This is a genomic window from Pseudomonas sp. SM4, assembly GCF_051913165.1.
Taxonomy (GTDB): Bacteria; Pseudomonadota; Gammaproteobacteria; order Pseudomonadales; family Pseudomonadaceae; genus Aquipseudomonas.
Genome location: NZ_JBODOE010000006.1, coordinates 113,077 through 228,419 on the forward strand (window position 1 = coordinate 113,077; position 115,343 = coordinate 228,419).

General features: G+C 59.8%; 93 protein-coding genes and 1 pseudogene (2 of these 94 only partly in view). 43 read left to right on the top strand and 51 right to left on the bottom strand.

Going from position 1 to position 115,343, the window contains the following annotated elements:
* Nucleotides 1–189, bottom strand: the start of a protein-coding gene (gene phnX / locus ACQ4MY_RS13040) for a phosphonoacetaldehyde hydrolase (RefSeq protein ID WP_440095381.1). 639 nt of this gene lie to the left of the window's left edge; 189 of the gene's 828 nt are visible here — the first part of the coding sequence; its start codon is at nucleotides 187–189; its stop codon lies off the left edge, out of view.
* Nucleotides 190–333: 144 nt separating this feature from the next.
* Nucleotides 334–1,443 carry a 2-aminoethylphosphonate--pyruvate transaminase gene (locus ACQ4MY_RS13045; RefSeq protein WP_440095382.1) on the bottom strand — a complete coding sequence of 370 codons (1,110 nt, stop codon included), beginning with the start codon at nucleotides 1,441–1,443 and terminating at the stop codon, nucleotides 334–336.
* Between the two features lie 112 nt (nucleotides 1,444–1,555).
* Here ACQ4MY_RS13045 and ACQ4MY_RS13050 point away from each other — a divergent pair, with 112 nt between their 5' ends.
* Nucleotides 1,556–2,416 carry a LysR substrate-binding domain-containing protein gene (locus ACQ4MY_RS13050; RefSeq protein WP_008087877.1) on the top strand — a complete coding sequence of 287 codons (861 nt, stop codon included), beginning with the start codon at nucleotides 1,556–1,558 and terminating at the stop codon, nucleotides 2,414–2,416.
* A 1-nt stretch (nucleotide 2,417) separates the two neighbouring features.
* On the opposite strand, the gene ACQ4MY_RS13055 is transcribed toward ACQ4MY_RS13050, so the two are convergent.
* Both ACQ4MY_RS13055 and ACQ4MY_RS13060 read right to left on the bottom strand, forming a co-directional pair.
* On the bottom strand, nucleotides 2,418–3,146 hold the full coding sequence (locus tag ACQ4MY_RS13055; RefSeq protein ID WP_045123333.1) for a CatB-related O-acetyltransferase: 729 nt from the start codon (nucleotides 3,144–3,146) through the stop codon (nucleotides 2,418–2,420).
* Between the two features lie 120 nt (nucleotides 3,147–3,266).
* Nucleotides 3,267–4,139: a LysR family transcriptional regulator gene (locus ACQ4MY_RS13060; RefSeq protein WP_440095383.1), complete on the bottom strand. Its 873-nt coding sequence runs from the start codon at nucleotides 4,137–4,139 to the stop codon at nucleotides 3,267–3,269.
* A gap of 286 nt (nucleotides 4,140–4,425) precedes the next feature.
* Between ACQ4MY_RS13060 and ACQ4MY_RS13065 the strand changes: the two genes are divergently transcribed.
* A complete protein-coding gene (locus ACQ4MY_RS13065; RefSeq protein WP_440095384.1) occupies nucleotides 4,426–5,751 on the top strand; it encodes an MFS transporter in 1,326 nt (441 codons plus the stop codon).
* A gap of 73 nt (nucleotides 5,752–5,824) precedes the next feature.
* Entirely contained in the window at nucleotides 5,825–7,216 is a 1,392-nt protein-coding gene (locus ACQ4MY_RS13070; RefSeq protein ID WP_158835039.1) for an FAD-dependent oxidoreductase, read from the top strand.
* A gap of 107 nt (nucleotides 7,217–7,323) precedes the next feature.
* Here the strand turns inward: ACQ4MY_RS13070 and ACQ4MY_RS13075 are convergent, their stop codons facing one another.
* A complete protein-coding gene (locus ACQ4MY_RS13075) occupies nucleotides 7,324–8,706 on the bottom strand; it encodes a type VI secretion system Vgr family protein (RefSeq protein ID WP_440095385.1) in 1,383 nt (460 codons plus the stop codon).
* Between the two features lie 221 nt (nucleotides 8,707–8,927).
* On the opposite strand from ACQ4MY_RS13075, the gene ACQ4MY_RS13080 reads away from it, so the two are divergent.
* On the top strand, nucleotides 8,928–9,632 hold the full coding sequence (locus ACQ4MY_RS13080) for a YebC/PmpR family DNA-binding transcriptional regulator (RefSeq protein WP_008077979.1): 705 nt from the start codon (nucleotides 8,928–8,930) through the stop codon (nucleotides 9,630–9,632).
* 127 nt (nucleotides 9,633–9,759) lie between these two features.
* On the opposite strand, the gene ACQ4MY_RS13085 is transcribed toward ACQ4MY_RS13080, so the two are convergent.
* Both ACQ4MY_RS13085 and zapE read right to left on the bottom strand, forming a co-directional pair.
* Complete coding sequence (locus ACQ4MY_RS13085) at nucleotides 9,760–11,073, bottom strand: leucine-rich repeat-containing protein kinase family protein (RefSeq protein ID WP_440095387.1); 1,314 nt, start codon at nucleotides 11,071–11,073, stop codon at nucleotides 9,760–9,762.
* A 220-nt stretch (nucleotides 11,074–11,293) separates the two neighbouring features.
* Nucleotides 11,294–12,424 (bottom strand): cell division protein ZapE, encoded by a 1,131-nt coding sequence (gene zapE / locus ACQ4MY_RS13090; RefSeq protein WP_440095389.1) that lies wholly within the window; start codon nucleotides 12,422–12,424, stop codon nucleotides 11,294–11,296.
* A gap of 286 nt (nucleotides 12,425–12,710) precedes the next feature.
* On the opposite strand from zapE, the gene ACQ4MY_RS13095 reads away from it, so the two are divergent.
* From ACQ4MY_RS13095 to ACQ4MY_RS13125, 7 genes are all read left to right on the top strand, one after another.
* Entirely contained in the window at nucleotides 12,711–13,232 is a 522-nt protein-coding gene (locus ACQ4MY_RS13095; RefSeq protein WP_440095391.1) for a Csu type fimbrial protein, read from the top strand.
* A gap of 104 nt (nucleotides 13,233–13,336) precedes the next feature.
* Entirely contained in the window at nucleotides 13,337–13,870 is a 534-nt protein-coding gene (locus ACQ4MY_RS13100; protein WP_158835054.1) for a Csu type fimbrial protein, read from the top strand.
* Nucleotides 13,871–13,890: 20 nt separating this feature from the next.
* Nucleotides 13,891–14,427 carry a Csu type fimbrial protein gene (locus ACQ4MY_RS13105; protein WP_158835057.1) on the top strand — a complete coding sequence of 179 codons (537 nt, stop codon included), beginning with the start codon at nucleotides 13,891–13,893 and terminating at the stop codon, nucleotides 14,425–14,427.
* A 4-nt stretch (nucleotides 14,428–14,431) separates the two neighbouring features.
* Nucleotides 14,432–14,932, top strand: a complete 501-nt coding sequence (locus tag ACQ4MY_RS13110; RefSeq protein WP_158835071.1) for a Csu type fimbrial protein — start codon at nucleotides 14,432–14,434, stop codon at nucleotides 14,930–14,932.
* 33 nt (nucleotides 14,933–14,965) lie between these two features.
* Nucleotides 14,966–15,739: a fimbrial biogenesis chaperone gene (locus tag ACQ4MY_RS13115; RefSeq protein ID WP_440095393.1), complete on the top strand. Its 774-nt coding sequence runs from the start codon at nucleotides 14,966–14,968 to the stop codon at nucleotides 15,737–15,739.
* Nucleotides 15,740–15,972: 233 nt separating this feature from the next.
* Nucleotides 15,973–18,330 (top strand): fimbria/pilus outer membrane usher protein, encoded by a 2,358-nt coding sequence (locus tag ACQ4MY_RS13120; RefSeq protein WP_440095395.1) that lies wholly within the window; start codon nucleotides 15,973–15,975, stop codon nucleotides 18,328–18,330.
* Nucleotides 18,327–19,298 carry a Csu type fimbrial protein gene (locus tag ACQ4MY_RS13125; protein WP_440095593.1) on the top strand — a complete coding sequence of 324 codons (972 nt, stop codon included), beginning with the start codon at nucleotides 18,327–18,329 and terminating at the stop codon, nucleotides 19,296–19,298. Before ACQ4MY_RS13120 ends, ACQ4MY_RS13125 begins: the two co-directional genes overlap by 4 nt.
* Nucleotides 19,299–19,437: 139 nt before the next feature.
* Here the strand turns inward: ACQ4MY_RS13125 and ACQ4MY_RS13130 are convergent, their stop codons facing one another.
* The gene (locus ACQ4MY_RS13130) at nucleotides 19,438–20,181 is read right to left on the bottom strand and encodes an anti-sigma factor family protein (protein WP_440095396.1); all 744 of its coding nucleotides are present in this window, start codon (nucleotides 20,179–20,181) and stop codon (nucleotides 19,438–19,440) included.
* Nucleotides 20,178–20,684, bottom strand: coding sequence for a sigma-70 family RNA polymerase sigma factor (locus ACQ4MY_RS13135; protein ID WP_008082060.1), 507 nt, complete (start codon nucleotides 20,682–20,684; stop codon nucleotides 20,178–20,180). Before ACQ4MY_RS13135 ends, ACQ4MY_RS13130 begins: the two co-directional genes overlap by 4 nt.
* Nucleotides 20,685–20,965: 281 nt before the next feature.
* On the opposite strand from ACQ4MY_RS13135, the gene ACQ4MY_RS13140 reads away from it, so the two are divergent.
* The 5 genes from ACQ4MY_RS13140 to ACQ4MY_RS13160 all read left to right on the top strand — a co-directional run bounded on the left by ACQ4MY_RS13140 (nucleotide 20,966) and on the right by ACQ4MY_RS13160 (nucleotide 26,464).
* Nucleotides 20,966–22,546 (top strand): amino acid adenylation domain-containing protein, encoded by a 1,581-nt coding sequence (locus ACQ4MY_RS13140; RefSeq protein ID WP_440095594.1) that lies wholly within the window; start codon nucleotides 20,966–20,968, stop codon nucleotides 22,544–22,546.
* Entirely contained in the window at nucleotides 22,543–23,877 is a 1,335-nt protein-coding gene (locus tag ACQ4MY_RS13145; RefSeq protein ID WP_440095398.1) for a hypothetical protein, read from the top strand. Before ACQ4MY_RS13140 ends, ACQ4MY_RS13145 begins: the two co-directional genes overlap by 4 nt.
* A 52-nt stretch (nucleotides 23,878–23,929) precedes the next feature.
* Nucleotides 23,930–24,694: an enoyl-CoA hydratase-related protein gene (locus ACQ4MY_RS13150; RefSeq protein ID WP_440095399.1), complete on the top strand. Its 765-nt coding sequence runs from the start codon at nucleotides 23,930–23,932 to the stop codon at nucleotides 24,692–24,694.
* Nucleotides 24,695–24,815: 121 nt separating this feature from the next.
* Entirely contained in the window at nucleotides 24,816–25,922 is a 1,107-nt protein-coding gene (locus ACQ4MY_RS13155) for a catalase family peroxidase (RefSeq protein ID WP_440095400.1), read from the top strand.
* A complete protein-coding gene (locus tag ACQ4MY_RS13160) occupies nucleotides 25,919–26,464 on the top strand; it encodes a cytochrome b (protein ID WP_440095401.1) in 546 nt (181 codons plus the stop codon). Before ACQ4MY_RS13155 ends, ACQ4MY_RS13160 begins: the two co-directional genes overlap by 4 nt.
* 51 nt (nucleotides 26,465–26,515) lie before the next feature.
* Here ACQ4MY_RS13160 and ACQ4MY_RS13165 read toward each other — a convergent pair whose 3' ends face one another.
* Nucleotides 26,516–27,718, bottom strand: coding sequence for an MFS transporter (locus ACQ4MY_RS13165; RefSeq protein WP_440095402.1), 1,203 nt, complete (start codon nucleotides 27,716–27,718; stop codon nucleotides 26,516–26,518).
* A 140-nt stretch (nucleotides 27,719–27,858) separates the two neighbouring features.
* On the bottom strand, nucleotides 27,859–29,010 hold the full coding sequence (locus ACQ4MY_RS13170; protein ID WP_440095404.1) for a M14 family metallopeptidase: 1,152 nt from the start codon (nucleotides 29,008–29,010) through the stop codon (nucleotides 27,859–27,861).
* A 97-nt stretch (nucleotides 29,011–29,107) separates the two neighbouring features.
* Here ACQ4MY_RS13170 and ACQ4MY_RS13175 point away from each other — a divergent pair, with 97 nt between their 5' ends.
* Nucleotides 29,108–29,326, top strand: a complete 219-nt coding sequence (locus ACQ4MY_RS13175; RefSeq protein WP_440095405.1) for a hypothetical protein — start codon at nucleotides 29,108–29,110, stop codon at nucleotides 29,324–29,326.
* A gap of 163 nt (nucleotides 29,327–29,489) precedes the next feature.
* Here ACQ4MY_RS13175 and ACQ4MY_RS13180 read toward each other — a convergent pair whose 3' ends face one another.
* Entirely contained in the window at nucleotides 29,490–29,828 is a 339-nt protein-coding gene (locus tag ACQ4MY_RS13180; protein ID WP_008082079.1) for a DUF6124 family protein, read from the bottom strand.
* Between the two features lie 130 nt (nucleotides 29,829–29,958).
* Between ACQ4MY_RS13180 and ACQ4MY_RS13185 the strand changes: the two genes are divergently transcribed.
* The gene (locus ACQ4MY_RS13185) at nucleotides 29,959–30,618 is read left to right on the top strand and encodes a LexA family protein (RefSeq protein ID WP_440095406.1); all 660 of its coding nucleotides are present in this window, start codon (nucleotides 29,959–29,961) and stop codon (nucleotides 30,616–30,618) included.
* A 39-nt stretch (nucleotides 30,619–30,657) separates the two neighbouring features.
* On the opposite strand, the gene ACQ4MY_RS13190 is transcribed toward ACQ4MY_RS13185, so the two are convergent.
* From ACQ4MY_RS13190 to ACQ4MY_RS13205, 4 genes are all read right to left on the bottom strand, one after another.
* Nucleotides 30,658–32,607 carry an acetyl/propionyl/methylcrotonyl-CoA carboxylase subunit alpha gene (locus tag ACQ4MY_RS13190; RefSeq protein WP_440095407.1) on the bottom strand — a complete coding sequence of 650 codons (1,950 nt, stop codon included), beginning with the start codon at nucleotides 32,605–32,607 and terminating at the stop codon, nucleotides 30,658–30,660.
* Entirely contained in the window at nucleotides 32,607–33,422 is an 816-nt protein-coding gene (locus ACQ4MY_RS13195) for a gamma-carboxygeranoyl-CoA hydratase (RefSeq protein ID WP_440095408.1), read from the bottom strand. The genes ACQ4MY_RS13190 and ACQ4MY_RS13195 overlap by 1 nt, the downstream gene beginning before the upstream one ends.
* A 118-nt stretch (nucleotides 33,423–33,540) precedes the next feature.
* Nucleotides 33,541–35,148 carry a carboxyl transferase domain-containing protein gene (locus tag ACQ4MY_RS13200; RefSeq protein ID WP_440095409.1) on the bottom strand — a complete coding sequence of 536 codons (1,608 nt, stop codon included), beginning with the start codon at nucleotides 35,146–35,148 and terminating at the stop codon, nucleotides 33,541–33,543.
* 12 nt (nucleotides 35,149–35,160) lie between these two features.
* Entirely contained in the window at nucleotides 35,161–36,324 is a 1,164-nt protein-coding gene (locus ACQ4MY_RS13205; protein ID WP_440095410.1) for an isovaleryl-CoA dehydrogenase, read from the bottom strand.
* A gap of 374 nt (nucleotides 36,325–36,698) precedes the next feature.
* Between ACQ4MY_RS13205 and ACQ4MY_RS13210 the strand changes: the two genes are divergently transcribed.
* On the top strand, nucleotides 36,699–38,396 hold the full coding sequence (locus ACQ4MY_RS13210; protein WP_440095411.1) for an AMP-binding protein: 1,698 nt from the start codon (nucleotides 36,699–36,701) through the stop codon (nucleotides 38,394–38,396).
* A gap of 663 nt (nucleotides 38,397–39,059) precedes the next feature.
* Here the strand turns inward: ACQ4MY_RS13210 and ACQ4MY_RS13215 are convergent.
* The 3 genes from ACQ4MY_RS13215 to ACQ4MY_RS13225 all read right to left on the bottom strand — a co-directional run bounded on the left by ACQ4MY_RS13215 (nucleotide 39,060) and on the right by ACQ4MY_RS13225 (nucleotide 41,598).
* On the bottom strand, nucleotides 39,060–39,959 hold the full coding sequence (locus ACQ4MY_RS13215) for a hydroxymethylglutaryl-CoA lyase (RefSeq protein ID WP_440095412.1): 900 nt from the start codon (nucleotides 39,957–39,959) through the stop codon (nucleotides 39,060–39,062).
* 150 nt (nucleotides 39,960–40,109) lie between these two features.
* Nucleotides 40,110–40,511, bottom strand: coding sequence for a MerR family transcriptional regulator (locus ACQ4MY_RS13220; RefSeq protein WP_008082100.1), 402 nt, complete (start codon nucleotides 40,509–40,511; stop codon nucleotides 40,110–40,112).
* Nucleotides 40,512–40,662: 151 nt separating this feature from the next.
* Nucleotides 40,663–41,598, bottom strand: a complete 936-nt coding sequence (locus tag ACQ4MY_RS13225) for a LysR family transcriptional regulator (protein WP_008082101.1) — start codon at nucleotides 41,596–41,598, stop codon at nucleotides 40,663–40,665.
* A gap of 184 nt (nucleotides 41,599–41,782) precedes the next feature.
* Between ACQ4MY_RS13225 and ACQ4MY_RS13230 the strand changes: the two genes are divergently transcribed.
* A complete protein-coding gene (locus tag ACQ4MY_RS13230) occupies nucleotides 41,783–43,012 on the top strand; it encodes an acyl-CoA dehydrogenase (RefSeq protein WP_440095413.1) in 1,230 nt (409 codons plus the stop codon).
* Between the two features lie 145 nt (nucleotides 43,013–43,157).
* On the opposite strand, the gene ACQ4MY_RS13235 is transcribed toward ACQ4MY_RS13230, so the two are convergent.
* Complete coding sequence (locus ACQ4MY_RS13235) at nucleotides 43,158–44,492, bottom strand: substrate-binding domain-containing protein (protein WP_440095414.1); 1,335 nt, start codon at nucleotides 44,490–44,492, stop codon at nucleotides 43,158–43,160.
* A 291-nt stretch (nucleotides 44,493–44,783) separates the two neighbouring features.
* The gene (gene xthA, locus ACQ4MY_RS13240; RefSeq protein ID WP_440095415.1) at nucleotides 44,784–45,596 is read right to left on the bottom strand and encodes an exodeoxyribonuclease III; all 813 of its coding nucleotides are present in this window, start codon (nucleotides 45,594–45,596) and stop codon (nucleotides 44,784–44,786) included.
* Between the two features lie 326 nt (nucleotides 45,597–45,922).
* Between xthA and ACQ4MY_RS13245 the strand changes: the two genes are divergently transcribed.
* From ACQ4MY_RS13245 to ACQ4MY_RS13255, 3 genes are all read left to right on the top strand, one after another.
* On the top strand, nucleotides 45,923–46,573 hold the full coding sequence (locus ACQ4MY_RS13245; protein WP_008082105.1) for a GNAT family N-acetyltransferase: 651 nt from the start codon (nucleotides 45,923–45,925) through the stop codon (nucleotides 46,571–46,573).
* Nucleotides 46,574–46,639: 66 nt separating this feature from the next.
* Nucleotides 46,640–48,367 carry an autotransporter assembly complex protein TamA gene (locus ACQ4MY_RS13250; protein WP_440095416.1) on the top strand — a complete coding sequence of 576 codons (1,728 nt, stop codon included), beginning with the start codon at nucleotides 46,640–46,642 and terminating at the stop codon, nucleotides 48,365–48,367.
* Entirely contained in the window at nucleotides 48,364–52,038 is a 3,675-nt protein-coding gene (locus ACQ4MY_RS13255) for a translocation/assembly module TamB domain-containing protein (RefSeq protein WP_440095417.1), read from the top strand. The genes ACQ4MY_RS13250 and ACQ4MY_RS13255 overlap by 4 nt, the downstream gene beginning before the upstream one ends.
* Before the next feature lie 190 nt (nucleotides 52,039–52,228).
* Here ACQ4MY_RS13255 and ACQ4MY_RS13260 read toward each other — a convergent pair whose 3' ends face one another.
* From ACQ4MY_RS13260 to ACQ4MY_RS13295, 8 genes are all read right to left on the bottom strand, one after another.
* Nucleotides 52,229–54,727, bottom strand: coding sequence for a fimbria/pilus outer membrane usher protein (locus ACQ4MY_RS13260; RefSeq protein WP_440095419.1), 2,499 nt, complete (start codon nucleotides 54,725–54,727; stop codon nucleotides 52,229–52,231).
* A gap of 84 nt (nucleotides 54,728–54,811) precedes the next feature.
* A complete protein-coding gene (locus tag ACQ4MY_RS13265; protein ID WP_440095421.1) occupies nucleotides 54,812–55,561 on the bottom strand; it encodes a fimbrial biogenesis chaperone in 750 nt (249 codons plus the stop codon).
* Between the two features lie 72 nt (nucleotides 55,562–55,633).
* Nucleotides 55,634–56,224 carry a fimbrial protein gene (locus ACQ4MY_RS13270; protein WP_440095422.1) on the bottom strand — a complete coding sequence of 197 codons (591 nt, stop codon included), beginning with the start codon at nucleotides 56,222–56,224 and terminating at the stop codon, nucleotides 55,634–55,636.
* Between the two features lie 110 nt (nucleotides 56,225–56,334).
* Nucleotides 56,335–56,982 (bottom strand): response regulator, encoded by a 648-nt coding sequence (locus ACQ4MY_RS13275; RefSeq protein WP_440095423.1) that lies wholly within the window; start codon nucleotides 56,980–56,982, stop codon nucleotides 56,335–56,337.
* 22 nt (nucleotides 56,983–57,004) lie between these two features.
* Nucleotides 57,005–60,169, bottom strand: coding sequence for an ATP-binding protein (locus tag ACQ4MY_RS13280; RefSeq protein ID WP_440095424.1), 3,165 nt, complete (start codon nucleotides 60,167–60,169; stop codon nucleotides 57,005–57,007).
* Between the two features lie 86 nt (nucleotides 60,170–60,255).
* Nucleotides 60,256–61,443, bottom strand: a complete 1,188-nt coding sequence (locus ACQ4MY_RS13285) for an EAL domain-containing response regulator (RefSeq protein ID WP_440095425.1) — start codon at nucleotides 61,441–61,443, stop codon at nucleotides 60,256–60,258.
* Nucleotides 61,430–64,231 (bottom strand): ATP-binding protein, encoded by a 2,802-nt coding sequence (locus tag ACQ4MY_RS13290; protein WP_440095427.1) that lies wholly within the window; start codon nucleotides 64,229–64,231, stop codon nucleotides 61,430–61,432. The genes ACQ4MY_RS13285 and ACQ4MY_RS13290 overlap by 14 nt, the downstream gene beginning before the upstream one ends.
* 54 nt (nucleotides 64,232–64,285) lie before the next feature.
* A complete protein-coding gene (locus tag ACQ4MY_RS13295; protein WP_440095429.1) occupies nucleotides 64,286–65,179 on the bottom strand; it encodes a fimbrial protein in 894 nt (297 codons plus the stop codon).
* A gap of 254 nt (nucleotides 65,180–65,433) precedes the next feature.
* Here ACQ4MY_RS13295 and ACQ4MY_RS13300 point away from each other — a divergent pair, with 254 nt between their 5' ends.
* The 5 genes from ACQ4MY_RS13300 to ACQ4MY_RS13320 all read left to right on the top strand — a co-directional run bounded on the left by ACQ4MY_RS13300 (nucleotide 65,434) and on the right by ACQ4MY_RS13320 (nucleotide 72,123).
* Nucleotides 65,434–66,753, top strand: a complete 1,320-nt coding sequence (locus ACQ4MY_RS13300) for a hypothetical protein (RefSeq protein ID WP_440095430.1) — start codon at nucleotides 65,434–65,436, stop codon at nucleotides 66,751–66,753.
* Nucleotides 66,754–67,007: 254 nt separating this feature from the next.
* The gene (locus tag ACQ4MY_RS13305) at nucleotides 67,008–67,490 is read left to right on the top strand and encodes a MarR family winged helix-turn-helix transcriptional regulator (protein WP_440095431.1); all 483 of its coding nucleotides are present in this window, start codon (nucleotides 67,008–67,010) and stop codon (nucleotides 67,488–67,490) included.
* Nucleotides 67,480–68,949: an efflux transporter outer membrane subunit gene (locus tag ACQ4MY_RS13310; protein WP_440095432.1), complete on the top strand. Its 1,470-nt coding sequence runs from the start codon at nucleotides 67,480–67,482 to the stop codon at nucleotides 68,947–68,949. Before ACQ4MY_RS13305 ends, ACQ4MY_RS13310 begins: the two co-directional genes overlap by 11 nt.
* 15 nt (nucleotides 68,950–68,964) lie before the next feature.
* On the top strand, nucleotides 68,965–70,167 hold the full coding sequence (locus tag ACQ4MY_RS13315) for an HlyD family secretion protein (RefSeq protein ID WP_440095434.1): 1,203 nt from the start codon (nucleotides 68,965–68,967) through the stop codon (nucleotides 70,165–70,167).
* Between the two features lie 426 nt (nucleotides 70,168–70,593).
* On the top strand, nucleotides 70,594–72,123 hold the full coding sequence (locus ACQ4MY_RS13320; protein WP_008082126.1) for a DHA2 family efflux MFS transporter permease subunit: 1,530 nt from the start codon (nucleotides 70,594–70,596) through the stop codon (nucleotides 72,121–72,123).
* 124 nt (nucleotides 72,124–72,247) lie between these two features.
* On the opposite strand, the gene lpxH is transcribed toward ACQ4MY_RS13320, so the two are convergent.
* Both lpxH and ACQ4MY_RS13330 read right to left on the bottom strand, forming a co-directional pair.
* Nucleotides 72,248–73,000, bottom strand: a complete 753-nt coding sequence (gene lpxH / locus ACQ4MY_RS13325; protein WP_440095436.1) for a UDP-2,3-diacylglucosamine diphosphatase — start codon at nucleotides 72,998–73,000, stop codon at nucleotides 72,248–72,250.
* Nucleotides 72,997–73,503 carry a peptidylprolyl isomerase gene (locus tag ACQ4MY_RS13330; protein WP_008082130.1) on the bottom strand — a complete coding sequence of 169 codons (507 nt, stop codon included), beginning with the start codon at nucleotides 73,501–73,503 and terminating at the stop codon, nucleotides 72,997–72,999. Before ACQ4MY_RS13330 ends, lpxH begins: the two co-directional genes overlap by 4 nt.
* A gap of 248 nt (nucleotides 73,504–73,751) precedes the next feature.
* Between ACQ4MY_RS13330 and ACQ4MY_RS13335 the strand changes: the two genes are divergently transcribed.
* The 3 genes from ACQ4MY_RS13335 to ACQ4MY_RS13345 all read left to right on the top strand — a co-directional run bounded on the left by ACQ4MY_RS13335 (nucleotide 73,752) and on the right by ACQ4MY_RS13345 (nucleotide 78,292).
* Nucleotides 73,752–75,449 carry a glutamine--tRNA ligase/YqeY domain fusion protein gene (locus tag ACQ4MY_RS13335; RefSeq protein WP_008082132.1) on the top strand — a complete coding sequence of 566 codons (1,698 nt, stop codon included), beginning with the start codon at nucleotides 73,752–73,754 and terminating at the stop codon, nucleotides 75,447–75,449.
* A 22-nt stretch (nucleotides 75,450–75,471) separates the two neighbouring features.
* Entirely contained in the window at nucleotides 75,472–76,854 is a 1,383-nt protein-coding gene (cysS, locus tag ACQ4MY_RS13340) for a cysteine--tRNA ligase (RefSeq protein WP_008082133.1), read from the top strand.
* A gap of 232 nt (nucleotides 76,855–77,086) precedes the next feature.
* Nucleotides 77,087–78,292: an MFS transporter gene (locus tag ACQ4MY_RS13345; RefSeq protein ID WP_440095437.1), complete on the top strand. Its 1,206-nt coding sequence runs from the start codon at nucleotides 77,087–77,089 to the stop codon at nucleotides 78,290–78,292.
* A gap of 84 nt (nucleotides 78,293–78,376) precedes the next feature.
* Here ACQ4MY_RS13345 and ACQ4MY_RS13350 read toward each other — a convergent pair whose 3' ends face one another.
* Nucleotides 78,377–80,215, bottom strand: coding sequence for a sigma-54-dependent Fis family transcriptional regulator (locus tag ACQ4MY_RS13350; protein ID WP_440095438.1), 1,839 nt, complete (start codon nucleotides 80,213–80,215; stop codon nucleotides 78,377–78,379).
* Between the two features lie 341 nt (nucleotides 80,216–80,556).
* Here ACQ4MY_RS13350 and ACQ4MY_RS13355 point away from each other — a divergent pair, with 341 nt between their 5' ends.
* Genes ACQ4MY_RS13355 through ACQ4MY_RS13380 form a run of 6 tightly spaced genes read left to right on the top strand, consistent with a single transcriptional unit; the run spans nucleotide 80,557 to nucleotide 86,507 of the window.
* Nucleotides 80,557–81,651 carry an ABC transporter ATP-binding protein gene (locus tag ACQ4MY_RS13355; RefSeq protein ID WP_007912480.1) on the top strand — a complete coding sequence of 365 codons (1,095 nt, stop codon included), beginning with the start codon at nucleotides 80,557–80,559 and terminating at the stop codon, nucleotides 81,649–81,651.
* Nucleotides 81,651–82,760 (top strand): ABC transporter ATP-binding protein, encoded by a 1,110-nt coding sequence (locus tag ACQ4MY_RS13360; protein WP_440095439.1) that lies wholly within the window; start codon nucleotides 81,651–81,653, stop codon nucleotides 82,758–82,760. The genes ACQ4MY_RS13355 and ACQ4MY_RS13360 overlap by 1 nt, the downstream gene beginning before the upstream one ends.
* Nucleotides 82,757–83,623: a carbohydrate ABC transporter permease gene (locus ACQ4MY_RS13365; protein ID WP_007912484.1), complete on the top strand. Its 867-nt coding sequence runs from the start codon at nucleotides 82,757–82,759 to the stop codon at nucleotides 83,621–83,623. Before ACQ4MY_RS13360 ends, ACQ4MY_RS13365 begins: the two co-directional genes overlap by 4 nt.
* A gap of 9 nt (nucleotides 83,624–83,632) precedes the next feature.
* Complete coding sequence (locus ACQ4MY_RS13370) at nucleotides 83,633–84,433, top strand: carbohydrate ABC transporter permease (RefSeq protein ID WP_122590314.1); 801 nt, start codon at nucleotides 83,633–83,635, stop codon at nucleotides 84,431–84,433.
* Between the two features lie 10 nt (nucleotides 84,434–84,443).
* The gene (locus ACQ4MY_RS13375; protein ID WP_007912485.1) at nucleotides 84,444–84,716 is read left to right on the top strand and encodes a DUF2160 domain-containing protein; all 273 of its coding nucleotides are present in this window, start codon (nucleotides 84,444–84,446) and stop codon (nucleotides 84,714–84,716) included.
* Between the two features lie 48 nt (nucleotides 84,717–84,764).
* A complete protein-coding gene (locus ACQ4MY_RS13380; protein ID WP_008083741.1) occupies nucleotides 84,765–86,507 on the top strand; it encodes an ABC transporter substrate-binding protein in 1,743 nt (580 codons plus the stop codon).
* Nucleotides 86,508–86,844: 337 nt separating this feature from the next.
* On the opposite strand, the gene ACQ4MY_RS13385 is transcribed toward ACQ4MY_RS13380, so the two are convergent.
* The 4 genes from ACQ4MY_RS13385 to ACQ4MY_RS13400 form a co-directional block, all read right to left on the bottom strand.
* Nucleotides 86,845–87,222 carry a type II toxin-antitoxin system VapC family toxin gene (locus ACQ4MY_RS13385; protein WP_008083738.1) on the bottom strand — a complete coding sequence of 126 codons (378 nt, stop codon included), beginning with the start codon at nucleotides 87,220–87,222 and terminating at the stop codon, nucleotides 86,845–86,847.
* Complete coding sequence (locus ACQ4MY_RS13390) at nucleotides 87,219–87,557, bottom strand: type II toxin-antitoxin system Phd/YefM family antitoxin (RefSeq protein WP_008083736.1); 339 nt, start codon at nucleotides 87,555–87,557, stop codon at nucleotides 87,219–87,221. The genes ACQ4MY_RS13385 and ACQ4MY_RS13390 overlap by 4 nt, the downstream gene beginning before the upstream one ends.
* A gap of 257 nt (nucleotides 87,558–87,814) precedes the next feature.
* The gene (locus tag ACQ4MY_RS13395) at nucleotides 87,815–89,221 is read right to left on the bottom strand and encodes a heavy metal sensor histidine kinase (protein ID WP_440095440.1); all 1,407 of its coding nucleotides are present in this window, start codon (nucleotides 89,219–89,221) and stop codon (nucleotides 87,815–87,817) included.
* Complete coding sequence (locus tag ACQ4MY_RS13400) at nucleotides 89,218–89,892, bottom strand: heavy metal response regulator transcription factor (RefSeq protein WP_440095441.1); 675 nt, start codon at nucleotides 89,890–89,892, stop codon at nucleotides 89,218–89,220. The genes ACQ4MY_RS13395 and ACQ4MY_RS13400 overlap by 4 nt, the downstream gene beginning before the upstream one ends.
* A 411-nt stretch (nucleotides 89,893–90,303) precedes the next feature.
* Between ACQ4MY_RS13400 and ACQ4MY_RS13405 the strand changes: the two genes are divergently transcribed.
* The 6 genes from ACQ4MY_RS13405 to ACQ4MY_RS13430 all read left to right on the top strand — a co-directional run bounded on the left by ACQ4MY_RS13405 (nucleotide 90,304) and on the right by ACQ4MY_RS13430 (nucleotide 97,672).
* Nucleotides 90,304–91,551, top strand: coding sequence for a TolC family protein (locus tag ACQ4MY_RS13405; RefSeq protein WP_440095442.1), 1,248 nt, complete (start codon nucleotides 90,304–90,306; stop codon nucleotides 91,549–91,551).
* Between the two features lie 49 nt (nucleotides 91,552–91,600).
* A complete protein-coding gene (locus ACQ4MY_RS13410) occupies nucleotides 91,601–92,794 on the top strand; it encodes an efflux RND transporter periplasmic adaptor subunit (RefSeq protein ID WP_440095443.1) in 1,194 nt (397 codons plus the stop codon).
* Between the two features lie 15 nt (nucleotides 92,795–92,809).
* On the top strand, nucleotides 92,810–95,962 hold the full coding sequence (locus ACQ4MY_RS13415) for a CusA/CzcA family heavy metal efflux RND transporter (RefSeq protein WP_440095444.1): 3,153 nt from the start codon (nucleotides 92,810–92,812) through the stop codon (nucleotides 95,960–95,962).
* A gap of 250 nt (nucleotides 95,963–96,212) precedes the next feature.
* Nucleotides 96,213–96,416, top strand: coding sequence for a co-regulatory protein PtrA N-terminal domain-containing protein (locus tag ACQ4MY_RS13420; RefSeq protein ID WP_440095445.1), 204 nt, complete (start codon nucleotides 96,213–96,215; stop codon nucleotides 96,414–96,416).
* A gap of 79 nt (nucleotides 96,417–96,495) precedes the next feature.
* Nucleotides 96,496–96,828 (top strand): DUF2790 domain-containing protein, encoded by a 333-nt coding sequence (locus ACQ4MY_RS13425; protein WP_440095447.1) that lies wholly within the window; start codon nucleotides 96,496–96,498, stop codon nucleotides 96,826–96,828.
* A 463-nt stretch (nucleotides 96,829–97,291) separates the two neighbouring features.
* On the top strand, nucleotides 97,292–97,672 hold the full coding sequence (locus tag ACQ4MY_RS13430; protein ID WP_440095448.1) for a DUF6124 family protein: 381 nt from the start codon (nucleotides 97,292–97,294) through the stop codon (nucleotides 97,670–97,672).
* A gap of 206 nt (nucleotides 97,673–97,878) precedes the next feature.
* Here ACQ4MY_RS13430 and ACQ4MY_RS13435 read toward each other — a convergent pair whose 3' ends face one another.
* The 15 genes and pseudogenes from ACQ4MY_RS13435 to ACQ4MY_RS13505 form a co-directional block, all read right to left on the bottom strand.
* Nucleotides 97,879–99,204 carry an OprD family porin gene (locus tag ACQ4MY_RS13435; protein ID WP_440095449.1) on the bottom strand — a complete coding sequence of 442 codons (1,326 nt, stop codon included), beginning with the start codon at nucleotides 99,202–99,204 and terminating at the stop codon, nucleotides 97,879–97,881.
* Nucleotides 99,205–99,551: 347 nt separating this feature from the next.
* Nucleotides 99,552–99,647 (bottom strand): annotated as a pseudogene (locus tag ACQ4MY_RS13440) (transcriptional regulator); the annotation flags it as partial.
* Nucleotides 99,648–100,214: 567 nt separating this feature from the next.
* A complete protein-coding gene (locus ACQ4MY_RS13445) occupies nucleotides 100,215–100,901 on the bottom strand; it encodes a hypothetical protein (RefSeq protein ID WP_440095451.1) in 687 nt (228 codons plus the stop codon).
* A gap of 236 nt (nucleotides 100,902–101,137) precedes the next feature.
* A complete protein-coding gene (gene nuoN, locus ACQ4MY_RS13450) occupies nucleotides 101,138–102,601 on the bottom strand; it encodes an NADH-quinone oxidoreductase subunit NuoN (protein ID WP_008082842.1) in 1,464 nt (487 codons plus the stop codon).
* A 7-nt stretch (nucleotides 102,602–102,608) separates the two neighbouring features.
* Entirely contained in the window at nucleotides 102,609–104,141 is a 1,533-nt protein-coding gene (gene nuoM / locus ACQ4MY_RS13455) for an NADH-quinone oxidoreductase subunit M (RefSeq protein ID WP_008082846.1), read from the bottom strand.
* A 39-nt stretch (nucleotides 104,142–104,180) separates the two neighbouring features.
* Nucleotides 104,181–106,034 carry an NADH-quinone oxidoreductase subunit L gene (gene nuoL / locus ACQ4MY_RS13460; protein ID WP_008082848.1) on the bottom strand — a complete coding sequence of 618 codons (1,854 nt, stop codon included), beginning with the start codon at nucleotides 106,032–106,034 and terminating at the stop codon, nucleotides 104,181–104,183.
* Complete coding sequence (gene nuoK / locus ACQ4MY_RS13465) at nucleotides 106,031–106,339, bottom strand: NADH-quinone oxidoreductase subunit NuoK (RefSeq protein WP_003223790.1); 309 nt, start codon at nucleotides 106,337–106,339, stop codon at nucleotides 106,031–106,033. The genes nuoL and nuoK overlap by 4 nt, the downstream gene beginning before the upstream one ends.
* 3 nt (nucleotides 106,340–106,342) lie before the next feature.
* Nucleotides 106,343–106,843, bottom strand: coding sequence for an NADH-quinone oxidoreductase subunit J (gene nuoJ, locus ACQ4MY_RS13470; protein WP_008082850.1), 501 nt, complete (start codon nucleotides 106,841–106,843; stop codon nucleotides 106,343–106,345).
* Between the two features lie 9 nt (nucleotides 106,844–106,852).
* The gene (gene nuoI, locus ACQ4MY_RS13475; RefSeq protein ID WP_007920177.1) at nucleotides 106,853–107,401 is read right to left on the bottom strand and encodes an NADH-quinone oxidoreductase subunit NuoI; all 549 of its coding nucleotides are present in this window, start codon (nucleotides 107,399–107,401) and stop codon (nucleotides 106,853–106,855) included.
* 11 nt (nucleotides 107,402–107,412) lie between these two features.
* Nucleotides 107,413–108,420: an NADH-quinone oxidoreductase subunit NuoH gene (gene nuoH / locus ACQ4MY_RS13480; protein ID WP_008082852.1), complete on the bottom strand. Its 1,008-nt coding sequence runs from the start codon at nucleotides 108,418–108,420 to the stop codon at nucleotides 107,413–107,415.
* Nucleotides 108,417–111,131: an NADH-quinone oxidoreductase subunit NuoG gene (nuoG, locus tag ACQ4MY_RS13485; RefSeq protein ID WP_440095453.1), complete on the bottom strand. Its 2,715-nt coding sequence runs from the start codon at nucleotides 111,129–111,131 to the stop codon at nucleotides 108,417–108,419. The genes nuoH and nuoG overlap by 4 nt, the downstream gene beginning before the upstream one ends.
* Before the next feature lie 134 nt (nucleotides 111,132–111,265).
* Nucleotides 111,266–112,621: an NADH-quinone oxidoreductase subunit NuoF gene (gene nuoF / locus ACQ4MY_RS13490; RefSeq protein WP_008082856.1), complete on the bottom strand. Its 1,356-nt coding sequence runs from the start codon at nucleotides 112,619–112,621 to the stop codon at nucleotides 111,266–111,268.
* Nucleotides 112,618–113,115, bottom strand: a complete 498-nt coding sequence (gene nuoE / locus ACQ4MY_RS13495) for an NADH-quinone oxidoreductase subunit NuoE (RefSeq protein ID WP_007920186.1) — start codon at nucleotides 113,113–113,115, stop codon at nucleotides 112,618–112,620. The genes nuoF and nuoE overlap by 4 nt, the downstream gene beginning before the upstream one ends.
* Before the next feature lie 2 nt (nucleotides 113,116–113,117).
* Nucleotides 113,118–114,902 carry an NADH-quinone oxidoreductase subunit C/D gene (gene nuoC, locus ACQ4MY_RS13500; RefSeq protein WP_008082858.1) on the bottom strand — a complete coding sequence of 595 codons (1,785 nt, stop codon included), beginning with the start codon at nucleotides 114,900–114,902 and terminating at the stop codon, nucleotides 113,118–113,120.
* Between the two features lie 73 nt (nucleotides 114,903–114,975).
* A protein-coding gene (locus ACQ4MY_RS13505; RefSeq protein ID WP_003223809.1) for a NuoB/complex I 20 kDa subunit family protein crosses the window boundary here: on the bottom strand, nucleotides 114,976–115,343 show its 3' portion. It continues 307 nt past the right edge of the window; the window shows 368 of its 675 coding nt (coding positions 308–675); the start codon falls outside the window, past its right edge — the gene reads right to left on this strand; it ends in the stop codon at nucleotides 114,976–114,978.

Below are 115,343 nucleotides of genomic sequence, written 5' to 3' on the forward strand. Positions count from 1 at the left end.
GAGGGTGCGGATGTGGTCCCACTTGCCCATGCCCATCGGGCCACGGGCTTCTTCGATGGAGACTTGCACGTCGAATTCGGCGAAGGCTTCGACGAAGATTTGCGTCGGGGCGAAAGAGCCGAAATCGACCACGGTGCCGGCCCAGTCGAGGATGGCGGCTTGCAGCTTGTTTGGATTGAAGTAGTTCATGTTTATCAAATTCCTATGTTGGCAATGCAATTCAAACTGTAGGAGTGAGCCTGCTCGCGATAGCGGTTGATCATTCAACATCTTCGTCGACTGACACGGCCTCATCGCGAGCAGGCTCACTCCTACAGGGGATTTGTGTGGGGCTTAGATGTCGAGGACTTCCATCTCGCGCAGCACTTCGCCAACCGCCGCAACGGCCTGGCGCATTTCCTCCGGGCTGACGTGGCCGATGCAGCCAACGCGGAAGGTTTCGACTTGAGTGAGCTTGCCCGGATAAAGGATGTAACCCTTGGCCTTGACCCGTTCGTAGAAATCCTTGAACTGATAACGCGGGTCACTCGGCGCATGGAACGTGGCAATAATCGGCGCCTGAATCGCTGCCGGCAGAAAGCTGCGCAAACCCAGCTTGCCCATCTCTTCCATCAACGCCTGGCAGTTGGCGGCGTAACGCGCATGCCGTGCCGGCAACCCACCTTCTTCGTTGTATTGCAGCAGGGCTTCGTGCAGCGCCGCGACCACGTGGGTCGGCGGGGTGAAGCGCCATTGACCGGTCTTCTGCATGTAAGCGTGCTGGTCGAACAGGTCCATCGCCAGCGAATGCGAGTTGCCGGCGGCAGCGGCCAGCGCCTCTTTGCGGGCGAAGACAAAGCCCATCCCCGGCACGCCTTCCAGACACTTGCCAGACGCGGCGATCAGCGCGTCGAACGGCACCTTCTGCGCGTCCACCGGCAGCGCGCCGAAGGAGCTCATGGCGTCGATGATCAGGCGTTTGCCGTGTTGCGCAACAACCTGGGCGATTTCCGGCAGCGGATTAAGAATCCCGGTGCTGGTTTCGCAATGAATCAGCGCGACGTGAGTGATGTCAGCATCGGCGCGCAGCAGACGATCGACGTCGGCGGCGGTGGTCGGTTCGTCTTCAGCGGTTTCAAAGGTGCTGAATGAGCGGCCAAGTACTTCGCAGATTTTCGCCAGGCGCTTGCCGTAGGCACCGTTGATCAGCACCAGCACTTTGCCGTCACGCGGCACCAATGTGCCGATCGCCGCCTCGACGGCAAAGGTGCCGCTGCCCTGTAACGGCACGCAGTGGTGAGTGGCGGCGCCGTTGAGGATTGCCAGCAATTGTTCGCAGAGGCTGGCGGTCAGTTGATTGAAGCGGTCATCCCATGACCCCCAGTCGACCATCATCGCCTGGCGGGTGCGGGCCGAAGTGGTCAACGGGCCGGGAGTGAGCAGGATGGGTTCGGCAATACTCATTCGTGTGTCCTCGGATAGCGCTGTGGGATGAAGCTACGGGGCATACGTTGCAATTCGCCGTTGCATCAATCAAATTGTTTATTGTTATGCCAGCCATCAGTGAGAGTTATTCATGAACCTGTTTCAACTGCGCGCCTTCGACGCCGTGGCCCGCGAAGGCAGCTTCACCCGCGCCGCTGCGCGGTTGTTTATCAGTCAGCCGGCGGTCACCGGGCACATCAAGGCGCTGGAGGAGCATTACCAGATCACCCTCCTGCGGCGAACAGCACGACGGGTGGAACTGACGGAGGAGGGCACCAAACTCGCGGCGATCACCCGTGCGATGTTCGGTCTGGCAGAAGAGGCGCAGGCGATGCTCGAAGCCAACCGGCAACTGCTCACCGGTCGGCTGGAAGTGGCCGCGGACGGCCCGCACATGGTCATGCCGATGCTCGCCAGCCTGCGCGCGCGGTATCCGGGGATCACGGTGAATCTGCGTTTGGGCAATGCTCAGGAAACCCTGGCGGCGTTGTTGTCGGAACACGCGGACGTCGCCGTGCTGACCGAGGTTGAACCGCGCAAAGGCCTGCACCTGCAAGCGCTGAGCGAGTCACGAATTTGCGCGTTGGTGCCGGCCGCGCATCCATGGGCAACGCGCAGCGGTGAGGTGAAACTCAAGGAACTGGACCAAGTGATCATGGTGCTGCGTGAGCCGAGTTCGATCACCCGGCGTACGTTTGACGACGCCTGCGCGCAGGCTGCGATTCATCCACGGGTGTTGCTGGAACTGGACAGCCGCGAGGCGGTGACGGAAGCCGTGGCCGCGGAGCTGGGCGTGGGCGTGGTGTCATCGGTGGAAGTCAGCCATGACCCGCGCGTGGTGGCGATTCCGATCGTCGGGGAGGGTTTGGTCAACCGCCACATGATTGGCTGCATGGAGCGGCGCCGGGAGTTGCGTTTGATTCAGGCGTTTTTCGGCCTGGCACCGGGCTGAGTCAGGCGATTGCCAATTGCGGCTGCGCGGGCAGGGTCGCTGTACGTGTTCGGCTGATTTCGATTCTCGGGTAATCCGCCTGGCGCAATTGCATGGCTTCAAGCTGAGTCAACGCGGCGTCGGGATTATTCAACGGCAGCGTTTGCAGCAGCTTTACATCCAGATTCCACCACTGACTCTTGAGCAGCCTTTCGATGGTCTGCGGGTCATGCCGGTACTTGATGATTTTCGCCGGGGTGCCGGCAACGATCGCGTAGGGCGGCACATCCTGGGTCACCAGCGCGCGCGTCGCAATAATTGCACCGGTACCGATCTGTACGCCTTCCAGAATCATCGCGCTGTGACCGATCCACACGTCGTGGCCAATCGTCACGTCGGCCACCACCGGGTCGAACGTCAGGGCCGTGTCGGTGTACTGAAAGGGATGGGAGCTCAGCCAGTCGGTGGGATGCGAGCTCTTTTGCTGACCGATGAAGCAGCGCGTGCTGATCGAGCAGAAGCGACCGATGGAGGAAACGGCAGACAGCACGCAATCACTGCGGATGTAAGTGTGCGCGCCGATCGCCAGGTGTTTCGACTCGATTACGACATGGCCGATGCTGACGTGTTCTTCGAGTGTCAGGATCGAGCGTTTGTGCAACGAAGACATGCCGCCGGCGACTTTGCAGTCGTGCTGGCGAATCCATTTCTTCCAGAGGTGATCACGAAGCAGATTTATTATTTTTTTCACGATGGGTACTTGGATTCCGTGGCGCTTATCAGCGAGTGGTACTGAGAAATATCCTGTCACAGGTGCCTTGGCGCCAGTGTAGCCGACGATCTTGATTCGCCTTAACCGGAAAACGCCGAATCAGCTCAGACTTTCGCGCACCATTTCCAGAAATGTCGCCACCACTCGCCGCGAACTCTGTTCGCGCAGGCACACCAGCGTTTCCGTCAGCCGTCGCGTGCAGTCGATGATCGGCAACGCACACACCCGCGAGTCCGCGCCGAATTCCGCCGCCGACACTACGCCGATGCCAATCCCCACCACCACGGCTTCACGCGCCGCTTCACGCCCCTCGACCTGAATCGCCGGGCGGATGCGAAACCCGGCCCGGGCCATTTCCTCTTCCAGTGTCTGCCGCGTTACCGAACCGTGTTCGCGCAGCACGAGCGGCGTGTCGTCGAGATCCGCCAGGCAGATCGACTCGCGCTCGGCCCATGGATGATTGCGCGACACAAACGCGACCATCGGATCGTTACGCAACGGAACACAGAGCAGGCGTTCATCGCTGACGTCACGCCCGAGCAGCGCCAGATCGGCCTGATAGTTGAACAGGCGAAACAGCGATTCGTCGGTGTTGCCGGTCTCGATCTTCACACTGATCCCCGGATAGCGCTCGCAGAAGCGCGCGATCTGCGGCAGCACGTGCACCGGCGCGTCCACCGCGAGAATCAGGCTGCCGGTCTGCAGGGCCTGGGATTCCTGCAGCAATTCCTGTGCTTCGGCTTCAATTACAAACAGCCGTTGCGTGATCGCCAGCAAGCGCTCGCCCAGATCGGTCAGGCGTACGGAACGTTTATTGCGGTGAAACAGCAAGACACCGAAACGCTCCTCCAATTTGCGCACCTGGTCGGATATCGCCGGCTGCGTGAGAAAAAGGCGCTCGGCAGCTTTGGTGAAGCTGCCATGCACGGCCACTGCGTGGAAGGCTTTGAGTTGGGCGTGGGAGACAGCCATGGCGACTCCTGGTGCGGGGAAGGCTCACTAACAAGCTGAGCTTATGTGTGAAATACGATAAATCGATTTTATTTATTAAACAGTAATTGGTTTGATCGGCTCACGCCATCGCTGACTGCTCGGTCGAGCAGCAAGATTGGCCATGAGCCTGTGCGTGCAACAGCAGGACTCATCTGACCGATACCGCCATAGGGATGGGGCGATATCGCAGTGCTCAACAATAAAAACACAGGCGTTTTGCTTAACGATTCTGCCGGCACACTCACACCCTGAGGTCAGAACCACAATGAACAAGCACATCGGCACCCTCGCACGTTGGCGCGTGCAGATTTTCGCGATTACCTGGCTGGCGTACGCCGCGTTCTACTTCACCCGCAAAGCCTTTTCGGTGGCCAAACTGGGCATCGCCGAAGACCCGACCTTCATGCTCGACAAAATGGCCATGGCCAACCTCGACGCCATCTACCTGGCGGCGTACGCCGTGGGCCAATTCACTTGGGGCATGCTCGCCGACCGCTTTGGCCCAAGGGTCGTGGTGCTCGGCGGTTTGCTGATTTCCGCCGCGGCGGCGGTGGTGATGGGCAGTTTTGCCACGCTGCCGATCTTCGCCACTTGCATGCTGATCCAGGGGTTGGCGCAGTCCACCGGATGGTCGGGGTTGTGTAAAAACCTTGGCAGTTTCTTTCCTGCAAAGGAACGCGGACGGGTGCTGGGTTTGTGGAGTTCCTGCTACGCGTTTGGTGGTCTGGTGGCCTCGCCGTTTGCCGGCTGGTGGGCGTACACGCTGGTCGGCAGTTGGCACGCCGCGTTCATTTCCAGTGCGGTGGTGGTCGCCGTGGTTGCGGTGTTGTTCTTTATCTTCCAGCGCAACAAACCCGAAGACGTCGGCTTGCCAGCGGTAGAGCCGGAGCCGGAACTGAGCGCCGAAGAAGCCGAAGCCAACAGCAAACTCAGCGTCTGGGAGCCGCTCAAGGAAATCCTGCGCAACCGCACGGTGCTGGTCCTGGGCCTGGCGTATTTCATGTTGAAACCGGCGCGTTACGCGATTCTGTTGTGGGGCCCGGTAATCGTGTTTGAACAGATGCCGAGCGTTGGCAAGGTCGGTGCGGCGATCATTCCCACCTCGTTTGAACTGGCCGGGTTGCTCGGGCCGATCCTGATCGGTCTGGCCTCGGACAAACTGTTCGGCGCCCGGCGCATGCCGGCCTGCGTGCTGAGCCTGTTGGCGCTGACCGTGACGCTGGCGCTGTTTATGGGCGCGCTGCACACCGGCAGCGTGTTGCTGGTGGTCGCGCTGTTGTTTGTCATGGGCCTGACTTTGTACGGTCCGGATTCGATGATCAGCGGCGCCGCCGCGATCGACTTCGGCAAAGCCAAGGCTGGCGCCACGGCGGCCGGTTTCGTCAACGGCTGCGGCTCGGTCGGCGCGGTGCTGGGTGGTTTGCTGCCGGGTTACTTCGATTCGGTGACGGTGTTTATCGTCTTCGCCGGTTGCGCGCTGTTCTCGGCGCTGGTGCTGATCCCGCACTGGAACAGCCGCCCGGTCGGCGTGATGGAGCCGCGCGCGTCCATTCCCAATTGCCGGTTGACGATCAAACCCCTGCGTTCCTGAAACCCCTTTGCCTCGCGGCCTGCTGCGGCATTCGCGGCAGGCTGTGACGTGGCCCACTGACTGGAGAAAACCCATGAGACCGTTTTGGCTGGAGCAGGCTTTGCAGGCTGACACGTCGCCGACGTGCCCGTCGCTGCAAGGCGAGGTACGCACCGACGTGTGCATCGTCGGCGGTGGTTACACCGGGTTGTGGACAGCGATCATGCTCAAGCAGCAGAACCCGGAACTCGATGTACTGCTGATCGAAGCCGATATCTGCGGCGCCGGCGCCAGTGGTCGTAATGGCGGCTGTGCGTTGTCGTGGTCGGCGAAATATTTCACCCTTGAGCGCCTGTTTGGCGTCGAAGAAGCGGTGCGTCTGGTCAAGGAGTCGGAGCGCAGCATCCACGCCATTGGCGAGTTCTGCGAGCAGTACGGCGTTGATGCCGATTACCGTCTCGACGGCACGCTGTACACCGCGACCAACCGCGCGCAGGTCGGTTCGACGGATGCAGTGATCGCCGCTCTGGAGCGTAACGGCATCAACTCGTTCACCCAGCGGCCGGTCGCCGATGTGCAGCGCATGGCCGGTTCTGCCAAACATCTGGAGGGCTGGTTCTCGCCGGCCGCCGCCAGCGTGCAACCGGGCAAACTGGTGCGCGGCTTGCGCCGAGTGGCGCTGCAATTGGGGGTGAAAATCCACGAAAACACGGCGATGACCGGGCTCGAAGAGGGGCGCCCGGCGCGTCTGCAGACGCCGCAGGGCAACATCGTCGCCGACCGCGTGGTGCTGGCGATGAACGCCTGGATGGCCCGCGCCTTTGCGCAGTTCGAGCGCAGCGTGGCGATTGTTTCCAGCGACATGCTGATCACCGAACCGCGTCCGGATCTGTTGCAGGAGATTGGTTTGACCAGCGGCGTCAGCGTGCTTGATTCACGTATTTTCGTGCACTACTACCACAACACCCCGGACGGCCGGATCATGCTCGGCAAGGGCGGCAATACCTTCGCGTTTGGTGGACGGATGTTGCCGGTGTTTGATCAGCCGTCGCCGTATGCCGGATTGCTCAAGCGCAGCCTCGATGACTTCTTCCCGGCGTTCAGTGATGTGAAGGTCGATGCGACCTGGAACGGGCCGTCAGATCGCTCGGTCACCGGGTTGCCGTTCTTCGGCCAGATGAGCAGCAGCGGCAATGTGTTTTACGGGTTTGGTTATTCCGGCAGCGGGGTAGGGCCTTGTCACATGGGCGGGCAGATTCTGGCGTCGCTGGTGCAGGGCCTGGACAATCCGTGGACGCGTTCGCCGATTGTTAATGGACCGCTGGGGTATTTTCCGCCGGAGCCGATTCGTTACCTCGGCTCGCTGATGGTGCGCAACGCCATCCGCCGCAAGGAACGCGCCGAAGATCATGGCCACCGGCCACGGCATCTGGACGTGCGCCTGGCAAAATTCGCCGCTGCCGCCGGCAAAGCCGACAAAGCCTGAAACCCCAGACACACCCCCCTGTAGGAGCTGCCGAAGGCTGCGATCTTTTGATTTTGTTTTTTTAGAATCAAGATCAAAAGATCGCAGCCTTCGGCAGCTCCTACAGGTCAGGATCGGTTGATCAGCCAATCTAGTAACAGGCTGCTGTCGCGGGCTGACGGTACCTCTACCTGCGCGGAATCGCGTTGCGTACCCAGACACAAAATCGGTCGATCCGGATCGCTGTCGAGAAAACTCACCCACACCTCGCTGCCCGTGCGGGGCAGGTCGTGGGCCGCGAGGCGGCCGTGGGCGTGGGTCAAGGCGATTGGCAGCCATATGCCCTGATCGTCGCCGACGGCTGACGTCGGCCACACACTCACGTTGATCCGCCCCTGCTCATCAAGAACGGTCGGCAGCCCGGTGGGGCCGAGCACGCGGGCCAGATGATAGCCGGGAATTCGCGGTCGGGCTTGCTTGAGCGGCGGGCGAAAGTCGGTCGACCAGGGCAGGGCACTGAAGTCGTTGTGATAGCGGTACTCGACAGGCGCAGGGTCAAGAATCGATGGCTGTTGCCCGTGATGGCGCAGTTCAGTGATCAACCACTGCTCGTTGAAACCACTGACAGGGTGCCGAGTCACTTGCAGCAGATGGCCACTGCGCAGTTGACGGCTGTCGCTGCGGCCATGGATCGAACGATATAGGCAGCGCTGGCGCTCCAGATGGCGGCGACTGCGCTGTTCGGCATGGCGCTGTTGCGCGGACATCGTGCTCACACTCGGGGCGGCGACGGTTTGATTGGCAGCGTCTTCGCCGCCAGCCTGTTGCCCACGGTTTCGGACATCGTGCTGAGGCACTGAGGGCGCGGCATCGTGTCGTTGAAACAGACTGTTTACCCGTGGCGTTTCCCCGTCGTCGGTGTTGAACGGAATCAGTACCGGCGTCTGTGGCAGGCTCAAACTGTCGTCGGCAAACACCACGACATGTCCCTCAGGGCCGTGTTCGAAGTGATAGTGGATGCCTTCTTCTTCGCACAACCGCTGCAGCAACGCCAGGTCGCTTTCTTCGTACTGGATGCAGAAGTCGCGTGGTGGATAGTGGCCGACGGTCAATTCGATGCGGAAACTGTCGGCCGGCAGGTCATGCTCCGCTAGCAGCTGCGCGATGATCGCCGGCACACTCGACTGCACAAATACTCGACGCACCGGCGACTGCGCCAGACGTTGCAAATGTGGCACCAGGACCAGGCGATAGCCGACGCGATGGCTGCCGCGATGGTCGCAAGTGACGCAATGGATCACGCCATGAACGCCTTGCTGTTCACCCATGCGCAGAAAAGCAGGCTGGTGCAGCAACGCGTCCGGCGGTATCGCCGGCGCCAGGCCAATGACTTCGACGTCAAACCGGAATGGCTGATTCAGTGCTTCCTCGCCACTGAAACGCAGCACCGGCAGGCGTAACTCGCCATCGGTCAGGGTCAGGGTGAACGGACTTTCCTTGTCATTGAGCATTCGCACAGGTTCTGTCAGGCAATACGGACGGCAGAGGGTACGAAACCGCAGCGCTGAATAGTCATCGCAATACGCCTTTTCAGAATCGCCCTACAACGTGTGGTGAAGATGTCGATTCGCCAATCAATATTTTTGGTCGATTGCCGACTTTAGGCCGTATAAACTTGGCGCCACGCGTCGGCCAATAGATGTCTCGGCGCCACAGATCAAGAGAGTGAGTAATGGGCGCACAGTGGAAGGTTAAACACAAAGAAGCGGCAGCCAACGCCAGGGGCAAAATCTTCGGCAAACTGGTGAAAGAAATCACCATTGCTGCGCGCAACGGTGCCGATACCGCCACCAACGCACACTTGCGTCTGGTGGTTGAACAGGCCAAGAAAGCCTCGATGCCGAAAGAAACCCTCGACCGCGCCATCAAGAAAGGCGCCGGTCTGCTGGGTGAAGCGGTGCAATACCATCGCGTGACCTACGAAGGTTTCGCCCCGCACCAGGTGCCGCTGATCGTCGAGTGCGTGACCGACAACGTCAACCGCACCGTGGCAGAAATCCGTGTCGCGTTCCGTAAGGGCCAACTGGGCGCTTCCGGTTCGGTCGCGTGGGATTTCAACCATGTCGGCATGATCGAAGCCTCGCCGGACACCCCGGACGCCGATCCGGAAATGGCCGCGATCGAAGCCGGTGCCCAGGATTTCGAGCCGGGCGAAGACGGCGCGACGCTGTTCATCACCGACCCGACTGACCTTGATGCCGTGCAGAAAGCGCTGCCGGAGCAAGGCTTCACCGTGTTGTCGGCCAAGCTTGGCTACCAGCCGAAAAACCCGGTGACCGGGTTGAGCGATGAGCAGATGGCTGAAGTCGAGGCGTTCCTCGAAGGCCTCGATAACCATGATGACGTGCAGGATATGTTTGTCGGTCTGGCGGGCTGATTTGTTTCGCCAGTGATGGCCTCATCGCGGGCAAGCCCGCTCCCACAGGTTTTTGCGCAGTTCACATATTTTGTGCACGACACGGACACTGTGGGAGCGGGCTTGCCCGCGATTGACCGCGCAGCGGTCACAGATTTCCGAGATCGCGCAACACTTCACTGAACCCCGGTCGCGCCAGCACCTGTGCCTGGCAGCAACGCCGTTCCAGCTCCTCCCAATGTAAACGCTGTTCGGCACTCAGCCCCGAATCGATACGCGCCAGCAATTCCCCCAACAAGATCCCGAATGCGCGCACTTCAATGCGTTGCAGCGCCCGTGTCTGTGCGTTATCGGTGGTGGCATGGAACGACGCCCCGCCAAAATCCCCCAGAAGACAATCGCCCCGGTCGTTCAACAAAATGTTGTGCCCGTACAGGTCACCGTGGGTAATGCCTTGCTCATGCAGATGTTCCGCTGCCGAAGCAATGCCCTTGGCAATGCGTAAGGCAACCTCGGCCGTGAAGCGCAGTTTATCGGCGTACACATCCCGCGAGCACGAGGCCAGGCTTGGCAATCCGGCAAGATTGTGAAAACTCGGATCAATCAGTTGCATCACCAGCCCTTGCTGACCCTCGGGGTGACCGTTGATACGTCCTTCAACGCGGATCAGGTTCGGGTGCAAGCCAGCGGTAATGCACGCGTTCATTTCGTGCAACGGTGAGCCGTCGCTGGTCATTGCACCTTTGTACAACTTCACCGCGACCGGTTTCAGCGAGCCATCGGCTTGCTGCCAGTTCGCCCGGGAAATCACCCCGGAGGCGCCTTCGCCGAGTTTCTGCTCCAGGCGCAATGCCGACCAATCAATCAGCGGCGTGGCTTCCAGTGCGGCGGCGTCGGCTTCGGTTTCCAGCGGATTACCGGCGTAGGCCAGCCAAGTCAGGCTCGGCAAGCTCAGCAGCCACTGCGGCAATTCGCTGAACTGGTTGACCGAGATGCGCAGCAGCTCCAATCGATGGCAGTCGCGCAGCGATTCAGGCAGCGCTTGCAGACGATTGCCCGAGAGCATGAGTTTTTGCAGATAAGGGCGCTCGCCCAATTCAGTCGGCAGGGTTTCGATGCAGTTGTCGGTCAGGATCAACCAGCGCAGCAGCGGTGGCAGCGCGGCCCCGGGGACTTCGACGATATGATTGGCCTTGAAGCCGACCATCGTCAGCGCCGCACATTTGCCGAGGCAGGCGGGCAGTGCGGTGAAAGGATTGTCCGAGCAAAACAGCACGCGCAGGCGGGTCAGGCGATGCAGATCATCCGGCAGGCGGCTGAGTTTATTGCCGCTGAGGTTGAGGATTTCGAGGGTGTCGGCCAGCTCGAAGATCTCGCGCGGAAACTCGGTCAGCCCGCAAGACAGATCCAGCCGCGTGATGCCCGACAACTCGCCGGCGCGTAATTGAGCAAGGGTGTGCATTGTAGGTGTTCACTTTTTGAAAAAAGGCCAGTGGCGCGAGGCGCTGGGGAATGGGCGCCATGATAACGGCAAAGCCTTGATTTGAGGCTGCTCAGATCCAGTAGACACCCCACACCCTGTGGGAGCGGGCTTGCCCGCGATGAGGCCCTTTTAATCGAAATAGATGTTGAATGTAAGTCCGCCATCGCTGGCAAGCCAGCTCCCACAGGGTTTTGGGGTGTCAGGCGGGGTCGTGGATAACCTGTAGCTGCCCTAACCGGCTACGCGTGCGCCCCAGGTCGATCGCATCGCCGCCAAGGCTTTCGCACAGCGACTGTCGCCCTATCAGCGTCAGGTGCTTGTCTTGGTCGTAGAGCACGTCAATCAGATTGATGAAGCGTTGTTGCGCGGCAATCGAGCAGTCGCCCAGCAGCGGTAAATCGTCAATCACCCAGTGGTCGAAACGCCGGCACAACTGCAGATAGTCCATCACTGCGGTCGGCTGCTCACACAGATCAGCGAACGTAAACGCCACGCGTCGGCCTTCACTCAAACGTGCGCGAAACTGTCGGGCGCCGACGGTCAGCGACAGCGGTGGCGCATCTTGCGTCGGCAGATCCCGAGCCTGGCGCTGGGCCGCTGTGCCCGGCCACACATAATGGCCGTGGGTAAACACCTGGTGTTCATGGTTGCGCGCGAGACTGCGGTAATCATGCGGGCCGCCGACTTCCATCACCTGCATGCGCGTATTGATCAGCTCGATCACCGGTTTGAAACGCGCGTGATAGAGCGGATTGGGCAGTAAACCTTCGGGCGGATAGTTGGAGGTCACCAACAACAGAATGCCGCGCTGGAACAGTGCCTTGAACAGCCGGGTGATGAGCATCGCATCGCCGATGTCATGCACATGAAATTCGTCGAAACACAGCACCCGACAGTCCGCCAGCAATTCATCGAGCGTGGCGGCGAGGGCATCGTCCTGCTCGCGATGGCTGAACATGCCCTGGTGCAATTGCGCGAAGAATTGATGGAAGTGCAGACGGCGTTTCTCGCTGATCGGCAACGCCTGGAAAAAACCGTCGAGCAGCCAACTCTTGCCGCGCCCGACCGCGCCGTACAGGTAAAGACTCGGCGGCGTGCGCGCCGTGGCGCCGAACAGCAGGCTGGCCTGCTGCGCCATGCAATCGATCACCTGTTGCTGGCTGTGGCTGAGGGTATAGCCCTGATTGTGTGCCTTGTGCCGAAAGTAATCGCGGATCGACTCGGCGCTGGCGTCATGCCCGGCGCTGGCGGGCATGTTTCGGCCGAACAAGCGACGCAACACCGACCAGCGTTGCTTCAGTCGAGTGGATTTTGGCGGTCGGGCGGGCACGCTGGGCTGACTCCGTATTGGTCGAACCGGCTCCACGGAGCGCGGCGGCCTAGTGTAACCAGACGCAAAGTAGTGCTTCCAGCAGCTCTGCACGGGAGTGGGCGATCACTGAACAGTATTTTGCCGGTTGTACAGCTATTGGCAGTGGCCATTGCGCGGTGTGGTCAACCTTTCGAAACATATCCCGCCGGTTGCATGGATCCAATCGACTGGCGCAATCGCCGTGTGTTGCTAACCTGAAACACAGTAACGACAACGCAAGCGATCGCTGACAAGGAATGGAGCAGTGAATGCACGGGTGGTCATGGGCCTGCTGGGGGTGCTGGGCGCACCGGTCTACGCGGCAGATCTTCAAGTCGAAGTGCGCGTCGATGTGCAACGTGGCTGCCAGTTGATCGGCCAGCAACGTGAGGCGGGAATCGAGCAACTCGGTGTGCTGGATTTCGGCAGCACCGCGCGTCTTGATGATCCGGCCGGGCCGCTGGGCGCGGCGTTGACCAATCAACGCCTGCCACGGCTGGAGTGCAACCCGGACACGCCGTATCAGCTGCGCGTCGATGGCGGTCTGCACGGCGGCGTCGGTGAGGTCCGCTACATGCTCGGCGGGGCGGATAGCCAGCCGATTCCGTATCGCTTGTATCAGGACGCCGCGCGGCGGATTCCGCTGGTGGTGGATGTACCGGTCAGCGGCCGAGTGCCGGACACTGGCACGGTGGAATTGCCGCTGTACGCGCGGATCGAGCGTCTGGCGCAGGTGCCACGGGTCAGCCGCTATTCGGATCTGATCAAGGTCACCGTCACTTGGTGATCAGCGCATTTTAACGGGCAACCCTGAGGATTCGGGTTGTGCAGCAATGGCGTTCAATGATGAACGCAGGGGTTGGAGTCACCTGAAGGAGTAGGGACGGGCGCATGACAGGCAAGTACTGGATGGTCATGGCGGCAGGTACGCTGGCATTACTCGCGGACGCTGCGCAGGCAGCGGTCAGCGGGCAGATTCATGCGCGGCTGACCCTGATTGCCGGCTGCGAAGTGACCAATAGCAGCAATCCGTCCAGCCCGGTCGGTGAGCTGGGCACCCTCGATTTTGGTCTTCAGGGCCCCACCTGGAACGCGCCGATCAAGGCCAGCCTCGATGGCGACAGCAGCGGCAAACTCAATGTTGCCTGCAATCCTTCGGTCACCGGTTTCACCGTCACCATCGACGGCGGCACCCACGGTGACGGCAATACCCGGCGCCTGAGCAACGGCCGCCAGACCATTCCCTATCAACTGTTTGTCGATCCCTCCGGCGCCCGGAGCTACAGCATCGGCCAGCAACACAATTTCGCTGTTACCAGCGGTGCGCAGATACCCATTCCGGTATTTGGCTCGGTGGTGGCGAATACCCGCGCGGTACCGGCAGGGGTCTATACCGACACCCTGACGGTGACGCTCGACTGGTAACCCCGTAGAGGACGGACACCATGCGTACGTTTGCATCTAGGATAGGTTTGTCGCTGCTCGGCCTGACGCTGGTTTCCAGTGCCAATGCCGCCACCACGGTCACCGGCCAGATCACCTCCAGCCTGATCCTGATCAGCAGCTGCCAGGTCAACGGCGCTGGCGGCTCCACCGGGCTGAACTTCGGTGCATTGAACTTCGGCACCGCCAATAGCCTGTTCACCACGGCCACCGGGCAAGTGCTGGGCGGCGGTGGCGGGGCGCTGTCGATCCTGTGTTCGAGCGGCACCACGCCGACGGTCAAGGTGCGCGCCGGGGCCAACGACGGCAAATCACCGGGCGGTACGCGGGCGTTGTACGACGGCGTCGCCAACTATGTGCCGTACGACTTGTACACCGACGCCGGGCACTCGCAGCTGCTGGCGATTGACGGCACGATCAACCTTGCCGCCAGCAGCGGTGTCGCGCAAACGGTGAACATCTACGGTCAGGCGGTGGGCAAGGCCGGTCTGCCGGCGGGTACCTACACCGACACCGTCGCTGTCGAACTGACGTTCTGATGCCATGCGCCGGCAGGGATGCGCCGCGCTGCTCCTGCTCTGTGCGGGCAGTGCGCCGCTGACGCTGGACGCGGCGACGAGCCAGAGCTTTCAGGTCAGCGCCACAGTCACTGCCGGATGCCTGGTGGTGGGCGGGGTGTCCAACTACGGCGGGCTGAATTTCGGCTCGCGCTCAGCCTTGGCCACCGGCACGGTGCAGGTCGCGCTGACGGGCGGGGTGCAGCTGCAATGCACGCCGGGGGTGACGTTGAACATGAGCGTCGATGGCGGCCAGTACAACAGCAGTGGCCGGCACATGCAGGTCAACAGTGGCACGGCGCGGGTGGCGTATGCGCTGTTTCGCGATGCGGCATACAGCCAGAGCCTGGGCATCGGCCAGAGTGTGGCGGTGGCCTACAGCGATGCGAACAACATCAGCCTGCCGATTTACGGTCAGGTGCAATTGCCGGGCAACCAGCCCGGGGGGACGTACAGCGACGTGCTGCAGGTGCAGCTGTCGTGGTAAGCGCCGTTTGAATGGCTGACGAGGAGCAGGTGTATGGGGGCAGTTACATTCATTGGGCGTGCGTTTTTTGCGCTGCTCGTCCTTGGGGCAGGCTATGCGCACGCTGCCAGTTCGGTGCTCATCTGGCCGATCGATCCGGTGCTGGAGGCCGATCAACAGGCCAGCGCGTTGTGGCTGGAGAACCGCGGCAACGAGACCGCCAATCTGCAGATTCGTGTGTTCGGCTGGAGCCAGAGCGGTTTCGAGGAGCAATACCAGAATCAACGCGACGTGATCGGCAGCCCGCCGGTGGCGAAGATCGAGCCAGGGCAGAAACAACTGGTGCGCCTGACCCGTACCAAAGAAGTGCCGCCGGGGCAGGAACTGGCCTACCGGATCATCATCGACGAAATCCCCTCGGCGCAACCGCCCTCGGCAGACGGCAGCAAGACAGCTGCTGCGATCCGCTTCCAGATGCGTTATTCGGTGCCGCTGTTCGCCTACGGCGCCGGGCTGTGGAGCAAAGAGGACAGCACCCGCCCGCGCGACCCCAAAGGCATTGGCCTGCCGCAATTGAGCTGGCGCACCGTGGCGGTGGACGGCAAGCCTTATGTGGAAGTGCGCAATCAAGGTGCGGTGCATGCGCGATTGACCGATGTCGCGATCAAACAGGGCGGGCAGAGCAAACCGCTGGCGGAAGGGCTGCTGGGTTATGTGCTGCCGGGCGCGGTAATGCGCTGGCCGGCGCCGGCACCAGCGGCGGATGCGGCGTTGCAGGTGCGGGTCAACGGCGCGCCGCAGGTGCAAAGCATCACCCCGGCAAAGTAAGCAACGGTCTCGGCTTCATGGAGAGGTTTTGTGGCGAGGGAGCTTGCTCCCGCTCAGGCGCCAAGCAGTCGTAAATTCAGCCTGCGCGCTGTCTCTGGATAGACCGGATGGGGCCACTGCGCAGCCCGGCGGGAGCAAGCGCTGGCCACAGAGATTGCGTCGGGCCCGATAGACACGGGCTCGGCCACCGCAGTATCAGGAGGATTCAGTCCATTGACGGACGTAATACGTGTATGAGCCGAGGATTGGCTCGCCGTCTTCAGCGTCCGTTGTGGCTCATGACCGGCGCGTGTTGCCTGGTGCTCATTTCACCACTGGAGGCCGGCGAACTGCCGCCGCCACCCAGCGGCATGGAGGCCGTCAGTGATGCTCAGTTGTTTCTCGAACTGGTGGTCAATCAGATGAACACCGGGCGCGTGGTGGCGGTTCAGCAGCGTGGCGGACGCCTGTTTCTGCCGACCACGGCATTGCGTGAAACCGGTATGGCCCTGCCTGAAAATGTCGGCGCCGAAGTCGACCTCGACAGCCTGCCGGGGCTGCACAGCGATTACGACAGCGTCGGTCAGCGCCTGCTGCTGGACGTGCCGCCGGACTGGTTGCCGGAGCAGTTCATCGGCAATCGCCAGGCCTATCCACGAACCCCGGCCCTGAGCAGTTTCGGCGCGCTGTTCAACTATGACCTGTACCTCAACGACACCGACGACGCTGGCACCTACCTCGCCGCGTGGAACGAAGTGCGGGTGTTTGACAGTTGGGGCACGCTGTCCAATACCGGGCAATACCGGCGCACGTTAGCGGGTGATTCGCTCAGCACGCTGAACAACGGCTACCTGCGTTACGACACCACCTGGCGTTACTCCGATGACGAGCGAATGCTCACCTATGAAGCGGGCGACGTGATCAGTGGCGCCTTGCCGTGGAGCAGTTCGGTGCGCTTGGGCGGCGTGCAGTTCTCGCGGGACTTCGCGGTGCGGCCGGACCTGGTCACGTACCCGTTGCCGCAATTCGCCGGTGAAGCGGCGGTGCCGTCCTCGGTGGATCTGTTCATCAATGGCTACAAGTCCAGCAGCGCCGAGTTGCAGCCGGGCCCCTACACTCTGACCAACATTCCGTTCATCAATGGCGCGGGCGAAGCCGTCGTGGTGACCACCGATGCGCTCGGTCGGCAGGTCTCGACCACCGTGCCGTTCTATGTCACCAGCAGTCTGCTGCAAAAGGGTTTGAGCGATTTCTCGGTGGCCGCCGGCAGCTTGCGGCGCGACTATGCCCTGAAGGATTTCAGTTATGGCCCGGGCGTCACATCCGGCAGCCTGCGCTATGGCGTCAGCGACAGTTTCACCCTCGAAAGCCATGCCGAAGCCTCCGACTCACTGACCCTCGGCGGCCTCGGTGGCAACCTGCGCCTGGGCAATTTCGGCGTACTCAACAGCGCCATGAGTCAAAGCCGTTTCGACGGCGAGGGCGGTCAGCAATTAAGCCTGGGTTATCAGTACAGCAACCAGCGTTTCAGCTTTTCCTATCAGCGCCTGCAACGCCACGACCAATACGCCGACCTGACCGTGGTCGACAGCCCCTATATCAGCCTCAGCCGGCGCAGCGAACAGGCGACACTGAGCCTCAATCTCGACCGCTGGGGCAGCCTCGGCGCCGGTTATTTCGATGTCCGCGCAGCCGACGATTCGCGCACACGCCTGCTCAACCTGAGCTGGAGCAAACCGCTGTGGCGCAACAGCAGCTTCTACCTGTCGGCCAATCGCGAGATCGGCGACAGCAACTGGGCGGTGCAGGCGCAACTGGTAATTCCGTTCGATCTGCGCGGCAGCCTGGCGATCAGCAGCGAACGCAGCAAGACCGGTCAAAGCCAGCAGCGGGTCAATTACAGTCGCGCGGTGCCGAGCGAGGGCGGGGTAGGCTTCAATCTGGGTTATGCCAAGGGTGATGGTGCCGACTACCGTCAGGCCGACGTCACCTGGCGTTTGCAATCGGTGCAATTGCAGGCCGGTGTCTACGGCACCTCGGACGCTGAAACCCGGTGGGCGGATGCCAGTGGTTCGCTGGTGTGGATGGACCGCCAGGTGTTCGCCGCCAATCGCATCGATGATGCGTTTGTGGTGGTCAGCACTGATGGTTTTGCCGACATTCCGGTGCGCTACGAAAACCAGCAGGTCGGCCAGACCGACAAGAATGGACACTTGCTGGTGCCGTGGAGCAGTGCCTATTACCGCGGCAAATACGAAATCGATCCGCTGAACCTGCCGCCGAATGTGCGCAGTCCCAACGTTGAGCAACGCATTGCCGTGCGCCGAGGCAGTGGCTATCTGCTGGAGTTTCCGCTGAGCCGGATCGTCGCGGCGAGCATCGTCCTTGTCGACGCCCAGCAACGCGAGTTGCCGCTGGGCGCCGGGGTCGTGCATGAGCAGAGCGGCACGCGGACCGTGGTCGGTTGGGACGGCCTGGTCTATCTGGAAAACCTTCAGGCGCAGAACTCATTGCAGGTGACCCTGGCCGACGGCAAGACCTGCCAGGTGCAATTCAACGTCGACATGAACCAGAACCAGGTGCCGTTGATTGGCCCGTTGGTGTGCCGATGATCAGTGCGCGGTTTTGCCTGTGGCTGGCGCTGATGCTGCCGGGGGCCGCTCAGGCCCTGTGTTCGGTGGTGAGTACAACGCCGGCGGCCTTCGGCACGATCAGTTCGATCGCCGTGCGCACGACTTCGCAGCCCAGTTCGACGCTCAATGGCGGGTTGAGCTGCACCGGTTCACTGCTGTCGTTGCTGACCAGTAGCGACCACTTCTGGGGCACCGTCTCCTCGACTCAAAGTGGCCTGGTCGGGCCGACGGGCGACGTCATCAATTACACGCTCTACGCCAACAACAGCACCAGCTACCCGCTGACCCGTGGCACCGCTTATGACTTCGCCCGCAACGGCATCATCGATGCCTTGGGCCTGCTCAACGGCACCACGCCGAAAACCGTGCCGCTGTACCTGAGGACAACCATTGGCAGCAATGTTGCCGCCGGCGTATACACCGAGACCCTGAGCATCTTCTGGAACTGGAATTACTGCTCGGGGATCGGCATCGGTGCCATCTGCGTCGGGCGCGATATCAATAACGGCACCACGACGCTGACGGTCAACCTGACCGTTTCCAACGATTGCACGATTATCGCGCCGAACATCGCCTTCGGCAGCGCGCCGGTGATCAGCGCCTTCACCCCGGTGACCGGGCAAACCATCAATCTGGCGTGCACCAAAGGCAGCGCCTACACCGTGGGCTTGAGCGACGGGCAAAATGCGGCCAGCGTCGGCGGACGCCGGCGAATGATCTCCGGGAGCAATTATCTGGCCTACGACATTTTCAAAAGCGCCGGCACCACGCGCTGGGGCAGCGTCGGCGCGGCGCGGCGGGCGAGTACCGACGCCGAGGTCAATCCCGGCAACGGCCAGGGCACCGGCAGCCAGATCTTCAACTACAACGCGAAAATCTACACCGACCAGACCACGCCACCGGCGGGCACCTATTTGGACAATGTGGTGCTCGATGTCGGTTTTTGAACCTTCGCGATATTGCCTGATAACCACAATCCCTGTGGGAGCGGGCTTGCCCGCGATAGCGGTGGATCATGCAAAATAAATGTTGAATGTGCCGGCCTCATCGCGGGCGAGCCCGCTCCCACAGGGTTTTGCGGAGTACTCAAAATTGCAGTGATCGCGCTGCCGGGGAATCGGTCGGGCTGACCATTGCGTAGTTGTAGCCTTCACCCGACCAGTACTCAGCCTGCAAATCCCCGTCGCTGCGTTTGCCGCGTGGCAAAAAGGTGTTTTTCGGCCCCGGCGGGCGTACATAAAAACTGACTTTGTGGCCGCTGCCATCCTCATACATCACCATTGCCGCCGGCCCCTCATCGGTGCTCAGCAGACGGCCGCTGACCGCTTGAAACCCGGCCGCTGTCAGGTCCGGCAAACGGCTGGCACGGGAGAAATAACGGTCGAGCCAGCGCTGCATGTCGCCGTCATTCTCAACCCTGTAATCCGCCGGCAACATGCCTTGCTGGGCGATCAATCGATAAGCCTGCAAGGCATCGGTCATCGGCAATATCGAGGAACGCACGAGGGTCATTTCGCGCGCCTGCCAGCCACTGAAACCGCCGACGCTGACGGCGATCAGCAACACCGCTGCACTGGCCAGATGACGACGTGACTGACGCTGGCGCCGCTGCCGAATCATCGTCGGATCAAGCGCCGGATTCGGCGGTTGCTGCAGGGCACCGCCAAGGGCTGCGCGCAGTTGCTGGGCGTCCTGTTGCCAGGCGCGCACTTGCGCGGCTTCATCCGGGTGAGTGGCCAGCCAGGTGTCCAGCACACGCCGGTCGGCGTCGCTGAGTTGGTGGTCGACATAAGCGTGCAAATCACGCTCGCTGGGGGGCAGGCTGATCATTTAAGTCTCCGCAGAGAAGGGCTGGTGATTTCGCCGTCGCTGAGTTGGCGCAAGGCCTGGCGGGCGCGGGACAGGCGCGACATCACGGTGCCGATCGGGGCGCCGAGGATCTCGGCGACCTCTTTATAGGTCAGGCCTTCCACCGACACCATCAGCAGCAGGGCGCGCTGTTCGGTGGGCAAGCGGTCGAAGGCTTGCAGGGTCGATTGGGCAATCACCGTGCGTTCCACCGACGGTTCGGCATCGTCACGCCCGGTGAAAAATTCGAGCATGCGCGCATACCGTCGCGAGCGGCGATGGGCATCGAGAAACTGCCGATACAGGATCGCGAACAGCCAGGCCCGCAAGTCGCCATCGGCGCGTTTGGCGCCCCAACTCGACAGCGCCCGCTCCAGGCTCGCCTGCACCAGATCGTCGGCGCTGCTGCTGTTGCGCGTCAATGACACGGCGAAGCGGCGCAATCGGGGGATCAATTCCCGCAGTGGCTCGTCAAGGTCGTTCATGGAGAGGTGGTCATGGGCTGGACATCTCACGGGCCGGATAAGCAGTGTTGAACAGAAAGACGTCTCCCGCCGTAAATTATTCCCTCCGGTGTTATGAAAATGTTCATCCCTGCTTTTGTAGGAGATGTCGCTGCGTTTTGTAGTCCGTGTAATGGATTCAGATTTCCCTGCTCAACCCTTTTGACAGACGCGTTTGGCGACCGGTGCAGCCCAGCTCAACCGGCCAGAAGTGACTGGACATATTGTCGGGAAATAAGGGAAATCCAATGCAAGCGTTAGTGATGAAAAACCGCTCGGTATCGAGCATCGAGCCGAAGGTCATTGTTGAATCCGATCCATGGCAGCGCTTCGGTTGCGGCCCTCTGGTCGAGCCGAGCGCGGCATTGATTCACCGCGCCATCGAAGCGCAAGCCAGTGCCCGGCCTCAGGCCATCGCGGCGCAATGTCAGGGGCAATCGATTACTTACGGCGAGTTGAACCGTCAGGCCAATCGGCTCGCGGTCAATTTGATCCAGCGCGGCGTGGTGGCAGGCGATCACGTGGCGCTGTTTGTCGAGCGTTCGATTCCGATGCTGGTGGGCATGTTGGCAGTGTTGAAAGTCGGCGCGGCCTACATCCCTCAGCATGTGGGCATCACTCCTGCCTCCCAGTTGCGCCACATCATGACCGTTGCCCGGGTACGCGTTGTTCTGACGTTGTCGGCGCTGGCGCCGGCGATTCCGCTGACGGCGGCCGAGCAATGCATCCACCTGGATGAATTCATCCGCGAAGAAAGTGTTGCCAGCGATGAGTTGAATATCTGTGGCGAAACGGCATCGCCGGACTCACTGTGTTTTGTGCTGTTTACCTCAGGCACTACCGGCCTGCCCAATGGGGTACGCGTGACCCAGCGCAACGTGTGCAACATCTTGCTGACGACGCCGGGCAATCTCGGTATGCGCCCTGGCTGGAAGGTCGGCCAGATCCTCAACATCGCCTTTGATATGGCGGCCTGGGAAGTATTGGGTTGCCTGGCCCACGGCGCCACGCTGTTGATCCGTGGCAAAGACATCGCGCAGACCGCCGAGCAGTGCGACGTGCTGATTGCGACGCCGTCGATTCTCGCCACGCTTGACCCCGCACGTTGCCGCCAGGTGAAGGTCGTCGCCTTGGCAGGCGAACCGTGCCCACAACCATTGGCAGACCGCTGGGCCGCATTTTGCAGTTTTAACAACGCGTGCGGACCGACCGAAACGACCATCGTCAACACCCTGCAGCACTATCAGGGATCGGGACCGCTGACGATCGGTAAACCGACGCCGAACAATACCGTTTATGTGCTTGATGAGGCGGGGCAGCTCTGCGCCCCCGGTGAGCAAGGCGAAATGTGGGCGGGGGGCGATTGCGTCACGGCGGGATACCTGGGCAATCCTGAGCTGACCGCCGAGCGGTATCAGCCTGATCCGTTTCTGGGTGACGGGCGGATGATGTTTCGCACCCGTGATCTGGGACGTTGGACCGAAAACGGCGAGTTGGAGCACTTGGGGCGTGTCGATGATCAGGTCAAGGTCAGAGGTTTTCGGGTGGAACTCGACTCGGTGTCAGCGGCGCTGGAGGCTGCACCGAATTGCGAGCGCGCGGTCACGCTGAAGCTCGACAGTCGTCAACTGGTGGCGTTCGTTTATCCGGCTTCCACGAACGTCGATGTGGCGCGTTTGTATTGCGAAGAACGACTCGCTTATTACTGCGTGCCTTCTTTGATTCTCGCGGTCGATGACATTCCGCTGACCTCCCGGGGCAAGGTCGACAAGCGTCTGTTACTGGCGAGAGCACTCGCACATCAAGCGGAAAATACCTGCACCGAACAGCAGGTGCCGGCATGAACGCAGTGGATGCAAACGTCGATTTACCCGCCAAACCGGCACGTTGGCGGCGCCTCGGAACGCTGCCGATGTTTTCGCACTACAATCGTCTGGTCGCGCTGGTATTCGCCTGCAATGTCGCCGCGCTGGTGTTTGGCCTGAGCGGCGGCCAGTGGTGGTCGGCCGCAGGCGTGGATTTGCCTGCGCTCTCGGGCCTGGTGGTGGCGAACCTGTCCATGGCGATATTGATTCGTCAGCAGTACCTGATCAATGCGCTGTTCTGGCTGGCAACGCGAGCACCAACGACCTGGCCGCTGGCCATTCGTCGCTCGCTGGCCAAGGTCTATCACTTTGGCGGATTGCACAGTGGTGGGGCGACAGCCGCCATTGCCTGGTTCGCGGCGTTGTCGGGTTCGATGATCTGGCAGCGGTTTGCAGGGCCTGGCGGGGTTTCGTTGACGCTGATCGGCCTCAGCGGCGGGCTGTTCGGGTTGTTGTTGCTGATTGCAATCATGGCGTTGCCGGGCATACGCGGACGCTTTCACAACGCGTTCGAACGCACGCATCGTTTCGGTGGGTGGGCGGCGCTGGCGCTGTTCTGGGCGATGACGCTGGTGTCTGCTCAAGAGCAGAATCCCACGCTGGCGTTGATGGACGTCCTGCTGCGCTCGGTCTCGTTCTGGATGCTGCTGTTGCTGACGCTGAGCATTGCCTTGCCCTGGCTGCGTTTACGCAAAGTCCCGGTCAGTCTGCTCAAGCCGTCTGCACATGCGGTGATCGCGCGCTTCGATCATCACACACCGTTTGCCGGTTCAGCCACGGCGATCAGTCGCCACCCGCTGTGGGAGTGGCATTCCTTCGCCAATATTCCTACACCCGGAGAGGATGGTTTCCGACTGATCATTTCCCGGGCGGGCGACTGGACGGGCGCGTTCATCGAGCAGGCGCCCACGCATGTCTGGGTAAAAGGCATCACCACGGCGGGCGTGGCGCACATTGAAACGCTGTTCAAATCGGTGGTGTATGTCGCCACCGGTAGCGGCATCGGCCCGGTGTTGCCACATCTGTTGGCCAGACAGGTGCCTATTCGCCTGATCTGGTCGACCCGCAGTCCGCGAGCCACTTATGGCGATTCGCTGGTGGATGAAATCCTCGAAGCCCAGCCCGACGCCCTGATCTGGGACACCGATGTGTCGGGCAAACCCGATCTGGTGAAGCTGGCCTATGCCGCCGTGCAGTCATTCGGCGCCGAAGCGGTGATCTGCATATCCAATCAGACGTTGACGCAGCGAGTGGTCGAGGAAATGGAGGCGCGGGGGATTCCGGCCTACGGCGCCATTTGGGATTCCTGACGCCACGCTGAAATTTTCCCTACACATACATTATTCAAGGAATGAGATGAACATGAACCTGTTGATTGAACGACTGGGACGCGTGGTGCTGATCCGGCTTGATCGCCCGCAGGCGCGCAATGCGCTGAGTACGCAGTTGATGACGCAGTTGCTGGAAACGCTGCGCGGGCTCGATAACGATCCGGGAGTCGGTTGTTTCCTTATTACCGGTACGAAGGAGTACTTCGCGGCTGGCGCCGATATCAAGGAAATGTACGCAAAGTCGTACCAGGAGATGATCGAGGAGGACTATTTCGCCGGGTGGGATGCTTTCACCGCCTTCCGCACGCCAAAAGTCGCTGCAGTGGCGGGGTATGCTTTTGGCGGTGGCTGTGAGTTGGCAATGATGTGTGACGTGATCATCGCTGCCGAGTCGGCGCAGTTTGCCTTGCCGGAAATCACCTTGGGCGTTATGCCGGGGATGGGCGGAACCCAACGCCTGACCCGGCTGGTAGGCCGAGCCAAAGCCATGGACATGATTTTGACCGGGCGTTCGATCGGTGCCCGCGAAGCCGAACAGGCCGGACTGGTCTCGCGGGTGACCGCCACCGATGAATTGCTTGAGCAAGCATTGGCCGTCGCACAGCAGATCGCAGGATTTGCGCGAACGGCGACATTGGCGGCCCGCGAAGCGGTGAATCGCGCAGAGGAATCCGGCATGCGCGAAGGCATTCTGTTCGAGCGACGGGTGTTTCATGGCTTGTTCGCGACACCGAACCAAAAGGAAGGCATGCAGGCTTTTTTGCAGAAACGTCCGCCACGGTTTCAGCAGATTTAATCTCTTCAGCGGGGCGTCGTACGCATCGAGGTGAAAGAAACTACAGTTCAAAGGGAATAATCCTACGAGGCGTGCGTCTCATAGCACCTTTCCCTACGGCCGATGGCCCTGGAGTCTTTTCATGGTTGATCGCAGCTCACCGCCCACTTCACCGCCGGGCGGGCCACAGCGCCCGCCATTGAGCGCCGCCAGCCTGATGTTGCGTCTGAGCGGCATCGCCGTGGTCATCGCTGCTGTGGCCGGGGCGTTTGCCTACGTGCATGGCAACTTCGACCCACAACGTCTGACGCCAAAAGCACTGGTCGATGTGCTGGAGAAAAACAACGGCGTGCATCCTGGGTTTCGTCGCAATCACGCCAAAGGTGTCTGCGTGATTGGCCATTTCGAGAGCAGTGGCGAGGCGCGGGTGTTCTCCACCGCGCAGGTGTTCAATGATCCGCGCACGGCGGTGGTCGGGCGTTTTGCGTTGCCGGCGGGAAATCCTTATGCACCGGACAGCAGCGTGCCGATTCGCAGTCTGGCGTTGCGTTTTGCTCAGGCCAACGGGCAGCAGTGGCGCACCGGGATGAACAGCATGCCGGTGTTCCCGGTCGGGACACCTGAGGCGTTTTATCAGTTGCAGCAGGCGCAGTCGCCGGACCCGACCACGGGCAAGCCTGACCCGAGCAAGGTGCCGGCATTCTTTGCTTCGCACCCGGAAGCGGTGCCGTTTCTGACGTGGGTGAAGACCGCCAAACCGTCCGCCAGTTACGCCACGGAAACCTATAACAGCATCAATGCCTTTTATCTGGTGGACGCCAGCGGCAAAAAGCAGGCGGTGCGCTGGAGCATGGCGCCGTTGGCGCAAGACGCAGCGGGTGCCACTGCACCTGAGGGCGGTGATTTTCTGGAGAAGGATCTGGTGCAGCGCCTGGCCGCCGCACCGCTGCGCTTTCAGTTGAACATCACCTTGGCCAACCCCGATGACCCCGTCAATGACGCCAGTAAAACCTGGCCTGCCGGGCGCAAAGTCGTCAACGCTGGCACCTTGGTGCTGGAGAAAACCCAGCCGCAACTGAGCGGTGAATGCCGCGACATCAACTACGACCCGCTGGTGTTGCCGGCCGGGATTCAAGGCACCGACGACCCGTTGCTCGCGGCACGTTCCGCCGGTTACGCCGATTCCTACCTGCGTCGCACCAGCGAAGTCAGCCAGTTGCCCGCCGCCAAACAGGAGGCTCGCCCATGAGCACTCAACCGACGCATTTCGCTTTGCTGGCGCGGCTGCTGCATTGGCTGATGGCCGTGATGATCATCGCCATGCTGTTTATTGGCGCAGGGATGGTGACCTCCGTTTCCGCGCGGCATGAGTGGCTGATACATCTGCACAAACCATTGGGGATCGCGATTCTGGCACTGGTGATCGTGCGTCTCCTGGTGCGTTTGTGCACCCGCCAGCCACCATTGCCGGCGGATCTGCCGGATTGGCAGGTACTGGCGGCCAAGGCTTCGCACCTGTTGCTGTACGCGTTGATGCTGGTGCTGCCGTTGCTCGGTTGGGCGATGATCAGCGCTTCGGGTGAACCGGTCATGCTCAGCGCCACGTTGCAGTTGCCGTCGATTGTGCCGGCGGATGCGCAGCTGTTTGCGTTGCTGAGCAAGGCCCATGGTTATCTGGCGTATCTGCTGTTTCTCACCGTGCTGCTGCACTTGGCTGCGGCGCTGTTTCATGGTTGGGTGCGCCGCGATGAAGTGCTCGACAGCATGTTGCGCGGCCGCAATCGCAATTAACGGTGGCGAGGGAGCTTGCACCCGCTGGAGTGCGAAGCAGTCTTCAGGATCTTACGACTGCTGCGCCACCGAGCGGGAGCAAGCTCTCTCGCCACGGTGTGACAGTGTTAGCCACCAATAAAAGAGGGCAATGGCATTGATGCCGGCGCCGAGCAGACACACGCCCAGCCACCCGGCCCACGCATACATCGCGGTTGAGCCGATCGAACCCAACGCGCTGCCGATCGAGTAAAACAACATGTAACCGGCGGTGAGGCGGCTTTGCGCTTCCGGGCGCACGCTGTAGATCATGCTTTGGCTGGTGACGTGGATGGCTTGCAAGCCCAGGTCGAGGGTGATCACGCCGAGCAGCAGCGCCCACAGCGAGGATTGCGTGAGGGCGATGGGCAGCCACGAAGCCAGCATCAATAACAATGAAAGGCCACTGACCCATTGCCCGAGGCCGCGATCAGCCAGATGCCCGGCGCGTGCCGCTGCCAATGCTCCGGCGGCACCGGCGAGTCCGAACAATCCGATTTCACTGTGGGAAAGTGACAGAGGCGGGGCCGCGAGCGGCAGCACCATCGGCGTCCACAGCACCATCGCGCTGGCGAACGTCAGCAAAGCGAGAAGTGCGCGTTGACGCAGCACCGCTTCTTCCTTGAACAGGCTGAATACCGAGGCGATCAATGCGAAGTAGGAGCTCGCCGGTTGTGGGGTTTCGTGCTTGGGTAATACGCGAAGGAGCAACAGCGCCATCAACAGAGTGAGGCCGGCTGAAAGGAAATAGATAGCTCGCCATCCAGCCAGATCGGCCATCCCTCCAGCGACCGTGCGTGCCAACAGAATTCCGACGACGATGCCGCTGGTGACCACACCGACCACGCGCCCGCGTTGTTGCGGGATCGCCAGCGTCGCGGCGTAAGCCACCAACACTTGCGTGACCACGGCGAGCAAACCGGTCAGGGTCATGCCGAGCAGCAACCACAGGCTGTTGGGCGCGAGCGCGATCATCAGCAACGCGACCGCCGACAGCAGCGTCTGAGTAACGATCAAGCGGCGTCGGTTGAGCAGGTCGCCGAGTGGCACCAGCAATACCAGACCTACGCCGTAACCGATCTGCGTCAACGTGATAACGATGCCAATGGTTGCCGGCGACAGGGCAAACGCTTCGGCCATGGCATCGAGCAGTGGCTGCGCGTAATACACATTGCCGACCGCAAGCCCGCAGGCGACTGAAAACAACAAAACGGCGCCGCTGTTGAGAGGTTTCATGTCCCGAGTCCTTTTAGGTTTCAAAATAAAACCATATCGCCATTTGGTTTTATATTGCAACCTTTATGGGTAAAGCTGAGGACGATAGAAAGCAAAAGATCGCAGTCAGGCTGCGATCTTTTGGTCTTGCGCGGGAGGCGTTAACGCAAGGTGTCGACCATGTCGGCGACAGTGGTCAGCACGTCTTTGCCCAGTTGTTTCGAGCGTTTGCCGGACCAGCCGGTTTCCTTGTCAGGGTGATCGTCGTGATCCTTGAACGGCATTTCCAGGGTCAGCGACAGGCAGTCGTATTTCTGGCCGACGCTGTTGCAGGCCAGGGTCATGTTCGCCTGACCCGGCTCATCGCGGGTGTAGCCGTACTTGGTCTGGAAATCTTTGGTGGTGTGTTTCAGATGGTTGCGGAAGTGCTCTTCGAGCTTCTCGATGCGCGGTGTGAAGCCAGGATTGCCTTCGCAACCGGCGGTGAATACGTGAGGGATTTCTTCATCGCCGTGAACATCGATGAACAGGTCAACGCCGTACTGTTGCATTTGCTGCTGCACGAACAGTACTTCCGGGCTGATGTCCTGACTGGCGTTCTGCCAGGCGCGGTTCAAGTCCTGGCCCATGGCGTTGGTGCGCAAGTGACCGTGGAAGGCACCGTCCGGGTTCATGTTCGGCACCAGGTACAGATCGGCGCTGGCCAGCAATTTGTTCAGCACCGGATCATCCTGGCGTTCCAGGCGTTCGATCACGCCTTCCATGAACCACTCGGCCATGTGCTCGCCCGGATGTTGCTGGGCAATGATCCAGACCTTGCGCTGGCCTGCAGCGCCGCTGCCTTTGCGCAGCAACTGAATATCGCGGCCTTCGACGCTTTTGCCGGTGGCCAGCAGTTCGGTGCCGGCCTTGGTCAGCGCCTGCTCGATCAGCCAGTCATGACGACCACGGCTGTAGGGTTCGAAATAGGCGAACCAGGCGTGGGTCTGGGTTGCTTCGAGGCTGAAGCGCAGGCAATCGCCTTCGAAAATGGTCGGCACGCGAAACCAGTTGACGTGATCGTAAGAGGCCACGGCTTGATAACCGGTCCAGGCTTTGTTGTACGAAGATTGGCTGGCGTTATTCAGGCGAAACCAGTGTTCCTGGCCGACGTGCAGGCCGCTGGCCTTGAAGTGGAACCACTGAAAATGGGCGCTGCGGGTGTCCGGACGGATGGCCAGAACCGGACTGAGCGGATTACTGATGTCGATGACTTGGATATTGCCGCTGTCGAAGTTGGCGCTGATGTCGAACGAAGATTTGGCCACGGTCATAATCGCTTCCTGAATATGATTTTTATGGCCGTTACTTTACACGCAAGACTGCGCTGAAACCGAGGGAAATTGCGGGGTGTGGCGGGGGGCGTCCTCCATGACGCGGACGCAGCTTAGAGGCTATGCGATTGATTCTCAAGTGCTAATTGTCATTACTTTGCCCCAATGTGGCCGGGCTCGACTTGCCAAGCGATATTCTTTTGATATTATCCGCGCCATCGAATTTGCAGCACCAAAAGACTTCATTAGCCTGAAGACACAAACCCGAAAAACGGGCAAAAAAAGACCCGGCAAAAAGCCGGGTCAAAAACCGTGATTAGCCTGATGAGGAGATAGTCCAGAAGACCGACCTAAGGTCTCTGGTCCATCGACTGATCTCGCGACCAGCTGCTTGCAATAATAATCATTATCATTTGCAAGTCAAATGTTTTTATCTGCGCGATTGGAAAATTCTTTCCCGTCCGTCCGAACTGCCGTCCTCAGACCTCATCGCCATCGAGCGAATGGTCGACCATCGCCCGCGCCATATCGACCATGTGCACCACCGAAAACGCCAGATCGCGGCTTGCGCCTTGCAGGTTTTCTGCCGCCTTGAAGGCGGTCGCGGCTGCGCATCGCAGCAGATCCGAAGCATGCACCAACGCCTCTTCACCACTGAGATGACGTTTGACGTTGAAAAAGCGTTCGTCGACCTCGGGTTCAGACACAGTTGGTTTCAAGTAGTAGTCCAACGCCCGCTGCGCCGCGGCATTGCCTTGAGGCGAAGTGAAGGTGGTGTCCATCTGCAGATCGGGCAAGTCTTTGCTGCTGATATTCATGATGAAGGGTCACTCCTTGTTCGATTGAAAATCCGTGTCGTCAGCATAGTACGGTGCGTAGTTGTGACCAGAATTTAAATACTACAATATGTGTTTTGCGGGCCGAAGGCGTCCACGTATGGTGCGGCTTATGGATAAATGGATTGAGTTGGTCAAGGCCAAGATGAGTGAACTCAAAATCACTCAAACAGAGCTCGGAGAGCGTGTTGGCATGTCCCAGGGCGGCATCGGCCATTGGCTGAACAAACGTCGTGAACCGGGCGTCACGGAGATGAACCGTGTGCTGCAAGCACTGGGCATGGATTTTCTCGAAGTCGCGATGGTCATTCGCGAGCCGCAGCAAACCGCGGATGACGACATGCCGCTGGCACAGAAGTACAACCCGTACTTCCGTTACCCGGTGAACGACTGGCGCGCGCCTTTCGAAGTGCGCGAGACTGAGCCGCAGTCCTACAGCAAGGCGCAGGACAAACAGCGTTTCGAACTGACGGATTACCACGCCCGTGGCGCGGCCTTCTGGCTGACGGTGGCAGGCGATTCGATGACCGCTCCGCGCGGCCCGAGTATCGCCGAAGGCATGCTGATCCTGGTCGATCCGGCGGCAGAGGCGCTGCCGGGCAAACTGGTGATTGCCCAGTGGTCGGATTCTGATGATGCGATCTTTCGCAAACTCCACGAAGAGGGCGGCCAGCGTTACCTGGTACCGCTCAATCCGACATGGCCGAAAGCCCTGTTGACCGATGAGTGTCGAATCATCGGCGTGGTGGTTCAGGCAACGGCGCGTTACTAGTCGGATCGATCCTGCGCAGACGTAGGACCGATCTCCTTTTCAAGCTTCTTCCAGTTCAACCAAAGCGCTGCCTTCGCCGACCATTTCACCTTCCTGGCAATACAGCGCTTTGATCACCCCGGTATGCGGCGCCCGGATGCTGTGCTCCATCTTCATTGCTTCGAGCACCACCAGTTGTGCGCCGGCTTCGACCGTTTGCCCGACCTCGACCAGCACGCGAACAATGCTGCCGTTCATGGGCGCGGTCAGACCGCCCTGATGGCTGTGGCTGGCTTCAACGGCACTGATCGGGTCGTACGCTTCAATACGGCGCAATTCGCCTTCCCATTGCAGATACAGCGAATCGCCCTGACGAATGGCCCGTAAGGGGCGACGCACTCCCTCGTGTTCCACCACCAGCGCTTCACCCGACAGATGAGCGTTACCCTCCAAACCCAAGGTCAACGCTCGATCCTGGCCCTCGCAACTCAAGTGCAGGGTGATTTCCCGGGGCAGACCGGCGCGCAAACCTCTGTTGAGTGACCACGGAGAACAAGGATCATCGGCCCGCGCGACCGCCGGCAAACTCTGCGCAAACGCCTGCGCTGCTGCCTTCCAGAACCCATCGCTCAACTCGCCGGCAGCCGGCAGCAATTGCTCCTGATAGCGCGGAATAAACCCGGTATCCAGCTCTGCTGCCGCAAACGCCGGATGCGCAATGATCCGCCGCAGAAAGTTGATATTGGTCTTCAACCCGCCAATCGCAAACTCATCGAGCATGCTCAGCAAACGCAGGCGGGCCTGCTCACGATCTTCGCCCCAGGCAATCAGCTTGCCGAGCATCGGGTCGTAGAACGGCGAAATTTCATCACCTTCTTCAACACCGCTGTCCACTCGGCGCCCCGGCCCTTCAGCGGACTCGCGGTATAACGCGAGACGTCCGGTCGCCGGCAGAAAATCATTCGAAGGGTCTTCGGCGTATAAGCGCACTTCAATCGCATGGCCATTGAGCGGTACCTGCGCTTGCGTGATTGGCAATGCTTCACCCCGCGCCACACGGATTTGCCAAGCCACCAGATCGAGGCCGGTAATCGCTTCGGTCACCGGGTGTTCAACCTGCAAGCGTGTGTTCATCTCCATGAAGAAGAATTCGCCGCGCGCATCCAGCAAAAACTCCACGGTGCCCGCGCCGACATAACCAATTGCTTGCGCCGAGCGCACAGCCGCTTCACCCATCGCTCGACGCAACTCAGGCGTCAGCCCCGGTGCCGGCGCCTCTTCGACGACTTTCTGATGCCGACGCTGAATCGAGCAGTCCCGTTCATTGAGGTACAGGCAATTGCCGTGCTGATCGGCGAATACCTGAATTTCGACGTGACGCGGCTTGAGCAAATACTTCTCCACCAGCATCCGCGAATCGCCAAACGACGACTGCGCTTCACGTTGGGCCGAGGCGAGGGCTTCGGCCAACTGGCCGACCTCTTCGACGACTTTCATGCCTTTGCCGCCGCCACCGGCCGTCGCTTTGAGCAGCACCGGATAACCGATGCGTTCGCAAGCAGCACGGAAGGTATCGAGATCTTGCGCTTCGCCGTGATAACCCGGCACCAATGGCACGCCGGCGGTTTCCATCAGCGCCTTGGCCGCCGATTTGCTGCCCATGGCGTCGATGGCCGAGGCGGGCGGGCCGAGGAAAATCAGCCCGGCCGCTTCGATTGCACGGGCGAACCCGGCGTTTTCGGAAAGAAAGCCATACCCCGGATGAATCGCCTGCGCGCCGCTGGCCTTGGCCGCCGCAATCAGTTTGTCGATTTGCAGGTAACTGTCAGCCGCTTTGCTGCCGCCGAGATCGACGCGGATATCCGCTTCACGGCTGTGCCGCGCCTCGCGGTCAGTGGCGCTGTGCACGGCGACAGTGGTCAGGCCCAGGGCCTTGGCGGTGCGCATCACGCGGCAAGCAATTTCGCCACGGTTGGCCACCAGCAGGGTGGTGAGAACAGGTGCGCTCATCAACGCGGCTCCTTGGTGGTGGTTTCGGCTTGCCAGCTCGGCGGACGTTTCTGCAGAAAGGCCCGCAGACCTTCCTGACCTTCCGGGCTGACGCGAATGCGGGCGATGGCGTTTTCGGTGTAGCGGCGCAGCGCCGGGGTCAGCGCGCCGTTGCCGACTTCACGCAGCAAGTCTTTGCTGGCGCGCATGGCGGCGGGGCTGTTGAGCAGCAGGTTGCTGATCCACTGTTCGACCTGTTGCTCCAGTTCTGCAGCCGGATAGCTGTCGGACAACAAGCCGATTTCCCGCGCACGCTGACCGCCGAAACGTTCAGCGGTCAACGCATAACGCCGTGCCGCGCGTTCGCCGATGGCTTGCACCACGAACGGGCTGATCACCGCTGGCGCCAGACCGATGCGCACTTCCGACAGGCAGAACTGCGCGTCGTCGGCGCCGATGGCCATGTCACAGCAACTGATCAGCCCCAGCGCGCCACCGAACGCCGCGCCTTGCACCACGGCCAGCGTCGGAATTTTCAGCTTGGCGAGGTTGTACATCAGCTCGGCCAGTTCGCGGGCGTCGTCGAGGTTGGTGTGGTAATCGAGCTCGGCCGATTGTTGCATCCACGCCAGATCGGCGCCGGCGCTGAAGTGTTTGCCACGGCCGCGCACCAGCAGAAAGCGCAGGCTGGCGTCGCTGGCAACCTTGTCGAGGGAGAGGATCAGTTCGCGGATCATCTCGGCGTTGAACGCGTTGTTTTTCTCCGCGCGATTGAGCCACAGGGTGGCGAAACCCCGTGGGTCGCTTTGCAGTTCGAGGGTGTTGAAGTCGCTCATATTCTTCCGTCTCCACGGTTCTTGTGGGAGCAAGGCTTGCCCGCGAAAGTAGTCATTCCACCATTGATGTGACTGACACATCGCCTTCGCGGGCAAGCCTTGCTCCTACAGGATCGAATCACATCCGGAACACGCCGAAGCGGCTCGGTTCGATTGGCGCGTTCAGCGACGCGGACAGGGCCAGGGCCAGCACATCACGGGTCTGCGCCGGGTCGATGACGCCGTCGTCCCACAGCCGTGCGCTGGAATAGTAGGGGTGACCCTGCTCTTCATACTGGTCGAGGATCGGTTGCTTGATCTCGGCTTCCTGCTCGGCACTGAAGCTTTGGCCACTGCGTTCGGCCTGTTCACGCTTGACCTGCACCAGCACGCCGGCCGCCTGTTCGGCGCCCATCACGCCGATCCTCGCATTCGGCCACATCCACAGGAAACGCGGATCGTAAGCGCGGCCACACATGCCGTAGTTACCGGCGCCGAAACTGCCGCCGATGATCACGGTGAACTTCGGCACCTTGGCGCACGCCACAGCGGTCACCAGTTTTGCACCGTGCTTGGCGATGCCGCCGGCCTCGTATTTCTGGCCGACCATGAAGCCGGTGATGTTCTGCAAAAACAGCAGTGGAATGTTGCGTTGGCAGGCCAGTTCGATGAAGTGCGCGCCTTTTTGCGCGGCTTCGGCGAAGAGGATGCCGTTGTTCGCCAGAATCGCGATCGGATAGCCGTGCAGATGCGCAAAACCGCAGACCAGCGTGGTGCCGAACAGCGCTTTGAACTCATCGAACACCGACCCGTCGACCAGCCGCGCAATCACTTCACGCACATCGAACGGCTGCTTGGCATCGGCGGACACCACGCCGTACAACTCATCGCTGGCGTACAGCGGCGCAATCGGCGCGCGTTGCTGCACTTCGCCGAGTTTGCGCCAATTAAGGTTGGCGACGCTGCGGCGGGCGAGCGCGAGGGCGTGTTCGTCGCTCTCGGCGTAATGGTCGGCGACCCCGGAAATCTTGCAGTGCATATCGGCACCGCCCAGGTCTTCAGCGCTGACCACTTCACCGGTCGCGGCTTTCACCAATGGCGGGCCGGCGAGAAAAATGGTGGCCTGATTGCGCACCATGATTGCTTCGTCCGCCATCGCCGGCACATAAGCGCCACCAGCGGTGCAGGAGCCCATGACCACGGCGATTTGCGGAATGCCCATCGCGCTCATGTTGGCCTGGTTGAAGAAGATCCGCCCGAAGTGCTCGCGATCCGGGAACACTTCGTCCTGACGCGGCAGGTTGGCGCCCCCGGAGTCCACCAGATAGATGCACGGCAAGCGATTCTGCTGAGCGATGGTTTGTGCGCGCAGGTGTTTCTTCACGGTCAGCGGATAGTACGAACCACCCTTAACCGTCGCGTCGTTAGCGACGATCATGCATTCGACGCCTTCGACCCGGCCGATCCCGGCGATCACCCCGGCCGCCGGTACATCTTCGCCATAGACGGCGTGGGCGGCCAATTGGCTGATTTCCAGAAACGGTGAACCCGGATCGAGCAAGCGGTTGATGCGTTCACGCGGCAGCAGTTTGCCGCGCGAGGTGTGGCGCTCCTGGGCTTTCGCGCCGCCACCCTGCGCCACTTGGGCGAGCAGGGTGTGCAGGGCGTCGACCTGTTTGAGCATCGCCGCGCTGTTGGCGGCGAACTCTGCTGAACGTGGGTTGAGCTGAGTGTGCAAGGTTGCCATGGTCAGCTCCGTTTAGCGGGTTTCGTTGAACAGTTCGCGACCGATCAGCATGCGACGGATCTCACTGGTGCCGGCGCCGATTTCGTACAGCTTGGCGTCACGCAGCAGACGGCCCGCCGGGAATTCGTTGATGTAACCGTTACCGCCGAGAATCTGGATCGCGTCGAGGGCCATTTGCGTGGCGCGTTCGGCGGTGTAGAGGATCACCCCGGCGGCATCTTTACGGGTGGTTTCGCCACGCTCGCAAGCCTGCGCAACTGCATAGAGATAAGCGCGGCTAGCATTGAGTTGGGTGTACATGTCGGCGACTTTGCCCTGGATCAGCTGGAACTCGCCGATGCTTTGGCCGAACTGCTTACGGTCGTGGATGTACGGCACGATCAGGTCCATGCACGACTGCATGATCCCGGTCGGACCGCCGGACAGCACCACGCGTTCGTAATCGAGGCCGCTCATCAGTACTTTTACGCCGCCGTTGAGCACGCCGAGGATGTTTTCTTCCGGCACTTCGACGTCGTCGAAAAACAGCTCGCAAGTGTTGGAGCCGCGCATGCCGAGCTTGTCGAACTTGTTGCTGCGGCTGAAGCCTTTCCAGTCACGTTCAACGATAAACGCAGTAATGCCGTGCGGGCCTTTTTCCAGATCGGTCTTGGCATAGATCACGTAAGTGTTGGCGTCAGGGCCGTTGGTGATCCAGGTTTTGCTGCCGTTGAGGACGTAACGGTCGCCGCGTTTGTCCGCGCGCAGTTTCATCGAAACCACATCGGAACCGGCATTCGGTTCGCTCATCGCCAATGCGCCGACGTGCTCGCCGCTGATCAGCTTGGGCAGGTATTTGCTTTTTTGTTCGTGGTTACCGTTGCGGTTGATCTGGTTGACGCAGAGGTTGGAATGCGCGCCGTAGGACAGCGCCACCGAAGCCGAGCCACGGCTGATTTCTTCCATCGCCACGACGTGCGCCAGGTAACCCAGGCCGGCGCCGCCGTACTCTTCCAGCACAGTGATGCCGAGCAGGCCCATGTCACCGAATTTGCGCCACATGTCGGCAGGGAACAGGTTGTCGCTGTCGATCTGCGCCGCACGCGGGGCGATCTCCTTGGCGACAAAGGACTGAACCTGATCGCGCAGCATGTCGATGGTTTCACCGAGGGCGAAGTTCAGGGATGGATAGCTCATGGGTCACCTTTTTGGCTTTTTTGTAGGGTGGGGAGGGCGGTCACTCGGCTCTCACCTTTACGTTAACGTAAGCCTGTGATGAATGGCTGTCAATCACCCTTTACGTTAACGTTAACTTGAGCGAGAGTAGGGGCAGTTCAAGATTGAAAACGGAGTGCTTTTTTGTGGGAGCGGGCTTTTGTGGTGAGGGGATTTATCCCCGTTCGGCTGCGAAGCAGTCGTGAAATCTGTAAATCTGATTTGTCTGGAGATATGCAGGGGGGCGGCTTCGCCACCCAACGGGGATAAATCCCCTCGCCACAAAAGCCAACCACAAAGATCTCCACAAAAAGTGCAATCCGGTAAACCCACTAATAAAGACAATAGGGGTCGTCATGGATCAACCCAGTGCAAACCCGCAGCGCAGCTACACCCGTGGTTCACAAGACAAAGCCTTGTTGGCGATGACCATCGGGCAGAAGTTCGATCAGACGGTGGCGCAATACCCCGACGGTGAAGCGCTGGTCGTGCGCCATCAGCGACTGCGCTATTCCTGGCGACAACTGGCCGACGCGGTGGATCTGCACGCACGAGCGCTGCTCGCCCTGGGTTTACAGGCCGGCGACCGTCTCGGCATCTGGGCACCGAACTGCGCGCAGTGGTGCATCACCCAGTTCGCCACGGCGAAAATCGGCGTGATTCTGGTCAACGTCAACCCGGCCTACCGCAGTTCCGAACTGGAATACGTGCTCAAACAATCCGGCTGCCAATGGCTGGTCTGCGCCGGGGCGTTCAAATCCTCCAACTACCACGGCATGTTGCAAGGGCTGGTGCCGGAACTGGCCGAACAATCCATTGGCCAACTGCGCAGCGAGCGCCTGCCGGAGTTGCGTGGGGTGATCAGCCTCGACGCGCAACCGCCATCAGGTTTCCTGCCGTGGTCGCAATTGACCGACATGGCCGCCAGCGTTACCGCAGAACAACTCAGCGAACGCAGCGACAGCCTGCACTTCGATCAACCGGTAAACATTCAATACACTTCCGGCACCACCGGTTTCCCCAAGGGCGCGACCCTCAGCCACTACAACATCCTCAATAACGGTTACATGGTCGGTGAAAGCATCGGCCTGACTCCTCGCGATCGTCTGGTGATCCCGGTGCCGCTGTACCACTGCTTCGGCATGGTCATGGGCAACCTCGGCTGCATCACCCACGGCAGCACGATGATTTACCCCAACGACGCCTTCGATCCGTTGCTGACCCTGCAAACCGTCGCCGAGGAAAAAGCCACCGGGCTGTATGGCGTGCCGACCATGTTCATCGCCATGCTCGATCAGCCGCAACGCGCCGAGTTCGATCTGTCGAGCCTGCGCACCGGGATCATGGCCGGCGCCACCTGCCCGATTGAAGTGATGCGCCGGGTCATCAGCGAAATGCACATGAGCGAAGTGCAAATCGCCTACGGCATGACCGAAACCAGCCCGGTGTCGCTGCAAACCGGTCCGAACGATGAACTGGAATTACGCGTGACCACGGTCGGCCGCACGCAGCCGCAACTGGAAAGCAAGATCATCGACGAGGCCGGCAACCTCGTGCCGCGCGGAACCATCGGTGAACTCTGCACTCGGGGTTACAGCGTGATGCTCGGCTACTGGAGCAATCCGCAAGCCACCGCTGAAGCCATCGATGAGGCCGGATGGATGCACACCGGCGATCTGGCGAGTATGAACGAGGAGGGTTACGTCAACATCGCCGGGCGTAATAAGGACATGATCATTCGTGGCGGCGAGAATGTTTATCCGCGTGAGCTGGAGGAGTTTTTCTTCACCCATCCGGCGGTGGCGGACGTGCAGGTGATCGGTATTCCGTGTTCGCGTTACGGCGAGGAGATTGTTGCCTGGATCAAATTCCACCCCGGTCACAACGCCTCCGAGCTGGAGTTGCAAACCTGGTGCAAGGAACGCATCGCACACTTCAAGACGCCCCGGCACTTCAAGTTCGTCGAAGAGTTTCCGATGACGGTGACGGGCAAGATCCAGAAATTCAGGATGCGCGAAATCAGCATCGAGGAAATCAAAACAATCGAGCGGTAACCACAACCCTGTGGGAGCTGGCTTGCCAGCGATGGCGTCAGGTCAGGCAGCATCTATGTTGATGATCCACCGCAATCGCTGGCAAGCCAGCTCCCACAGGGTTTTGTATGGTTTCGGGAATTGCAGAAAGCACAAAGGGGAGCCGAAGCTCCCCTTTAATTTTGTCGTCGCGTGCTCTTTTTTATTATTGAGGGTCGGTCTGTTGTTGTTTTTGGCAACCGTGGCCCTTTACCGCTGTTTTTGGCGACCCCCATCCGGGGTCAAGAGCAAACGTATTTTTTTGAGCGCTGATCTGCTTTCTCGTTAACGATCCAACCGATTCGGGAGCTACCTGAAGGTAGTTTTATTGTTCTCTGCCCGGTTGCGGGTCACTCTTGAGAGCACCCTGAAAAGCACACCTTCTCCAAAAAAATCTGTTAGCTGCGTCTCTGCCGTGTTGTTTTTGTTATGTCAGAGTCGGTACGTCTTATTTTTATTGGTTTGCTGCTTTTTATTCTTGTTATGCCATAGAGATAGCAGAAGCCGTGCCAACTTTTAAAAAACCTTATAAATCAATAGCTTAATAATTTCTGAGATTTTTCCTTCAGACGAAACCAGACAATTTGTTTCCGTGTTACTCGCTTGAGCCCCACATTCCAGACACAGCGGTAACACCTTCTACCCTCACTGTGCGCTACGAGCCTTGGCCACGCGCGAACCGCTCGGGCGGCCGAGCACCGCGCTGATCTGCTGACCCGCGGCAATCAAGGCGTCCAGGTCGATTCCTGTGTCGATGCCGAGGCCGTTGAGCAGGTACACCACATCTTCAGTCGCAACGTTACCGCTCGCACCTTTGGCGTACGGACAGCCGCCAAGGCCCGCGATAGAGCTGTCGAACACGGAAATGCCTTCGAGCAGGCTGGCGTAGATATTGGCCATGGCCTGGCCGTAGGTGTCATGGAAATGCCCGGCGAGTTTGTCCCGTGGTACCTGCGCCGCAACCACTTCAAACAACCGCCGAGTCGCGCCAGCGGTGCCGGTGCCGATGGTGTCGCCCAGCGAAACTTCGTAGCAGCCCATCGCGTACAGCTCGCGCGCGACCATCGCCACTTGCTCTGGCGCGACCGTGCCTTCGTACGGGCAGCCGAGCACACAGGACACGTAACCGCGCACGGTAACGCCGTGTTGCTTCGCCGCTTCCATGATCGGCGCAAAGCGCGCCAGGCTCTCGCTGATCGAGCAATTGATATTGCGCTGCGAAAAGGCTTCGGACGCGGCGGCGAACACCGCCACTTCCTTGACCCCGGCGGCGATCGCATCTTCAAAGCCGCGCAGGTTCGGCGCCAAAGCGCCGTAGGTCACGCCGGGTTTGCGCTGGATCTGCGCGAACACTTCAGCGGAACCGGCCATCTGCGGCACCCACTTGGGCGAAACGAAACTGCCGACTTCTATATAGCCAAGACCAGCGGCGCTGAGGGCATCGACCAGTTGCACCTTGTCGGCGACGCTGATCGGTTGGGCTTCATTCTGCAGGCCATCGCGCGGGCCGACTTCGATCAGGCGTACTTGGGAGGGGAGGGACATGGCGGTTGACCTGCTGATTATCTTGAATTCATGGAGAACCCAGTGGGAGCGGGCTTGCCCGCGATGGCGTCGGGTCAGTCAACATCAATGCTGGATGTTCCGGCCTCATCGCGGGCAAGCCCGCTCCCACAGGGGAGGAGTCGTGTCGAATTACTGCGCTACTTGCTGGCTCTTGAGGGTTTGCTCCAGCGCCTGCACGCAGCGCTCTTCGGCGGTATCGAGTTCAAGTTTCATCTGTTCGATATCCAGCAACTGCTGCTCAAGCTGTTCGCGGCGCTCGGCGATTTTCGCCAGCATGCTGTTGAGTTGCTTGGTGTTACCGCTGGACGGGTCGTAGAGTTCGATCAGTTCGCGGCATTCGGCCAGCGAGAAGCCAATGCGCTTGCCACGCAGGATCAGCTTCAGACTGACCTTGTCGCGCGGCGAATAGATGCGTTCCTGGCCACGGCGCTCAGGACTGAGCAGGCCTTGCTCTTCATAAAAGCGGATCGCCCGGGTGGTGATGTCCAGCTCGCGGGCGAGGTCGGAAATGCTGTAGGTCTGGCTGCTCATGGGCGCGCTCGGCAAAAGGTCTTGGCGCTAAGCTAATGGCAGGTTGACGTTTACGTCAAGCAAGAAAAAGATCGCAGCCTTCGGCAGCTCCTACAGTAAAACGCACTCCAAATGTAGGAGCTGCCGAAGGCTGCGATCTTTTGATCTTTCCTCAAACCACCTGCTTATCCAGCTTCTTCTCCTGCGCCGTCACCTGCTGGCACAACTCAATCATCTGCTCGCGCATCCAGCGATTCGCCGGATCCTGGTCAGTGCTTTCATGCCAATACAGATGCGTCTCCACCGGCGGCACATCATTCACCGGCAGATTAAACGCCTGCAGCTCATGCCGCCGGGCAAAGCGCTCCGGCACGGTCATGACCATATCGGTCTGCTGCATCACCTGCGACGCCATCAAATAGTGCTGCGAACGCAGGGCAATCTTGCGCTGAATGCCCATTTTGCCCAGCGCCAGATCGACATACCCCAGACCACTGCGCCGGCTGGAAATATGGATATGCGTCAGCGACAGATAATCATCCAGCGAGAGCTTTTCCTTGCCCGCCATCGGATGCCCCTTGCGCATCGCACATACGTAACGGTCTTCCATCAGCTTGACGTGGCGCACTTGCGGGTCGGTGTTGAGCGGCGCATCCACGGCAAAATCCAGACGCCCGGCCGCGAGTTCCTTGGTGGTCTCACGGCGTTTGGACAAGAAGCTTTCGATGATTACCGTCGGCGCGAGGCGACGCAGGCGCTGGAACAGCGGCGGCAGAATCACTGCCTCGGTGAGGTCGGTCATGCTGATGCGGTAAGTCTTGACCGCCTGCGTCGGGTTGAAAATGCGGCTTTCCTGAACCGACACGCGCAGCAACGACAGCGCGTTGCGCACCGGGCCGATGATGTTCTGCGCCATCGGCGTCGGCACCATGCCCTGCGCGGTACGCACGAACAGCGGATCGTTGAAGGTTTCGCGCAACCGCGCCAGGGCGTTGGACACCGCCGGCTGGGTGATGCCGACAATCTGCCCGGCGCGGGTCAGGTTGGCTTCGGTATAGATCGCGTCGAAGACGATGAAAAGGTTGAGGTCGACCTTACTCAGATTCATAACGCGGCTTCTCTTGTTTTTAAGGGCGGTGTTTAGGGGCTGACGATCAGTGGATCATATATCGGTGATGAATGTTTATACACGCCGAGAATAGGCTAGGTAAATTATCAGCGCTGTTCTAGCATCGATTGCATGGCTTAAACAACCTCTGCTGAAGAACTGCCTTAACCATCGGGAGCTGCTCATGGATTTCGCTTATTCGCCCAAGGTGCAAGAACTGCGTGAGCGCGTAACCGCGTTCATGGACACTTACGTTTACCCGGCCGAAGCCGTGTTCGAGCGCCAGGTTACCGAAGGCGATCGCTGGCAGCCGACGGCGATCATGGAAGAGCTCAAAGCCCGCGCCAAAGCCGAAGGCCTGTGGAATCTGTTTCTGCCGGAATCGGAACTGGGTGCCGGCCTGACCAACCTCGAATACGCGCCACTGGCGGAAATCATGGGTCGCTCGCTGCTCGGGCCTGAGCCGTTCAACTGCTCGGCGCCGGACACCGGCAACATGGAAGTGCTGGTGCGCTACGCCAACGAAGAGCAGAAACAGCGCTGGCTCGAACCGCTGCTGCGCGGCGAGATCCGTTCGGCGTTCGCCATGACTGAACCGGATGTAGCGTCCTCAGACGCCACCAACATGGCCGCACGCGCCGTGCGTGACGGCGACGAGTGGGTGATCAACGGTAAAAAATGGTGGACCTCCGGCGCCTGCGATCCACGCTGCAAGATCCTCATCTTCATGGGCCTCAGCGATCCCGATGCGCCACGTCACGCCCAGCACTCGATGATCCTTGTGCCGGTTGACACTCCCGGCGTGAAAATCGTCCGCCCGTTGCCGGTGTTCGGTTACGACGACGCCCCGCACGGCCACGCCGAAGTGCTGTTCGACAACGTGCGTGTGCCGTACGAAAACGTCCTGCTCGGTGAAGGACGCGGCTTTGAAATCGCACAAGGTCGTCTCGGCCCGGGTCGAATTCACCACTGCATGCGTTCAATCGGCATGGCCGAGCGCGCATTGGAATTGATGTGCAAACGTGCGGTGAGCCGTACCGCATTCGGCAAACCGCTGGCACGTCTGGGCGGCAACGTCGACAAGATCGCCGACTCGCGGATGGAGATCGACATGGCGCGCCTGCTGACGCTGAAAGCGGCGTACATGATGGACACCGTGGGTAATAAAGTGGCGAAGAGCGAGATCGCGCAGATCAAGGTGGTTGCGCCGAACGTCGCGTTGCGGGTGATCGACCGGGCGATCCAGATGCATGGCGGGGCAGGGGTGTCGAATGATTTCCCGCTGGCCTACATGTACGCCATGCAACGTACGCTGCGCCTGGCCGATGGACCGGACGAAGTACACCGCGCGGCAATCGGCAAGTTCGAGATCGGCAAATATGTGCCGAAGGAAATGCTGCGCAGCGAACGCTGATCCAACACCGCGTTAGCGTTCATCGCTGGCAAGCCAGCTCCCACAGGGACCTCCAGTGAACACAAATTTTGTGAACACCAGAGAAATCTGTGGGAGCTGGCTTGCCAGCGATGGCGTCAGCAGGTGCAACCCATCAACATCAGGCTCAATACACCCAAACCTCAACCCGGCGATTCTTGATCCGCCCCTCATCCGCATTGTTCGCCGCCACTGGCATCAACGCGCCAAAGCCGCGAACCTCACGCAGCACCACGCCGTTCTTCACCAGCTCCCGCCGCACGGCCATCGCCCGCAGCTTCGACAGCAGATCCGCGCGTGCCGGGTCGTCCTTGAGATCGCCGAAACCCACCAGCGTCACCGCACGCTCGGTCTTGTCGTGGCGCTTTATATAGTCGAACACCCGCGCCAGATCCTGACGCGCCTTGTTGTCCAGACTCGCGCTGCCCTCTTCAAAACGGAAGTTGACTGTCAGACGCTGGGCGTGACGGCTGAGGGATTGATAACCCTCGGGCATCAGCGCATTCGGCGCGACGGACATGGCGTGCACGGTCTGACTGATGAAGCCACTGCGCGCGACAATCTCCTGGCCCTGGCGGCTTTGTGCAAACGTCACCAGCGCTTTCGCCCACGGGTTGTCAGCGGCAGGCGGCAGATAGAAGAACAACCGCCGTGACAGTGGATAGTCTTCAGTGGCGATCAGACTGTTAAGCGGCAGCATCGATTGCGACGCGCCGTCGGCAATCGCCACAGCTTTGGCCTGACGCACGTAGGGCAAACCGATAAAACCGATGCCCAGCGGATCGCTGCTCACTGCGTCGGACAATTGCTCGCTGGACTCAAACCTTTTCGCCGCGCTACTGAGACTTTTCCCACGACGACTAAGCACCAACTCTTTAAACGTGTCGTACGTACCGGACTGATCATCGCGTGCATATAAATGAATCGCACCGCCACGCCCGCCGAGGTCTTCCCAGGTTTTTACCTCACCACTAAAGATCCGCGCCAGTTGCTCGGTGTCCAGTTGCTGCAGCGGATTGTCGGGATGGAGGATGATCGCCAGGCCATCAATGGCGATGACTTGCTCGGCGGCGGGGCTTTTCAGATCGCCCAGCGATTGCAGGCTGAGCAACTCGTTGTCCTTGATTTCACGGGAAGAGGCGGCCAAGTCGGCGCTGGCATTTTTCAACGCGGTGAAACCAGTGCTGGAGCCGTGGGCGGCGACTTCGATGACCACGCGTTTGCCTTGCGCGGTCTGGCCGACAATGCGCTGCTCGTTGGCGGTGTCCGGGGTTTCGCGGTGGATTTTCAGCAGGCCCTGTTCCTGTAGCAAACCTTCGACCAGCGCCGGGCCGAGTTCGGCGCCGATGGTGTTGGAACCTTGAATGCGCAACGCCGGGCCGTCGTCCGGCACCGGCAAACCGGCGGCAGACACCGTCAGCCATGCGCTCAGCAGAAAAACGAACAGAACACGCAGGGTCATGCCGGCACCGAGTCAAGCCAAGGGGATTGCCGGGGAGATTAAGTCAGAAAAGTTACTTGAAGATGACAGCGATCTAAATGTGAAAAGGCTTTTGTGGCGAGGGGATTTATCCCCGATGGTTGGCGAAGCCGACCCAAAACCTGTGAATGCGGTTTAACAGGAAGAATTTGGGGGCGCTTCGCACCCCATCGGGGATAAATCCCCTCGCCACAGGTACTTCTACTGACCACCCAATTCAGGTCATCTGAGTAAAGAACCCCATAGCCATATGGGGCTCAGGTGTTTCGAGTATCAGGCCAGTTCAAGCCAGATCGGCGCATGGTCGGACGGCTTCTCCATCCCGCGCAATTCATAGTCCACGCCCGCAGCCTTCACCCGCGGCAACAAACCGTGCGACGCCAGAATCACATCAATGCGCAACCCGCGTTTCGGCTCGTCCTCAAACCCACGGCTGCGGTAGTCGAACCAACTGAACATGTCGGTCACGTCCGGGTTCAGGTGGCGATAACTGTCCGTCAGGCCCCAGTTCTTCAAACGCGCCATCCACTCGCGTTCTTCCGGCAGGAAGCTGCATTTGCCGGTTTTCAGCCAGCGCTTCATGTTGTCCGGGCCGATGCCGATGTCGCAGTCTTCCGGGGAAATGTTTACATCGCCCATCACCACCACGGGCTGTTCGTTGTGGAACTGGCTTTCCAGCAACGCTTGCAGGTCGCTGTAGAAACGCTGCTTGGCGGGAAACTTGGTCGGGTGGTCGCGGCTTTCGCCCTGAGGGAAATAGCCGTTCATGATCGTTACCGGTACGCCATTGGCGTCGGCGAAGGTGCCCCAGATAAAGCGGCGCTGGGCGTCTTCTTCATCGGTGGCGAAACCTTTGTGAATGGCGATCGGTTCCTGGCGCGAGAGCATGGCCACGCCGTAATGACCTTTCTGGCCGTGGAAATACATGTGGTAGCCGAGGGCGCGGACTTCTTCGAGCGGGAACTGGTCGTCGTGGACCTTGGTTTCCTGCAGGCCGATAACGTCCGGCTGGTGTTTTTCGATCAGCGCTGCCAGCTGATGCGGACGGGCGCGCAGTCCGTTGATGTTGAAGGAAACGATCTTCATGGTCGGCAGTCCTGGCAAAAGGGCGATGCTAGCTGACAGGGGGGAAATGGGCCAGTGTGGGGTGGGAGAAATCATTTTTGGCTGTGGGATTGGTGGTGTCTGTACCGGCCTCATCGCTGGCAAGCCAGCTCCCACAGTTTTTTGTGGTGATTGGGGATGTTGTGTCCGACGCGAATCCTGTGGGAGCTGGCTTGCCAGCGATGAGGTCCGCCCGGTCGATGAAGATCCAAGCTTGGTCTATACCTGTGGGGAACTGTCCCACCGCCAAAAGGTTCGTACCAACAAGAGCGCCGCCATTTGCACGCGCCCCGGGGAGAATCACCGTCATGCCTGAAACCCAGACCGCCATCGCCGACATTCATATGCTCGACCGCGGTTATTCCCGCGAAGCCCGCTCGCTGCTCTATCAGGCCTACCGCCACGAACCGACCTTCGGCTATCTGTTCGAAGCCGAGCGTCCCGGCTACGAACAGCGCGTTCGCGCCACCGTGCGCGAACTGGTCAAGCAGCATTTCCTCCAGGACCTGCCGGCGATCGGCCTGCTGGTCAACGACCGCCTGATCGGCATCGCCCTGATCGCGCCACCGCAACGCCGCCTGGGCATCACCGAAAGTTGGGCGTGGCGTTTGCGCATGGTGCTCAGCACCGGTTTCCGTTGCACTCGGCGCTATCTGGAATACCACGATGCCGTTTCCGCGTGTGTGCCGACCGAGTCAGTGCACATGCTGCCGCTGTTGGGCATTCATCCGCAGTACCAAGGCAAACACTTTGGCGAACAACTGCTGACCGCCGTACACAACTGGTGCGCGGTCGATGAAACTTCGCAAGGCGTGGTGCTCGACACCGGCAACCCGCGCTACCTGGAATTTTATAAAAGGCAGGGTTACGAGGAGATCGGCGAGGTTGCCGTCGGCCCGGTGCGAGAACACGTATTTTTCCACGCCAACCCGCAGGTGTTACAAACTGCAACAGCATAACAATCGAACTTCTCGGGAAATTTCCTGTTCTATCACGCTCCCAAGCCCGTGATAGCATCCGCGCCTATGAAGTTTCCAGGAAGATTTACCAGTGGCGTGCTCATGCTGTTATCCAGCTGCGCGGCGCTGGCGCAAAGTGAATTGGACGTGCGGATCAAACCGTCCAACGACGAACTTAAAGCCAATATAGAAGGCTATATCGGCAGCCTCGGCGACCGTGACGAAGAAGCCTTGCAGCGCTTCAGTCGCGGTGCCGAAGAGCAGGCGCGCAAAGCCGCGCAGGCGTTGGGCTACTACCAGCCGCAGATCGAAAGTGACGTCAAGGGCGGTGAAAAGCCGCGCCTGGTGCTGAACATCGATCCGGGCGAGCCGATTCGCCTGCGCAACGTCACTGTCCGCGTCGACGGCCCCGCGGCCTCCCTCAAATCCTTTCGTGTACCGAAAAGCGACGTGCTGAAATCCGGCGCGGTGCTCAATCATGGGCGTTACGAAGACGCCAAAAGACTTATTCAGAATCAGGCCTCGCGCTTCGGTTTCTTCAGTGGCCATTTCACCAGCCAGAAACTCCTGGTCGACCCGCGCGCGGGTGTCGCCGACGTCGAACTGATCTACGACAGCGGCCCGCGTTATGCGCTGGGCAAAGTCAAATTCGAGGGCGACACGCCGTTCGACGAAGACCTGCTGCAACGCATGGTGCCGTTCAAGGAAGGTGAACCGTACGATTCCGAGCTGATCGCCGAGCTCAACCGCGACCTGCAATCGAGCGGCTATTTTGAAGGCGTGCGCGTCGATGCCGCACCGACCGCGGCGAAAAACGATGTGATCCCGGTCGATGTCAAACTCGACACGCGCAAGCCACGGACCATGGGCCTGGGCCTCGGTTATTCGACCGACGTCGGCCCGCGCATCAAGGCCAACTGGACGCGCCACTGGGTCAACCCGCAAGGCGACAGTTATGGCTGGGAAGCCGAACTCTCGACGCCGCGACAAAACGTCGGGCTGTTCTACGACATTCCGCTCGACCCGCCACTGACCGACAAACTGCGTTGGGCCGGCGGCTATCAGTTCGAAGACATCGACGGCTCCGATACGCTGAGCAAACTGCTGACCTTCGGCCCGGAATGGCACAGCAAGTTGCCGAGCGGCTGGCAGCGGGTGATCTCGTTGAAATGGCAGCGTGAAGAATACGAACTCGGTGACGACTCCGGCCTGAGCACCTTGCTGATGCCCGGCATCAGTTACTCGTACCTGAAAAGCGACAACCGCATCGACCCGCGCAACGGCTATCGCCTGAGCTTCGAAAGCAAAGTGGCCAAGGAAGGTCTGGGTTCCGACAACAACCTTTTATATGGCACCGCGCTGGTCAAAGGCTTGACCACGGTGTTCGACAAGCACCGCTTCCTCGGACGTGTGCAGGTCGGCGGCAGCGCCACCAACGGCTACAACTCGGTGCCACCGTCGCTGCGTTTCTTCGCCGGTGGCGATCAGAGCGTGCGCGGTTACGACTACCAGAGCCTGTCGCCGAAAAACTCCGAGGGCGATCGCATCGGGGGCCGTTACATGGTCGCCGGTAGCGTCGAATATCAATACTCGATCGCCGAGAAATGGCGCGTGGCGACCTTCGTCGATCAGGGTAATTCCTTCAACAAACTCGAACTGCCGAACCTCAAGACCGGGGTCGGTATTGGTGTGCGCTGGGTCTCGCCGGTGGGGCCGATCCGCCTCGACCTGGCCCATGCACTCGACGACGATGGCGGCATCCGGCTGCACTTTTCCATGGGGCCTGAGCTGTGAAGCGTGGTTTGAAAATTACGGCACTGGCGCTATTGGCGTTGGTCTTGTTGATTGTATTGAGCCTCACTGCCGTGCTCGGCACGCAGGCTGGCAGCCGTTGGGTATTGGGTCTCGTACCCGGCCTGACGGTAGACAATTTCCACGGTCGTCTTGGCGGGCAATGGAGTGCCGATCATCTGTTGTGGCAGCAGGACAGCAGCCGGGTGGAGCTGAACCAGGCGATCTTCGCCTGGTCGCCGCTGTGCCTGACGCGCATGACCTTGTGCATCGAACAGCTTCAGGCGGATCAGGTCATCCTGCAATTTCCGCCGAGCGAAGAAACCACCGAAAGCGGTCCGATCAAATTGCCGGACCTGCAACTGCCGCTGGCCATTGAGCTGGGCGACGTCAAGGTCGGCAGTCTGCTGTTCAACGGCAGCGAACAGCTCAAGGGTTTGCAACTGGCAGCGCACTGGACCGCTCAGGGCATGCAGATTGAAAGCATCAAATTGCAGCGCGACGACCTCAGCCTGAACCTGTCCGGCACCCTCGCGCCGACCGGTAACTGGCCGCTGAACATCGCCGGTGACCTGACGTTGCCATCGCCGGATAAGGGCCCATGGACGCTGGCGCTAAAAATCGACGGCGACCTGCTGAAAACCCTCAACCTGCACGCCGACAGTCGTGGCTACCTCGACGGCCAATTGAACGGCGAGTTGCAACCACTGGTGGAAAATCTGCCGGCCAAGCTGCGCATTACCAGCGACGGGTTCAAACCGAGCGCCGACCTGCCCGACACCCTGCAACTCAATCAATTGCTGCTGACCGGCGAAGGCGACCTGAAAAACGGTTACCAGTTAAACGGCAACGCTACGCTGCCGGCCGATAAGGGCCCGGTGGCGCTGCTGCTCAAAGGCAAAGTCGACGCCAGCGGCGCGCAGATTGCCGGCCTCGACCTCACGGCCAACGACAAACAAAGCCTCAAACTCAGCGGCAGCGTCGATTGGAGCAAGGGCCTCAGCGCCCAGGCCAATATCAATTGGCAGGACTTCCCGTGGCATCGGCTCTACAACGAAATCGACGAGCCTCAAGTCGCCTTGCGTACCTTCAATGGCGAAGTCTCCTACACCGACGGTCAATACCTCGGCAACTTCGCGGCTGCACTCGACGGCCCGGCGGGCGCGTTTACGTTGAGCAGTCCGTTTAGCGGCAGCCTGAAACAGATCGCCTTGCCGCAACTGAAAATGCAAGCCGGGCAGGGCAAGGCCGAAGGTCACGTCAACGTACAGTTCGCCGACGGCATCGCCTGGGACACGGCGCTGGATCTGTCGGCGCTGAACCCGGCGTACTGGGTCGCTGAGTTGCCGGGCACCTTGGCCGGGCCGCTGAAAAGCAAAGGCGAGATGAAAAACCAGCGCCTGAGCCTGACCGCTGATCTCGACCTCAAAGGCAAACTGCGCGGGCAACCGGCGATCCTCCAGGCCAAGGCTGACGGTGCCGGCGAGCAATGGAACCTGAATGCCCTGCAAATCCGCCTCGGCGACAACAGCATCAGCGGCAAGGGCAGCCTGCAACAGAGGCTCACCGGGCAGATCGACATCAAACTGGCGCGTCTGGCCCAGCTCTGGCCAGAGCTGCGCGGGCAGATCAACGGCCGCGTCGATGTCGCCGGCACGCTGAAAGCACCGCAGGGCAAGCTCGGCCTGCAAGGTTCGCAACTGGCGTTCCAGGACAATCGCCTGCAAAGCCTCAACCTCGACGCCACGCTCGACAGTGCGCAACGGGCGAAAATCGACCTCAAGGGTTCCGGCATTCAGGCCGGTGACACCTCGCTGGGCACGCTGACCGCCAGCGCCCAAGGCGACATCAAGAGCCAGAAACTCAGCCTCGACTTGCTCGGGCCGAAGCTGAAACTGGCCCTCGGCCTCGACGGTAATCTGGATAAGGGCAACTGGCGCGGTCGCTTGGCCAACGGCGATATTCAGGCCGGTGGCCAGGACTGGAAACTGCAAAATCCGGCCAAACTCGAACGTCTCGCCGATGGCAAAATCAACTTCGGCGCGCATTGCTGGATGTCCGGCAGTGCCAGCCTGTGCGGTGAAGACCAACGGCTGATGCCGGAGCCGAAACTGCGCTACCACCTCAAGCAATTCCCGATCGAAAGCCTGGCGCAATGGCTGCCGAAAGACTTCGCCTGGCAGGGCAAGCTCAACGCCGACCTGCAACTGGACCTGCCGGCCAGCGGCCCGAACGGCGTGGTCAGCATCGACGCCAGCGGCGGCACCTTGCGCATCAAGGACAAGGATCAGTGGCTGGACTTCCCGTACCAGACGCTGAAACTCACCAGCAAACTGACGCCGAAACGCGTCGACACCGAACTCAATTTCGTCGGCGGCAAACTCGGCGAATTGATGGTGCAGGCGCAACTCAATCCGCTGCCGAAAAACAAACCGCTGAGCGGCTCGTTCCGTCTCACCGGCCTGGATCTGTCGGTGGCGCGGCCGTTTGTGCCGATGGTCGAGAAACTCACCGGGCGCCTCAACGGCAGCGGTACGATTTCCGGCGGATTGCTGGCGCCGTTGGTCAACGGCACCGTGCAATTGAGCGACGGTGAAGTGTCCGGCGCCGAGTTGCCGATGGAGTTGCAGGATCTGCAACTCACTGCCGCGATTGCCGGCGAAACGGTGCGTCTGGACGGCGGCTGGAAAAGCGGCAAGAGCGGGCAGGGCAGCCTCAACGGTAACGTCGCCTGGGGCCAGGCACTGGTGGTCGATCTGGCGTTGAAAGGCACGCAGCTGCCGGTCACCGTCGAGCCGTACGCCAAGCTGGAAGTGGCGCCGGATCTGAAAATCTCCATGGCCGACGATGAGCTGAAAATTGCCGGCAAAGTGCTGGTGCCCAAAGGCGAAATCACCGTGCGGGAGCTGCCGCCTTCGACGGTGAAAGTCTCCGACGACACGATCATCGTCGGTGCGCAGACTGAACAGGGCAAACCGCCGATGGCCATGAAAATGGACATCGACGTGGCGGTCGGGGACGACAAACTCGCCTTCGCCGGTTTTGGTCTGACCGCCAATGTGCAAGGCCACGTGCACATCGGCGACAACATGGACACCCGTGGCGAGCTGTGGCTGAACGACGGTCGCTACAGCGCCTACGGGCAGCGCCTGTCCGTGCGCCGCGCGCGTTTGCTGTTCGCAGGTCCCATCGATCAACCGTATCTGGACATCGAAGCGATCCGCCAGACCGACGACGTGATCGCCGGTATTCGCCTGAGCGGCAGCGCCGAGCAACCGACCACGCAGATTTTCTCCGAACCGGCGATGAGCCAGGAGCAGGCGCTGTCGTATCTGGTCCTCGGCCGTCCGCTGAGCACCAACGGCGAAGACAACAACATGCTCGCGCAAGCGGCGTTGGGGTTGGGTTTGATGGGCAGTTCCGGGGTCACCAGCAGTCTGGCCAAGGATCTGGGGATTCAGGACTTCCAGCTCGACACGGCGGGCAGCGGCGATGCCACCAGCGTGGTGGCCAGCGGCAATATTACCGAGAAGCTCAGTTTGCGTTATGGCGTGGGCGTGTTTGAACCGGCCAGCACCATTGCATTGCGCTACAAGCTGAGCAAGAAGGTCTATGTGGAGGCAGCCAGCGGCGTGGCCAGTTCGCTGGATATCTTCTACAAGCGTGATTTCTAACCCGCGCTTTCTCCTGAACCGAGTCGCTTCAATCGCGAGCAGGCGAAGGCCTACATTTGGAATGCGTTCCCCTGTAGGCCTTCGCCTGCTCGCGATAGCGTTTTTTCAGTCGATATCAATGGTGCGGCTGATGGCCTTATCGCGAGCAGGCTCACTCCTACACTGATCTGTGGTGGGCAAGGATTTTTTCTTACGGCAGATTAACTGGGGACGGGCGGCACACCAGCGAGGCCCGCTCATAGTTCAACGCCTTGTCACGTTCAGGTAACGCATACGGTGCTTCACAACGCTGGCCTTGCCAATTGATTGTGAGCGTCCCGGTGTCGCTTTCCACCAGTGCCAGTGCCTTGCCGCTCGGGTCGGAGATTGCCAGTTGCTTGCCAGCGCCATCTTCAAGGGAAGCACCAAAGGGAATCGGCTGGTGCTGCGCATCGAACAAGGCAAATTGCACGCGGCGCCCGGTCTTGCTGGCATAGCGCGCGAGCACCACTGCACCACGGCGCGGCACCACTTGCCGGGTCGCGTTATCGATTTCGATATCGGCGCCCAGATCGCGGGTGTCGAGGTTGATCCAGTTGACCCGATAGGGTTGCGCATTGGGCACCACGGCATAGCCATTACGACCGGTTTTCGCCCCGGAGAAGCTGCCGATCTTTACCCCGGAAACCCCTTCAACCTGCGCCAGCGCAAACGTCTCACCGACGGTTTGCCCGAGGTTGATCCCGCCGCCGTGGCCGACGATCGAACCGGCCAGATTGAGGTTCTGCGAGTTGTAGCCGCGCCCCTGACTGTAACCGGCACTGATGTCCATTACCGAAGTGCGGGTGCTGAGGTTGGCCGAACCACTGCTGCCGCCGGTGCTGCTGCTACCACCTTGCACCGAATAATAAGTATCGCTGTCTTCTGTCAGGTAACCATTGATGCCCACTTGGGTGCTGTCGGTGGCTTTCTGTGTGCTCGCGGAAACAAAGGCACGGGGTGCACGAGGTTTAGAACCCAGCGGAAAAGACAGTGACAGGTTGACCAGGGTGTCGTTGTTCGCCGGCCCATAGTTGCCGACATCCTTGGTGTAAGTGGCGCCGAGGTTGTAGCTGACATCGCCCCAATAGTTGCTGTAACCCGCCGACAGGCTTTGTGAACCGCCGCGTCCCCAATAGCGCTGGTCACTGGCGTTGAGATAGACGCTGCCATATTGCTGATCACGTCCCAGGCTCTGGTTGACGGTCAGGTCGGTGCGGGTTTTCGAGTTGCCCGTGCGTTTTTCGCCCTCGTGGCTCAGTTCCTCGACGTGGTCGCTGAGGGTGCGATAGCCCTCGGTCGAATAGCGATAGGCGGCGAGGGTGAAGCTGGTGTCGGTCCCGGTGAACGTCTTGGCGTATAGCGCGCGCAAACTGTTGCCCTTGACCACTTGGCCAAAGGTGCGGCTGGCGGAATGCGTCACGTCGAGCGACACGGCACCGATCGACGTATTGCGCCCGGCGCCCACGGACAACGCCTGGAAATCCTCGGTCGCCTGCACGCCGATGATGCCGGACAAATTGCTGCTGATGCCATAGGCCAGCGTGCTGCTGAGGAACTGCGGTGTCTGCTGGTCATCGCTATTGCTGTTGTAGCGGCCGGCCGAGACGCTGTATTTCAACTGACCCTGACGCACCATGATCGGCAGGCTGGAGAACGCCTGCACCGTCACCCGGCGCTGACCGTCGGCCTCGATGATCGTTATTTCCAGATCGCCGTTGGAACCGCTGGGATAGATATCACTGATCTCGAACGGGCCGGGCGGCACGTTGGCGCTGTAGAGCATGTAGTTGTTCTGACGAATTTCCACGGTGGCGCTGGACTGCGCAACCCCGCGAATGACAGGCGCATAACCGCGTTCGCTGTCGGCGCGCATACCGTCATCGGAGGCCAGTTTCAGGCCGCGATAGCGCACGCTGTCGAACAGGTCGGCGTCGGAGAAAATATCCCCGGCGCTGAACTGGCCCTTCAGCGCGGTCAGGTCATGTTGCAGATAGCTGCGGTTGCTCTTGAACGTACTCGGCTGGCCGGTGCTGCTGTTGAAGTTGGACTCGTTGCGCAGGCGCCAGCCACCGAAGTTGATGCCGTTACGCAGGCCGACGTTATTGGAAATCGTGTCGGCGGTCTGCGTGCTGTTACGGTTGCTGCTCAGCTGATAGTTGATGAATGCCGCAGGCACGCCTTCGTCCCACAGCGCCGGGTCGACGTAACCCCGTCGGCCACGTTCCATGGCGCTTTGTGGCACGCTGACCAACAGGCGCAGGCGTGGCACGTCGTAACGCACGGAGGCATGCTCGATCAGTGCGGGCAGGTCGAGGCAGGCGTTCTGATCGTCAGCGTCGAGTTTGCCGCTGGCTTGCAACTTGGCGATGTCGACGCCCAACTGCTGGACCATCTCCAGGGTCAGGCAGGCCTGGATCTTGCCGTTGCCGGGGTGGCGGCGGAAGTCGATGTCGCGACGACCGACCAGCGTGTCATTGCTGTACAGGTCAACCCGGTAGTTGCCGGGCAGTACGCTGTTGCTGGCGAGCAGCGATTGCACATCGACGGTCGACGCGGCACCTTGCAGAAACGACGTGTTGAACTGTTCATCGCCGTCAGCCTGGCACGCTGTACTGATAGCCGAGGCAATCAACAACGATGCCAAACCGTCGCGTTTGAGTAAAAACATGCAGGAACCCTATATCACCTCCGATACGAACTAACGGAGCGAAGAGAAATACAGTGAAAGTGCGCGATCAAAGCGACTCGCGAGTTATGGAGATTCGTTCTTTGGGCGAGCGCGGGTTTCGGCGCTGTTGGAAAGTTGCGCGGTAAAACGATCTTGGGCGCCATAGTCATTAATACTGCTGAACAACAAAGTTGGCGTGTTCGTCGATTGAAGTTGTTTCAGGGCGAACTCTTTGCGTTCGCCGGGGGCGATCATCAGCGAATCAAACGGGTGCTCGCTGAGTGCGCCGGATTGCAGGGTGATATCGGCAATCGACACGTGATAAAGACCGGGGTTGTTCACCACCAGCACGCTTTTACCGGCGCGCTCGGCCAGGCGCCAGGTCAACTCACCCGGTGCAAGGTAGGCGTTGTTTTTCAGGCCCGCGGGGCGGAAGAACACCTTGATGCGCTGACGTACGGCGAGCTGCAAGGTGTTCTGGGTTTTCGCGGTCTGGGGGATTTCCTGCACATTCAACCAGACCACCGATTCGCGGTCGGTCGGCATGCCGGTGCCTTCGTAGATGACCCGCAGTATTTGCTGTTCTTCGCCGCTGACACGCACCAGCGGCGGTGTGACTGCAAACGGCACGGAAGCGGTTTCGCTGGCTTCGGTGTCGATCCAGGACTGGATCAATACGTCTTCACCGCTGTTACGGACGGTGATGCCGGCTTCCTTGTGCTGGCCGTCGAAGATCAGGCGGGTGCTGCTCAGGGAAATGCCGGCCGTGGCCTGAGTGACCACGAACAGGCCCAGCAGGCCCGCGCAAAATGACAGTGAGTGACGATAAAACATGATGGTTACCGCGCAGATGATTGAAAGCACGGGGCCGCGAGGCCCCGCACCGGGCTCGAAAGTTCGCGCGGGTTATTCGTATTGGAGGGTGAATGGCAGGGTGGCATCGCCACGACCGGCAACAGCCAGTTTCGGGTCAACCGTAGTGACGTAGGCGGCCGAAAATTTCAGCGTGGTATTGCTGTCCTGCAGGGTGTTTTCGATCTTCGCGGTGGCTGGCGAGCTCAAGTCGATCACGGCGCCATTGGCGTCGAGCAAGGCGATGCCGATGCCTTTTGCAGCCCCCAGGCCGCTGATCAGTCGCAGCACTTTAGTGCCAGGTTCGATGCCCGAACCGGCGCCCTTGGTCGGTTCGAAGAGCATGGCAACCTTGGTGCCGGCATTGCAGTTGATCTTCATGTCGAAGTTTTCGACGCTCAAGGTGCCGTTGCCTTTCGGCGCAGTCGCGGTGCCCATGTCCTTGATCGACACTTCACCCATGGCGACCGAAATGGTTTTGTCCTTGCCGGCGCTTTCAACGGAACAGGCGTCATTGTTGATGGTGCCGGTGAAGTTGATCGTGCCGCTACCAGCCTTGGTTGGCACGACCGGGTCAGCGGCCAAGGCGTTACCTGCGGCAGCGAACATCGAAAGGGCGAGAAGTGTTTGGGACAACTTTTTCATGTTGCTTTTTCCATTGGTGGGGTTAAAGCAACACAATAAAACTCGCTTTACCGATGGAACATCAGACGATTCCTAGATATGGGTAAGTTGCCGAAAAGTGTCCTGTTTTATCAGCTGAACAAGTTTCGTTCTATGCAGTAAGTCAATAACTCCTGATCACTGCCGACTTCCAGTTTGCGCATCGCCGAGATTTTCTGCGTGCTGATGGTTTTTGCACTTCTGTTCAAGTGACGGGCAATGTCGTTGACGCCTTGGCCCTGCACGAACAAACGCAGGATTTCATGCTCCTTGGGCGATAACCGGGAAAACCGTTCATCCAGATCGGCGCCGTCGTTCACTACGGATGTCGGCGCGGGTGCCTGCCAGCGCACCGGGCTGCCCTTGGCAATCGCTTTGAGGGCGGCGGCTATTTCGTCGTGCAACTGGTTTTTCTGAATGACTGCCAGCACACCCAGTTCCTGCAGGCGCGTCAGGATCAACGGATTGGAAATCATCGTCAGTACCAGCACTCGAACCTTGGGAAAGTGCCTTATCAGGTACTCCACCAGCTTCAGGCCGTCACCGTAGGTCGAATCGGCAGGCATGTTGAAGTCGGTGATCAACAGATCTACAGGCTTGGTCTCCAGCAGCTTGATCAGCTCATCTGAGCCAACGGCTTCGCCCACCACGCGAAAGCGTTGATCACGCTCGACCAGTTCCCGTACCCCCAGCAGCACGATGGGGTGATCATCGGCAATGACAACGTTGAAGGTTTCCATGAGTGATTTATCCAGAGTGAAGTTATTCGAGGGAGTCGAGCAAATCATTCAGCCGCGCCAGGTGTTGGCGTACTTCCACGGCCAGCGCGGGCGTCACGGCCATGCCGGTCAAGCGACATTCCAGTTCGACAAACGCGCTGGCCAAGACGTTGATCTGCACCGCCCCCAACGCCCCCGCCATGCTGTGCAGTTGCTGCGCCACGCTGTTGGCGTCGGCTGCATCCAGTGCCGTCAGGGTGGTCTGAATTTCCTGGCGCAGGATGGTGACAAACAACTCGCGCATTTTTGCTGATAGCGGCGGCGGGGCATCGATAACGGGGGCCACAGCGATTTTGCAATGTTGCTCAAGTTGCGTGCGCAGGGTAGCGAGGTTCAGCGGTTTGACCATCCACGCGTTCATGCCGACGGCGGCACAGCGTTCGCCTTCTTCGCGCAGGGCGTTGGCGGTGACGCCAATGATCGGCAGCGTCGCGTCCTGTTTGCGTACGGCCTCGGCCAGCCGGTAGCCATTCATGACGGGCATATTGACGTCGGTCAGCAGCAGATCGAAACGACCGGGCGCCCACTGTGCCAAGGCCTGTTCGCCATTCGCGGCGACGACCACCGCGCAGCCCAGTGCTTCCAGTTGTTCCTTGATGATCGCCGCGTTGATCACGTTGTCTTCGGCCACCAGCACCTGCAGATTCAGTGGGCGGGTCTTTGCCTGCATCGAGGCCGGGCGCTGTGCATTAGCGCCGTGTTGTGCCAGATAAATTGCCCAGCCGATCGCGCGTACATCGTCGGCGTCGACTTCCCAGTCAGCGCCGTTCAACTGCGCCGGGTTGGGGCCGCCCGCTACGGCGACGATCCGTGGCCCGCTCCAGCTCGGGGCATTGTCGAGGGGCATGAGGTCCACCAGCAGCGCCGCCGATGGCGGCATCTCGGTTGTCACCAAGCGGCAATCCAGGCCAAAACGATTGAGCCAGGCGATGAGGTGCAGCGCCAGTTCGTTAACGGGTGCACGAACATAAACGGCGGGGCTTCCGGCCACGAACGCGGGGCAGTCGGCCAATGCGCCCGGCACGTTCTCCAGCGCGAGTTGCAGGGTAAAACTGCTGCCCAACCCCGGTTCGCTGACCACGCTCAACTGACCGTGCATCAACTCGCACAGCCATTTGCAAATGGCCAGGCCCAGACCCGCGCCGGCCTGACTGTCGGCGTCGTTGACCTGATAGAACGGGTCGAACAATTGCTGTTGCTGCGCCTGGGAAATCCCCACGCCCGAATCGCTGACCTGCCATTGCACCAGCGACTTGCCGTCGGCGTTTTGCAACGCCCGTACGCGCAGCACCACGCGGCCGTTGTCGGTGAATTTGATCGCGTTGCTCAGCAGGTTGTTGAGAATCTGGCGGATGCGCAACGGATCACCGCGCAGTCGATCCGGCAACGTCGAATCGATGCAGGCATACAGTTGCAGGCCTTTGGCGCGGGCAAAGGCGCTGTAAGTGCGCACGACGTCTTCAGTCAGCTCCAGCGGACAGAAGTCCTGAAGCTCAAGGGTCATTTGCCCGGCCTCGATCTTCGACACATCGAGCACATCGCTGATCAGCTTGAACAGGCTGGCGGAAGAGCGCTGGATGGTGTCCAGATAATCCTGCTGGCGCGGGGCGAGCGGCGTCAGGCCGAGCAATTCAAGGGTGCCCAGCACGCCGTAAAGTGGCGTGCGAATCTCATGGCTCATGGTGGCGAGGAATCGGCTTTTGGCCTGGTTGGCCGAGTCGGCGGCCTGCCGTGCTTCTTCCAGGGCTGCCGCGTCCTCGATGTGCCGGGTCACATCGTGCAGCGCGCACAGCCAAGCGTCCTGGCCCTGGTAACGTGTCGAGACGAAGGCCATATGCAGATGACGCCCGTCGATTTCCAGATCGGCATGACCGGACTGTGTGTGCGACTTGAGCAGGCTCATCAAACGGCTGCTGTCGTGCCATTGCTGGGCGCGCTGGTTTTCCAGGAGTACGTGGTGATCGCTGCGGCGGATCACGCACAGGCCGGTTGGCGCGGTGTCGATCACCGCCCGGCTGAATGCCTCGCTTTCGGCGATGCTCGCGTGCGCACTTTGCGCCGGCAGTATCACGCGCGCGGTGTACCAGCGATTGATGGCCCGACCGCAACCGAGCAACGCCAGCACCACCGCCACGAGGCACAGCAATGGCCACAGCGCATAGCTGAGGAAACTGCGCAGGCTGATGACGTAGATCGCGGTCCAGTGTTGCTCGCCGGGGCTGCTCAGCTTGAACACCAGGCCGTCACGGTCGAAATTTATCCCCTCATCCAGTGCCTGGTCGGACCTCTGTGCGCCGGTCAAGACCACTCCGGCCGGGGTGATCAAGGTGAAGTCGTCGTAAATCGACCACTCCATCAATCGCTCGATGTTGTTGACCTGAGACAGTTTCAGCAGCGTGCCGAGCACCACCCAGGAATCGGCACCTTCAATGGTCAGCGTTGGCTGCAGCAGATTGATCCTGACGTAGGCCAGCAGCGTCGGTGTCGCCTCGCTGTCCTGAGTGGGCGGGTAGGGCGCCCAATGCACTTGATGATCGGCCGCGGATGAAGGCTGCTCGCGTGTGTGCTGGTTCACCTGGCTCATTATTTCGGCAAACGCGCCAATCTGCATGGGGCCGGCACCGCGCAAGCGCCCGGCGGAGGGCACGGCCACGTCGAAGTTGTCGGGGCCATTGAGCAGGATCACTTGCGGCGACTGATAGTGCGATGCCGCCCAGAACGCGCTGTAGTAGGCAGCCAGATAACTGCCCAGCGCGAAAACCTTGGGGTATTGGTCGGCGGCGATTCTGTGCGGATCGATCTTTACGCTGAACGGCAGGGAGAACGGCAAGCCGCGACCTTCATAGACATTCGGGCCTTCTTCGGGCAGCAGCTTTTGCGAATAAGTGGGCAACACCAAAGGGAAATATTGGCCTTTGGCACTGGCTTGCGAGATATCGCGCAGAAACACTTCCTGCTCGTGGATGTTCTCCATCAACCGGGCGAAGTGAAACTGCAGGGTATCGCGCTGCTCCTCGAGCATGCGCTGCACGCCAACATAGCTGATGCCCAACAGCAGCAACACCAGGGCGCCGAGCAGCAGCAGACTTTTGTTCAAACGCAGCGAACTGCTGGCCAGTTTGTCCAGAAATGCATTGGTATGCGGCATTACAGCGCCTGGCCAGCGGTGATGGGACAGCCTTGGGACACAGTGACCTCGGTAGCGAGCGACGTTGAACAACAGCCACGTGCCGCTCAATAGGCAGTCGCCGGCCCGTCGTGGGTCAGCAAGTGCTGGAACTGCTCGGCTGAAACGGCGTGGGAAATCAGGAAACCCTGAACCTGAGTGCAGTCGATCTTACGCAACAGAGCAAGTTCTTGTGCGGTTTCTACGCCTTCGGCCACCACGGTCAGACCCAATTGGCGACCGAGGCTGACAATGCTGGTCAGCGCCTGCGCGAGTTCGGCATTGGCGTTGCAGCCTTGCACCAGCGCGCGGTCGATTTTCAGTTCGGTGAACGGCGCTGACACCAGGTTCATGTACGAGCTGTAGCCCTTGCCGAAATCGTCCTGCGAAAGGCCAAAACCTTTGATCCGCAGCCGGCAGGCGCCGGCGTAAAAATTGCTGATGTCATCGGGCACCGAGCACTCCATCAACTCGAAACAGATCCTCGCGGGCAGGCCTTGATGGGCGAGAACGAAGGCGAGAATGCGGTCGGGCAGGTCGTGGCTGTTGAGCAGGTGCGTCGGCAGGTTGACCGAGACCGGAATGTCATAGCCCTGTTCGCACCAGATGGCTTGGGCGGCGATCGCTTGTTTCAGCACGCACCAGAGCAATGGCTCTTCGAGACCGAACGCAATCAACGCCGGCAAGAACACGCCGGGCAACAGCGTGCCATGCTCAGGATGATTCCAGCGTACCAATGCTTCGGCAGCGACGATCCGGCCGTTGTTCAAGGCTTTTTTGGGTTGAAACCAGGCTTGCAGTTCACCGTTGTCGAGGGCGTTGCAAATGCTCTGGCGATCGATGCCGGGATGGGGCGCCGCCGGGACGCTCTGACGCAGCGCCTGCAATTGATCGATCAGGCAACGCAGGGCGGCGGCGTTCACTGGTTTGGAAATCAGCCCGATGACTTTCACCTGCAGGTTGCTCGCCACCAGGCTCGCGCCCATCAACATGCGTCGCGAGGCGGCGCTCATGATCGCCAGTGCTGGGCGCGAACGCTGCGCGGCGAGGCCCTGAATAAACTGCACGCCGTCCATGCCCGGCATCAGCAGGTCGGTGAGCACCAGATCGAAGTCGCGTTGTTTCAGGTAATCCAGTGCTTCTTCGCCGTCCCTGGCGCACGCCAGATCAAATTCGCCCAACTCGCTGAACAGGTTCTGCAAATACAGGTGCTGGAAGGGGTGGTCTTCGACAATCAGAATGCTACAGGGCTTCATGGGCGACTCGTTCGTAGGGAGCCAGGACAGCGAACAAGGCTCGTAGCGTAAAAGGTTTGACCAGGCAGTGATTCATGCCGGCGGCCAGGCACAGCGCGTCCTCACCGCGCAGGGCGTTGGCGGTCGCGCCGATGATCGGAATGCTGCAACCGAGGCGTCGCAGGGCTTTGGCCAGCTCATAACCGTTGAGACGGGGCATGTTGACGTCGGTCAGGACGATGTCGAACGCACCCTCGCGCCATTGCGCCAAGGCCTCTTCGCCATCGCTGGCCAGCGCCACCGTGCAGCCGAGTTCTTCGAGCTGATCGCGCAGGATCAGTTGATTGATGACGTTGTCTTCGGCTACCAGGATGTGCAGGTGCAACGCGCTCATCGCGTGGGGTTCATTGTCTTGCGGGCGGTGAAGGATCTGGCCGCTCTGGGCCTGGCGAACGGCCCGTTGAATCGCCAGCAGATCATTCAGATTGACCTGCCAGCCGTCGCCGCTGAACTGCGGCTCGTGGGCGCCGTCACCGCTGGCCAGTACGCGCGGCCCGCGCCATGTCAGATTCGGGCGCTGTCCGAAGGCCGCGGGATACAGTTCCAGCAACACTGCCGTTGTATCAGGCTCGATGTCGTCCGGTGCGCCGATATGCGCGCGGGCGCCCCAACGACGCAACCAGCCACTGACGCTGTCGGCCAGTTCGCGCACGGGCGAAACGACATAGACGAGGTCCGCGGCCAAGGGCGGCAAAGCAGTAGAGGGTGCGTTGCCGCAGCGTTGCTCCAGCGGCACGCTCAGGGAAAAACTGCTGCCCAGGCCCGGCTCGCTGACCATGCGCAGGGTGCCATTCATCAAGTGGGTCAGACGCTGGCAGATCGGCAACCCCAGGCCGGTGCCGGCAACCACATTGGTGTTGCCGGCGATCTGGTAGAACGGTTCGAAAATAAACGCCTGATCGTCATGGGCGATGCCTTTGCCGGTGTCCGAAACCTGCCATTGCAGACACACGCGTTCGCCTTCGCGAGCGAGCAGTCTGACCCGCAACACCACGCGCCCGGAATCGGTGAACTTGACCGCGTTGCTCAGCAGGTTGTTGAGGATCTGTCGCACCCGGCTGACATCGCCGATCAATTGCTCAGGCAGTTGCGGGTCCAGGCAGGCATAGAGTTGCAGGCCTTTGCTTTGCGCGGCAGCGGCGTAACCCTGCACCACCTCGTGTACCAGCTCGAGGACGGAAAATTCGCTCAGCTCCAGCGCCAGTTGCCCGGCTTCGATCTTCGACACATCGAGCACGTCGCAAATCAACTGCAGCAAGGTGGCCGACGAACCCTCGATTGCCCGCAGGTAACTTTTCTGCTGAGTGTCCAGCTGCGTGCGCGCGAGCAATTCAAGGGTGCCCAGTACGCCGTAGAGCGGGGTGCGGATTTCGTGGCTCATGGTCGCCAAAAACAAGGTTTTCGCTTCGTTGGCGGCATCCGCCGATTGGCGTGCCTGTTCCAGTGCTGCTTCGATTTGCCGCCGTGCGCTGATATCGCTAAATGCACAGAGCAACACGTCTTCACCCTTGTAGCGGGTGGGCGCACAGCTCAGGTACAGGTGACGACCGTCGGCGGTCTCGAAGTAATCGGTCAGGCATGGCGTGGTTTCGTCAAATGCATCACGGATCCAGCCCGCGCCCAGTTGCTCGCTGCACTGGCCCAGCCATTGCCGCGCGAGGGTGTTGTCCAGCACCACTTGGCCGTCACTGCGGCGCAGCACGCACAGCGCCACCGGCGCGGTCTGAATCACGTCGCGGCTGAACAGTTCGCTTTCCACCAGCGCCTGTATGCGCTGGATCGCCGGGGTAATGACGCGATGCTCCAAACGACGAACCAACAGGCACACCAGGCTGATACTCAACACGCAGAACAGCAGCGCGCCGAGCATTTGTGGCCACAGGGCGCGCAGCACCGCCAGCAAATCAATGGAGTAAGTCAGCTGCCAATCCGACGATTTCAGCTGTTTGCGCAACACCAACTGCTCGGGCAGCCAGCCATCGCCGACGAAGCCGAAGAAATCCTGTTGCCGCAGCAACGGCAGCTTTTGTTCGGGCGGCGGTTTATGGCTGTTGCTGAACAGCGGCTTGCCCTGGGAGTTGAACATGGTGAACTCGCCGGCACTGTGGTCGCTCAAGGCGCTGGAGACTTCACGGTCGTCCATCTCCAGGCCGAGCCAGCCGGAGTGGACGTCGCGTTCATCCAAACGAATGAAGATGTACAGCTGCGAGTGCCCGTCTGCGGCATGGGTCAGCCACAGTTCCGACAAGGTCGCCGTGAGCTTGAGCGCTTCCAGCTGATCCAGCGTGGACTGTGGCAAACCGACGACCAGCGGTGTCGCGTTGTATAGCCGCAATACATGACCGCCATTGCTGACATACAGCAGATTGAGCTGCTTGGCTTTCAGGTAATCGCGCATGCGTTGGGTCAGCCAGATGCTCCATTGCTTGCCCGGCGTTTGCCCCAGCAGCAGACGGATTTCTTCTTCGGACACCGGCACGTTTATTTTCGCCTTGCGTGTGGCCGACAGGCTCAGGCTTTCCAGCAGCGCTTCGCGGGTGGTGAAAAAGGTATGCGCTTCGGCGATGGCGCTGCTCATGTAACTGCGCCGTTGGGAAATCTCATTGTTGAAGGTAAACAGCAGGAAGCTGTAGACGCCGCCGAGAATGCCCACCAGCAGCACCAGGGCAAAAATGCGCAGCAGACGCCGCGCCGCATCGGGCGAGGACAGGAGCGGGCTGATCTGATGGAGGTAGTTCTTCAATCTCATCCCGGCACTCTAGGGAGAGGCGGGAGCGGGGAACATCAGACGATTCTTAGATGGCTACAGGTAGTTCACGATGAAGGTGACTTCGGTGTTGGCGCTGCCGGCCTTGAGCTCACCCGTGGGCAGACGGTAGTACGCGGCGGTTAACGGGATCTTGAAATCGGTGCCGGTGGTGGTGAAGGCGTTGAACGGGTAAGTGGTATCGAAGGCGATCGGCTGCCCGACGTCGTTCATCAATTGCAGGCCGATGCCGCCGGCGGTGGAGGTGCTGTTGAGCGCGACGATGCCCTTGGTCGCGTCGATGACGGGTGTCGTGGCCTTGAGCGAATAGGTGACTTTCTTGATGCCGGTCTGGCACTGATTCAAGGCGATGTCGAAGCGCACGGTGCGGGGTTTGGCGCCCGCGTCGCTAAACTCCTGGAGTTGATAGTCATCGCCCATGGCGACAGGGACGGAAGGGGTCTGGCAGGAGGCCGCATTCAACACCAGCGCATTGGTCAAATTGAAGTTATTCAGAATCAGCTCGCCGGCTTTCAGGCTGGCCAGGTTGCCGGCCGGTATCGTGATCTGCGCCGCCAACGGGCCGGACTTGACGATTTCCAGGCGGATCGAGCCTGGCATCACGCCGTAGCCTTTTGGGGCGACCGAAAAGAGCGAGGGCTCATAGCGATCCAGCATACCCATCCAGATACGGAACGACAGCCCGGTCTTGCCCAGGGGGAAGGTCGTTACGGTACTGGTCGGGGTGCCAAACGCGGGATTGACCGCTATTCCGTAGAACGAGCTCGCATTGCACGACCAACTGTGCGAGCTCGATTGCTGCGCGGTTTCCTGATAAACCACCGTGCCATCCGGTGTGTCGGCGGGGATGGTCAGGCCGCCATTGGCCAGGCTGGCGCCGTAACTGAGCGTTTGCGTGGAAGGGGAACTGTTGAAGCTACACGTCGCCATTGCGTCCGTTGCGCATGCCAGCAACGTCGCTGCGGCAAGAGTGAGCAGGGGGCGCTGCAGAGTTATTCGCTTCATGAAAAGGGCTATACGTGTCGGCCAAAGAGCGGCGTACGTTAAACACGCTGTATACCGATGGACATCAGGCGATTCTTAGAACACGTTCCCGCGAATGCGCAAACGCGGCGATGTATTAGACTCAGCAAAGCCTGCAAACCGTGCAGGTTGTACGGCCCCCGTTTCACCAAAGAGGTCATATGGTCCGCTTGAGTATGGTCTTGCTCGGCAATGACTTTGTCCGCAAGCGTTGGTCCGCGCTGGCGCTGACCGGCATTGTCTGGGGTGCGGCCGGTGTGGGCATCTTCATTGATGCGCTGGACGGTGTGTTGTATTTCCCGCTGCATCTCTTCGGCTATCTGTTGTTGCTCGAAGCGCTGATCCTGCTGCTGGTGCCGGCACCGCAAGCCGGGACCGCTGCGGCCCTGCGCAGAGCGCGCGGACTGGCTTTTCTCTTGCTGGGACTGCTGATCGTCGACCGGCAACACGCCGCTGGGCTGATTCTGGCGGTGCTGTTTGGTGGGGCTTTTCTGCTCGATGGCGGTTTTCGGCTGGCGGCTGCGGTGGTGGTGCGCTTTGTTGGGTGGCAAGTGTCGCTGCTGGCGGGGTTGTTCGAAATCGGCTTTGGTGTGTTTATCCTCGAACCGTACCCGACGCTGTATAAGGGCACGGTGCCATTCTGCATTGGCATGAGCCTGTTTCTCTCGGGCTGCGCCTTGTTGCGCCAAGCGGTGCGCTTCAAACACCAGCCGCCGCTGACAAGTCCTTTGTCGGTCAGTGCGCCGGCCGGCAGCGAGGCGCTGGTGGTGCATGTCTGGACCCCCAGCGGCACCGTCGATGACACCTTGGTGCGCAACCGACTGCTCAATCGCTACATCGCGGCGGTCGACATCAACGGCGTGATCTCCGCCGGCCATGCGGCACTGGAATGTGGCCCGGACATTTACATCAGCCATTACCCGCAGGATGACATTGATCGTTCGGCGGGGGATTTCGTGCGCTTGCTGCGGGCGACGCCGAACAACGATGTTGCCGGCCGGTTTCTGCCTGATTATGCGGGGGAGGTGGCTGACTGGTGTCTCTCTTCGGTGCAGGTCAGTTTTGCCCGCTACGATGCCCGGCGGCTCAGTGCGTTCTGGGCGGACTATCGGCAGAACAGCACGTACAACCTGACCAGTCGCAATTGTTCCAGCGCTGTTGCCCATAGCCTCGAAGCGGCCCTTGAAGGAGCGATGAACCGGGGCCATTCGAGCATGCTGGATTTCGCCCGGGTCGTCTTCAGCCCCGAGTTCTGGGTCGCCGCGCAAGTGCGCAAACGCGCCGAGGCGATGGCCTGGACGCCCGGACTGGTGCTCGACTATGCGCGAGCGCTGCATGCGGCCATCGAGCCGGCACCGCCGGGTTGGCACAGCATTTATGCGGTGAGCAAGCGTGCGTTTGGGTATGTGGCGACTGCCTTGCGCGGGCGCGAGGTGCATCCCGTTCAGCCGCCACCCGTGCATCCTTCCGACGAATCCTGACCGACGTTCCACCGAGTCGCCCCAATCGCTGGCAAGCCAGCTCCCACAGGTTTCTGCGGCGTGCATGAATTTTGTGTGCGACACGGACCCTGTGGGAGCTGGCTTGCCAGCGATGGCGTCAGGGTGTTCACCGCAATCTCCCAGCCCATTGGTCAACTATTTACAAAGCTTCCTAACTATTTCGTTGACATTCGCTGCCTAGGCAGTAACATCTCGACATACATTCACTGCCTAGGCAGTTATTAGGTAAGCACATGAAGCATTTCACCCCGGACGAATTCAAACACTGCCATCTCGGCCTGTTGCTTGGCCGTGCTGCGCTGCTCAAGGACCGGATCATCGACACCCACATGGAACCCCACGGCATCACCGCCGCGCAGTTCAAGGTGTTGATCATCATGGCCCAGTACGGCGTCGATACCCCGGCCGAGTTGTGCCGGCATCTGTCGCTGGACAGCGGTTCGATGACACGCATGCTTGATCGTCTGGAGCAGAAAGGTTTCCTGGCTCGCCAACGCAGCGAAGGCGATCGCCGTCAGGTGCAACTGACCCTGACCGAGCAAGGCCAGCAACTGGCTGATCGCCTGCCGCACATCGGCGCCGACGCGATGAATGAATTGGCCGGCGCCGTCACCCCGGACGAGTTGAAGACCCTGGAATACATCCTCAAGAAAATCCTGCTGGCAGCCGGTGACCCGATCACTATCCAGCGCTTAGGTGAACACAATGAGCGGTAAAACCTTGCGCAGCAGCCTGACCCTGGTGCTGTCGGCGATGATCCTCGCCGGTTGCGCCAACTACAGTGGTCTCGACACTCAAGGCAAAAACCTTGACGCGGCGAGCCTGAAAACCGGCCAATCCCTCAACGGCGTGACCCTGTCGCCCGCCGCGTGGCCAAAAAGCGATTGGTGGACGAGTCTGGGCGATCCGCAACTCGACGGCTTGATCCGCGAAGCCCTGCACGACAGCCCTGACATGCAGATCGCCGCCGCCCGCGCCCATCAGGCCAGCGCCGCCGCGTATGCCGCTGATGCCGCACGCTATCCGACCCTCGACGCCAGCGCCGGCATCAGCCGTTCGCGTCTGGCCAAGGATCAGGATCCGCTGGGGCAGGGCGATGCCTACGCCACCGTGCGTAACGTCAGCGCCGGTTTCAATTACAACTTCGACCTGTGGGGCGGCCAGCGTGATGCCTGGGAAGCTGCACTCGGTCAGGCCCGCGCCGCTGAAGTCGATCGCCAGGCCGCGCAGTTGACGCTCGCCGCCGACGTCGCTCGTGCCTACAGCGATCTCGGTCAGGCGCACATCGTTTATGACTTGGCCAGCGACGACCTCAAGCGCACCAAGCAAATGCTCGACCTGAGCCAGCGTCGCCTGAGTTCTGGGATCGACAGCCAGTACCAGTTCCAGCAAACGCAAAGCCTAGAAGCCAGCTCCGAGGCCAGCCTGATCGACGCGGAAAAACGTCTGAACAGCGCCAAAATCGCTTTGGCTGTGCTACTCGGCAAAGGCCCGGATCGCGGCAACGAAATTGCCCGACCGAAGATCCTGCAAGCCAGCGCTGTTGCCGTGCCGTCGGTATTGCCGGCCGAGCTGCTCGGCCGCCGCCCGGATCTGGTCGCCGCGCGCTGGCGTGTCGAAGCGGCGAGCAAAGACATCGACTCGGCGAAAACCCAGTTCTATCCCAACTTGAATTTGTCGGCCTCGGCCGGTGCCGAATCCTTGTTGGGTGACGCGATGTTCGGTTCGGCCAGTCGCTTCTTCAACATTGCCCCGACCATCTCGGTGCCGATCTTCGACGGCGGACGCCTGCGCGCCAACCTCGATGCGCGCGACGCCGATTACGATCTGGCGGTGGCGCAGTACAACAAAAGCTTGGTGAAGGCACTGGGCGATGTCAGCGACACGATCAACCAGTTGCGTGACATCGGCCGGCAGATCGGTGCGCAGCAGCACGCCACCGACATTGCCCAGGATTCTTACAACACCGTCGTCCAGCGTTACGGTTCCGGCATCGGCAACTACCTGGACGTGCTCAGCATCGAGCAGCAATTGCTGCAGGCCCAGCGTCAACTGGCCAACCTCAATGCCGAGCAGATCGACCTGTCGATTCAACTGATGCAAGCGCTGGGCGGTGGTTTCCAGGGTGACACCCTGACCGCAGCCAACGCCACCCCAGCCACGCCGCACAACTAATTCAAGGTAATTGTCATGGCCACTGCCGAAAACACCCAAGCTCAAGGCAACAACCCGGACACCGGCAACCCGCGCAAACGCAAAGTCATGCTGTTGGTGCTGGCCGTTGTGGTTGCACTCGCCTGCGCCGGCGTCTGGGCGTATCACGAGTTCATCGGACGCTTCAATGAAAGCACCGACGACGCCTACGTCAACGGTAACGTTGTGGAAATCACCCCGCTGGTGACCGGCACGGTGGTCAGCATCGGTGCTGACGATGGTGATCTGGTTCACGAAGGTCAGGTGCTGATCAACTTCGACCCGAACGATGCCGAAGTCGGCCTGCAAAGTGCCCAGGCGAAACTGGCGCGCACCGTGCGTCAGGTGCGCGGTCTGTACAGCAACGTTGATGGCATGAAAGCCCAGGTCAACGCGCAACAGGCTGAAGTGCAGAAAGCTCAGGACAATTACAACCGCCGGAAAAACCTGGCGCAGGGCGGGGCAATCTCCCAGGAAGAACTGTCCCACGCTCGCGACGACCTGACCTCGGCGCAAAACGCCTTGGCCAATGCCAAACAGCAATTGAAAACCACCAGCGCGCTGGTTGATGACACCGTAGTTTCATCGCACCCGGACGTGATGTCGGCCGCTGCCGATCTGCGTCAGGCGTACCTGACCAATGCCCGTAGCACCTTGATTGCGCCGGTGACCGGTTATGTCGCCAAACGCACCGTGCAACTCGGTCAGCGCGTGCAACCGGGCACCGCGTTGATGGCGGTGATTCCGCTGGATCAACTGTGGATCGACGCCAACTTCAAGGAAACCCAACTGCGTGACATGCGCATCGGTCAGCCGGTCGATATCGAATCCGACATTTACGGCAGCGACGTGAAATACAGCGGCACCGTCGACAGCCTCGGCGCTGGCACCGGCAGCGCGTTTGCCTTGCTGCCAGCGCAAAACGCCACGGGTAACTGGATCAAGATTGTTCAGCGTGTGCCGGTGCGTATCCACATCAACGCCGAAGAACTGGCCAAGCACCCGCTGCGCGTCGGTCTGTCGACCAACGTTGAAGTGAACCTGCACGACCAGAGCGGCCCGGTGCTGGCGCAGCAACCACCGCAAAAGGCCTCGTTCAGCACCAACGTCTACGACCGCCAACTGGCCGAAGCCGACGCGATGATTGCGCAGCTGATCCACGACAACAGCGCCGCGGTCAGCAAAACCGCGCAACGCTGATACGTTCCCCTTTGGGAACAGGCTCTGAAGTTCAGGTTTTACCTGTGGCCAAGGGATTTATCTGAGGAAAAGGGATGACCTGTTAATAGGGGATTTATCTGAGGAAAAGGGATTACCTGTTAATAGGGGATTTATCTGAGGAAAAGGGATTACCTGTTGATAGGGGATTCATTGTGGTGAGGGGATTTATCCCCGATGGGTCGCGTAGCGGCCCCGCTTTTGATTCAGAAAAGACGGGACTGCTGCGCAGTCCATCGGGGATAAATCCCCTCGCCACAATAAATCCCCTCGCCGCAGATAAATGCCCTCACCTCAATCAATTTTCCAGTCACAGATAGCTTTCATTGCCAAATAAATGCTTGCTCCCACAAAGGGCAGCCGCGTCTGTAACAGACGCAGCGCCAACCCGGTTCCAAAGGATTCGCGATGAGCAATAACGCTTCTTTCACGCCGCCCAGCCTGTTGCTCAGCACCATCGGCCTGTCGCTGGCGACCTTCATGCAAGTGCTCGATACCACCATTGCCAACGTGGCGCTGCCGACGATTTCCGGCAACCTGGGGGTGAGTTCGGAGCAGGGCACCTGGGTGATCACCTCGTTCGCCGTCAGCAACGCCATTGCGCTGCCGCTGACCGGTTGGCTCAGTCGCCGGTTCGGCGAGGTGAAACTGTTTTTGTGGGCGACCATTCTGTTCGTGCTGGCCTCGTTTCTCTGCGGTATCTCGACGTCGATGCCAGAACTGATCGGCTTCCGCGTCCTGCAAGGGCTGGTCGCCGGGCCGCTCTATCCGATGACGCAAACCCTGTTGATCGCGGTCTATCCGCCCGCGAAGCGAGGCATGGCCCTCGCGCTACTGGCGATGGTCACGGTGGTCGCACCGATTGCAGGGCCGATTCTCGGTGGCTGGATTACTGACAGCTACAGCTGGCCGTGGATTTTCTTCATCAACGTGCCGATCGGGATTTTTGCGGTGATGGTGGTGCGTTCGCAATTGGCCAAGCGCCCGGTGGAAACCAGTCGTCAGCCGATGGACTACGTCGGTCTGATCACGCTGATCATTGGTGTTGGCGCCTTGCAGGTGATCCTCGACAAGGGCAATGATCTGGATTGGTTCGAGTCGAACTTCATCATCATCGGCGCGGCGATTTCGGTGATCGCGTTGGCGGTGTTCGTGATCTGGGAAATGACTGACCAGCACCCGGTGGTCAACCTGCGGCTGTTCGCCTACCGCAACTTCCGCATCGGTACGCTGGTGCTGGTGTTGGGTTACGCCGGGTTCTTCGGCATCAACCTGATCCTGCCGCAGTGGTTGCAGACGCAAATGGGCTACACCGCGACCTGGGCGGGTCTGGCCGTGGCGCCGATCGGCATTTTGCCGGTGCTGCTGTCGCCGTTTGTCGGCAAGTACGCGCACAAGTTCGACCTGCGTTTGCTCGCCGGGATCGCGTTTCTGGCGATCGGCCTCAGTTGCTTCATGCGTGCGGAATTCACTAACGAAGTGGACTTCCAGCACATCGCCCTGGTGCAGCTGTTCATGGGCATCGGCGTGGCGCTGTTCTTCATGCCGACCCTGAGTATCTTGATGTCCGACTTGCCGCCGAACCAGATCGCCGATGGCGCCGGTCTGGCGACTTTCCTGCGGACTTTGGGCGGCAGCTTCGCGGCGTCGCTGACCACGTGGATCTGGATTCGCCGGGCTGACCAGCATCATGCGTACATGAGCGAAAGCATCAGCACGTATGAACCGGCGACGCGGGAGACGTTGAATCATTTAGGCGGCGCGAGCCAATCGGCTTATGCGCAGATGGATCAGATCCTCACCAGCCAGGCGTACATGCTCTCTACCGTGGATTACTTCACGCTGCTGGGCTGGGGCTTTATGGGCTTGATTCTGATTGTGTGGCTGGCCAAACCGCCGTTTGCCGCCAAGGCAGGGCCGGCCGCCAGCGGTCACTGATCCGAAGCGCGGTCAAACTGTAGGAGTGAGCCTGCTCGCGATAGCGGTGTATCAGTCAACAGAGATGTTGAAGGTGATATCGCTATCGCGAGCAGGCTCACTCCTACATTTGTTTGGTGTTTCGTCAGTTAGCAGGTGCTGGCAATTGAGGTGGCGGGGCGAAATCGAACGGCGCCAGGGCGTAGCCGCTCTCATCCACTTGCAACGCCCAACCCTGTCGATCCCAATCCCCCAGCACAATCCGCTTCGCCGCTTCATCACCAATCTGCAACTTGTGGATCGCCGGGCGATGGGTGTGCCCGTGAATCAGGGTTTTCACCCCGTATTCCTGCATGATCCGCGGAATCTCCTCGGGCGTGACATCGACAATGTCATTGGCCTTCATCCGCGTCTGCGCCTTGCTCTCACTGCGCAGTTTGCGCGCCAGTTTATGGCGGCTGCTCAGGGGCAGGTTGCGCAGGACAAACAGGGTGATCGGATTACGCAGATAGCGCCGCAGCTTCATATAGCCAACGTCGCGGGTGCAGAGGCTGTCGCCGTGCATCAGCAGCACTGGCTCGCCGTAAAACTGCACGACACTCGGGTCCTTCAACAACGTACAGCCGGCCTGCTTGCAGAAGGCCTTGCCGAGCATGAAGTCGCGATTGCCGTGCATCAGAAAAATCGCCGTGCCGCTGTCGCTTAAATCGCGCAGGGCCTGGCAGATGGAACGCTGGAAGGGTGTCATGGCATCGTCGCCAATCCACGCTTCAAAGAAGTCGCCGAGAATGTACAGCGCACTCGCCGAGCGGGCGCGTCCGGCGAGCAAATCCAGAAACGCCCGGGTAATGTCCGGGCGCTCCTCTTCCAGATGCAAGTCTGAAATCAGCAATATCACGCTTCGATGATCTCGGCTTTCTCGATGATCACGTCGTCTGCTGGTACGTCCTGGTGGCCGGACTTCATGGTGGTCGACACGCCTTTGATCTTGTCGACAACGTCGGTGCCGGCAGTCACTTTACCGAATACCGCGTAACCCCAGCCCTGCACGTTCTTGCCGCTGTGGTTGAGGAAAGTGTTGTCAGCCACGTTGATGAAGAACTGCGCGGAAGCCGAATGCGGCTCCATGGTGCGGGCCATGGCAACGGTGTACTTCTCGTTGGAAAGACCGTTGTCAGCTTCGTTCTGGATGCTTGGACGCTTGTCTTTCTTTTCCTTCATGCCTGGCTCGAAACCGCCGCCCTGGATCATGAAGTTACCGATGACGCGGTGGAAAACGGTGTTTTCGTAGTGACCGGCGTTGACGTACTCGATGAAGTTGGCGACGGTGATCGGCGCCTTTTCAGCGTTCAGTTCGATGACGATGTCGCCATGATTGGTGGTCAATTTAACTTGAGTCATGATCGCTACTCTTTAGAGGAATTCGTGGTTTTGGGACATCGAGCCCCCAAACCGGTTCAGCCAGCGTGGGCCAAGGTGCGCAGTTTAGCGTGACAGGCGCGAATTTCGAGGCTGTTTTTCAATTCCCGGCGATAAAAAGCACACCTTTATAGGGCCTGCTCTGTCAGCCCCTTGACAGCATCGGCTATGATAGCGGCTTTGTTTTGTCTGGCCCCTCTGCGGCCGCGCACCTGTAAGTCAAGGATCCTATGAGCAAGCCCACTGTCGACCCTACCTCGAATGCCAAGTCCGGCCCTGCCGTGCCGGTCAATTTCCTGCGGCCGATCATCCAGGCAGACCTGGACTCGGGCAAGCACACGCAGATCGTCACCCGTTTCCCGCCGGAGCCCAACGGCTACCTGCACATCGGCCACGCCAAGTCGATCTGCGTGAACTTCGGCCTGGCCCAGGAGTTCGGCGGCGTCACGCACCTGCGTTTCGACGACACCAACCCGGCCAAGGAAGATCAGGAATACATCGACGCGATCGAAGCCGACGTCAAATGGCTGGGCTTTGAATGGTCCGGCGAAGTGCGCTACGCCTCGCAGTATTTCGACCAGTTGCACGATTGGGCCGTTGAGCTGATCAAGGCCGGCAAGGCCTACGTCGACGACCTGACTCCGGAGCAAGCCAAGGAATACCGTGGCAGCCTGACCGAGCCGGGCAAAAACAGCCCGTTCCGCGACCGTTCGGTGGAAGAGAACCTCGACTGGTTCGCCCGCATGCGTGCCGGTGAGTTCCCGGACGGCGCCCGCGTGCTGCGCGCGAAGATCGACATGGCCTCGCCGAACATGAACCTGCGCGACCCGATCATGTACCGCATCCGCCACGCGCATCACCACCAGACCGGTGACAAGTGGTGCATCTACCCGAACTACGACTTCACCCACGGTCAGTCGGATGCCATCGAAGGCATCACCCACTCGATCTGCACCCTGGAATTCGAAAGCCATCGTCCGCTGTACGAGTGGTTCCTCGACGCCCTGCCAGTGCCGGCGCACCCGCGTCAGTACGAGTTCAGCCGCCTGAACCTCAACTACACCATCACCAGCAAGCGCAAGCTCAAGCAACTGGTCGATGAAAAGCACGTGCATGGCTGGGACGACCCGCGCATGTCCACGCTGTCGGGCTTCCGCCGCCGTGGCTACACGCCGAAATCGATCCGCAACTTCTGCGAAATGGTCGGCACCAACCGTTCCGACGGCGTGGTTGACTTCGGCATGCTCGAATTCAGCATCCGTGACGACCTCGATCACACCGCGCCGCGCGCCATGTGCGTGCTGCGTCCGCTGAAAGTGGTTATCACCAATTACCCGGAAGGCCAGGTCGAGAACCTCGAACTGCCGCGCCACCCGAAAGAAGACATGGGCGTGCGCGCGCTGCCATTCGCCCGGGAAATCTACATCGACCGTGACGATTTCATGGAAGAGCCGCCGAAGGGCTACAAGCGCCTGGAACCGGCCGGTGAAGTGCGTCTGCGCGGTAGCTACGTGATCCGTGCCGACGAAGCGATCAAGGACGCCGACGGCAACATCGTCGAACTGCGTTGCTCGTACGACCCGGAAACACTCGGCAAGAACCCTGAAGGCCGCAAGGTCAAAGGCGTGATCCACTGGGTACCGGCTGCGGCCAGCGTCGAGTGCGAAGTGCGTCTGTACGATCGCCTGTTCCGTTCGGCCAACCCTGAGAAGGCTGAAGACAGCGCGAGTTTCCTCGACAACATCAACCCTGATTCGCTGCAGGTACTCACCGGTTGTCGTGCGGAGCCATCGCTTGGCAATGCACAGCCGGAAGACCGTTTCCAGTTCGAGCGCGAAGGTTACTTCGTCGCTGATTTGAAGGACTCGAAACCAGGTCAGCCGGTATTCAACCGTACCGTGACCCTGCGTGATTCGTGGGGCCAGTGATTTCGCGTCAAGGAAATATAAAGTGCTGACGATTTACAACACGCTCACCAAGAGCAAAGAAGTCTTCAAGCCGCTCGATGGCAACAATGTGCGCATGTACGTCTGCGGGATGACCGTGTATGACTACTGCCACATTGGCCACGGCCGCAGCATGGTCGCGTTCGACCTGGTGACCCGCTGGTTGCGGTTCAGCGGTTACAACCTGACCTACGTGCGCAACATCACCGACATTGAAGACAAGATCATCAATCGTGCCCGCGAAAACGGTGAGCCGTACGACGCACTGACCGAGCGCATGATCACCGCGATGCACGAGGACGAGGCGCGCCTCAACATCCTCAAGCCGGACATGGAACCGCGTGCCACCGATCATATTCCGGGCATGCTGAGCATGATCCAGACCTTGATCGACAAGGGTTACGCCTACGCCCCGGGCAACGGTGACGTGTACTACCGCGTCGCCAAATTCATGGGCTACGGCAAGCTGTCGCGCAAGAAGATCGAAGACCTGCGCATCGGCGCGCGCATCGAAGTCGATGAAGCCAAGCAGGATCCGCTGGACTTCGTCCTGTGGAAAGCTACCAAGCCGGGCGAGCCGAGCTGGGAATCGCCGTGGGGCGCAGGGCGTCCGGGCTGGCACATCGAGTGCTCGGTGATGTCCACCTGCTGCCTCGGCGAGACCTTCGACATTCATGGCGGCGGCAGCGACCTCGAGTTCCCGCACCACGAAAACGAAATCGCCCAGAGCGAAGCGGCCACCGGCAAGACCTACGCCAACGCGTGGATGCATTGCGGCATGATTCGCATCAATGGCGAGAAGATGTCCAAGTCGTTGAACAACTTCTTCACCATCCGCGACGTGCTGGAAAAGTACCACCCGGAAGTCGTGCGTTACCTGCTGGTGTCGAGCCACTACCGCAGCGCGATCAACTACTCGGAAGACAACCTCAAGGACGCCAAAGGCGCACTCGAGCGTTTCTACCACGCGTTGAAAGGCCTGCCGACTGTGGCGCCGGCGGGCGGTGAAGCGTTCGTCGAGCGTTTCACCACGGTGATGAACGACGACTTCGGTACGCCGGAAGCGTGCGCTGTGTTGTTTGAGATGGTGCGTGAGATCAACCGTCTGCGTGAGAGCGATCTCGATGCGGCGGCGGGTCTGGCGGCACGTCTCAAAGAGCTGGCGAGCGTGTTGGGTGTGTTGCAATTGGAAGCCGATGACTTCCTGCAGGCGGGCGCTGAAGGGCGTGTCGATGCGGCTGAAGTTGATGCGCTGATTGCGGCGCGTCTGGCAGCACGTGCGGGTAAGGATTGGGCTGAGTCGGATCGGATTCGCGATCAGCTCACTGCCATGGGCGTGGTGCTGGAAGACGGCAAGGGTGGCACGACCTGGCGTCTGGCTGACTGATTGCTTTATTGCTGCAAAACAAAACCCGCCTTGTGCGGGTTTTGTTTTTTAAAGTCAAAAGATCGCAGCCTTCGGCAGCTCCTACAGTGATTGCATTTCCATGTAGGAGCTGCCGAAGGCTGCGATCTTTTGATCTGCGCTTTTAGCCAAGGTTGCTTTTGCTCTGCGCGTAGGTCTTGATGTCTGCCGCAGCCGGATGCTGCGTCGATGACGATTGTGCAAAGGAGAAATCATGGCAAATCACTATCGCGAACTGCTCACAACGCCCGGCGCCACCGGGTTAGTGCTCGCGAGCTCCATCGCGCGGTTGCCACAGGCAATGATCGGCATCGGCATCATCACCATGCTGGTCCAGCAAACCGGCGTCTATTGGCTGGCCGGCGCAGTCGCCGGTACATTCACCCTGGCCAATGCACTGCTCGGCCCGCACATCTCCAGACTGGTCGACCAACACGGCCAGAGTCGCGTGCTGCCCATCGTCACGGCATTCAGCATCGGCATGCTGCTGGCGCTGATCACCGCCGTATATTTGCGCGCACCCGCCGCATTGCTGTTCGTCCTGGCCGCACTGGCGGGGACGATGCCGAGCATGCCGTCGATGATCCGCGCGCGCTGGACGCAGCTGTTCCGAGGCAAGCCGCAACTGCACACGGCGTTCTCGCTGGACACCGTCCTCACCGAACTGGCCTACATCGTCGGCCCGCCACTGGCGATCGGTTTGAGCGTGAGCTTTTTCGCCGAAGCCGGGCCACTGGTTGCGGTCGGGTTACTGGCCGTCGGGGTGACGGCGTTTCTCCTGCAACGCGAGACTGAACCCAAGGTTGTCGTGGGCCACGCCAGCCATAGTGGCTCAACCCTGCTGATCCCCGGCGTTCGCACCATTGTCCTCGCGCTGTTGGCGATGGGCGTCATTGGCGGAGCAATCGACGTCGCCGTCGTCGCGTTCGCCAATGCGCAAGGCTGGCCAGCCTCCGCAACCTTCATCCTCGCCGCCTATGCGTTTGGCTCACTGGTCGCGGGACTGACATTCGGTGCGATGAGGGTTTCGCTGGCGATCGAAAAGCAGTTCCTGATCGGGATATTGGTCACGGCGTTTACCGGTGTGCTGCCGGTTTTTGCGACGGACGTTTATGTGCTGACCGCAGCGCTGTTTATCGCCGGCATCTCGTTTGCGCCGACGATGGTCGTGGTGATGAAAATGGGCACGATCATTATCCCGCCATCGAGGATTACTGAGGGGCTGACGTGGATGACCACCGGGATCAGCGTGGGTGTTGCACTCGGCGGCATGTTGGCGGGGATGGTGATTGATACCTTTGGCGCGCGAGCGGGATTTGCGGTGGCTATTGGTGCGGGTTTGATGATGGTGGTCGTTGTGCTGGCGGGGTTGCGCACATTGGCGGCGGCTTCGGCTGTGCAGGTTGAGCCAGCCATTTAAAGTCAAAAGATCGTAGCCTTCGGCAGCTCCTACATACGATCCCTGTAGGAGCTGCCGAAGGCTGCGATCTTTTGATCTGCGCTGCTAACCGCCCAACTGCCGCAACCGCTTATAAAGCGTATTCCGACTCACCCCCAACCGCCGCGCCAAATGCGAAATATTACCCCCCGAAGCCTTCAACTCCCGGTTCAACGCCTCCACATCATTTAGATCAACCCCCAACGGCGCCGAGCACTCCACCGGCTCCATCTCCAGATCAACAAAAAAATCATCCGGCAAATGCTCCGGCCGCACCGGTTGTTCCTCGGCCATCGCCAGCGCCACCTGCATCACGCTGCTGACCTGACGCAAATTGCCCGGCCACGGATGCCGATCGAACAAATCCAACACTTCACGACTCAACCCCGCCCATTGGGTCGGCTCACGATGCTGCTCCCACAGCCGTTTAAACAACGCCTCCTTGTCACTGCGCTCGCGTAGCGGTGGCAGCTCCAGGGTCAAGCCACCAATGCGGTAATACAAATCCTCACGAAACCGCCCCAACTGCACTTGTTCGCGTAAGGATCGGTTAGTCGCCGAGATAATCCGCAAATCCACCGGGAACAACTCACTACTGCCCACCGGCTGCACACAACGCTCCTGCAATACCCGCAGCAACCGCGCCTGAGTCGGCAACGGCATGTCGCCGATTTCGTCGAGGAACAACGTGCCTTTGTCTGCCTTGCGAATCAGGCCGATGCTGCCTTTCTGGTTGGCGCCGGTGAACGCACCTTTCTCGTAGCCGAACAACTCGGATTCCACCAGTTCGGCGGGGATCGCAGCACAGTTCACGGCGATGAAGGCTTGTTTGCTGCGTGAGCTGGCTTGATGCAGCGCTTTGACGAAGACTTCTTTGCCGACCCCGGTTTCGCCATGAATCAGCAACGGAATGTCTTTCTCCAGCAACCGCTCCGCCTGCCGCACGGCTTTTTCCACGCGACTGTCGCCGAAGTGCAGGGTGTTGAGGCTGATGGCGGTGGGCGCGACGTTTTTGGGTTCATCAGCAAAAACGCGCGGTTGAATCGATGCCTGTTTCGGCCGCTTCAACAAACATTGAAAACGGTTGCGCCCGGAGGTCTGCAAGGCAAACGGCATCCCGTCGGGCTGATTGATCAATTCCAGCAGCGACACCTTGAACAGACTTTCAACGCTGACCCGCGACAAACGCACGCCGAGCAGATTGTCGGCCCGCCGATTCGCCGACAACACCTGCCCACTCTCATCAAAGATCAACAACCCGGCCCACTGACTGTCGAGGTTGTTCAACCCGGTGTTGAAGGTCAGTTGAAAATGCTGGCCATGGAACAGGTTGAGGATCAGCCGGTTCTCCACGGTCTGGCTCATCATCTTGACCATGCCCAAGGTGTGCGAGGGCGGCAGGTAGCTGTCGCTGGACACGTCGAGCACGGCAATCACCTTGCGCTCGGCGTCGAAAATCGGCGCGGCGGAACCGGTCATGAAACGGTTGGCTTTCAGAAAATGTTCGTCGTGTTCGATGTGTACCGCCTGCTCACAGGCCAGCGCTGTGCCGATCGCGTTGGTGCCGCTGCAGCGCTCCATCCAGCTCGCACCGGCCTGAAACCCCCGGGCCAGATTCGGTTCGATAAAGCGTTGTGTGCCCCACGAGGTCAGCACCTGGCCCTGATTGTCGGCGAGCATGATCAGGCAGTTGGAGTTGCTGAGGATGTTTTCGTAATAGGGCAGGACTTCCTGATGCGTGGTCTGCACCAGTGAATGATGGCTGTCGAGCAGATGCGTGATGCCGGCGGCGGGCAACTGATCGAAGGCCGGCGTGCTCTGGTGGTCGAGACCGAACGCGCGGCAACGTTGCCAGGAAGTCTGGACGATCGCGTCGTGGGACAGCGGCGGGGCAGGTGCGGCCATGGCAGTCAGCCTCTGATGCAGCATTCTTATTATTGTTATGCGATCCCCTGTAGGAGCTGCCGCAGGCTGCGATCTTTTGATCCTGTTTTTTGACAATCAAGATCAAAAGATCGCAGCCTGCGGCAGCTCCTACAGGGGGATCGGTTCGCAAAAAGCGTTCATAGAGTGTTGTTCACTATTGTTCATTGTCAATCGGCCAACTGTTCAAATGTGTTCAGCAATGAACGCCGTTTCCCCACGCTTTCACCGATTTTCGCGACAAATCAATCACTTAATATTTTTGGCACGAAACTCGCTCCAGTGCACAGGTCGCTTGACTCCAATAATAAAAAGGCCGAGCCATGTCACTCACCCTGGAGCACGTCAGCCGCACCGTCGAGGGCCAGACCTGGATCGACGATGCCTGCCTGAAATTCGAACCCGGTTCGTTCAACGTTTTGCTCGGCCGCACGCTGTCCGGCAAAACCAGCCTCATGCGTTTAATGGCCGGGTTGGACAAGCCCGACAGCGGCCGCATCCTGATGAACGGCGTCGATGTCACCCAGCGTCCGGTGCGTTTGCGCAACGTGTCGATGGTCTATCAGCAGTTCATCAACTACCCGACCATGACCGTGTTCGAGAACATCGCCTCGCCGCTGCGTCAGGCCGGTGTGTCCAAAGAGATCATCCATAGCAAAGTGCAGGAAACCGCGAAGATGCTGCGCATCGAGAAGTTTCTGCAGCGCTATCCGCTGGAACTGTCCGGTGGTCAACAGCAACGCACGGCCATGGCTCGCGCGCTGGTCAAGGATGCCGAGCTGATCCTCTTCGATGAACCGCTGGTCAACCTCGACTACAAACTGCGCGAAGAGCTGCGCCAGGAAATGCGCGAGCTGTTCAAGGCGCGCCACACCATTGCGATTTACGCCACCACCGAACCCAACGAAGCGCTGGCACTCGGCGGCACCACGACCATTCTTCACGAAGGCCGGGTGATTCAGAGCGGCCCGTCGACTTCGGTGTATCACCAGCCACAAACCGTACTTGCGGCTGAGCTGTTTTCCGAACCACCGATCAACCTGATGCCGGGGCGCATCGCCGGCAACGAAGTCAGCTTCGCCAATTTTGTGCACTTCCCGCTTAACGTCGATCTGCGCCCGGTGGGCGAGGGCGAGTTCCGATTCGGTGTGCGCCCCAGCCACATCTCGCTGGTGCCGAGCAACGATGATGACCTCGAACTGGCCGTCACCGTTGAAGTCGCCGAGATCAGCGGTTCGGAAACCTTCCTGCACGTGCGCAACGAACATTTCCTGCTGGTGCTGCACCTGCCCGGCGTTCACGAATACGACGTCGATGCGCCGATCCGCATTTACATCCCGACCCACAAACTGTTCGTTTTCGATGCGCAGGGCCGTCTGGTGCAAGCACCGGGCCGGCGTGTCGCGAGGGTTGCCTGATGGCCGAAATCCGTTTGCACCACCTCGCCCACAGCTACAGCAAGACCCCGAGCGGCGCGGAGGATTACGCGATTCGCGAGATGGATCACGTCTGGGAGCAGGGCGGTGCCTACGCCTTGCTCGGGCCGTCGGGTTGCGGCAAGTCGACTTTGCTCAACATCATTTCCGGCCTGCTCAGCCCCTCGCAGGGCCACGTGTTGTTCGACGGCAAAGCGGTCAACGACCTGACGCCGGAGAAGCGCAACATCGCTCAGGTTTTCCAGTTTCCGGTGGTCTACGACACCATGACCGTGTTCGATAACCTCGCCTTCCCCCTGCGCAATCAGGGCATGGCCGAGGCGAAAGTACACAGCAAGGTGCAGGAAATTGCCGAAGTGCTCGACCTGCAAAACCTGCTGAGCAAAAAGGCGCGCAACCTCACCGCCGACGAAAAACAGAAAGTTTCGATGGGCCGAGGCCTGGTGCGTGACGACGTTTCGGCGATTCTTTTCGATGAACCGCTGACGGTGATCGACCCGCACCTGAAGTGGAAACTGCGGCGCAAGCTCAAGCAGATCCACGAGCAGTTCAACATCACCATGGTCTATGTCACCCACGATCAACTGGAAGCCTCGACCTTCGCCGACAAGATTGCGGTGATGTACGGCGGCCAGATTGTGCAGTTCGGCACGCCACGGGAATTGTTCGAACGGCCGAGCCATACCTTTGTCGGCTATTTCATCGGCAGCCCCGGCATGAACCTGATCGAGGTGCAGCCACAACCCGGCGGCGTCGGTTTCGCCTCGACACATTTGCCGTTGTCCGACGCGATGCAGCGACATATCGAACACGGCCAGTGGAAAAATCTGAAGGTCGGCATCCGTCCCGAGTTCATTCATGTGTGGGACGAGCCGTTTGATGACGCGATGCAGGCCAGGGTCGTACACGTCGAAGACCTCGGTACCTACAAAATCATGACACTCGACCTCGACGGCGCACCGCTGAAAGTGCGTCTGGCCGAAGACAAACCGGTGCCGCAGGGCACCGCGTACATCAGTTTTCCGGCGCAGTGGCTGATGGTCTATGCCGATGAGTTTCTGCTTGAAACCGGTGATGAGGTGCAGCCATGAACAAGGTGCAGAACAACAAGGCCTGGTGGCTGGTGTTGCCGGTGTTCCTGCTGGTGGCATTCAGTGCGGTGATCCCGATGATGACCGTGGTCAACTATTCGGTGCAGGACATCTTCGACCAGTCCAGCCGCTACTTCGTCGGCGCCGACTGGTACAAGCAGGTGCTGCTCGATCCGCGTTTGCACGACTCGCTGCTGCGTCAGTTCATCTATTCGGCGTGCGTGTTGCTGATTGAAATCCCGCTGGGCATCGCCGTCGCCCTGACCATGCCGACCAAGGGCCGCTGGTCGTCGGTGGTGCTGATCATTCTGGCGATTCCGCTGCTGATTCCGTGGAACGTGGTCGGTACGATCTGGCAGATTTTCGGCCGTGCCGACATTGGTCTACTGGGTTCAAGCCTCAACGCCATGGGCATCAGCTACAACTACGCGGCCAACACCATGGACGCCTGGGTGACGGTACTGGTGATGGACGTCTGGCACTGGACTTCGTTGGTGGCGTTGTTGTGCTTCTCCGGATTGCGCGCGATTCCCGACGTGTATTACCAAGCGGCGCGCATCGATCGAGCCTCAGCTTGGGCGGTGTTCAGGCACATTCAGTTGCCCAAGTTGAAGAGCGTGCTGCTGATCGCAGTGATGCTGCGTTTCATGGACAGTTTCATGATCTACACCGAGCCGTTCGTGCTCACCGGCGGCGGGCCGGGCAATGCCACGACCTTCCTGAGTCAGACGTTGACCCAGATGGCGGTAGGGCAATTCGACCTCGGTCCGGCAGCGGCGTTTTCGCTGGTGTACTTCCTGATCATCCTGTTGGTGTCCTGGCTGTTCTACACCGCCATGACGCACTCCGACGCCAACCGCTGAGGCCCGGCCATGAGCAAAAGAAAGCTTATTCCGTTGCTGGTCTACATCCTGTTCCTGCTGGTGCCGATCTACTGGCTGCTGAACATGTCCTTCAAGAGCAACACCGAAATCCTCGGCGGCCTGACGCTTTTCCCACAGGCCTTTACGCTGGCGAACTACAAGGTGATCTTCACCGACCCGAGCTGGTACAACGGCTATCTCAACTCGCTGTATTACGTGAGCCTGAACACGGTGATCTCGCTGAGCGTGGCGCTGCCGGCGGCCTATGCGTTTTCGCGCTATCGTTTTCTCGGCGACAAACACCTGTTCTTCTGGTTGCTGACCAACCGTATGGCACCGCCGGCGGTATTTTTGCTGCCGTTCTTCCAGTTGTATTCGTCGATTGGCCTGTTCGACACGCACATCGCTGTGGCTTTGGCGCATTGCCTGTTTAACGTGCCGCTGGCGGTGTGGATTCTCGAAGGCTTCATGTCCGGCGTGCCCAAGGAAATCGACGAAACCGCCTACATCGACGGCTACAGTTTTCCCAAGTTCTTCGTGAAGATTTTCATCCCGCTGATTGGCTCCGGGATCGGTGTCACGGCGTTTTTCTGCTTCATGTTTTCCTGGGTCGAATTGCTGCTGGCGCGCACGTTGACCTCGGTAAACGCCAAGCCGATTGCGGCGGTGATGACCCGCACAGTGTCGGCGTCGGGAATCGATTGGGGTGTGCTGGCGGCGGCGGGGGTGTTGACCATTCTGCCGGGCATGCTGGTGATCTGGTTTGTTCGCAACCACGTGGCCAAGGGCTTTGCCCTCGGTCGGGTTTGAGGAGCTTATGATGGAATGGATGAGTTGGACCACCCCGACAGCGGCATTCTTCATCGTCATCGGCCTGATTCTGGTCGGCATGACCACTTGGGAATTGCGTTCGCCGAGCATCCTGCGGCGAGGTTTTCTGCCGATTGCCACCACCCGTGGCGATCGTTTGTTTATCGGTCTTCTCGGCAGCGCCTACCTGCATTTGCTGGTGATCGGCGCCACCGACTGGAGCATCTGGGTGGCGTCCGCGTTGTCCCTGGTGTGGCTGTTGGCTGTGATGCGTTGGGGCTAGTCGAGTCATTCGGCAACCGTGCTCCGAAATCCTAAACAGGAGGTCTCTATGTTCGACAAAAACAATAAGCTGCGACATAGCATTTCATTGGCAGCCATGCTGGCACTCAGCGGTTTGAGCGCCGCCGCGTGGGCCGATGCCTACGAAGACGCGGCGAAAAAATGGATCGGCAGTGAATTCAAACCGTCGACCCTGACGGCCGAGCAGCAACTGGAAGAATTGAAGTGGTTCATCAAGGCGGCCGAGCCGTTTCGCGGCATGGACATCAAGGTCGTTTCCGAGACCCTGACCACCCACGAATACGAGTCGAAAGTGCTGGCCAAGGCCTTCACCGAAATCACCGGGATCAAGCTCACCCACGACCTGCTGCAAGAAGGCGACGTGGTCGAGAAAATGCAGACGGTGATGCAGTCCGACAAAAACATCTATGACGGCTGGGTCAACGACTCGGATCTGATCGGTACGCACTTTCGCTACGGCAAAACCGAGTCGATCACCGACCTGATGGCCAACGAAGGCAAGAACTTCACCTCGCCAACCCTCGACATCAAGGACTTCATCGGCATCTCCTTCACCACCGCGCCGGACGGCAAGATCTATCAACTGCCCGACCAGCAATTCGCCAACCTGTACTGGTTCCGCGCTGACTGGTTTGAGCGCGCCGATCTGAAAGCCAAGTTCAAGGAAAAATACGGCTACGAATTGGGCGTGCCGGTGAACTGGTCCGCCTATGAAGACATCGCCAAATTCTTCAGCGAAGACGTCAAGGAAATCGACGGCAAGCGCGTTTACGGGCACATGGATTACGGCAAGAAAGACCCGTCGCTGGGCTGGCGCTTCACCGATGCCTGGTTCTCCATGGCCGGTGGCGGCGACAAGGGCATCCCGAATGGTTTGCCGGTGGACGAGTGGGGGATTCGTGTCGAGGATTGCCACCCGGTCGGCTCCAGCGTGACCCGTGGCGGCGACACCAACGGCCCGGCGGCGGTGTTCGCCACGCAGAAATATGTCGATTGGCTGAAGGCTTACGCGCCACCGGAAGCGGCGGGCATGACCTTCTCCGAGTCGGGGCCAGTACCGTCGCAGGGCAACATCGCCCAGCAGATTTTCTGGTACACCGCGTTCACCGCCGACATGACCAAACCGGGTCTGCCGGTGGTCAACGCCGACGGCACGCCGAAATGGCGGATGGCGCCATCGCCACGCGGGCCGTATTGGGAGGAGGGCATGAAGCTCGGTTATCAGGACGTGGGTTCGTGGACGTTCATGAAATCCACGCCTGAGAAACAGAAACTGGCGGCGTGGCTGTACGCGCAGTTCGTCACTTCGAAAACCGTGTCGCTGAAGAAAACCATCGTCGGCCTGACGCCGATTCGCGAGTCGGACATCAACTCGCAGGCGATGACCGATCTGGCACCGAAACTCGGTGGTCTGGTCGAGTTCTACCGCAGCCCGGCCCGCGTGCAATGGACCCCGACCGGGACCAACGTGCCGGACTACCCGCGCCTGGCGCAATTGTGGTGGAGCCACATCGCCGAAGCGGCCAGCGGCGAGAAGACCCCGCAACAAGCGCTGGATGGTTTGGCCAAGGATCAGGACGCGATCATGACGCGCCTCGAACGCTCCAAGGCTCAGGCGGTGTGCGCACCGAAAATGAACCCGGAACGCGATGCGCAATACTGGTTTGATCAACCGGGCGCACCGAAACCGAAACTGGCCAACGAGAAGCCGAAGGGCGAGACCGTGAGCTACAACGAACTGCTGAAATCCTGGGCGGATGCACGCAAATAACAGTTGAAATGTGAACGGCGAACGGCACCGGAAGGTGCCGTTTTTTTTTGTGCCTGATCGACCGCAATCGCGAGCAGGCTCACTCCTACAGGTTTCTGTGTCGTTCACAGAGGCTGCGTACACCGCAAATCCTGTAGGAGTGAGCCTGCTCGCGATAGCGGTGTGCCAGACCAAAAAGATATCGACTGACCCACCGCCATGGCTGGCAAGCCAGGCTCCCACAGGTACCCGTGGAGCCCAGCATCCCGCATACACAGCAGATCCCTGTGGGAGATGGCTGCCACCGATTGCGGTCTGACAGCCAGCATTGATGTTTATCGGTACGGATGTGCCTTGATCAGACCAGAACAGCCAGATCGGTGTACCGAGCAACCAAAGCATCAGCCGTGAGCAACTTCATTGGTTCAGTCATTGCTGTGGCCACGATAATGCGGTCAAACGGATCGCGATGATGGTGCTCAAGATCCTTCACGGCGATGGCGTGTTCTGCAGTCACTGGCAATTCGATAAAGCCACTGTCGAGACAATATTGGCGGACTTCTTCCAGATCAACATTCAGCTTGCCGAGCCCGACCTTGATCGCCATTTCCCAGAAGGTGGCGGCGCTGATATAGATTTCGGCGGCGTTCTCAATCAATTTTCTGGCTTTGCCGGACAGTCTGGCGTCATCACTGAGCGTCCAGAGCAAAATGTGCGTGTCGAGCAGCAGCCTCATACTTGAGTGCCCTCAAATGCATCAAGCATGTCATCGGGCAGTGGTGAGTCGAAATCGTCGGGCAACACCAGTTTGCCCTTCATTGCGCCAATACGCTGAGCGCTGGGTTTTCCTACGGGAACGAGGCGAGCCATCGCCCGCCCATGCTTGGCAATCGTGATGACTTGGCCAGCAGCGGCATCATCGACGAGTTTGGATAAATTGTTTTTGGCTTCAGCCAGCGGAACGATGATCATCAGCTCACCCCTGTATTCTGGACAAATATAGCCAGAATATTTCAACGCTGCCAAACCATAGACTTCTTCAGCCCATTCGCAAACGATATCCCTGTTCATTTTTAGCCTCTCGTCGGTATTCCATCTGCCAAGGCTTCCACCATAGAGCTATCTACTCAAAACTGGCTGTAGGACAAAACGGAGGTTGCGGCGAGAGCTTTCGGTGTTTGTGTGGGGACGGGAGCAAATCGGTAAAAAATCGTACAAAAATGACGACCGACACGATGTCCGAAAATCAATGTAGGAGCTGCCGCAGGCTGCGATCTTTTGATCTTGATTTAAAAACAAGAGCAAGAGATCGCAGCCTGCGGCAGCTCCTACACGGATGATTCGGGGGTGGGGAAGCCTAGGCGAAACACCGTCATCACCCCCGGCAAGCTCTTAACCTCCGCCACTCCCTGATGCAGGCTCATGATCGAGCGCACGATCGCCAGGCCCAACCCGGTGCTGCCCTGCGAGCGTGAGCGGCTGCTGTCGACGCGGTAGAAGCGGTCGAACAGATGTGGCAGGTGTTGCGCCTCAATCCCGACGCCAGGATTGCTGACCAGCAGGGAGGCCTGGGTCGTACCTTGTTCGATCAGCAATGTCACGGTTTTCCCGTTCGGGCAGTGGCGCAGCGCATTCGACAACAAATTGGAAATCGCCCGCTGAATCATCAACCGATCACCCAGCACCGTCGCGCTCCCGACCACGTTCAAATGAATGCCCTTATCCTGCGCCGACAACGAAAACATCTCCGCCACTTTCGTCACTTCAACCTCCAGCGCTACCGATTCAAACGGCGCCAGCGCTGACGGATGACTCACCTGCGCCAGAAACAACATGTCGGAAACGATCCGCGCCACGCGCTCCAGTTCTTCGGTGCACGACACCAGCACATCCTTGTATTCCTCCACCGAGCGCTCGCGGGACAAGGTCACCTGCGCCTTGCCCATCAGGTTATTGATCGGCGTGCGTAACTCATGGGCCAGATCATCGGAAAACTGCGACAACTGCTGCACCCCCGCATCCAGCCGATGCAGCATGAAGTTGATGCCGTGCGCCAGTTCGCTCAGCTCCTGTGGCATGTCCACCACCGACAGCCGATGATCGAGATCCTGGGTCGAGACCATCGCCGCGACTTTGCGAAATTCGCGCATCGGCGCCAATCCGCGTTGCACCGCGCCCCACGCTGTCAGGCCGATGAACACCAGCAACAACGGCAGGGCAATCAGCGTCGAGCGCAGGTAGGCGCTGAGCAATGCCTCATCGTGCGCATTATCCACCGACAGCAACACCGGCACGCTGCTGCCGTCTTTGAGGCGAATCAGTTTCGAGGCGGTGAGGAATTTCTTGCCTTCCGCGTCGCTGCTGTCGCTGTAGGCGAGTTGATCGGTGGTGGTGCGCACCGCTTTCAATTCGACGCGCGGATCGCTCAATCCCGAGCCGGATTTGAGCAGCGGCGAGCGCTGGTTGAGGCGGTCGTAAATGGTCAGCGTGAGGTTGTCATGCCCCATCACCTGATCCAGCAGAATATGCGGCTTGCCGCTGATTTCATTGGCGTCGACGTACAGCGACAAGCTGTGTTCAACCTGCGCCATTTTCTTTTCCAGGCTGTCTCTGGCAAGCGAGTTCAGCTCATGGGTCAGGGCGAAAAAAGCCAAGATCGCCAGGAACACCACCAACAGCGCGCCGAGAATACTCACCGTCAAACCCAGGCGCATCGACAGGCTGGCCGGTTTCATTCGCGCGTTTCCAGCACGTAGCCGACACCGCGCAGGGTGTGGATCAGTTTGCTGTCGAACGGGTCGTCGATCTTCGCCCGCAAACGGCGGATCGACACTTCGACGACGTTGGTGTCGCAATCGAAATTCATGTCCCACACCAGCGAGATGATTTGCGTGCGCGTCAGCACTTCGCCGGACTGGCGCATCAGCAGATGCAGCAGGGCGAATTCCTTGGTGGTCAGGTCGATGCGCTGCGCACCGCGGAACGCGCGATGGCGGCCCGGGTCGAGTTCCAGGTCCGCGACTTTCAGCACTTGCGGCAGGGGAATGTTTTCACTACGACGCATCAACGTGCGCACCCGGGCCAGCAGTTCGGGAAACTCGAACGGCTTGACCAGATAATCGTCGGCACCCAGATCGAGGCCACGAATCTTGTCCGCCAGACGCCCGCGCGCGGTGAGCATCATCACCCGCGTGGAGTGAGTGCGGCGCAGTTGTTCCAGCACGCCCCAACCGTCGAGTTCCGGCAAATTCACGTCGAGAATAATCAAGTCATAGGCTTGCTGTTGCGCCAGGTGCAGGCCATCGGCACCAGTGCCCGCGTGATCAACGACATAACCACTTTCGGTCAAACCCTGATGCAAGTATTCGGCAGCTTTAAGCTCGTCCTCAACGACAAGGATTCGCATGATCTTTCACCACTTTTATTTAATGGGTATTTAAGTAAGGTGGCCGGGATAGTTGTTGTTTTTATAAGGACTTCCGGACGGAGTTCAATCAATGAATGGCGTGCACGGTAAAGGCTGAAGTGACTACAGAGTCAACGCTTGACGGCTTTAAATCGGCTGTCTGCGACAGGCTGTCGCAGCGTAAGGGTCGAGATTCCTACAACTTTGATTCCGGCAAGTACTGTTCGGCGGATAACTGCAGAGCATTTGTTTCGATGTATTGCTACGACGCTGTTGGCACTCCGCATCGTAGATCAAATCAACTTGTACAAACCGTGGATAACGGATTTGTAATGTTCCAGTCACCTTGTCGATAAGTTCAAAACCCTACCGTGGCGGCATCAAAGATTCTTGAATAAAGGAAGTCTGCCATTGCCCGGTTTAATTGAACTGACGGCGCGATCACGCCTGCAAAAAACCGCCAGCGGCCTGCTGTTGTTGGTCAGTGCCAGCGTGGCAAATGCCTCGACGCTGACGCTGGATCAAGCCCTGCACAGCGCCTTCGCCGGCAACCCGGATCTGGCCGCTGCGCAGTGGGAAATCGGTATCGCCGAAGGTGACCGCCAACAGGCCGGCCTGATCCCCAACCCCGAAGTGTCGTGGGAAGCCGAAGACACCCGCCGTGACTCGCGCACCACGACGATCATGCTCAGTCAGCCAATCGAACTGGGTGGCAAACGCGGTGCACGCATCGATGTCGCCAGCCGCGCGCAGGACGCCGCCGGCATTGAACTTGAGCGCAAGCGCAACGCCTTGCGTGCCGATGTGATTCAGGCGTTCAACAATGCGCAAACCGCGCAGCAACGCTTGCAGTTATCGCGTCAATCCCGGCAACTGGCCGAGCACGGTGTGCGGGTGGCGCAAGGGCGGATCGAGGCGGGTAAATCGTCGCCGGTCGAAGGCACGCGTGCGCAAGTGCAGCTCTCGGAAGTGCGCCTGGAAGTGAGCCGCGCCGAACGCGATCAGGCCAATGCCTATCAGCAATTGGCGCAAGTCATGGGCACACCATTGCCGACATCGACCAAGGTGCAGGCAGCTACGCAAAGCATGTCGGCCGTCCCGCCACCGACCAAGTTGCTGGACCGTTTGAACGAGACCGCCGAGCTACGTCTGGCCACGTTGCAGATCGATCAGCGCGAAGCATCGCTGGGCCTGGAAAAGTCCCAGCGCATTCCCGACCTGACCGTGAGCCTCGGCAGCCAATACAGCGAAACCGAGCGCGAACGGGTCAACGTGGTCGGGCTGTCGATGCCGATTCCGTTGTTCAACCGCAATCAAGGCAACGTGCTCGCCGCCGCGCGTCGCACCGATCAGGCACGGGATCTGCGCAACGCCACCGAGCTGCGCTTGCGCACGGAAATCCAGACCAGCCTTGCGCAATGGCAGACAGCCAACGGCGAAGTCACAGCCTTCAACCAGACCATCCTGCCCGCCGCGCAACGTGCGGTCGACAGCGCCACGCGCGGCTTTGAAATGGGCAAGTTCGGCTTCCTCGATGTGCTCGATGCGCAGCGCACCTTGATCGCCGCGCGTAGCCAATACATCCAGGCGGTCAGCGAAGCCACCGACGCCCGCGTACGCCTCGAACGGATCTTCGGCGAGCTCGCCGTCAGCCCTTGAATTTCACTTTTCACATCACTGCGCGCAGGCACGGCGCAGAGGAGTTTGCATGGATAAAAAACTGATCGTGGTCGCTGCGGCGACCTTGGCGCTAGGCATCGGTGTGGGATCGATGTGGTCGGGCAATGCCTCCATCGACGCGCATGCGGATGAAGCGGCGGATCACGCCGATCATGCGCAGGAGGGCGCCGCCGCTGAAAGCGAGCATGACGAAGAAGGGCACATCGAACTGACCGCCGAGCAGATCACCGCCGCCGGTATTCAATTGGCTGAAGCGAAACCGCGAAACATCAGCCTCGGCTTGCCGTTCCCCGGTGAAGTGCGCTTCGACGAAGACCGCACCGCCCACGTCGTACCGCGTGTGCCGGGCGTGGTCGAGTCAGTGGCGGTCAACCTCGGGCAGACGGTGAAGAAGGGCCAGTTGCTCGCGGTGATTGCCAGTCAGCAGATCTCCGATCAGCGCAGCGAACAGGCTGCCGCGCAACGGCGCCTGGCCTTGGCGCGCACCACCTATGAGCGCGAGAAGAAACTCTGGCAGGACAAGATTTCCGCCGAGCAGGATTTCCTCCAGGCGCGTCAGGCGTTGCAAGAAGCTGAAATCGCTGTGAGCAATGCGCGCCAAAAGATCAGCGTGCTCAGCGGCAGCGTGGTCGCCACCGGCGGCAATCGCTACGAACTGCGCGCACCGTTCGACGGTGTCGTGGTGGAAAAACACCTGACGCCGGGCGAGGTGGTCGATGAAACCACGGCGGCGTTCACGCTCTCCGATCTGTCGCGGGTGTGGGTGACGTTCGGCGTTTCACTGAAGGATTTGACCAAGGTGCAAGTGGGCAAAGCGGTGACCGTCAGTGCGCCCGAACTGAACGCTGAAGTGATCGGCAGCGTGGCGTACGTCGGCAGTTTACTCGGCGAACAGACGCGCACCGCGACCGTTCGCGTCACCCTGGAAAATCCGCAAGGCTCATGGCGGCCAGGCCTGTTCGTCACCGCGCTGGTCGCCACTGACAGCCGTGAAGCAAAAGTCGCCGTACCGGAGACCGCGATCCAGACCGTAGAGGACAAACCCACCGTGTTCGTCCGCACCGATGACGGCTTCGAAGCGCGGCCGGTAGAGCTGGGCAGACGCGCAGCCGGCCACGTGGAAATCACTCAAGGCCTGGAACCGGGCGCACAAGTCGCCAGCGCCGGCAGCTTCGTCCTCAAATCGGAACTGGGCAAAGCCTCGGCCGAGCACTCTCATTAATTCTGGAAAGTCCTCATGTTCGAACGCCTGATCCAGTTTGCCATCGAGCAGCGCATTATCGTCCTGCTCGCCGTTCTGCTTATGGCCGGCCTCGGTATCGCCAGTTATCAAAAACTGCCGATCGACGCCGTGCCCGACATCACCAGCGTCCAGGTGCAAATCAACACCGGCGCTGCCGGGTTCTCGCCGCTGGAAACCGAACAGCGCATCACCTTCCCGATTGAAACCGCAATGGCCGGTTTGCCGGCACTGGAACAGACCCGTTCGCTGTCGCGTTCGGGTCTGTCGCAAGTCACAGTGATCTTCAAGGACGGCACCGACCTGTTCTTTGCTCGTCAGTTGGTCAACGAGCGTTTGCAGATCGCCAAGGAGCAATTGCCCGAAGGCGCGGAAGCGATGATGGGGCCGATTTCCACCGGGCTCGGCGAGATTTTTCTGTGGACGGTTGAAGCGAAGGAGGGCGCGCTCAAGGACGACGGCACAAGCTACACGCCAACCGATTTGCGGGTGATTCAGGACTGGATCATCAAACCGCAATTACGCAATGTGCCGGGTGTGGCCGAGATCAACACCATCGGCGGTTTCGCCAAGGAGTATCAGATTGCGCCGGATCCGAAACGGCTGGCGGCGTACAAACTGACGCTCACTGATCTGGTCACCGCGCTGGAGCGCAATAACGCCAACGTCGGCGCCGGGTACATCGAGCGCAGCGGCGAGCAATTGCTGATTCGCGCACCGGGGCAAGTGGCGAGCACCGAGGACATCGCCAATATCGTCATGGCCAATGTCGACGGCACGCCGATCCGCGTGAAAAACGTGGCGACGGTAGAAATCGGCCGCGAATTGCGCAGCGGCGCGGCCACGGAAAACGGTCGCGAAGTAGTGCTCGGCACCGTGTTCATGCTGATCGGCGAGAACAGTCGAACGGTTTCGCAAGCGGTGGCCAGCAAGCTTGAACAGATCAATAAATCCTTGCCCCAAGGCGTGATCGCCGTGCCGGTTTACGACCGTACACACCTGGTCGACAAAGCCATCGCCACGGTGAAAAAGAACCTCATCGAAGGCGCGATTCTGGTGATCGCGATTCTGTTTCTGTTCCTCGGCAACATCCGGGCGGCGCTGATTACCGCGATGGTGATTCCGCTGTCGATGCTGTTCACGTTTACCGGGATGTTCAGCAACAAAGTCAGCGCCAACCTGATGAGCCTCGGTGCGCTGGACTTCGGCATCATCGTCGATGGCGCGGTGGTGATCGTTGAAAACACCCTGCGACGGCTAGCCCATGCGCAGCAGCATCACGGGCGTTTGTTGACTCGTGCCGAGCGTTTCAAGGAAGTCTTTGCCGCAGCGAAAGAAGCGCGGCGACCGCTGATTTTCGGCCAGTTGATCATCATGGTCGTGTACTTGCCGATCTTCGCGCTGAGCGGTGTCGAAGGGAAAATGTTCCACCCGATGGCGTTTACTGTGGTCATCGCTTTGCTTGGCGCGATGCTGTTGTCGGTGACCTTTGTGCCGGCGGCGATTGCGCTGTTCGTGACCGGCAAGGTCAAGGAAGAAGAGGGTGCGGTGATGCGCGGCGCGCGTCGTGTTTATGCGCCGGCGCTGGCCTGGGTCATGTCCAATCGCGCAATCGCAGTGGGCGCGGCGTTGGGTGTGATCGTGCTTAGCGGCGTGCTCACCAGCCGCATGGGCAGCGAATTTGTACCCAGCCTCAGCGAAGGCGATTTCGCCCTGCAAGCGTTGCGTGTGCCGGGAACGAGCCTGACGCAATCGGTGGACATGCAGCAGCGTCTGGAGACCTTGATTCTGGCGAAAGTGCCGGAAGTCGAACGCGTGTTCGCCCGCACCGGCACCGCCGAAATTGCCTCCGACCCGATGCCGCCGAACATCTCCGACAGCTACGTGATGCTCAAGCCGAAAGAGCAATGGCCGGACCCGGGCAAGTCTCGCGAAACCCTGATGGCCGAACTGCAAGCCGCTGCCGCGATGTTGCCGGGCAGTAACTATGAGCTGTCGCAGCCGATCCAGTTGCGCTTCAACGAGCTGATCTCCGGCGTACGCAGCGATGTCGCGGTGAAGGTGTTCGGCGATGACATGGACGTGCTCAATGCCACGGCGGCGAAGATTGCCGCAGCGATGCAAAAGGTTAACGGCGCCTCTGAAGTCAAGGTCGAACAAACCACTGGCTTGCCGGTGCTGACCATCAATATCGATCGCGACAAGGCGGCGCGTTATGGGCTGAATGTGGGTGATGTGCAGGACACCATTGCGGTTGCGGTCGGTGGTCGTCAGGCCGGGACGTTGTATGAGGGTGACCGGCGTTTCGATATGGTCGTGCGCCTGTCCGATGCGATGCGCAAGGACATCGACGGCTTGTCGGCATTGCTGATTCCGGTGCCGGCGCCTTTGAATGGAGCGGCGAATCAGATCGGCTTCATCGCGCTGCAAGACGTCGCCAGCCTCGACCTGGTGCTCGGGCCGAATCAGGTCAGCCGCGAGAACGGCAAGCGTCTGGTGATCGTCAGCGCCAACGTGCGCGGGCGTGATATTGGTTCGTTTGTCAGCGAGGCCGGCGAAGTGATCGAACGTGACGTGCAGGTTCCAGCCGGTTACTGGACCAGTTGGGGCGGCCAGTTCGAGCAGCTGCAATCGGCGGCCAAACGCTTGCAGATTGTGGTGCCGGTTGCGCTGCTGCTGGTGTTCGGCTTGTTGTTCATGATGTTCAACAATCTCAAGGACGGTTTGCTGGTGTTTACCGGGATTCCGTTTGCGTTGACCGGTGGGGTCATGGCGCTGTGGTTGCGCGATATTCCGCTGTCGATTTCGGCGGGTGTCGGGTTTATCGCGTTGTCCGGGGTGGCGGTGTTGAATGGCTTGGTGATGATCGCGTTCATTCGTAATTTGCGGGAGGAGGGGCGGTCGCTGTCGGACGCGATTCATGAGGGTGCGCTGACGCGTCTGCGGCCAGTGTTGATGACCGCGCTGGTGGCGTCGCTGGGGTTTATTCCTATGGCGCTTGCCACCGGCACTGGCGCCGAAGTGCAGCGGCCGCTCGCCACCGTAGTGATCGGCGGAATTCTCTCCTCGACGATCCTCACGTTGCTGATCTTGCCGGCGCTCTACCAACTCGCCCATCGCCGGGATGAGGACATAACCCCTACCCCATAAATCAACAAAAACCCCTGTGGTGAGGGGATTTATCCCCGATGGACTGCGCAGCAGGCCCGCTTCTTTTCTGGATCAAGAGAGGGGCCGCTGCGCGACCCATCGGGGATAAATCCCCTCGCCACAGGTTTTTTTCCAGTTTGGGGATTTGGCTGTTTTCGGCAGATAACGGATCTGTAATTTCCCCGCCACCGTCACGATAGGTTCGCCTTGTTACCTTGATCCCGTCAGTTACTTAAACGAGGAATCAACCATGAAACTTGCTCAAATCAGTGCTTTTGCAGCCGCTCTGGCGATGTCTTCCCTGGCCCTGGCCGAAGGCGGTGGCGACCGCACTTTCGAAAAAATGATGGCCAACAGCGAGCGCTCCGTGGAGTTGTTCGTCGCCAAGGAAAAAGCCGCCGGCAACCCGGTGGTCGTCAATGAAAAGAAAGACGACAAAACCCGCGACCTGTAAGCCTGCTGCCCTTTATAGAAGCCCTTCATCGCGCATCGATGCCGGGCTTTTTTTACGCCCGGACGGGAAGGAAAAGGATATGAACATGCTCAAGTGGATCGCATTCGGCGCTGTTATGGCGATGTCGATGAATGTGCTGGCTGAAGGCGGTGGTGACCGCACTTTTGAACGCGCGCTCAGTGCCAACAGCAAAGCCATGCAGGAGTACGCCGCCAACCAGGGCAAAGCGCCGCCGTTGGTGAAGGAATACGAATACGGAATGAAGCTGGACGTGGTCAAGGTGGTTAGCGTGGTGAAGCCTGCGCCAGCCTGCAATGTGGTGCCCACCGCGATGACCTATGAAGACTCCAGCGGCCAGCTCAACACCATCAAGTACAACGTGATGGGCGTATGTCGAAACAACGGCGGCTGACTCACGGTTCCCTGTAGGAGCTGCCGAAGGCTGCGATCTGTTGATCTTGCTTTTTAAAACCTCCAGATCAAAAGATCGCAGCCTTCGGCAGCTCCTACAGAGGGCGAATTTCGATATCACGCTGCGTATTTCAATTCGTGATGTTTAAAGGTTGTGTGGGAATCGCGGAACCTTCCCACAATATTTTCAGGTTGTCCGTCGGACGTCCGCTCTCTAGCCTGTGTGGGTCGCTGCCAATTCAGCGATCGGGATTGGAACCCCGTGGCTCAACTGAAGCAAAACGCACTGTTCATGACGTATGCTTGCGCACTTTCATGTGTGCACTCCGTTATGGCGGCTGTGCGCGGGAGACTTCGAGTCTGTCGGGTTTGCTCAGTTGCCCGGGTTCCAACCTGCGTACAGCTGCCACCCTTTCGCGTGGAACCGAAAGGGCCAGCTCCACCTTCAAGCTGAGTAAAACATTATGAAAAAGCCAACCCCAAATCCCCCAGAAACAGACGCCATCCCCGACGCCAACTCAACATCCCCTTACGCCTCCGTCGACACCCGAAAACTCCACGAAGCCGCCGACCGCGCGCTCGACTTCTACCTCAATCCCGCGGCCCAGATCATGGCCACCCCTTACACCCCCAGCGACATGTACCACGTCAATCCGCACGCCGACACTGAATCCCTTTTGGTCAACGCCTGCGAATCCCTGGCCTCGGCCACGGTGATGCTCGGTGATTTCGCCGCTCAGCTGGAAGGCATGCACCGCAAGACACTGCTGGGCATCGCGCAGGTAGTCATGCTCGGCGAACTGGCGGTGAACAAAGCACTGGATAACGTCGATCCCACCCCATAACCACCTCAGTAGGAGCTGCCGAAGGCTGCGATCTGTTGATCTTGCTTTTTAAAACCTCCAGATCAAAAGATCGCAGCCTTCGGCAGCTCCTACAGGGTTTGCTTTTTCGGTGGGTATAAAAAAAGCGCCCCGAAGGACGCCAAAAGATTCACCTCTTACCAAAGGAGCAAGGAGCTTCTAAAGGTGAATTTGCATCAACCGCGCAATCAAAGAATCGCCAACGGATACTCGACAATCACCCGCACTTCATCCAGATCCGACTCGAACGCCGTGGCGCGAGTCGTGGCTTGGCGCAAGCGTAGCGACAGGTCTTTCATCGAGCCGCTTTGCACCACGTATTTGACTTCGATATCGCGCTCCCAACGTTTCTGATCGGTCAGCGGATTGCCCTCGGCATCGCGGCGCATATACACGGCGTTGGCGTTGGAATAATCAGCGTCGGTGCCGCGTGCGTAGCGAGTCATGAACGACAAACCGGGTACGCCGTAAGTGCTCATGTCGAGGTCATAGCGCACCATCCACGAACGCTCTTTCGGCGAGTTGAAGTCGCTGTACTGGATCGAGTTGTCGAGGAATATCGAATCGGACTGGCGCAGGTAATCGAAGTCGTCATTACCGTTGTTGCGTTGGTGGGAGAGGGCGACGGAGTGGGCGCCGAGTTTGAAGCCGACGCGACCGCTCCAGATGTTGTTGTCGAATTCGCCGAGCAGTTGTTTGCCTTCATCGACGGCCTTGTAATAGTTCAGGCCACCGAACAGTGACAGGTCGTTCGACAGCGGATAGGTCCAGGCAGTGCCAGCGTAATACTGATTCCACGCATCCTTGAGGCGACTGGAGTACAGGCTGAAACTGAGGTTTTTGTTCAGCACATAATCGCCGCCGCCATAAGCGATCCACGGCGAATTGACCGGCCCGCCGTAGAAGGTGGCAAAGTTCTCGCGCATGTCGCTGGACACCGGTTGGCTCATCGCGTGCAGTCGACCGCCCTGAACCGACAAACCTTCAATACTGGTGTTGGTCGCCGTCACCCCGCGAAAGCTTTCCGGCAACAAGCGCGAGTCACCCGCCGCCACCACCGGATTGGCCGGGAACACATCGCCAACCTTGACCACCGTATCGAACGCCCGGATTTTCGCAGCGCCACCGACCTTGGTGTATTCGTCCCGCGCCTCGCCATCGCTGTTGACCGGCAACACATCAAACGAACTGCGCCCGCCATTACGGCCGCCACCGGTATCGAGTTTCAGCCCGACCATCGCAAACGCATCGACACCGACGCCGACGGTGCCTTGAGTGAAACCGGATTCGAACTTGCTGATCACCGCGTGCGACCAGGCTTCGGAATAACCATTGCCGGTCGGGCTGGACTGGCCGTTGCGATGATCACGATTGAAGTAGAAGTTACGGTTGAGCAGCGTCAGGCTGCTGCCTTCGACAAAGCCTTCAGGCTTGTCTTCTGCAAACACCACGGACGGCCCGGAGCCGACCACCACCGCTAAAGCGGCCATCGATATTTTTGTAGGGTTAACCATCAAACACTCCTTGGGTTCGGCAGAACGGGAACGTGCGTCGGCGTGGGTTTTATTATTCGGCGGGGCAGGGCCCGCCGGCATTGGTCACCGGGTCACATCGTTGCAAGCTGCGGATAACGCCAAGGTGATGAGGGAATTACAATTTCGTCATGTGGTTATTTGGATTGAGTGAACGCCACACAAACCTGTGGGAGCGAGCTTGCTCCCACAGTGGTCAGGGTGAGTCAGATAGATCAAATGAAAGCAGGCGTGGATTTTTACCTTTTGAAGATATCCAGCAAACCTTTTGATAGAGAGGTATCAATTTCGTGGGGATGTGTGAATTTGCCCTTCATGGCGCCGATCCGTTCTACACGCGTCTTCTTCAATGTGATTCTGCCTTGGCGTTCTTCGGCTAACGCATCAAGACCATCCATCAATTCTGAATAAATGTCCCGCTTCATGGTTCGTGGATCTCCACTTGATAGGTGATCCTCAAATTTAACCGCAATTACCTTCTGCAGAATGTAAGCCATTGCTCACTGCTTTGCAGGAAAAATCTTAAAAAGGTGGAAGTGTGAAGACCAAGAAAGCATAGCGAGCGATCATCTGGACGCGCTGGCGCAGTCTGCTGATACTGAATCCTACAAACGCGAAAGCGGCACCTGAAGGTGCCGCCTTTATTATAAAGTTCTGCGAGGACAAGAGCACTTTAGTTGCGTTGTCATCTGTTATCTAAAGCTATCTCTTTTCTATTGATGACTTTTTCGTTAACGATACGACGTACAACCGGTGCAGAAGGTTTCTCTGGTGGTGTAGGTCTTGTCGGATTCTGTGGCTTAGACCGATCATCAGTAGCTTTCATTTCTGATCCCTATTGGCACCGCCGTTAACATCGTCGTATGTTCTTCTAGAAAATGGAACAGTCGGTTTGACAGGAGCTTGGGGCAAAGGTTTTTTTTCACTTGATGTTGGCTTATTGGATTCGCTCAATTTCCCTGCCCCTTTTTCAAGAAGTATATTCTCAAGGATTATAGTCCTTTTTTCAGATCTGCTAGGCCTTCGGCTTTTGAGTCATTCAGCAACTGCTTTCTCAAGTCGGATATTTGGTCGCCCACGTACATATCTTTTATTGCAAAATTTTTCCTGGGCGAGGAGGTATCCATGTCAAAAAGGACAAACAACAAGCTACCGATAGCAAGAGGAATGCAGGCCATCAGAAAAGTTGAAATGGACTTGAAAACCCATCGTGATCGCTCTTCATTGACTAACGCATTGTGTGTGGAGCAACTGATGTAGGTGTTTGAAATGAAGCTTGCAGTTTCTTTGTCAGGATCGATCAAAGGTATTTGCTCGTGCTGCGATACCTGTGAGTTATATTTGCCAAGTTCAATGTTGTATTGTGTTTGGCTGTCGTAATACTCTTTTATTTTTTCTGCGTATGGCATTCTGTTGAATTCAGATCCGCTAAAGGCTCTGAAGTTGAAGTATGTAGAGATGGTTGAGATTGTCAGGGTTAAAGCTACTAGAAAGGAAATGATGTATGCAATTTCGGGGTTGAAGGTGAAATCCAAAAAACGAGCTAGGTAGATGGTTGCAGAAGCTAGCGCAAATATCGCGGTAAAAATTATTTGAGTTTTTATCGAGATGCTGTTTTTTATCTCTTCTTCGTATGCATACATTTTTTCATATGTGGTGTGGATGTTGTCAGTGTTCAATATGGTTTCCTTGTGCCCTGTTGGTCGGCAAGTACTTTCAATGTGCCTTCGAGTTTTCGCGTTGCCTCACACATACACAATAGCTCCAACAGCCGGATGCGGACTGTAGGACGAAACCGATAATTGAGCGGGAGCTTTCTGGGCTTTCAGCAGGAAGGGCAGGGCATCAGTAAAAATCCCACAAAAACAAAAACGGCACCCGAAGGTGCCGTTTTCATTTCTAGCCAGCCGAACTATCAGCCCGCCAGACCCGCCTGCTGAACCAGTGTCAGCAATGGCTGCGGGTACACACCCAGGAAGAATGCGACCAGGGCGATGGCCAGCAGCATCACGCCGCCTGCCTTCTGTTCCCAGTGCAGTTGGGCGTCGTGGCGACGCAAGTTTGGCTCGATCAGGTACAGAGTGACCATCACGCGCAGGTAGTAGAAGACGCCGATGGCGCTGCCCAGAACCAGCGAACCGACCAGCCACCATTGGTGCGATTCCACACCGGTAGCGATGATGTAGAACTTGCCGATGAAGCCAGCGGTCAGCGGGATACCGGCCAGCGACAGCATCATCACGGTCAGCACAGCGGTCAGGTACGGACGACGCCAGAACAGGCCGCGGTATTCGTACAGCGCATCCGCGTCACGGCCGTTGTACGGCGAGGACATCAGGGTGATCACGCCGAAAGCGCCGAGGCTGGTGATCACGTAGGTGACCAGGTATACGCCGATGGCCTCCACCGCCAGACCCTTGCTCGCCACCAGTGCGATCAGCAGGTAGCCGAAGTGCGCGATGGACGAGTAACCGAGCAGACGCTTGAGGTTGCTCTGGGTCAGGGCCAGCAGGTTACCGAACAGGATCGAAGCGATCGCGATAACGGTCAGCACATCGCTCAGTACACCACTGCTGGCAGCAGGGGAGATCTGGAACAGACGCACCATTACTGCAAACACGGCCACTTTCGAAGCGGTTGCGAGGAACGCTGCCACCGGTGCCGGAGCACCTTCGTAGACGTCCGGCGTCCACAGGTGGAACGGCACCAGCGACAGCTTGAACGCCAGACCGATCAGCATCATGCCCAGACCCAGTTGCGCCAGCGAGCTAGGCAGGCCAGTCGCAGCCAGAGCCTGACCGATACCGACGAAGCTCAGCGAACCCGAATCGGCGTACAGCAGCGCCATACCGAACAACAGGAACGCGGAACCGGCGGCCGACAGCACCATGTATTTGATGCCGGCTTCCAGCGAACGCTTGTTGAAGAAGGCGTAAGCCACCAGACCGTAAACCGGTACCGAGAGCAGTTCCAGACCGATGAACAAGCCGGCCAGGTGCTGCGCGCTGACCAGAACCAGACCACCGGCGGCGGCCATCAGGATCAGCAGGTACAGTTCTTCACGGTTGCCCGGGTAACCCGAACCGCCATCGCCGAGGTAGGCGTGGGCGAGGGTGACGCAGGCGAGGGTGGCGACCAGGATCAGCGCCATGTACAGACAGGCAAACGAGTCGATCTGCAGCAAAGGAGTCACGGCCAGAGGCGCGACTTTCAGGGCAGGCAGGATCGACAACAGGGCCAGGTTCAGACCCGCCACCGAAATCAGGAAGGTCTGCGAGTGGTTGCGGCGCCAGGCGATTGCCAGCATCACCACGATAATGGTGAGGCTGGTGATCAACAGTGGCGCAAGCGCAATAAAGTGTTGAATCGTGAATTCCATAGCGCTCTTACCGGGCCGAAGCGAGTTGAGTGAAGGCGGTGCCGAGCCACTGCTGAACGCCATGCATCGTGGCGGCAGAAGTGTCGAGGAACGGTTGCGGGTAGACGCCGATGTAGATCAGCAACACCGCAAGGCCTAGCACCATGATCAGTTCGCGAGCGTCCATACCGTGCAGGATCGAATCCGATTTCGCCGGACCGAAGTAGGCACGGTGGATCATGATCAGCGAGTAGACCGAACCGAACACCAGGCCGGAAGTGGCAATCGCAGTAATCCACGGCCAGCTCGCGAAAGAGCCGATCAGGATCAGGAACTCACCGACAAAGTTACCGGTACCCGGCAGACCCAAGGACGCGGCTGCAAAGAACAGGCTGATTGCCGGCAGGTAAGCGATACGCGACCACACACCGCCCATCTCACGCATGTCACGAGTGTGCAGACGCTCGTACAACTGACCGCTGAGGATAAAGAGTGCGGCTGCCGAGACACCGTGCGCCAGCATCTGGATCACTGCACCTTGCAGGGCCAGTTGGCTGCCGGAGTAGATGCCGATCAACACGAAACCCATGTGGGAAACGGACGAGAAGGCGATCAGACGCTTGATGTCGGTTTGCGCGAAAGCGAGGAACGCACCGTAGAAGATCCCGATCAGACCGAGGGTCATGGCGATCGGCGCGAACTCGGCCGAGGCATTCGGGAACAGCGGCAGGGCGAAACGCAGCAGACCGTAAGCAGCGGTTTTCAGCAAGATACCGGCGAGGTCGACGGAACCTGCAGTCGGCGCCTGGGCGTGAGCATCAGGCAACCACGAGTGGAACGGCACGACCGGCAGCTTGACCGCGAAGGCGATGAAGAAGCCGAGCATCAGGATGTACTCGGTGGTCATCGACATCTTGGTTTTCAACAGATCGGCGTAGTTGAAAGTAATCACGCCAGTGTTGTTGAAGTTGACCAGCACCAGACCGAGGATCGCCACCAGCATGATCAGGCCGGAAGCCTGAGTGAAGATGAAGAACTTGGTCGCCGCGTAGATCCGGGTTTTCTTGCCGTCCGAAGAACTGTGACCCCAGAGCGCGATGAGGAAGTACATCGGCACCAGCATCATTTCCCAGAAGAAGAAGAACATGAACAGGTCGAGGGCGAGGAACACGCCGACAACGCCGCCCAGGATCCACATCAGGTTCAGGTGGAAGAAGCCAACGTGACGTTGAATCTCTTTCCACGAGCAGAGTACCGAGAGGATACCCAGCAGACCGGTCAGCAGGATCATCAACAGCGACAGGCCGTCGAGGGCCAGGTGCACGCTGATGCCGAAACGCGCGATCCAGATGTGCTTGAACTCAAGCGCCCAGGTCGGATCGGCGCCAGGCGCCGGGGCAAATGAATAGTCACCGTGGGCCCACAGCCAGAGGCCGAGGGCGAGTTCCAGGGTCATGGTCAACAGCGCAATCCAGCGCGGGAGGGTAGCGCCGAAGCGCTCACCCATCCAGCACAGCAGGCCGCCGATGAAGGGGATCAGGATTAGCCAAGGCAGAATCATGACGGGCTCGTTTCCTTTCGCAAATTCGCAAGGTTCATATCAGACCGCTACCAGCACGATGGCGCCAATCACCAGCACGGCACCAGCAGCCATCGAAGCAGCGTACCAACGCAGTTGACCGGTCTCGGTGCGGCTCAGGGCAGTGTGACCACCCTTGGCCATACGCGGGATCAGACCGATGGTCTGGTCGAGCGGGTCTTTGCGCAGTACGTGGCTGATCGCCAAGTAAGGCTTGACGAACAGTTTGTCGTAGATCCAGTCGAAGCCCCAGGCAGCGAACCACCAGGCCGAAAGGAAACGGCCGATGCCGCTGTTGGCGATCGCCGTGACGAAGCGACGCTTGCCGAGGAACAGCAGCGCTGCCAGCAGGATACCGGCCAGGGCAATAGCACCCGAGGCGATTTCCAGACTGTGCTTGGCTTCGCCGCCAGCATGGCCAACGCTTTCAGGCAGTACGCCGTGCAGTGGCGGAACGATCATCGCGCCAATGGCGGTGGACAATACGATCAGCACCGACAGTGGCAGCCAGTGAGCGATGCCGTGACCGGCGTGGGCTTCAGTCTTGGCTTCACCGTGGAACGTGATGAAGATCAGGCGGAAGGTGTACAGCGAGGTCATGAACGCGCCGACCAGACCTGCGTAGAGCAGACCGTGGTTGCCGCTGGCGAACGCTTCCCAGAGGATTTCGTCCTTGGAGTAGAAGCCTGCGGTGACCAGTGGCAGGGCAGCCAGTGCCGCGCCGCCAACGATGAAGCTGGCGTAGGCCAGTGGCAGTTTTTTCCACAGACCGCCCATCTTGAAGATGTTCTGCTCGTGGTGGCAGGCAACGATCACTGCACCGGAAGCAAGGAACAGCAGAGCCTTGAAGAAGGCGTGGGTCATCAGGTGGAAAATCGCGCCATCCCATGCACCAACGCCCAGCGCCAGGAACATGTAGCCGATCTGGCTCATGGTCGAGTAGGCGAGGATACGTTTGATGTCGGTTTGAACCAGCGCGGCGAAACCTGCCAGAACCAGGGTCACACCACCAACGATGCCTACCAGGTGCAGGATTTCCGGCGCCAGGGTGAATAGACCGTGGGTACGGGCGATCAGGTACACACCGGCAGTCACCATGGTGGCGGCGTGGATCAGTGCCGAAACCGGAGTCGGGCCGGCCATCGCGTCCGCGAGCCAGGTTTGCAGCGGCAGTTGTGCCGATTTACCGACTGCGCCACCCAGCAGCATCAGGGTCGCCAAAGTGATCCAGAAGTCGCCGACCTGGAATTTCTGCGGTGCCAGCACCAGCAGTTCCTGGATGTTCAGCGTGCCCACTTGCTGGAACAGGATGAACAGGCCGATGGCCATGAACACGTCGCCGATCCGGGTCACGATGAAGGCCTTGAGTGCGGCGTTACCGTTGTTGCGGTTGCTGTAGTAGAAACCGATCAACAGGTACGAGCACAGGCCCACGCCTTCCCAGCCGAAGTACAGGAACAACAGGTTATCGCCGAGCACCAGGAACAGCATGCTGGCGATAAACAGGTTGGTGTACGAGAAGAAGCGCGAGTAGCCCGCTTCGCCGCGCATGTACCAGGACGCGAACAGGTGGATCAGGAAACCGACGCCAACCACCACACCAAGCATGGTGACCGACAGGCCGTCGACGTAGAGGGCGAAGTCAGGCTTGAAGCCTTCGACCGCCATCCACTTCCACAGCACCAGGGTGTAGTGACCGCCTTCGGGTGGTGCGACGTTGAATTGCCAGATGACGTAAGCGGCGACAATCGCCGACAAGCCAATGGAACCCACGCCGATCAGCGCCGAGAGGTTTTCCGACCAGCGTCCACGGGAGAACGACAGCAGCAGGAAACCGATCAGAGGGAATACGAAAGTCAGAAAGATCAGGTTCATCCGCGCATCTCACTGGCAGCGTCGATATCGAGCGTATGGAAGCGGCGATACAGTTGCAGCAGGATCGCCAGACCAATACTGGCCTCGGCAGCTGCAAGGCTGATCACCAGGATGAACATGATCTGTCCATCCGGCTGGCCCCAACGGGCGCCCGCGACAATGAACGCCAGTGCAGAGGCGTTCATCATCACTTCCAGACTCATCAACACGAACAAAATGTTGCGGCGGACCATCAGGCCGACCAGACCAAGGCAGAACAGGATGCCGGCAACGGCCAATCCATGCTCGAGAGGGATAGCAGGCATGACTTACTCCTTCGCCTCGTTACGGCCCAAATGGAACGCCGTGACGGCTGCAGCGAGCAGCAGCATCGAGGCGAGTTCGACCACCAGCAGGTACGGGCCGAACAGGCTGATGCCCACGGCTTTCGCGTCTACGGTGGTGTGGCCGATGGCCTGACCGCTCTGGTGAGCGAACAGCACATACAGCAGTTCGGCCAGCAGCAGCCCGGCGAGAATCACCGGCCCTGCCCAGATACCGGGCTTGAGCCAGGCGCGTTCTTGCTGAACCGCGGCGGGGCCGAGGTTGAGCATCATCACCACGAACACGAACAGCACCATGATGGCGCCGGCGTAGGCGATCACTTCCAGCACGCCAGCGAACGGTGCGCCGAGTGCGAAGAAGGTCATGGCCACAGCGATCAACGAAATGATCAGGTAGAGCAGGGCGTGCACAGGGTTGGTGTTGGTGACCACACGTAGCGTGGCCACAACAGCGATACCCGATGCGAAATAGAAAGCGAATTCCATCGTTCTTCCTTAAGGCAGCAAGCTCTTCACGTTGATCGGTTCGGCTTCGTTCTGTGCGGAGCCTTTCGGCTTGCCAGCGATTGCCATACCTGCAACACGATAGAAGTTGTAATCAGGGTTTTTGCCGGGGCCGGAGATCAGAAGATCTTCTTTCTCGTACACCAGATCCTGACGTTTGAACTCGGCCATCTCGAAATCCGGTGTCAGCTGGATTGCGGTGGTCGGACAGGCTTCCTCGCAGAGACCGCAGAAAATGCAGCGCGAGAAGTTGATACGGAAGAAGTCCGGGTACCAGCGACCGTCTTCGGTTTCAGCTTTCTGCAGCGAGATGCAACCCACCGGGCAAGCCACGGCGCACAGGTTGCAGGCAACGCAACGCTCTTCGCCATCGGGGTCACGGGTCAGGACGATACGACCACGGTAGCGTGGTGGCAGGTAGACCGCTTCTTCCGGGTATTGCAGGGTGTCGCGCTTGCGAAAGCCATGGCCGAAGACCATGACCAGGCTGCGCAACTGGGTACCAGTACCCTTAACGATGTCGCCAATATATTTGAACATGGGTCAAATCCTCACTGAACCGCGACTGCAGGCGTGTTCCACAACACGACCGCAGCGGTCACCAGCAAATTGATCAGGGTCAGTGGCAGGCAGAATTTCCAGCTGAAATCCATCACCTGGTCATAACGCGGACGCGGGATAGACGCGCGCAGCAGGATGAACAGCATGATGAAGAACGCGGTCTTCAGTGCGAACCAGAGGAAGGACAGTTGCGGCAAGATGCCGAACGGACCGTGCCAGCCACCGAAGAACAGGGTGACCAACAGCGCCGAGATCAAGATGATGCCGATGTATTCACCAACGAAGAACATGCCCCATTTCATACCGGCGTATTCAATGTGGTAACCGTCGGCCAGTTCCTGCTCCGCTTCCGGCTGGTCGAACGGGTGACGGTGAGTCACGGCGACGCCAGCGATGAAGAAGGTACAGAAGCCGAAGAACTGCGGAATGATGAACCACAGGTTCTGCGCCTGGTATTCGACGATGTCGCGCATGTTGAACGAGCCGACCTGGACCACGATGCCCATCAGGGCCAGGCCCATGAACACTTCGTAGGACACGGTCTGCGCCGAAGCACGCAGGGCGCCGAGCAGGGCGAACTTGTTGTTACTCGACCAGCCGGCGAACAACACCGCGTAGACCGACAGACCGGCCATGGCGAAGAAGAACAGCAGGCCGATGTTCAGATCCGCGACGCCCCAGGTCGGGGTGATCGGGATGATCGCAAACGCGATCAGCAAGGCGGACATGGCCACCACTGGCGCCAAAGTGAAGATCACTTTGTCGGCAAACGGCGGCGTCCAGTCTTCCTTGAAGAACATCTTCAGCATGTCGGCGGCGATCTGGAACATACCAAACGGGCCAACGCGGTTCGGACCGTAACGATCCTGCCACCAGCCCAGCAGGCGACGTTCGACAAAGCTGAGCAACGCACCGGCGACCACCACGGCCAACAGAATCACGATGGCTTTGATGACCGTCAGGATCACATCGATCACTTCAGGGGTGAACCAGGTCATTGCGCTGCCTCCTGCAGACCGTCGACGGATACGCCGGCAAATGCCGGTGGAATGCCGGCGATGCCCGCAGGCAATGCCACCAGACCTGCGCCCAGTTCTTCATTGATGCGCAGCGGCAGACGCAGGGTCTGACCGGCCACGTTCAGGCTCAGCAATGCACCTTCGTTGACGCCCAGACGATCCGCTTCGGATTTCGCCAGTGCCACGTAAGCGGCCGGAATGCGCTCTTGAACCGGCGCGGCTTTCGAAGAGTTTTCTTCGCTGCCGAACAGGTGGAAGAACGGCACGGCTTGCCAGGTACCCGCTGCCGGGTTGAAGGCACGCGGTGCTGCGGCGAACCAGTTCAGCGAATCGCCAGTGCTTTCGATCAGGCGGGTGCCTGGGTCGCCAGCACGGATGTGACCGCCGACTTCGTCCTGGAACTTGTTCCACGCTTGCGGCGAGTTCCAGCCCGGCGACCATGCAAATGGTACTTGCTGACGCGGTTCAACCGAACCCGAGTAACCTTCCATGGAGAAGGCGAACGCGGTGTCTTTGTCTTGCGGGGTGCGTGGTTCGTGAACGCTGATGTCGGCGCGCATTGCGGTACGACCGGAGTAACGCAGCGGCTCACGCGCCAGTTTCAGACCCTTGATGCGGAACGCCGCCGACGGTGCGGCGTCGACGATACGCGCCAGTTGCGCGGTGCTCGAAGCAACGGCAGCGGTGACGTGGTCGAGTTGCATCCAGTCGATCGGCTGGTTCAGCAGGGTCGCGCGCAGGGCGTGCAGCCAGCGCCAGCCTTCATGAACCAGAATGCTCGCATCCAGATATTGCGGATCGAAAACCTGGAAGAAGCGCTGGGCGCGACCTTCCTGGCTGACCAGCGTACCGTCGCCTTCGGCGAAGCTCGCCGCTGGCAGAACCAGGTGCGCACGGTCGGTGGTCGCGGTCTTCTGATGATCAGCAACGATCACTACTTTCGCAGCGTTCAGTGCGGCATCGACCTTGTCTTTGGCGGTGCGGGTGTACAGATCGTTTTCCAGCACAACGATCGCGTCAGCCTTGCCGTCGATGACGGCTTGCAGCGCCGCGTCGACCGATTCGCCACCGAGCATGGCAAGACCGAGGCTGTTGGCTTCCGGCACGATCAGGCTGATCGAACCGTTCTTCTCGCGCAGTTTCAGTGCTTTGGCGATGTTCGCGGCGGCTTCGATCAGGGCTTTGGAGCCCAGCGAAGTACCGGCGATGATCAGCGGACGTTTGGCCGCGAGCAGGGCGTCGGCGATGCGCTGAGCCAGTTCCAGTGCTTCGGCGTCCAGACCTTCAACGGCCGGGGCGCTGGCGTCCAGTGCGTGGGCAACGGCGAAACCGATGCGCGCCAGATCGTCCGGAGCTGCGTGTACGCATTCTTCAGCGATGTCGTCGAGCTTGGTTTCCGCCAGGCTGGCGATGAACAGCGGGTTCAGCGCGTGCTGACCGATGTTCTTCACTGCAGCATCCAGCCAAGGCTGAACACGCATGGCTTCGGCCATGTCTTCAGCTTTGCCTTTGACCGATTGACGCAGCGACAGCGCCACACGGGCGGCGGTCTGGGTCAGGTCTTCACCGAGGACGAAGATCGCATCGTGGTCTTCGATGTCACGCATGTTCGGCACAGGCAGCGGACTGTCGTTCAGCACCTGCAAGACCAGACGGATGCGTTCCAGTTCGGACGCTTCGATACCCGAGTAGAAGTGCTCGGCGCCGACCAGTTCGCGCAACGCGTAGTTGCTTTCGAGGCTGGCACGCGGCGAACCGATACCGACGATGTTGCGACCGCGCAGCAGATCAGCCGCTTTATCCAGTGCAGCATCGAGGCTGAGCTTGGTGCCGTCGGCCAGCAGCGGCTGACGTGGACGGTCGGTGCGGTTGACGTAGCCATAACCGAAACGGCCACGGTCGCACAGGAAGTACTGGTTCACCGAACCGTTGAAACGGTTTTCGATGCGACGCAGTTCACCGTAACGCTCGCCCGGGGAGATGTTGCAACCGCTCGAGCAGCCATGGCAGATGCTCGGCGAGAACTGCATGTCCCACTTACGGTTGTAGCGCTCCGAGTGAGTCTTGTCGGTGAACACACCGGTCGGGCAGACCTCGGTGAGGTTGCCGGAGAACTCGCTTTCGAGGGTGCCGTCTTCAACGCGACCGAAGTACACGTTGTCGTGGGCGCCGAACACACCGAGGTCGGTGCCGCCAGCGTAATCCTTATAGAAACGCACACAGCGGTAGCAAGCGATGCAGCGGTTCATTTCGTGGGAAATGAACGGGCCCAGTTGCTGGTTCTGGTGGGTGCGTTTGGTGAAGCGATAACGGCGCTCGTTGTGGCCGGTCATCACTGTCATGTCTTGCAGGTGGCAATGACCGCCTTCTTCGCACACAGGGCAGTCGTGCGGGTGGTTGGTCATCAGCCATTCAACAACACTGGCGCGGAACGCCTTGGATTCTTCATCTTCGATGGAGATCCAGGTGTTGTCGGTGGCAGGCGTCATGCAGGACATGACGATGCGACCACGGGTGTCGTTCTCGTCGGTGTACTGCTTGACCGCGCACTGGCGGCAAGCCCCGACGCTACCAAGCGCGGGGTGCCAGCAGAAATATGGAATGTCGAGGCCCAGCGACAGACATGCCTGTAACAGGTTGTCTGCCCCGTCGACTTCGAGCGCTTTGCCGTCTACGTGGATAGTGGCCATGGTTCAAAGGTCTTCGTTGGCCCGGTGTCAGCGGGCGTGGCTAATGGAATCTTGTTATCCGTGCGAATCAAACCAGCCTCGAAAGGCGTCATCGCAGGAGGTGAAAGGCCCAGGCCCTTCACCTTATTAAGCGTTTACGCGCCGATTACGATCGGCCTTGCCAGAGGCGGGACGGCGGCGCTGACTGGCGCGATACCGGCTTCGAACTCTGGACGGAAGTATTTGATGGCACTGCCCAACGGTTCCACGGCACCCGGTGCGTGAGCACAGAAGGTCTTGCCCGGGCCGAGGAAGTTGACCAGACCCAGCAGGGTCTCGATGTCGCCTGGCTGACCGCGGCCTTCTTCGATGGCCATCAAGAGCTTCACGCTCCATGGCAAACCATCACGGCACGGGGTGCAGAAACCGCACGACTCGCGAGCGAAGAACTGCTCCATGTTGCGCAGCAAGGAGACCATGTTGACGCTGTCATCCACTGCCATCGCCAAGCCGGTACCCATACGGGTGCCCACTTTGGCGATGCCGCCGGCGTACATTTGTGCGTCGAGGTGCTCAGGCAGGAGGAAACCGGTACCGGCGCCACCTGGCTGCCAGGCCTTGAGCTTGAAGCCGTCGCGCATGCCGCCGGCGTAGTCTTCGAACAGCTCGCGGCCGGTGACGCCGAATGGCAATTCCCACAGGCCCGGGTTTTTGACTTTGCCGGAGAAGCCCATGAGCTTGGTGCCCATGTCTTCGCTGCCTTCGCGGGCCAACGATTTGTACCAGTCAACGCCGTCGGCAATGATCGCCGGCACGTTGCACAGGGTTTCGACGTTGTTCACGCAAGTCGGCTTGCCCCACACGCCGACGGCGGCAGGGAAGGGCGGCTTGGAGCGCGGGTTGGCGCGACGGCCTTCGAGGGAGTTGATCAGTGCGGTTTCTTCACCGCAGATGTAACGCCCGGCACCGGTGTGGACGAACAGCTCGAAATCGAAGCCGCTGCCGAGAATGTTTTTACCCAGCAGGCCCGCAGCCTTGGCTTCTTCCACAGCACGGTTGAGGTGCTTGGCGGCGGTGGTGTATTCGCCGCGCAGGAAGATGTAGCCACGGTAGGTTTTCAGCGCGCGCGCACTGATCAGCATGCCTTCGATCAGCAGATGGGGCAGTTGCTCCATCAGCATGCGGTCTTTCCAGGTGTTCGGCTCCATTTCATCCGCGTTGCACAGCAGGTAGCGGATGTTGATGGATTCGTCTTTGGGCATCAGGCCCCACTTCACGCCCGTGGGGAAGCCGGCACCGCCGCGACCTTTCAGGCCTGCGTCTTTCACGGTCTGGACGATGGCGTCCTGATCCATGTCGGCGAAGGCTTTGCGCGCAGCGGCGTAACCGTTCTTGGCCTGGTACTCGTCGAGCCACACGGCTTCGCCGTCGTCACGCAGACGCCAGGTCAGCGGGTGAGTCTCGGCCGAACGCTGAATGCGGTTGGCAGGACCGAAAGATGTCAGGGTCATACGTAGCCCTCGAGCAGTTTGGCGACGCCAGCAGGCTGCACATCACCAAAGGTGTCGTCGTCGATCATCAGCGCCGGTGCTTTGTCGCAGTTGCCGAGGCAGCAGACCGGCAGCAGGGTGAAACGACCGTCGGTGGTGGTCTGACCCAGGCCGATGCCCAGATTGTTCTGGATTTCGCTGACCACCGACTCGTGGCCGCCGATGTAGCAGACCATGCTGTCGCAGACGCGAATGATGTGACGGCCAACCGGCTGACGGAAAATCTGGCTATAGAACGTCGCCACACCTTCAACGTCGCTGGCCGGGATGCCGAGGATCTCGCCGATTGCGTACAGGGCGCCATCCGGCACCCAGCCGCGTTCCTTCTGAACGATCTTCAGGGCTTCGATCGACGCCGCGCGCGGGTCTTCGTAGTGATGCAGCTCGTGCTCGATGGCCGAGCGCTCGGTTTCACTGAGGGTGAAACGGTCTGTCTGGATAAGCGTGCTGTTCATGCTTAGCGGTCCACGTCGGCCATAACGAAGTCGATACTACCCAGGTACGCAATCAAGTCCGCGACCATGCTGCCTTTGATCACCGAAGGGATCTGTTGCAGATGCGGGAAGCTCGGAGTGCGGATCCGGGTACGGTAGCTCATGGTGCCGCCGTCGCTCGTCAGGTAATAACTGTTGATGCCCTTGGTCGCTTCGATCATCTGGAAGGATTCGTTGGCCGGCATCACCGGGCCCCACGAAACTTGCAGGAAGTGCGTGATCAAGGTTTCGATGTGCTGCAGCGTGCGCTCTTTCGGCGGCGGCGTGGTCAGCGGGTGATCCGCCTTGTACGGGCCTTCCGGCATGTTGCGCATGCACTGGTCGATGATCTTGATGCTCTGGCGCATCTCTTCAACGCGCACCATGCAGCGGTCGTAGGCATCGCCATTGGCAGCCAGCGGCACTTCGAACTCGAAGTTCTCGTAGCCGGAGTATGGGCGCGCTTTACGCAGGTCAAAGTCGCAACCGGTCGAACGCAGGCCGGCACCGGTGACGCCCCATTCCAGGGCTTCTTTGGTGTTGTAGGCAGCGACGCCGATGGTACGGCCCTTGAGGATGCTGTTCTGCAGGGCAGCCTTGGTGTATTCGTCGAGGCGTTTTGGCAGCCATTCAACGAAGTCTTTCACCAGTTTGTCCCAGCCGCGCGGCAGGTCGTGGGCAACACCGCCGATGCGGTACCAGGCCGGGTGCAGACGGAAACCGGTAATGGCTTCAATCACCGTGTACGCCTTCTGGCGGTCGGTGAAAGTGAAGAACACCGGAGTCATGGCGCCGACGTCCTGGATGTAAGTCCCGAGGAACAGCAGGTGGCTGGTGATCCGGAAGAACTCGGCCATCATGATGCGGATGACGTCGACCTTCTCAGGCACTTTGATGCCGGCCAGCTTCTCGACCGAGAGCACGTACGGCAGGTTGTTCATCACGCCGCCGAGGTAATCGATACGGTCGGTGTACGGGATGAAACTGTGCCACGACTGACGCTCGGCCATCTTCTCGGCACCACGGTGGTGGTAACCGACATCCGGCACGCAGTCGACGATTTCTTCACCGTCCAGCTGCAGAATGATGCGGAACGCACCGTGCGCCGAAGGGTGGTTCGGGCCGAGGTTGAGGAACATGTAGTCCTCGTTCGTCCCGGAACGCTTCATGCCCCAGTCTTCAGGGCGGAAACGCGCGGCTTCTTCCTCAAGCTGTTGCTTGGCGAGGTTGAGGCTGAACGGATCGAATTCGGTGGCGCGCGCCGGGAAGTCCTTGCGCAGCGGGTGACCTTCCCAGGTCGGCGGCATCATGATGCGCGACAGGTGCGGGTGGCCTTTGAAGTCAATGCCGAACATGTCCCAGACTTCACGCTCGTACCAGTTGGCGTTCGGCCAGATACCGGTAACGGTCGGCAAGCTGAGGTCGCTCTCGGACAAGGCGACCTTGATCATCACGTCACTATTACGTTCCAGCGACATGAGGTGATAGAACACGGTGAATTCAGCGTCGCTCGGCAGCCCTTGACGCTTGGTGCGCAGACGCTCGTCCACGCCGTGCAGGTCATAGAGCATGACGTACGGCTTGGGCAGGTTGCGCAGGAAAGTCAGGACTTCGACGAGTTTGGCGCGAGCAACCCACAGCACCGGCATGCCGGTGCGGGTCGACTGAGCGGTGAACGCTTCGGCGCCAAAACGGTTGTTCAATTCAACGACCACATCCTGGTCGTCTGCCTTATAAGGCGGGATGTACAGAGCGCTGCCTGTAGTCATGGTTATTTTTTCGCTTTCGGTCAACGTAAAGAATGAAGCCAGCTTCTCGTTTCTTTGTCAGAACAGATCTGGATCAGACTTCGTCAGGGCTGCGCAGGTTAGTGACTGCGATTCGCTGTTCGCGGCGCTGTTCCTTTTGCGAAGGCATGTCGGCGCGATAAACGCCTTGATCACCGACGACCCAGGAAAGCGGACGACGCTCCTGTCCAATCGATTCCTGCAACAGCATCAAGCCTTGCAGAAATGCTTCCGGACGAGGAGGGCAGCCAGGTACGTAGACGTCCACGGGCAGGAACTTGTCCACCCCTTGAACCACAGAGTAGATGTCGTACATGCCACCGGAGTTAGCGCACGAACCCATGGAGATCACCCACTTCGGCTCGAGCATCTGCTCGTAGAGACGCTGGATGATCGGCGCCATCTTGATGAAGCAGGTACCGG

Coding starts and splice junctions, on each gene's coding strand:
- ACQ4MY_RS13395 (WP_440095440.1), bottom strand. CDS start 89,221: ATGAAACCGGCCAGCCTGTCGATGCGCCTGGGTTTGACGGTGAGTATT.
- ACQ4MY_RS13105 (WP_158835057.1), top strand. CDS start 13,891: ATGCGTACGTTTGCATCTAGGATAGGTTTGTCGCTGCTCGGCCTGACG.
- ACQ4MY_RS13210 (WP_440095411.1), top strand. CDS start 36,699: ATGGATCAACCCAGTGCAAACCCGCAGCGCAGCTACACCCGTGGTTCA.
- ACQ4MY_RS13205 (WP_440095410.1), bottom strand. CDS start 36,324: ATGAGCTATCCATCCCTGAACTTCGCCCTCGGTGAAACCATCGACATG.
- ACQ4MY_RS13245 (WP_008082105.1), top strand. CDS start 45,923: ATGCCTGAAACCCAGACCGCCATCGCCGACATTCATATGCTCGACCGC.
- ACQ4MY_RS13425 (WP_440095447.1), top strand. CDS start 96,496: ATGAACATGCTCAAGTGGATCGCATTCGGCGCTGTTATGGCGATGTCG.
- ACQ4MY_RS13355 (WP_007912480.1), top strand. CDS start 80,557: ATGTCACTCACCCTGGAGCACGTCAGCCGCACCGTCGAGGGCCAGACC.
- ACQ4MY_RS13140 (WP_440095594.1), top strand. CDS start 20,966: ATGAAAAACCGCTCGGTATCGAGCATCGAGCCGAAGGTCATTGTTGAA.
- ACQ4MY_RS13060 (WP_440095383.1), bottom strand. CDS start 4,139: ATGGCTGTCTCCCACGCCCAACTCAAAGCCTTCCACGCAGTGGCCGTG.
- ACQ4MY_RS13230 (WP_440095413.1), top strand. CDS start 41,783: ATGGATTTCGCTTATTCGCCCAAGGTGCAAGAACTGCGTGAGCGCGTA.
- ACQ4MY_RS13380 (WP_008083741.1), top strand. CDS start 84,765: ATGTTCGACAAAAACAATAAGCTGCGACATAGCATTTCATTGGCAGCC.
- ACQ4MY_RS13305 (WP_440095431.1), top strand. CDS start 67,008: ATGAAGCATTTCACCCCGGACGAATTCAAACACTGCCATCTCGGCCTG.
- ACQ4MY_RS13165 (WP_440095402.1), bottom strand. CDS start 27,718: ATGAAACCTCTCAACAGCGGCGCCGTTTTGTTGTTTTCAGTCGCCTGC.
- ACQ4MY_RS13375 (WP_007912485.1), top strand. CDS start 84,444: ATGGAATGGATGAGTTGGACCACCCCGACAGCGGCATTCTTCATCGTC.
- nuoC (WP_008082858.1), bottom strand. CDS start 114,902: ATGACTACAGGCAGCGCTCTGTACATCCCGCCTTATAAGGCAGACGAC.
- nuoN (WP_008082842.1), bottom strand. CDS start 102,601: ATGGAATTCACGATTCAACACTTTATTGCGCTTGCGCCACTGTTGATC.
- ACQ4MY_RS13150 (WP_440095399.1), top strand. CDS start 23,930: ATGAACCTGTTGATTGAACGACTGGGACGCGTGGTGCTGATCCGGCTT.
- ACQ4MY_RS13195 (WP_440095408.1), bottom strand. CDS start 33,422: ATGAGCGACTTCAACACCCTCGAACTGCAAAGCGACCCACGGGGTTTC.
- ACQ4MY_RS13360 (WP_440095439.1), top strand. CDS start 81,651: ATGGCCGAAATCCGTTTGCACCACCTCGCCCACAGCTACAGCAAGACC.
- nuoM (WP_008082846.1), bottom strand. CDS start 104,141: ATGATTCTGCCTTGGCTAATCCTGATCCCCTTCATCGGCGGCCTGCTG.
- ACQ4MY_RS13200 (WP_440095409.1), bottom strand. CDS start 35,148: ATGGCAACCTTGCACACTCAGCTCAACCCACGTTCAGCAGAGTTCGCC.
- ACQ4MY_RS13275 (WP_440095423.1), bottom strand. CDS start 56,982: ATGGAAACCTTCAACGTTGTCATTGCCGATGATCACCCCATCGTGCTG.
- ACQ4MY_RS13130 (WP_440095396.1), bottom strand. CDS start 20,181: ATGATCAGCCTGCCCCCCAGCGAGCGTGATTTGCACGCTTATGTCGAC.
- ACQ4MY_RS13075 (WP_440095385.1), bottom strand. CDS start 8,706: ATGCTCAATGACAAGGAAAGTCCGTTCACCCTGACCCTGACCGATGGC.
- ACQ4MY_RS13315 (WP_440095434.1), top strand. CDS start 68,965: ATGGCCACTGCCGAAAACACCCAAGCTCAAGGCAACAACCCGGACACC.
- ACQ4MY_RS13065 (WP_440095384.1), top strand. CDS start 4,426: ATGAACAAGCACATCGGCACCCTCGCACGTTGGCGCGTGCAGATTTTC.
- nuoI (WP_007920177.1), bottom strand. CDS start 107,401: ATGTTCAAATATATTGGCGACATCGTTAAGGGTACTGGTACCCAGTTG.
- nuoF (WP_008082856.1), bottom strand. CDS start 112,621: ATGACCCTGACATCTTTCGGTCCTGCCAACCGCATTCAGCGTTCGGCC.
- ACQ4MY_RS13385 (WP_008083738.1), bottom strand. CDS start 87,222: ATGAGGCTGCTGCTCGACACGCACATTTTGCTCTGGACGCTCAGTGAT.
- ACQ4MY_RS13175 (WP_440095405.1), top strand. CDS start 29,108: ATGACGCGGACGCAGCTTAGAGGCTATGCGATTGATTCTCAAGTGCTA.
- ACQ4MY_RS13155 (WP_440095400.1), top strand. CDS start 24,816: ATGGTTGATCGCAGCTCACCGCCCACTTCACCGCCGGGCGGGCCACAG.
- ACQ4MY_RS13365 (WP_007912484.1), top strand. CDS start 82,757: ATGAACAAGGTGCAGAACAACAAGGCCTGGTGGCTGGTGTTGCCGGTG.
- ACQ4MY_RS13050 (WP_008087877.1), top strand. CDS start 1,556: ATGAACCTGTTTCAACTGCGCGCCTTCGACGCCGTGGCCCGCGAAGGC.
- ACQ4MY_RS13300 (WP_440095430.1), top strand. CDS start 65,434: ATGGTCCGCTTGAGTATGGTCTTGCTCGGCAATGACTTTGTCCGCAAG.
- ACQ4MY_RS13345 (WP_440095437.1), top strand. CDS start 77,087: ATGGCAAATCACTATCGCGAACTGCTCACAACGCCCGGCGCCACCGGG.
- ACQ4MY_RS13170 (WP_440095404.1), bottom strand. CDS start 29,010: ATGACCGTGGCCAAATCTTCGTTCGACATCAGCGCCAACTTCGACAGC.
- nuoJ (WP_008082850.1), bottom strand. CDS start 106,843: ATGGAATTCGCTTTCTATTTCGCATCGGGTATCGCTGTTGTGGCCACG.
- ACQ4MY_RS13420 (WP_440095445.1), top strand. CDS start 96,213: ATGAAACTTGCTCAAATCAGTGCTTTTGCAGCCGCTCTGGCGATGTCT.
- ACQ4MY_RS13180 (WP_008082079.1), bottom strand. CDS start 29,828: ATGAATATCAGCAGCAAAGACTTGCCCGATCTGCAGATGGACACCACC.
- ACQ4MY_RS13125 (WP_440095593.1), top strand. CDS start 18,327: ATGATCAGTGCGCGGTTTTGCCTGTGGCTGGCGCTGATGCTGCCGGGG.
- ACQ4MY_RS13225 (WP_008082101.1), bottom strand. CDS start 41,598: ATGAATCTGAGTAAGGTCGACCTCAACCTTTTCATCGTCTTCGACGCG.
- ACQ4MY_RS13290 (WP_440095427.1), bottom strand. CDS start 64,231: ATGAGATTGAAGAACTACCTCCATCAGATCAGCCCGCTCCTGTCCTCG.
- ACQ4MY_RS13115 (WP_440095393.1), top strand. CDS start 14,966: ATGGGGGCAGTTACATTCATTGGGCGTGCGTTTTTTGCGCTGCTCGTC.
- ACQ4MY_RS13280 (WP_440095424.1), bottom strand. CDS start 60,169: ATGCCGCATACCAATGCATTTCTGGACAAACTGGCCAGCAGTTCGCTG.
- nuoE (WP_007920186.1), bottom strand. CDS start 113,115: ATGAACAGCACGCTTATCCAGACAGACCGTTTCACCCTCAGTGAAACC.
- ACQ4MY_RS13435 (WP_440095449.1), bottom strand. CDS start 99,204: ATGGTTAACCCTACAAAAATATCGATGGCCGCTTTAGCGGTGGTGGTC.
- ACQ4MY_RS13070 (WP_158835039.1), top strand. CDS start 5,825: ATGAGACCGTTTTGGCTGGAGCAGGCTTTGCAGGCTGACACGTCGCCG.
- nuoH (WP_008082852.1), bottom strand. CDS start 108,420: ATGACCTGGTTCACCCCTGAAGTGATCGATGTGATCCTGACGGTCATC.
- ACQ4MY_RS13085 (WP_440095387.1), bottom strand. CDS start 11,073: ATGCACACCCTTGCTCAATTACGCGCCGGCGAGTTGTCGGGCATCACG.
- ACQ4MY_RS13265 (WP_440095421.1), bottom strand. CDS start 55,561: ATGTTTTATCGTCACTCACTGTCATTTTGCGCGGGCCTGCTGGGCCTG.
- ACQ4MY_RS13390 (WP_008083736.1), bottom strand. CDS start 87,557: ATGAACAGGGATATCGTTTGCGAATGGGCTGAAGAAGTCTATGGTTTG.
- ACQ4MY_RS13430 (WP_440095448.1), top strand. CDS start 97,292: ATGAAAAAGCCAACCCCAAATCCCCCAGAAACAGACGCCATCCCCGAC.
- ACQ4MY_RS13335 (WP_008082132.1), top strand. CDS start 73,752: ATGAGCAAGCCCACTGTCGACCCTACCTCGAATGCCAAGTCCGGCCCT.
- ACQ4MY_RS13270 (WP_440095422.1), bottom strand. CDS start 56,224: ATGAAAAAGTTGTCCCAAACACTTCTCGCCCTTTCGATGTTCGCTGCC.
- ACQ4MY_RS13100 (WP_158835054.1), top strand. CDS start 13,337: ATGACAGGCAAGTACTGGATGGTCATGGCGGCAGGTACGCTGGCATTA.
- ACQ4MY_RS13250 (WP_440095416.1), top strand. CDS start 46,640: ATGAAGTTTCCAGGAAGATTTACCAGTGGCGTGCTCATGCTGTTATCC.
- ACQ4MY_RS13260 (WP_440095419.1), bottom strand. CDS start 54,727: ATGTTTTTACTCAAACGCGACGGTTTGGCATCGTTGTTGATTGCCTCG.
- ACQ4MY_RS13400 (WP_440095441.1), bottom strand. CDS start 89,892: ATGCGAATCCTTGTCGTTGAGGACGAGCTTAAAGCTGCCGAATACTTG.
- nuoG (WP_440095453.1), bottom strand. CDS start 111,131: ATGGCCACTATCCACGTAGACGGCAAAGCGCTCGAAGTCGACGGGGCA.
- ACQ4MY_RS13160 (WP_440095401.1), top strand. CDS start 25,919: ATGAGCACTCAACCGACGCATTTCGCTTTGCTGGCGCGGCTGCTGCAT.
- ACQ4MY_RS13135 (WP_008082060.1), bottom strand. CDS start 20,684: ATGAACGACCTTGACGAGCCACTGCGGGAATTGATCCCCCGATTGCGC.
- ACQ4MY_RS13310 (WP_440095432.1), top strand. CDS start 67,480: ATGAGCGGTAAAACCTTGCGCAGCAGCCTGACCCTGGTGCTGTCGGCG.
- ACQ4MY_RS13295 (WP_440095429.1), bottom strand. CDS start 65,179: ATGGCGACGTGTAGCTTCAACAGTTCCCCTTCCACGCAAACGCTCAGT.
- ACQ4MY_RS13215 (WP_440095412.1), bottom strand. CDS start 39,959: ATGTCCCTCCCCTCCCAAGTACGCCTGATCGAAGTCGGCCCGCGCGAT.
- ACQ4MY_RS13080 (WP_008077979.1), top strand. CDS start 8,928: ATGGGCGCACAGTGGAAGGTTAAACACAAAGAAGCGGCAGCCAACGCC.
- ACQ4MY_RS13145 (WP_440095398.1), top strand. CDS start 22,543: ATGAACGCAGTGGATGCAAACGTCGATTTACCCGCCAAACCGGCACGT.
- ACQ4MY_RS13285 (WP_440095425.1), bottom strand. CDS start 61,443: ATGAAGCCCTGTAGCATTCTGATTGTCGAAGACCACCCCTTCCAGCAC.
- nuoK (WP_003223790.1), bottom strand. CDS start 106,339: ATGCCTGCTATCCCTCTCGAGCATGGATTGGCCGTTGCCGGCATCCTG.
- ACQ4MY_RS13235 (WP_440095414.1), bottom strand. CDS start 44,492: ATGACCCTGCGTGTTCTGTTCGTTTTTCTGCTGAGCGCATGGCTGACG.
- ACQ4MY_RS13330 (WP_008082130.1), bottom strand. CDS start 73,503: ATGACTCAAGTTAAATTGACCACCAATCATGGCGACATCGTCATCGAA.
- ACQ4MY_RS13190 (WP_440095407.1), bottom strand. CDS start 32,607: ATGAGCGCACCTGTTCTCACCACCCTGCTGGTGGCCAACCGTGGCGAA.
- ACQ4MY_RS13320 (WP_008082126.1), top strand. CDS start 70,594: ATGAGCAATAACGCTTCTTTCACGCCGCCCAGCCTGTTGCTCAGCACC.
- ACQ4MY_RS13415 (WP_440095444.1), top strand. CDS start 92,810: ATGTTCGAACGCCTGATCCAGTTTGCCATCGAGCAGCGCATTATCGTC.
- nuoL (WP_008082848.1), bottom strand. CDS start 106,034: ATGAACCTGATCTTTCTGACTTTCGTATTCCCTCTGATCGGTTTCCTG.
- ACQ4MY_RS13350 (WP_440095438.1), bottom strand. CDS start 80,215: ATGGCCGCACCTGCCCCGCCGCTGTCCCACGACGCGATCGTCCAGACT.
- ACQ4MY_RS13220 (WP_008082100.1), bottom strand. CDS start 40,511: ATGAGCAGCCAGACCTACAGCATTTCCGACCTCGCCCGCGAGCTGGAC.
- ACQ4MY_RS13120 (WP_440095395.1), top strand. CDS start 15,973: ATGAGCCGAGGATTGGCTCGCCGTCTTCAGCGTCCGTTGTGGCTCATG.
- xthA (WP_440095415.1), bottom strand. CDS start 45,596: ATGAAGATCGTTTCCTTCAACATCAACGGACTGCGCGCCCGTCCGCAT.
- ACQ4MY_RS13045 (WP_440095382.1), bottom strand. CDS start 1,443: ATGAGTATTGCCGAACCCATCCTGCTCACTCCCGGCCCGTTGACCACT.
- ACQ4MY_RS13370 (WP_122590314.1), top strand. CDS start 83,633: ATGAGCAAAAGAAAGCTTATTCCGTTGCTGGTCTACATCCTGTTCCTG.
- ACQ4MY_RS13185 (WP_440095406.1), top strand. CDS start 29,959: ATGGATAAATGGATTGAGTTGGTCAAGGCCAAGATGAGTGAACTCAAA.
- ACQ4MY_RS13410 (WP_440095443.1), top strand. CDS start 91,601: ATGGATAAAAAACTGATCGTGGTCGCTGCGGCGACCTTGGCGCTAGGC.
- ACQ4MY_RS13110 (WP_158835071.1), top strand. CDS start 14,432: ATGCGCCGGCAGGGATGCGCCGCGCTGCTCCTGCTCTGTGCGGGCAGT.